102 protein-coding genes and 4 tRNA genes (2 of these 106 only partly in view) are annotated in these 112,512 nt (G+C 69.4%); 70 read left to right on the top strand and 36 right to left on the bottom strand.

All coding sequences use genetic code 11. The features are described 5' to 3' along the window. Positions 1-70 carry the start of an asparagine--tRNA ligase gene (gene asnS, locus AC06FP_RS12600; RefSeq protein WP_456116415.1) on the bottom strand. Its footprint begins 1,325 nt before the window's first position, so 70 of the gene's 1,395 nt are visible here — the first part of the coding sequence; the start codon lies at positions 68-70; its stop codon lies off the left edge, out of view. Positions 71-216: 146 nt separating this feature from the next. Between asnS and AC06FP_RS12595 the strand changes: the two genes are divergently transcribed. After that, positions 217-555, top strand: coding sequence for a HesB/IscA family protein (locus AC06FP_RS12595; protein ID WP_456116414.1), 339 nt, complete (start codon positions 217-219; stop codon positions 553-555). 45 nt (positions 556-600) lie between these two features. Here the strand turns inward: AC06FP_RS12595 and AC06FP_RS12590 are convergent, their stop codons facing one another. Then, complete coding sequence (locus AC06FP_RS12590; protein ID WP_478075732.1) at positions 601-1,851, bottom strand: MFS transporter; 1,251 nt, start codon at positions 1,849-1,851, stop codon at positions 601-603. 223 nt (positions 1,852-2,074) lie between these two features. Here AC06FP_RS12590 and rpsF point away from each other — a divergent pair, with 223 nt between their 5' ends. From rpsF to gyrA, 12 genes are all read left to right on the top strand, one after another. Further along, positions 2,075-2,506 carry a 30S ribosomal protein S6 gene (rpsF, locus tag AC06FP_RS12585; RefSeq protein WP_456116412.1) on the top strand — a complete coding sequence of 144 codons (432 nt, stop codon included), beginning with the start codon at positions 2,075-2,077 and terminating at the stop codon, positions 2,504-2,506. Positions 2,507-2,517: 11 nt separating this feature from the next. After that, the gene (rpsR, locus tag AC06FP_RS12580; RefSeq protein WP_054666474.1) at positions 2,518-2,748 is read left to right on the top strand and encodes a 30S ribosomal protein S18; all 231 of its coding nucleotides are present in this window, start codon (positions 2,518-2,520) and stop codon (positions 2,746-2,748) included. Between the two features lie 78 nt (positions 2,749-2,826). Then, positions 2,827-3,276, top strand: coding sequence for a 50S ribosomal protein L9 (gene rplI, locus AC06FP_RS12575; protein ID WP_478075731.1), 450 nt, complete (start codon positions 2,827-2,829; stop codon positions 3,274-3,276). A gap of 412 nt (positions 3,277-3,688) precedes the next feature. Next, complete coding sequence (gene smc / locus AC06FP_RS12570; protein ID WP_478075730.1) at positions 3,689-7,192, top strand: chromosome segregation protein SMC; 3,504 nt, start codon at positions 3,689-3,691, stop codon at positions 7,190-7,192. Between the two features lie 48 nt (positions 7,193-7,240). Continuing rightward, the gene (zipA, locus tag AC06FP_RS12565; protein ID WP_478075729.1) at positions 7,241-7,978 is read left to right on the top strand and encodes a cell division protein ZipA; all 738 of its coding nucleotides are present in this window, start codon (positions 7,241-7,243) and stop codon (positions 7,976-7,978) included. A 107-nt stretch (positions 7,979-8,085) separates the two neighbouring features. Beyond that, complete coding sequence (ligA, locus tag AC06FP_RS12560; RefSeq protein WP_478075728.1) at positions 8,086-10,566, top strand: NAD-dependent DNA ligase LigA; 2,481 nt, start codon at positions 8,086-8,088, stop codon at positions 10,564-10,566. After that, positions 10,563-10,913 (top strand): GNAT family N-acetyltransferase, encoded by a 351-nt coding sequence (locus AC06FP_RS12555; protein WP_478075727.1) that lies wholly within the window; start codon positions 10,563-10,565, stop codon positions 10,911-10,913. Before ligA ends, AC06FP_RS12555 begins: the two co-directional genes overlap by 4 nt. Continuing rightward, complete coding sequence (locus tag AC06FP_RS12550; protein WP_478075726.1) at positions 10,913-11,041, top strand: hypothetical protein; 129 nt, start codon at positions 10,913-10,915, stop codon at positions 11,039-11,041. The genes AC06FP_RS12555 and AC06FP_RS12550 overlap by 1 nt, the downstream gene beginning before the upstream one ends. 186 nt (positions 11,042-11,227) lie before the next feature. Then, positions 11,228-12,172, top strand: a complete 945-nt coding sequence (gene epmA / locus AC06FP_RS12545) for an EF-P lysine aminoacylase EpmA (RefSeq protein WP_478075725.1) — start codon at positions 11,228-11,230, stop codon at positions 12,170-12,172. 160 nt (positions 12,173-12,332) lie between these two features. After that, positions 12,333-13,022: a DUF3011 domain-containing protein gene (locus tag AC06FP_RS12540; RefSeq protein WP_478075724.1), complete on the top strand. Its 690-nt coding sequence runs from the start codon at positions 12,333-12,335 to the stop codon at positions 13,020-13,022. A gap of 24 nt (positions 13,023-13,046) precedes the next feature. Continuing rightward, positions 13,047-14,111 carry an S-methyl-5-thioribose-1-phosphate isomerase gene (gene mtnA / locus AC06FP_RS12535; protein WP_478075723.1) on the top strand — a complete coding sequence of 355 codons (1,065 nt, stop codon included), beginning with the start codon at positions 13,047-13,049 and terminating at the stop codon, positions 14,109-14,111. Between the two features lie 246 nt (positions 14,112-14,357). Then, positions 14,358-17,054 carry a DNA gyrase subunit A gene (gene gyrA / locus AC06FP_RS12530; protein WP_478075722.1) on the top strand — a complete coding sequence of 899 codons (2,697 nt, stop codon included), beginning with the start codon at positions 14,358-14,360 and terminating at the stop codon, positions 17,052-17,054. A gap of 354 nt (positions 17,055-17,408) precedes the next feature. Here gyrA and AC06FP_RS12525 read toward each other — a convergent pair. The 9 genes from AC06FP_RS12525 to AC06FP_RS12485 form a co-directional block, all read right to left on the bottom strand. Next, positions 17,409-17,485 (bottom strand) — tRNA-Arg (locus AC06FP_RS12525). Positions 17,486-17,537: 52 nt separating this feature from the next. Then, positions 17,538-17,614, bottom strand: a tRNA-Arg gene (locus tag AC06FP_RS12520). Between the two features lie 62 nt (positions 17,615-17,676). Then, on the bottom strand, positions 17,677-18,519 hold the full coding sequence (locus tag AC06FP_RS12515; RefSeq protein WP_478075721.1) for an alpha/beta hydrolase family protein: 843 nt from the start codon (positions 18,517-18,519) through the stop codon (positions 17,677-17,679). Further along, positions 18,516-19,325, bottom strand: coding sequence for a bifunctional hydroxymethylpyrimidine kinase/phosphomethylpyrimidine kinase (gene thiD, locus AC06FP_RS12510; protein WP_478075720.1), 810 nt, complete (start codon positions 19,323-19,325; stop codon positions 18,516-18,518). The genes AC06FP_RS12515 and thiD overlap by 4 nt, the downstream gene beginning before the upstream one ends. A gap of 35 nt (positions 19,326-19,360) precedes the next feature. Continuing rightward, complete coding sequence (locus AC06FP_RS12505; protein WP_478075719.1) at positions 19,361-20,035, bottom strand: YoaK family protein; 675 nt, start codon at positions 20,033-20,035, stop codon at positions 19,361-19,363. Between the two features lie 22 nt (positions 20,036-20,057). After that, positions 20,058-20,549 carry a hypothetical protein gene (locus tag AC06FP_RS12500; protein ID WP_456116398.1) on the bottom strand — a complete coding sequence of 164 codons (492 nt, stop codon included), beginning with the start codon at positions 20,547-20,549 and terminating at the stop codon, positions 20,058-20,060. Beyond that, positions 20,546-21,946: a PhoH family protein gene (locus tag AC06FP_RS12495; protein WP_456116397.1), complete on the bottom strand. Its 1,401-nt coding sequence runs from the start codon at positions 21,944-21,946 to the stop codon at positions 20,546-20,548. Before AC06FP_RS12495 ends, AC06FP_RS12500 begins: the two co-directional genes overlap by 4 nt. Positions 21,947-22,027: 81 nt before the next feature. After that, the gene (locus AC06FP_RS12490; RefSeq protein ID WP_478075718.1) at positions 22,028-22,507 is read right to left on the bottom strand and encodes a peroxiredoxin; all 480 of its coding nucleotides are present in this window, start codon (positions 22,505-22,507) and stop codon (positions 22,028-22,030) included. Positions 22,508-22,585: 78 nt separating this feature from the next. Beyond that, positions 22,586-23,245, bottom strand: coding sequence for a glycine cleavage system transcriptional repressor (locus AC06FP_RS12485; RefSeq protein ID WP_425477797.1), 660 nt, complete (start codon positions 23,243-23,245; stop codon positions 22,586-22,588). 63 nt (positions 23,246-23,308) lie between these two features. Here AC06FP_RS12485 and dapA point away from each other — a divergent pair, with 63 nt between their 5' ends. Further along, entirely contained in the window at positions 23,309-24,202 is an 894-nt protein-coding gene (dapA, locus tag AC06FP_RS12480) for a 4-hydroxy-tetrahydrodipicolinate synthase (protein WP_478075717.1), read from the top strand. A gap of 32 nt (positions 24,203-24,234) precedes the next feature. Then, on the top strand, positions 24,235-24,744 hold the full coding sequence (locus AC06FP_RS12475) for a hypothetical protein (protein ID WP_478075716.1): 510 nt from the start codon (positions 24,235-24,237) through the stop codon (positions 24,742-24,744). Between the two features lie 132 nt (positions 24,745-24,876). Here AC06FP_RS12475 and fdxA read toward each other — a convergent pair whose 3' ends face one another. Together fdxA and AC06FP_RS12465 are read right to left on the bottom strand one after the other, a co-directional pair. Next, complete coding sequence (fdxA, locus tag AC06FP_RS12470) at positions 24,877-25,200, bottom strand: ferredoxin FdxA (RefSeq protein ID WP_153190166.1); 324 nt, start codon at positions 25,198-25,200, stop codon at positions 24,877-24,879. Positions 25,201-25,523: 323 nt separating this feature from the next. Beyond that, a tRNA-Glu gene (locus AC06FP_RS12465) sits at positions 25,524-25,598 on the bottom strand. 29 nt (positions 25,599-25,627) lie between these two features. Here AC06FP_RS12465 and pcnB point away from each other — a divergent pair. The 6 genes from pcnB (at position 25,628) to pgi (ending at position 31,258) form a co-directional block, all read left to right on the top strand. Beyond that, positions 25,628-27,013 carry a polynucleotide adenylyltransferase PcnB gene (gene pcnB / locus AC06FP_RS12460; protein ID WP_478075751.1) on the top strand — a complete coding sequence of 462 codons (1,386 nt, stop codon included), beginning with the start codon at positions 25,628-25,630 and terminating at the stop codon, positions 27,011-27,013. A gap of 5 nt (positions 27,014-27,018) precedes the next feature. Continuing rightward, entirely contained in the window at positions 27,019-27,507 is a 489-nt protein-coding gene (gene folK / locus AC06FP_RS12455; RefSeq protein WP_478075715.1) for a 2-amino-4-hydroxy-6-hydroxymethyldihydropteridine diphosphokinase, read from the top strand. Between the two features lie 31 nt (positions 27,508-27,538). Then, a complete protein-coding gene (panB, locus tag AC06FP_RS12450) occupies positions 27,539-28,354 on the top strand; it encodes a 3-methyl-2-oxobutanoate hydroxymethyltransferase (RefSeq protein WP_456116392.1) in 816 nt (271 codons plus the stop codon). Beyond that, positions 28,351-29,193, top strand: coding sequence for a pantoate--beta-alanine ligase (gene panC / locus AC06FP_RS12445; RefSeq protein ID WP_478075714.1), 843 nt, complete (start codon positions 28,351-28,353; stop codon positions 29,191-29,193). Before panB ends, panC begins: the two co-directional genes overlap by 4 nt. 179 nt (positions 29,194-29,372) lie before the next feature. Next, positions 29,373-29,753, top strand: coding sequence for an aspartate 1-decarboxylase (panD, locus tag AC06FP_RS12440; protein ID WP_456116390.1), 381 nt, complete (start codon positions 29,373-29,375; stop codon positions 29,751-29,753). Further along, on the top strand, positions 29,750-31,258 hold the full coding sequence (gene pgi, locus AC06FP_RS12435; protein WP_478075713.1) for a glucose-6-phosphate isomerase: 1,509 nt from the start codon (positions 29,750-29,752) through the stop codon (positions 31,256-31,258). The genes panD and pgi overlap by 4 nt, the downstream gene beginning before the upstream one ends. Before the next feature lie 84 nt (positions 31,259-31,342). Here pgi and AC06FP_RS12430 read toward each other — a convergent pair whose 3' ends face one another. Beyond that, positions 31,343-32,374: an AraC family transcriptional regulator gene (locus AC06FP_RS12430; RefSeq protein ID WP_478075712.1), complete on the bottom strand. Its 1,032-nt coding sequence runs from the start codon at positions 32,372-32,374 to the stop codon at positions 31,343-31,345. 127 nt (positions 32,375-32,501) lie between these two features. Here AC06FP_RS12430 and AC06FP_RS12425 point away from each other — a divergent pair, with 127 nt between their 5' ends. The 4 genes from AC06FP_RS12425 to AC06FP_RS12410 all read left to right on the top strand — a co-directional run bounded on the left by AC06FP_RS12425 (position 32,502) and on the right by AC06FP_RS12410 (position 38,967). Next, a complete protein-coding gene (locus tag AC06FP_RS12425; protein ID WP_478075711.1) occupies positions 32,502-33,722 on the top strand; it encodes a parallel beta-helix domain-containing protein in 1,221 nt (406 codons plus the stop codon). 10 nt (positions 33,723-33,732) lie between these two features. Further along, positions 33,733-34,863 (top strand): SO2930 family diheme c-type cytochrome, encoded by a 1,131-nt coding sequence (locus AC06FP_RS12420; RefSeq protein WP_478075710.1) that lies wholly within the window; start codon positions 33,733-33,735, stop codon positions 34,861-34,863. A gap of 82 nt (positions 34,864-34,945) precedes the next feature. Beyond that, a complete protein-coding gene (locus AC06FP_RS12415; RefSeq protein ID WP_478075709.1) occupies positions 34,946-37,417 on the top strand; it encodes a TonB-dependent receptor in 2,472 nt (823 codons plus the stop codon). Between the two features lie 140 nt (positions 37,418-37,557). Then, the gene (locus AC06FP_RS12410) at positions 37,558-38,967 is read left to right on the top strand and encodes a coniferyl aldehyde dehydrogenase (protein ID WP_433851789.1); all 1,410 of its coding nucleotides are present in this window, start codon (positions 37,558-37,560) and stop codon (positions 38,965-38,967) included. A gap of 296 nt (positions 38,968-39,263) precedes the next feature. On the opposite strand, the gene AC06FP_RS12405 is transcribed toward AC06FP_RS12410, so the two are convergent. Then, a complete protein-coding gene (locus AC06FP_RS12405) occupies positions 39,264-39,725 on the bottom strand; it encodes a phasin family protein (RefSeq protein ID WP_478075708.1) in 462 nt (153 codons plus the stop codon). 89 nt (positions 39,726-39,814) lie between these two features. Then, complete coding sequence (locus AC06FP_RS12400) at positions 39,815-40,090, bottom strand: polyhydroxyalkanoic acid system family protein (RefSeq protein WP_456116382.1); 276 nt, start codon at positions 40,088-40,090, stop codon at positions 39,815-39,817. Between the two features lie 118 nt (positions 40,091-40,208). Between AC06FP_RS12400 and AC06FP_RS12395 the strand changes: the two genes are divergently transcribed. The 4 genes from AC06FP_RS12395 to aroA all read left to right on the top strand — a co-directional run bounded on the left by AC06FP_RS12395 (position 40,209) and on the right by aroA (position 44,996). Continuing rightward, the gene (locus AC06FP_RS12395; protein WP_478075707.1) at positions 40,209-41,012 is read left to right on the top strand and encodes an FHA domain-containing protein; all 804 of its coding nucleotides are present in this window, start codon (positions 40,209-40,211) and stop codon (positions 41,010-41,012) included. A gap of 129 nt (positions 41,013-41,141) precedes the next feature. Beyond that, positions 41,142-42,227, top strand: coding sequence for a phosphoserine transaminase (gene serC, locus AC06FP_RS12390; RefSeq protein WP_478075706.1), 1,086 nt, complete (start codon positions 41,142-41,144; stop codon positions 42,225-42,227). A 52-nt stretch (positions 42,228-42,279) separates the two neighbouring features. After that, positions 42,280-43,449, top strand: a complete 1,170-nt coding sequence (pheA, locus tag AC06FP_RS12385) for a prephenate dehydratase (RefSeq protein WP_456116380.1) — start codon at positions 42,280-42,282, stop codon at positions 43,447-43,449. 239 nt (positions 43,450-43,688) lie between these two features. Beyond that, entirely contained in the window at positions 43,689-44,996 is a 1,308-nt protein-coding gene (gene aroA / locus AC06FP_RS12380; RefSeq protein WP_478075705.1) for a 3-phosphoshikimate 1-carboxyvinyltransferase, read from the top strand. An 88-nt stretch (positions 44,997-45,084) separates the two neighbouring features. On the opposite strand, the gene AC06FP_RS12375 is transcribed toward aroA, so the two are convergent. Both AC06FP_RS12375 and AC06FP_RS12370 read right to left on the bottom strand, forming a co-directional pair. Beyond that, entirely contained in the window at positions 45,085-45,636 is a 552-nt protein-coding gene (locus tag AC06FP_RS12375; protein ID WP_478075704.1) for an energy transducer TonB, read from the bottom strand. Positions 45,637-45,766: 130 nt separating this feature from the next. After that, positions 45,767-46,417, bottom strand: coding sequence for an energy transducer TonB (locus AC06FP_RS12370; protein ID WP_456116377.1), 651 nt, complete (start codon positions 46,415-46,417; stop codon positions 45,767-45,769). Positions 46,418-46,544: 127 nt separating this feature from the next. Between AC06FP_RS12370 and serS the strand changes: the two genes are divergently transcribed. The 13 genes from serS to AC06FP_RS12305 all read left to right on the top strand — a co-directional run bounded on the left by serS (position 46,545) and on the right by AC06FP_RS12305 (position 59,766). Continuing rightward, positions 46,545-47,825 carry a serine--tRNA ligase gene (gene serS, locus AC06FP_RS12365; RefSeq protein ID WP_478075703.1) on the top strand — a complete coding sequence of 427 codons (1,281 nt, stop codon included), beginning with the start codon at positions 46,545-46,547 and terminating at the stop codon, positions 47,823-47,825. Between the two features lie 236 nt (positions 47,826-48,061). Beyond that, positions 48,062-49,054: a LysR family transcriptional regulator gene (locus tag AC06FP_RS12360; RefSeq protein ID WP_161613668.1), complete on the top strand. Its 993-nt coding sequence runs from the start codon at positions 48,062-48,064 to the stop codon at positions 49,052-49,054. 69 nt (positions 49,055-49,123) lie between these two features. After that, positions 49,124-49,213: transfer RNA gene (locus AC06FP_RS12355), tRNA-Ser, on the top strand. A 63-nt stretch (positions 49,214-49,276) separates the two neighbouring features. Further along, complete coding sequence (locus AC06FP_RS12350; RefSeq protein ID WP_478075702.1) at positions 49,277-49,741, top strand: acetyltransferase; 465 nt, start codon at positions 49,277-49,279, stop codon at positions 49,739-49,741. Then, a complete protein-coding gene (gene tadA / locus AC06FP_RS12345) occupies positions 49,738-50,244 on the top strand; it encodes a tRNA adenosine(34) deaminase TadA (protein ID WP_478075701.1) in 507 nt (168 codons plus the stop codon). Before AC06FP_RS12350 ends, tadA begins: the two co-directional genes overlap by 4 nt. A gap of 97 nt (positions 50,245-50,341) precedes the next feature. Then, positions 50,342-50,926 (top strand): oligoribonuclease, encoded by a 585-nt coding sequence (orn, locus tag AC06FP_RS12340; RefSeq protein ID WP_478075700.1) that lies wholly within the window; start codon positions 50,342-50,344, stop codon positions 50,924-50,926. Between the two features lie 3 nt (positions 50,927-50,929). Further along, entirely contained in the window at positions 50,930-51,784 is an 855-nt protein-coding gene (locus AC06FP_RS12335) for an EcsC family protein (RefSeq protein ID WP_478075699.1), read from the top strand. Between the two features lie 51 nt (positions 51,785-51,835). After that, the gene (locus AC06FP_RS12330) at positions 51,836-52,372 is read left to right on the top strand and encodes a GNAT family N-acetyltransferase (protein WP_456116371.1); all 537 of its coding nucleotides are present in this window, start codon (positions 51,836-51,838) and stop codon (positions 52,370-52,372) included. Between the two features lie 202 nt (positions 52,373-52,574). Then, positions 52,575-53,234, top strand: coding sequence for a glutathione S-transferase family protein (locus tag AC06FP_RS12325; protein ID WP_478075698.1), 660 nt, complete (start codon positions 52,575-52,577; stop codon positions 53,232-53,234). Between the two features lie 40 nt (positions 53,235-53,274). Continuing rightward, the gene (locus AC06FP_RS12320; RefSeq protein WP_478075697.1) at positions 53,275-55,551 is read left to right on the top strand and encodes a thiamine pyrophosphate-dependent enzyme; all 2,277 of its coding nucleotides are present in this window, start codon (positions 53,275-53,277) and stop codon (positions 55,549-55,551) included. An 8-nt stretch (positions 55,552-55,559) separates the two neighbouring features. Continuing rightward, positions 55,560-57,503 carry an asparagine synthase (glutamine-hydrolyzing) gene (asnB, locus tag AC06FP_RS12315; protein ID WP_478075696.1) on the top strand — a complete coding sequence of 648 codons (1,944 nt, stop codon included), beginning with the start codon at positions 55,560-55,562 and terminating at the stop codon, positions 57,501-57,503. Between the two features lie 66 nt (positions 57,504-57,569). Next, positions 57,570-58,127, top strand: coding sequence for an NADPH-dependent FMN reductase (locus tag AC06FP_RS12310; RefSeq protein WP_478075695.1), 558 nt, complete (start codon positions 57,570-57,572; stop codon positions 58,125-58,127). A 220-nt stretch (positions 58,128-58,347) separates the two neighbouring features. Beyond that, positions 58,348-59,766 carry a replicative DNA helicase gene (locus tag AC06FP_RS12305; RefSeq protein ID WP_456116366.1) on the top strand — a complete coding sequence of 473 codons (1,419 nt, stop codon included), beginning with the start codon at positions 58,348-58,350 and terminating at the stop codon, positions 59,764-59,766. A gap of 324 nt (positions 59,767-60,090) precedes the next feature. Here the strand turns inward: AC06FP_RS12305 and acnA are convergent, their stop codons facing one another. Next, on the bottom strand, positions 60,091-62,847 hold the full coding sequence (gene acnA / locus AC06FP_RS12300) for an aconitate hydratase AcnA (RefSeq protein WP_478075694.1): 2,757 nt from the start codon (positions 62,845-62,847) through the stop codon (positions 60,091-60,093). Positions 62,848-63,125: 278 nt separating this feature from the next. Here acnA and AC06FP_RS12295 point away from each other — a divergent pair, with 278 nt between their 5' ends. From AC06FP_RS12295 to AC06FP_RS12280, 4 genes are all read left to right on the top strand, one after another. Beyond that, entirely contained in the window at positions 63,126-63,359 is a 234-nt protein-coding gene (locus AC06FP_RS12295; protein ID WP_456116364.1) for an AbrB/MazE/SpoVT family DNA-binding domain-containing protein, read from the top strand. Beyond that, a complete protein-coding gene (locus AC06FP_RS12290) occupies positions 63,356-63,757 on the top strand; it encodes a type II toxin-antitoxin system VapC family toxin (protein WP_054666354.1) in 402 nt (133 codons plus the stop codon). The genes AC06FP_RS12295 and AC06FP_RS12290 overlap by 4 nt, the downstream gene beginning before the upstream one ends. 41 nt (positions 63,758-63,798) lie before the next feature. After that, a complete protein-coding gene (gene acnB, locus AC06FP_RS12285) occupies positions 63,799-66,390 on the top strand; it encodes a bifunctional aconitate hydratase 2/2-methylisocitrate dehydratase (RefSeq protein ID WP_478075693.1) in 2,592 nt (863 codons plus the stop codon). 140 nt (positions 66,391-66,530) lie between these two features. Next, positions 66,531-67,298 (top strand): SDR family oxidoreductase, encoded by a 768-nt coding sequence (locus tag AC06FP_RS12280; protein ID WP_478075692.1) that lies wholly within the window; start codon positions 66,531-66,533, stop codon positions 67,296-67,298. A gap of 33 nt (positions 67,299-67,331) precedes the next feature. Here the strand turns inward: AC06FP_RS12280 and AC06FP_RS12275 are convergent, their stop codons facing one another. Beyond that, on the bottom strand, positions 67,332-67,895 hold the full coding sequence (locus AC06FP_RS12275) for a response regulator transcription factor (RefSeq protein WP_456116361.1): 564 nt from the start codon (positions 67,893-67,895) through the stop codon (positions 67,332-67,334). Further along, on the bottom strand, positions 67,892-69,118 hold the full coding sequence (locus AC06FP_RS12270) for a sensor histidine kinase (RefSeq protein ID WP_456116360.1): 1,227 nt from the start codon (positions 69,116-69,118) through the stop codon (positions 67,892-67,894). The genes AC06FP_RS12275 and AC06FP_RS12270 overlap by 4 nt, the downstream gene beginning before the upstream one ends. Before the next feature lie 85 nt (positions 69,119-69,203). On the opposite strand from AC06FP_RS12270, the gene ispG reads away from it, so the two are divergent. The 4 genes from ispG to AC06FP_RS12250 all read left to right on the top strand — a co-directional run bounded on the left by ispG (position 69,204) and on the right by AC06FP_RS12250 (position 72,349). Then, positions 69,204-70,469 (top strand): flavodoxin-dependent (E)-4-hydroxy-3-methylbut-2-enyl-diphosphate synthase, encoded by a 1,266-nt coding sequence (gene ispG / locus AC06FP_RS12265; protein ID WP_478075691.1) that lies wholly within the window; start codon positions 69,204-69,206, stop codon positions 70,467-70,469. Further along, positions 70,450-71,148: a phosphatase PAP2 family protein gene (locus tag AC06FP_RS12260; RefSeq protein ID WP_478075690.1), complete on the top strand. Its 699-nt coding sequence runs from the start codon at positions 70,450-70,452 to the stop codon at positions 71,146-71,148. The genes ispG and AC06FP_RS12260 overlap by 20 nt, the downstream gene beginning before the upstream one ends. Positions 71,149-71,414: 266 nt before the next feature. Beyond that, positions 71,415-72,062 (top strand): response regulator, encoded by a 648-nt coding sequence (locus tag AC06FP_RS12255; protein WP_456116357.1) that lies wholly within the window; start codon positions 71,415-71,417, stop codon positions 72,060-72,062. 164 nt (positions 72,063-72,226) lie between these two features. Beyond that, positions 72,227-72,349 carry a hypothetical protein gene (locus AC06FP_RS12250; protein ID WP_478075689.1) on the top strand — a complete coding sequence of 41 codons (123 nt, stop codon included), beginning with the start codon at positions 72,227-72,229 and terminating at the stop codon, positions 72,347-72,349. 139 nt (positions 72,350-72,488) lie between these two features. Here AC06FP_RS12250 and AC06FP_RS12245 read toward each other — a convergent pair whose 3' ends face one another. After that, positions 72,489-75,608 carry an Rne/Rng family ribonuclease gene (locus tag AC06FP_RS12245; protein WP_478075688.1) on the bottom strand — a complete coding sequence of 1,040 codons (3,120 nt, stop codon included), beginning with the start codon at positions 75,606-75,608 and terminating at the stop codon, positions 72,489-72,491. A gap of 409 nt (positions 75,609-76,017) precedes the next feature. Between AC06FP_RS12245 and AC06FP_RS12240 the strand changes: the two genes are divergently transcribed. Next, positions 76,018-77,007 (top strand): RluA family pseudouridine synthase, encoded by a 990-nt coding sequence (locus tag AC06FP_RS12240; protein WP_478075687.1) that lies wholly within the window; start codon positions 76,018-76,020, stop codon positions 77,005-77,007. Between the two features lie 142 nt (positions 77,008-77,149). Here the strand turns inward: AC06FP_RS12240 and zupT are convergent, their stop codons facing one another. The 3 genes from zupT to AC06FP_RS12225 are packed head-to-tail and all read right to left on the bottom strand — an operon-like array spanning position 77,150 to position 78,749. Beyond that, entirely contained in the window at positions 77,150-77,959 is an 810-nt protein-coding gene (gene zupT / locus AC06FP_RS12235) for a zinc transporter ZupT (protein WP_478075686.1), read from the bottom strand. 30 nt (positions 77,960-77,989) lie between these two features. Beyond that, a complete protein-coding gene (locus tag AC06FP_RS12230; RefSeq protein ID WP_478075685.1) occupies positions 77,990-78,403 on the bottom strand; it encodes an energy transducer TonB in 414 nt (137 codons plus the stop codon). A 1-nt stretch (position 78,404) separates the two neighbouring features. Then, positions 78,405-78,749, bottom strand: coding sequence for a 4a-hydroxytetrahydrobiopterin dehydratase (locus AC06FP_RS12225; RefSeq protein ID WP_456116352.1), 345 nt, complete (start codon positions 78,747-78,749; stop codon positions 78,405-78,407). A 90-nt stretch (positions 78,750-78,839) separates the two neighbouring features. On the opposite strand from AC06FP_RS12225, the gene AC06FP_RS12220 reads away from it, so the two are divergent. Next, entirely contained in the window at positions 78,840-79,439 is a 600-nt protein-coding gene (locus AC06FP_RS12220) for an NfuA family Fe-S biogenesis protein (protein WP_456116351.1), read from the top strand. Positions 79,440-79,451: 12 nt separating this feature from the next. Then, the gene (locus tag AC06FP_RS12215) at positions 79,452-81,236 is read left to right on the top strand and encodes a DNA polymerase III subunit gamma/tau domain-containing protein (RefSeq protein WP_478075684.1); all 1,785 of its coding nucleotides are present in this window, start codon (positions 79,452-79,454) and stop codon (positions 81,234-81,236) included. 302 nt (positions 81,237-81,538) lie between these two features. Here the strand turns inward: AC06FP_RS12215 and AC06FP_RS12210 are convergent, their stop codons facing one another. Together AC06FP_RS12210 and AC06FP_RS12205 are read right to left on the bottom strand one after the other, a co-directional pair. After that, positions 81,539-82,000 (bottom strand): c-type cytochrome, encoded by a 462-nt coding sequence (locus AC06FP_RS12210; protein WP_478075683.1) that lies wholly within the window; start codon positions 81,998-82,000, stop codon positions 81,539-81,541. A 9-nt stretch (positions 82,001-82,009) separates the two neighbouring features. Continuing rightward, positions 82,010-82,387 carry a c-type cytochrome gene (locus AC06FP_RS12205; protein ID WP_478075682.1) on the bottom strand — a complete coding sequence of 126 codons (378 nt, stop codon included), beginning with the start codon at positions 82,385-82,387 and terminating at the stop codon, positions 82,010-82,012. Between the two features lie 204 nt (positions 82,388-82,591). On the opposite strand from AC06FP_RS12205, the gene AC06FP_RS12200 reads away from it, so the two are divergent. Genes AC06FP_RS12200 through AC06FP_RS12180 form a run of 5 tightly spaced genes read left to right on the top strand, consistent with a single transcriptional unit; the run spans position 82,592 to position 91,480 of the window. Then, the gene (locus AC06FP_RS12200; RefSeq protein WP_478075681.1) at positions 82,592-83,737 is read left to right on the top strand and encodes an efflux RND transporter periplasmic adaptor subunit; all 1,146 of its coding nucleotides are present in this window, start codon (positions 82,592-82,594) and stop codon (positions 83,735-83,737) included. Next, on the top strand, positions 83,734-87,204 hold the full coding sequence (locus tag AC06FP_RS12195) for an efflux RND transporter permease subunit (RefSeq protein WP_478075680.1): 3,471 nt from the start codon (positions 83,734-83,736) through the stop codon (positions 87,202-87,204). Before AC06FP_RS12200 ends, AC06FP_RS12195 begins: the two co-directional genes overlap by 4 nt. Before the next feature lie 5 nt (positions 87,205-87,209). Continuing rightward, positions 87,210-90,287, top strand: coding sequence for an efflux RND transporter permease subunit (locus AC06FP_RS12190; protein ID WP_478075679.1), 3,078 nt, complete (start codon positions 87,210-87,212; stop codon positions 90,285-90,287). A 52-nt stretch (positions 90,288-90,339) separates the two neighbouring features. Further along, complete coding sequence (locus AC06FP_RS12185) at positions 90,340-91,053, top strand: DUF4386 domain-containing protein (protein WP_478075678.1); 714 nt, start codon at positions 90,340-90,342, stop codon at positions 91,051-91,053. A 10-nt stretch (positions 91,054-91,063) separates the two neighbouring features. Then, entirely contained in the window at positions 91,064-91,480 is a 417-nt protein-coding gene (locus AC06FP_RS12180; RefSeq protein ID WP_456116344.1) for a DUF6326 family protein, read from the top strand. 24 nt (positions 91,481-91,504) lie between these two features. On the opposite strand, the gene AC06FP_RS12175 is transcribed toward AC06FP_RS12180, so the two are convergent. The 6 genes from AC06FP_RS12175 to ykgO form a co-directional block, all read right to left on the bottom strand. Further along, a complete protein-coding gene (locus AC06FP_RS12175) occupies positions 91,505-92,722 on the bottom strand; it encodes a TraB/GumN family protein (RefSeq protein ID WP_478075677.1) in 1,218 nt (405 codons plus the stop codon). Between the two features lie 4 nt (positions 92,723-92,726). After that, a complete protein-coding gene (locus AC06FP_RS12170) occupies positions 92,727-93,257 on the bottom strand; it encodes an N-acetyltransferase family protein (RefSeq protein ID WP_478075676.1) in 531 nt (176 codons plus the stop codon). Between the two features lie 15 nt (positions 93,258-93,272). Further along, on the bottom strand, positions 93,273-94,160 hold the full coding sequence (locus AC06FP_RS12165) for a carbon-nitrogen hydrolase (RefSeq protein WP_456116341.1): 888 nt from the start codon (positions 94,158-94,160) through the stop codon (positions 93,273-93,275). A 123-nt stretch (positions 94,161-94,283) separates the two neighbouring features. Next, positions 94,284-95,321: an agmatine deiminase family protein gene (locus tag AC06FP_RS12160; RefSeq protein ID WP_456116340.1), complete on the bottom strand. Its 1,038-nt coding sequence runs from the start codon at positions 95,319-95,321 to the stop codon at positions 94,284-94,286. A gap of 126 nt (positions 95,322-95,447) precedes the next feature. After that, positions 95,448-95,780 carry a hypothetical protein gene (locus tag AC06FP_RS12155; RefSeq protein ID WP_478075675.1) on the bottom strand — a complete coding sequence of 111 codons (333 nt, stop codon included), beginning with the start codon at positions 95,778-95,780 and terminating at the stop codon, positions 95,448-95,450. A 220-nt stretch (positions 95,781-96,000) separates the two neighbouring features. After that, complete coding sequence (ykgO, locus tag AC06FP_RS12150) at positions 96,001-96,126, bottom strand: type B 50S ribosomal protein L36 (RefSeq protein WP_005409283.1); 126 nt, start codon at positions 96,124-96,126, stop codon at positions 96,001-96,003. 188 nt (positions 96,127-96,314) lie between these two features. Here ykgO and cmk point away from each other — a divergent pair, with 188 nt between their 5' ends. From cmk to galU, 8 genes are all read left to right on the top strand, one after another. Next, the gene (gene cmk, locus AC06FP_RS12145; protein WP_456116338.1) at positions 96,315-96,992 is read left to right on the top strand and encodes a (d)CMP kinase; all 678 of its coding nucleotides are present in this window, start codon (positions 96,315-96,317) and stop codon (positions 96,990-96,992) included. A 194-nt stretch (positions 96,993-97,186) separates the two neighbouring features. Beyond that, positions 97,187-98,878: a 30S ribosomal protein S1 gene (gene rpsA / locus AC06FP_RS12140; protein ID WP_054666289.1), complete on the top strand. Its 1,692-nt coding sequence runs from the start codon at positions 97,187-97,189 to the stop codon at positions 98,876-98,878. 91 nt (positions 98,879-98,969) lie between these two features. Further along, positions 98,970-99,275, top strand: coding sequence for an integration host factor subunit beta (locus AC06FP_RS12135; protein ID WP_054666286.1), 306 nt, complete (start codon positions 98,970-98,972; stop codon positions 99,273-99,275). A gap of 98 nt (positions 99,276-99,373) precedes the next feature. Then, positions 99,374-99,664: a lipopolysaccharide assembly protein LapA domain-containing protein gene (locus AC06FP_RS12130; protein ID WP_456116337.1), complete on the top strand. Its 291-nt coding sequence runs from the start codon at positions 99,374-99,376 to the stop codon at positions 99,662-99,664. 6 nt (positions 99,665-99,670) lie between these two features. Continuing rightward, complete coding sequence (lapB, locus tag AC06FP_RS12125) at positions 99,671-100,849, top strand: lipopolysaccharide assembly protein LapB (RefSeq protein ID WP_478075674.1); 1,179 nt, start codon at positions 99,671-99,673, stop codon at positions 100,847-100,849. 3 nt (positions 100,850-100,852) lie between these two features. Then, complete coding sequence (locus tag AC06FP_RS12120; protein ID WP_478075673.1) at positions 100,853-101,839, top strand: MraY family glycosyltransferase; 987 nt, start codon at positions 100,853-100,855, stop codon at positions 101,837-101,839. Between the two features lie 3 nt (positions 101,840-101,842). Next, a complete protein-coding gene (locus AC06FP_RS12115; protein WP_478075672.1) occupies positions 101,843-103,747 on the top strand; it encodes a polysaccharide biosynthesis protein in 1,905 nt (634 codons plus the stop codon). After that, on the top strand, positions 103,747-104,625 hold the full coding sequence (gene galU / locus AC06FP_RS12110; protein WP_478075671.1) for a UTP--glucose-1-phosphate uridylyltransferase GalU: 879 nt from the start codon (positions 103,747-103,749) through the stop codon (positions 104,623-104,625). Before AC06FP_RS12115 ends, galU begins: the two co-directional genes overlap by 1 nt. 533 nt (positions 104,626-105,158) lie before the next feature. Here galU and AC06FP_RS12105 read toward each other — a convergent pair. The 3 genes from AC06FP_RS12105 to AC06FP_RS12095 form a co-directional block, all read right to left on the bottom strand. Further along, the gene (locus AC06FP_RS12105; RefSeq protein ID WP_478075670.1) at positions 105,159-106,367 is read right to left on the bottom strand and encodes an acetyl-CoA C-acyltransferase; all 1,209 of its coding nucleotides are present in this window, start codon (positions 106,365-106,367) and stop codon (positions 105,159-105,161) included. Between the two features lie 75 nt (positions 106,368-106,442). Then, entirely contained in the window at positions 106,443-108,815 is a 2,373-nt protein-coding gene (locus AC06FP_RS12100) for a 3-hydroxyacyl-CoA dehydrogenase/enoyl-CoA hydratase family protein (protein WP_478075669.1), read from the bottom strand. Positions 108,816-108,846: 31 nt separating this feature from the next. Beyond that, positions 108,847-109,500: a TetR/AcrR family transcriptional regulator gene (locus AC06FP_RS12095; RefSeq protein ID WP_478075668.1), complete on the bottom strand. Its 654-nt coding sequence runs from the start codon at positions 109,498-109,500 to the stop codon at positions 108,847-108,849. A gap of 210 nt (positions 109,501-109,710) precedes the next feature. Here AC06FP_RS12095 and ndk point away from each other — a divergent pair, with 210 nt between their 5' ends. The 4 genes in view from ndk to AC06FP_RS12075 are tightly spaced (at most 22 nt apart) and all read left to right on the top strand, a layout consistent with a single transcriptional unit that may run on beyond the window. Further along, positions 109,711-110,136: a nucleoside-diphosphate kinase gene (gene ndk, locus AC06FP_RS12090; protein WP_456116330.1), complete on the top strand. Its 426-nt coding sequence runs from the start codon at positions 109,711-109,713 to the stop codon at positions 110,134-110,136. 22 nt (positions 110,137-110,158) lie between these two features. Further along, entirely contained in the window at positions 110,159-111,376 is a 1,218-nt protein-coding gene (gene rlmN, locus AC06FP_RS12085; RefSeq protein WP_478075667.1) for a dual-specificity RNA methyltransferase RlmN, read from the top strand. After that, positions 111,369-112,160, top strand: a complete 792-nt coding sequence (gene pilW, locus AC06FP_RS12080; RefSeq protein ID WP_478075666.1) for a type IV pilus biogenesis/stability protein PilW — start codon at positions 111,369-111,371, stop codon at positions 112,158-112,160. The genes rlmN and pilW overlap by 8 nt, the downstream gene beginning before the upstream one ends. Positions 112,161-112,166: 6 nt before the next feature. Beyond that, positions 112,167-112,512, top strand: the 5' end (the start) of a protein-coding gene (locus tag AC06FP_RS12075) for a helix-turn-helix domain-containing protein (protein WP_478075665.1). Its footprint extends 512 nt past the window's final position; the window shows 346 of its 858 coding nt (coding positions 1-346); its start codon is at positions 112,167-112,169; the stop codon falls past the right edge of the window.

The raw sequence follows: 112,512 nt of genomic DNA, 5'->3' as shown, positions 1-112,512 counted from the left end.
CGCGAACCGTGACTTCTCCGCCTTCCGGGATCTTCCCGGCCAGGGCGTGCGCAACGCTGACCACCGTCATGACTTGAATCCTCTGCTGATCGACTCGATCTGTGAACACGGAATTCTAGCGGCTGCATGGCCGGACAGGCGAGGAATCCGCCGTCCGGGGCCGGTACAGCCGGGTTTTCCTATAATCACCCCCGCAATCCCCGGAGTCGCTTCCCCATGGCCATCCACCTCACTCCCGTCGCCTTCGCCCGCGTCCGGCGTTTCGTCGAACAGACCCCCGGCGCGCTGGGCCTGCGTTTCGGCGTGACCCGCACCGGCTGCTCGGGCTGGGGCCACGTCACCGACCTGGCGCGCGAACAGCGCGAGGACGACACCGTGTTCGAGCAGGACGGCGTGCGCATCTTCGTCGATGCCGACAGCCTGGCCCTGGTGGACGGCACCGAGATCGACTTCGGCAAGCAGGGCCTGGGCGAAACCTTCACCTTCAAGAACCCCAACGCCACCGCCGAGTGCGGCTGCGGCGAGAGCTTCACCACCGACGAAACCCACCGCTGAGGCGGGAGGCGCCGGGCGCCGGCCGATGCCGCGCCCGGCGCTCGTTCACTGGCAGCAGGCCACGGTCCGCGCCGCGCGGCGGCGGTCCAGCCCGATCGCCACCACCCACAGCAGCAGGCCGACCGCAGCGGTGGCCGCGCCCACGTAACCGGTGGAGGCGTGGCCGAAGCCGGCGCCGATCGCCATGCCGCCCAGCCACGGGCCGAGCGCGTTGGCGGTATTGAATGCAGCGTGGTTGGAGGCCGCCGCCAGGGTCTGCGCCTCGCCGGCCGCGTCCATCAGCCGGGTCTGCAGGGCGACGGCGAGCGCGCCCATGGTGCCGACCGCGATGATCGCCGGGGCCATGGCCCAGCCCGAGCGGGCGGCCAGCGGGAACAGCAGCAGCACCAGGATCGACCACGCCAGCAGCACGCCGGCGGCGCGGAACTGCAGGCGGTCGACCAGCCAGCCGCCGGCCACGTTGCCGATGATCGCACCCACGCCGAACAGGCCCACCGCCACCGGCATCCAGCGTTCCTCCACGCCGGTGACTCTGACCAGGGTGGGCGCCAGGTAGGTGAACACGCAGAACATGCCGGCGAACCCGATCGCGCCGATCGCCAGCGCCAGCCACACCTGCGGCCGGTTGAAGGCGCGCAGTTCGCGCATCGGCGTGGTGCGGACCTCGTCCGGGTCGGGGCGCAGGTGGCGCGCGACCATCGCCACGGTGGCCAGCGCCAGCAGGCTGACCAGGGCGAAGGCGGTGCGCCAGACGAACTGCTGGCCGAGCCAGGTGGTCAGCGGGTTGCCGACCAGGATGGCGATGGACAGGCCCAGCAGCACCCGCGAGACCGCCGCGCCGCGCTGCTCCGGCGGGCTGATCGAGGCGGCCACCAGCATCGCCACGCCGAAATAGGCGCCATGCGGCAGGCCGGCCACGAAGCGGGCCAGCAGCATCGTGGCGTAGTTGGGCGCCAGCGCGCTGGCCAGGTTGCCGGCGGCGTAGAAGCCCATCAGCCACAGCAGCAGGGTGCGGCGGCTGATGCCGGCGCCGGCGAAGGCCAGCAAGGGCGCGCCGACCACCACGCCGATGGCGTAGGCGCTGATCAGGTGGCCCACCTGGGCCTCGCTGATCGCCAGCCCGCGGCTGATTTCCAGCATCAGGCCCATGCTGGCGAACTCGCTGGTGCCGATGGCGAAGCCGCCCAGCGACAGGGCCAGCAGGATGAGGGTGCGTTGCCGCGCGTTCAGCGTCGCGGCCAGGGAAGAAGGTGAGGGCACGGCGTATCCGGAATCGGCGTGGAAACGGTTACCCATTGTACTGTTGCAGCGCAGCAACGGCGGTGGAGGAGCCGGCCCGCGGGGCGAACGCTGTGTTCAGGCCCCGTCGGCTCCCGCACAGGGGCGACTTGCCCGCAACCGGCGCGCGGTGGATAATGCGCGGCTCCCTGCGCCCCCGGCGTGGGGGTCCTTGCCCCACCGCGTTCCAAGGCGGGGGGCTGTCCGGCCCGCGAGGGCTACATCCGAAAGGTAGAAAAACATGAGTCGTCATTACGAAGTCGTGTTCCTGGTCCACCCGGACCAGAGCGAGCAGGTCCCGGCCATGGTCGAGCGCTACAAGGCGCTGGTCGAGAACGGCAACGGCAAGATCCACCGCCTGGAAGACTGGGGCCGCCGCCAGCTGGCGTACCCGATCCAGAACCTGGTCAAGGCCCACTATGTTCTGATGAACATCGAAGCCGACCAGTCGGTGCTGAACGAACTGACCGAAAGCTTCCGCTTCAACGACGCCGTGCTGCGCAACCTGGTCATCAAGCGTGACGAGGCCGAGACCGAGCAGTCGCTGATCATGAAGAGCAAGGACGAAAAGGGCGACAAGCCCGAGCGTGGCGAGCGCCGTCGTCGTGACGACGAAGAAGCTGCCAATTCCAACAATGAAGAAGCCGGCGACGACGCCGCCTCTGCCGAATAAGGAGTCAGCTCATGTCCAAGTTCTTCCGTCGCCGCAAGTTCTGCAAGTTCACGGCTGAAGGTGTGAAGGAGATCGACTACAAGGATCTCAACACCCTGCGCCAGTACCTGACCGAGAACGGCAAGATCGTGCCGAGCCGCGTCACCGGCACCAAGTCCAAGTACCAGCGCCAGCTGTCCACGGCGGTCAAGCGCGCCCGTTTCCTGGCGCTGATCCCGTACACGGACAACCACGACGTCTGATACGTCCACACCGTCCATTCGGACAGCAAGCGTTGCGGTGCCCCCCGGGGCATCGCTAACGAATAACGGAGCAAGAAAATGAAGCTGATTCTTCTGCAGAAGGTGACCAACCTGGGCAACCTGGGTGACCTGGTCGACGTGAAGCCGGGCTACGGCCGCAACTTCCTGGTGCCGCACGGCAAGGCCGTGCCGGCCACCGAAGCCAACGTCGCCGCCTTCGAAGCCAAGCGCGCCGAATACGAAGCCAAGGCCAAGGCCTCGCACGACGAAGCCGAAGCCCGCGCCGCCAGGTTCGCCGACGCCAGCGTCACCATCGGTGCCCACGCCTCGACCGAAGGCAAGCTGTACGGCTCGGTCGGCCCGCGCGACATCGCCGAGGCCTTCACCGCCGCCGGCCTGCCGCTGGAAAAGAGCGAAGTCATCCTCGGCGAAGGCGCCTTCCGCGCTGTCGGCGAGTACGACGTGCTCATCAAGCTGCACGCCGACGTGGAAGCCACCGTCAAGGTCATCGTCGAAGCCGACGCCTGATCCCTGCGGTCACGCTTTACCCGGAACGGGCGCCGAAAGGCGCCCGTTCTTTTTATCCCTTCCGTCATGGGAGGCAACCCGGCAGGGCTGCCGCGTTGCACGGCGAAGCCGCCCGAAGGGTGGGGCACAGCGATGTGCCGAATGCAGGTGCCCCGCCCGCGAGACAGGATGCCGAAGCGGACGGCGAAGCCGGCCCGAAGGGCGCGCCGCAGGAGCGGAACGCAAGGGGCGGGCGAAGAGGCTGGCGAAGCCTCGTGCAGCCGGATGCCAAGGCCGCGCCGGTACCCTCACCCCAACCCCTCTCCCGCGGGGAGAGGGGCTTATACTGCCCGCGGACCGTTTTTCCCGCGCCCTGATTCCCGCAAACCCAACGGTGCCACCCACCGGCCCGGCACTGGAACCCTGCTGCCCCATGCGTCTATCCACGATCAAGCTTTCCGGTTTCAAGTCGTTCGTCGATCCCACGACGCTGCACCTGCCGACCAACATGACCGGCGTGGTCGGGCCCAACGGCTGCGGCAAGTCCAACATCATCGATGCGGTGCGCTGGGTGATGGGCGAAAGCTCGGCCAGCCGCCTGCGCGGCGATTCGCTGACCGACGTGATCTTCTCCGGCTCGGCCGGGCGCAAGCCGGTGTCGCAGGCCACGGTGGAGCTGATCTTCGACAACACCGACCACACCATCGCCGGCGAGTACGCCTCGTTCAACGAGATATCGGTCAAGCGCACGGTCAGCCGCGACGGCAGCAGCAACTATTACCTCAACGGCACCAAGTGCCGGCGCCGCGACATCACCGACCTGTTCCTCGGCACCGGCCTGGGCCCGCGCAGCTACTCGATCATCGAGCAGGGCATGATCAGCCAGATCATCGAGGCGCGACCGGAGGACCTGCGCGTCTACCTGGAAGAAGCCGCCGGCATCTCCAAGTACAAGGAGCGCCGCAAGGAAACCGAGACCCGCATCCGCCATACCCGCGAGAACCTGGACCGCCTCAACGACCTGCGCGAGGAGATCGGCAAGCAGCTCGAGCACCTGCGCCGGCAGGCGCGCCAGGCCGAGCAGTACCAGGCCCTGCAGGAAGAGCGCCGGGTCAAGGATGCCGAATGGAAGGCGCTGGAATACCGCGGCCTGGATACCCGCCTGGGCGGGCTGCGCGAAGCGCTGGCGCGCGAGGAAACCAGGCTGCAGCAGCTGATCGCCGAGCAGCGCGAGGCCGAGAGCCGCATCGAGACCGGCCGCGTGCGCCGCGAGGAAGCGGCCGAGACGCTGGCGCGCGCGCAGGCCGACGTCTACCAGGTCGGCAGCACGCTGGCGCGGCTGGAACAGCAGATCCAGCACCAGCGCGAGATGGCCCAGCGCCTGCACAAGGCGCGCGATGAAACCCGCCAGGCCCTGGCCGAACTGGGCCAGCACATCAGCGGCGACGAGGCGCGGCTGATGGTGCTGCGCGAGGCGGTGGAGAACGCCGAGCCGCAGCTGGAACAGCTGCAGGAAGAAAACGAATTCCGCCAGGAGGGGCTGCGCGAGGCCGAGGCCGCGCTGCACGACTGGCAGCAGCGCTGGGAAGCGCACAACCGCAACACCTCCGAAGCCACCCGTTCGGGCGAAGTGGAGCGCACCCGCGTCGATTATCTCGACCGCCAGATCCTGGAAGCCGATCGCCGCCGCGAAGCGCTGGCGGCCGAGCGCGCCGGCCTCGACGTGGAGGCGCTGGCCGAGGCGTTCGAGCAGCTGCAGCTGCAGCACGAATCGCAGGCCGCGGCGCTGGACGAACTGAACGAACAGGTGGAGCTGCGCAAGGAAAGCGCGGCGGCGCTGCAGGAGCGGCAGCGCGCCAGCCAGGCCGAACTGGCCGAAGTGCGCAAGCAGGCGCAGGCCGCGCGCGGCCGCCTGTCCTCGCTGGAAACCCTGCAGCAGGCCGCACTGGGCCAGGAGCAGGGCGCCGCGGTGGCCTGGCTGAAGGCGCAGGGGCTGGATTCGGCCGCGCGCGTCGGCGAGCGCATCACCGTCGAAAGCGGCTGGGAAAATGCCGTTGAAAGCGCGCTGGGCCAGCTGATCGAGGGCGTGCTGGTCGATGCGCCCGAGGCGCTGGTCGAGGCGCTGGGCGAGCTGGGCGAGGGGCGCATCGCGCTGGTGTCCGATGCGGAAGGCAGCGCCGCCTTCGCGCCAACGTCGCTGGCCGCGCGCGTGCAGGGGCCGCTGGCGATCCGCCGCCTGCTGGCGCGCCTGCATGGCGCCGAGGATCTGGCCGCCGCGCGTGAACTGCAGCGGCGGCTGGAGGACGGCGACTCGGTCATCACCCGCGGCGGCGAACGCCTGGGCGAGGGCTGGGTGCGGGTGTCGCGGCAGGGAGCGGCCAAGCAGGGCGCGCTGCTGCGCGAACGCGAAATCGTCGCCCTGCGCGAGCAGATCGAGGGCCTGCAGGAGCGCGAGGCCGAACTGGAGCGCCAGCTTGGCGCGTTCCGCGAACAACTGCTGGCCGCCGAGCAGCAGCGCGAGGAAGCGCAGCGGGCGCTGTACCAGGCGCACCGCAGCGCGTCGGAGCTGGCCGGGCAGGTGCAGAGCCAGCGCGGCCGGCTGGAATCGGCGCGCACGCGCATCGAGCGCATCGAGGCCGAGCTTGCGCAGCTGCTGGAAGCGCTGGACAACAGCCGCGAGCAGGCCGGCGAGGCGCGCGTGCGCCTGGAAGACGCGGTGTCCAGCATGGGCGACCTGGAAACCACGCGGCAGGCGCTGGAAGCCGAGCGCCGCCAGCTGACCGAGGCCCGCGACCTGGCGCGCGACGCCGCGCGCAACGTGCGCGACAGCATGCACGCGCTGGCGCTGACTCTGGAATCGCAGCGCGCGCAGATCGCCTCGCTGTCGCAGTCGCTGGAGCGCATGAGCACCCAGCGCGGGCAGCTGGATTCGCGCCTGGGCGAACTGCATTCGCAGCTGGACCAGGGCGACACGCCGGTGCAGGCGCTGGAGGCCGAACACCAGAACACCCTGGCCGAGCGGGTGCGCGTGGACCGGGTGCTGGCCGAGGCGCGCGCGCAGCTGGACGGCATCGATGCCGAGCTGCGCACGCTGGAGCAGACCCGCCACCAGCGCGACGAACAGGCGCTGGCGCAGCGCGAGCGCATTTCCCAGCGCAAGCTCGACCAGCAGGCGCTGGTGCTCAGCGCCGAACAACTGCAGGCCGCGGTGGAAAAGGCCGGCTTCGTGCTGGAGGACGTGGTCAACGCCCTGCCCGAGGACGCGCGCATCGGCGAGTGGGAGCAGGCGGTGCAGCAGATCGACGCGCGCATGCGGCGGCTGGAGCCGGTCAACCTGGCGGCCATCCACGAATACGGCGAGGCCTCGCAGCGCTCGGAATACCTGGAATCGCAGCACGTGGACCTGACCACCGCGCTGGAGACGCTGGAAGAGGCGATCCGCAAGATCGACCGCGAGACCCGCGGCCGCTTCAAGGACACCTTCGACCGCGTCAACGCCGGCGTGCAGGCCCTGTACCCGCGCCTGTTCGGTGGCGGCCACGCCTACCTGGAACTGACCGGCGAGGACCTGCTCGATACCGGCGTGACCATCATGGCGCGCCCGCCGGGCAAGCGCGTGTCCAGCATCTCGCTGCTGTCCGGCGGCGAGAAGGCGATGACCGCGGTGGCGCTGGTGTTCGCCATCTTCCAGCTCAACCCGGCGCCGTTCTGCCTGCTGGACGAGGTGGACGCGCCGCTGGACGAAGCCAACGTCGGCCGCCTGGCCAACATGGTCAAGGAGATGAGCGAGAAGGTGCAGTTCCTGTTCGTCAGCCACAACAAGGCGACGATGGAAGCCGCGCACCAGCTCTCCGGCGTCACCATGCGCGAGCCGGGCGTCAGCCGCCTGGTCAGCGTGGACCTGGAGGAAGCCGCGCGTTTGGCGGGCGCGGCCTGACGTGCCATTCTTTGCCGACCTGAACACGTTGACCGGAGAACCCACCGCATGTCCGACATGGCTCTGTTGCGTATCGGCATCCTGGCCGCCGGAGTGCTGCTGATCGCGGCGATCTTCCTGTTCGGAAGGCCGAAGAAGCCGGCGCAGGGCAAGCGCCGCGAGCCGATCGAAAGCGGCGGGCAGCCGCGGCGCGAGCCGGTGCTGGGCGCGGAGGGCGAGGGCGGCGATGTACCGTCCGGAACCGGGGACACCGCCACCGAAGCGACCCAGCAGGAGCTGGGGCTGCCGGACGTGGAAGCGGCCGGCAGCGAACTGGGCAGGCGCGCCAGCCAGGATTTCGACAAGATCGTCTCGCTGTACGTGGCCGCGCGCGCCGGCCAGTCGCTGCGCGGCGAGGACATCGTGGTGGCCGCCGAGAAGACCGGCCTGGTGTTCGGCTACATGAATGTCTTCCACCGCCTGGTCGAAGGCCACCCCGAACGCGGGCCGATCTTCAGCATGGCCAGCATCATGAAGCCGGGCAGCTTCGACATGGCCCACATCCGCGAGATGGAAACCCCGGCCATCGCCTTCTTCCTCACCCTGCCGGCGCCGATGACCGCGCTGGACGCCTGGGAAAAGATGCTGCCCACCGTGCAGCGCATGGCCGAACTGCTCGACGGCGTGGTGCTGGACGACAGCCGCAACGCGCTGGGCCGCCAGCGCATCGCCCACATCCGCGACGAGCTGCGCGCCTACGACCGCCAGCACCAGGCGCCGCCGCTGACCAAGCCGCCGCGCTGGTGAGCGCGGCTGGACGAGCCATGGGAAGGGGCGCCGAAGGTGGCGCCCCTTCCCGTTTCCGCACCCTGCCACACGCGTTGCATACACCCTGGCGCGGGTAAAATCGGCGCATGACTTCCGACGCCCCCGCCCGCCAGCGCATCGCCGACCTCCGCCAGCAGCTGGCCACGGCCGCGCAGGCCTACCACGAGCGCGACGAGCAGCTGATTCCCGATGCCGAATACGATGCGCTGATGCGCGAGCTGGAAGCGCTGGAAGCGGCGCATCCGCAGTTGGACAGCGCCGATTCGCCCAGTCACCAGGTCGGCGGCAGGGTGTCCTCGCGGTTCGCCGAGGTGGTGCACGCCATGCCGATGCTGTCGCTGGGCAATGCCTTCAGCGACGAGGAGGTGCGCGACTTCGTGCGCCGCATCGACGAGCGCCTGCACCGCGCGCGGCTGCTGTTTTCGGCCGAACCCAAGCTCGACGGCCTGGCGATCAGCCTGCGCTACGAGGAGGGCGTGTTCGTGCAGGGCGCCACCCGCGGCGACGGCACCACCGGCGAGGACGTCACCGCCAACCTGCGCCAGATCAGGGTGATCCCGCATCGGCTCGATGGCGAAGGCTGGCCGGCGGTGCTGGAAGTGCGCGGCGAGGTCTACATGCCGCGCGCCGATTTCGAGAAGTACAACGAACAGGCGCGCCTGCACGGTGGCAAGGTGCTGGCCAATCCGCGCAACGGCGCGGCCGGTTCGCTGCGCCAGCTCGACCCGAAGGTCAGCGCGCAGCGGCCGTTGAGTTTCTACGCCTACGGCACCGGTGAGGTCGACGGCGGCGAATTGCCGGCCACGCATTCGGCGACGCTGGCGCGGCTGGCGCAGTGGGGCTTCCCGGTCAGCGACCTGTGCCGGGTGGTCGAGGGCGCCGACGGCCTGCTCGAGTATTACCGCGACATCGGCGCGCGCCGCGACGGGCTGGCCTTCGACATCGACGGCGTGGTCTACAAGCTCGATGACCGCGAGGGCCAGCGCGAGATGGGCTTCGTCGCCCGTGCGCCACGCTGGGCCATCGCCCACAAGTTCCCGGCGCAGGAGCAGACCACCACGGTCGAGGCGATCGAGATCCAGATCGGCCGCACCGGTGCGGCCACCCCGGTGGCGCGCCTGCAGCCGGTGCAGGTGGCCGGGGTGACCGTCACCAACGCCACCCTGCACAACGCCGACCAGATCGCGCGGCTGGACGTGCGCGTGGGCGATACGGTGATCGTGCGCCGCGCCGGCGACGTGATTCCCGAGGTGGTCAGCGTCATCGCCGGGCGCCGCCCGCCGGGCGCGCAGCCGTGGACGATGCCGTCGGCCTGCCCGGTCTGCGGCGCCGAGATCGTGCGCGAGGAAGGCGCGGCGGTATGGCGCTGTTCGGGCGAACTGAGCTGCCCGGCGCAGCGCAAGGAAGCCATCGCGCACTTCGCTTCGCGCCGCGCCATGGACATCGACGGGCTGGGCGACCGTTACATCGAGACCCTGGTCGACGCCGGCATCGTGCGTGGCGTCGCCGACCTCTACCGGCTCACCCGCGACCAGCTGCTGCATCTGAAGCTGGTACTCGATGCAGCCGACCCGTCCGCGCTCGCCGCCAGCCTCAAGCCGCACCTGCCGGTCGACGGCAGCGGCGCGGCGCTCAACGCCGTGCTCCGGCTCGACGGCAACGATGCGGCCTGGCGCGCGCAGGCGCTGGCATTGCCGGTGGCCTTCGAGTGGAACACGAAGAAGATCGCCACCCGGTGGGCCGACAACCTCATCGCCGCCATCGACGCCAGCCGCGACGCCACGCTGGAACGGCTGCTGTTCGCGCTGGGCATCGAGCACGTCGGCGAGAGCACGGCCAAGGCGCTGGCGCAGTGGTTCGGCGACCTTGAACTGATCCGCCAGCTGCCGTGGCCGCTGTTCAAGCGCGTGCCCGACATCGGCGGCGAGGTAGCGCGCTCGCTCGGCCATTTCTTCGAGCAGGAAGGCAACCAGCAGGCCATCGACGCGCTGCTGCAGGTCGGGCAGGTGCGCATCGGCGATACCCACCTGCCGTCGGCGCGGCTGCACGACGGGCTGGACCTGGCGCAGTTGCTGGTCGAGGCCGAGATTCCCGGCATCACCCGTCTGCGCGCCGAGAAGCTGGTGGCCGCGCTGCCGTCGGCGCAGCAGATCCTCGATGCCGAACCGGAACGCTTCGTCGCCGCCGGCCTGCCCGAGGACACCGCGCGCGCGCTGGCGCAGTGGCTGGACAGCGACAACCATGGCCAGTTGCTGCTCAATGGCGAGCTGCAGATGCGGCGGTTGCTGGAACTGGCGCCGCTGCAGGCCGCGCAGCCGGCCGGGCCGCTGGACGGGCAGACCGTGGTGCTGACCGGCACGCTGTCGGTGCTGACCCGCGACGCCGCCAAGGCGCGGCTGGAAGCGCTGGGCGCCAAGGTCGCCGGCAGCGTGTCGAAGAAGACCGCCTTCGTGGTCGCCGGCAGCGAGGCCGGCTCCAAGCTGGACAAGGCCAACGAGCTGGGCGTGGAAGTGTGGGACGAACCGCGCCTGCTCGCCTTCCTCGCCGAACACGGACAACAGCCATGAACCTGCGATTCCGCCTCGCCACGCCCGGGGATTTCCCGCGCCTGCTCGCCATGGTGCGCGCGTTCTACGCCGAGGACGGGATCACCTTCGATCCGGCGCTGGTCGAGCCCGGCTTGCGCACGCTGCTGGCCGACCCGGCCTGCGGCGCGGTCCTGCTGCTGGAAGGGGGCGATGTGCCCGAAGCCGGCTACATCACCCTGGGCTGGTGCTTCAGCGTGGAGCAGGGCGGTCGCTTCGTGCTGCTGGACGAGCTGTACCTGGCGCCCGCCGCGCGCGGCCGCGGCTGGGGCCGCGCGCGGCGCTGGCACTGGCGCGCGACTGGGCGATCGTCGGGGGCGCCAGCGTGATGCGGCTGGAAGTGAACCACCACAACGCCCGGGCCAAGGCGCTGTACCTGTCGGCCGGCTACCGCGACGACCAGCGCGACATCCTCACCCTGCCGCTGGCGGCCACGCCGAAGGGGCTGCACTCATGAAAAAACGGCAGGACAGCCGTTTTTCACGGCGAAGCCGCCCGCAGGGAGGCGCACGGCCGGTTTTTGCTCCTGCAGAACCGACATTCCCGCCCTCCATGGCGGTCAGAGGTGCGCCATGAAAAAACGGCAGGACAGTCGTTTTTCACGGCGAAGCCGCCCGCAGGGTGGCGCACAGGGATGTGCGCCATGATCGAGGCCCTGCGCCGGCGCGCACGGCTGAACGCCCTGATCCGCGACTTCTTCGCGCGCCGCGGCGTGCTGGAAGTGGAGACGCCGATCATGTCCGCGGCCGGCAACACCGAGCCGAACATCGAAGGCTTCCAGACCCGCTTCAGCGGCCATGTCGACGCCGGCTCGCCGGTGCGCTGGCTGCGCACCTCGCCCGAGTATCCGCTCAAGCGCCTGCTCGCCGCCGGTGTCGGCGACTGCTACGAACTGGGCCGGGTCTTCCGCAACGGCGAGGCCGGCGGCCGCCACAACCCCGAGTTCACCATGCTCGAGTGGTACCGCGTCGGCTGGGACCACCACCGCCTGATCGAGGAGACGGTGGAACTGGTGCGCGCGGCGCTGGCGATGGTCGGGCGCGAAGCGTCGCTGCAGGTGCTGAGCTACCGCGAGCTGTTCATCGACGCGGTGGGCGTGGACCCGTTCGGCGCCGACGAAACGCAGCTGCGCGCGCCGCTGGCCGGGGTCGGCATCAACCCTGACGGCCTCACCCGCGACGACTGGCTGGACCTGCTGATGAGCCATCGCATCCAGCCGCATTTCCCGGACGACCGCATCACCGTGATCCACGACTGGCCGGCCACGCAGGCCGCGCTCGCTCGCATCCGCCCGGGGCGGCCGCCGCTGGCCGAGCGTTTCGAGCTGTACCTGGGCGCGGTGGAGCTGGCCAACGGCTATCACGAGCTGAACGACGCCGTCGAACAGCGCCAGCGCTTCGCGCGCGACCTGGCGGTGCGCGCCGCGCGCGGCCACGTGCAGCCGCCGCTGGACGAAGCCTTCCTGGCCGCGCTGCCGGCCCTGCCGCCCTGCGCCGGCGTGGCGGTGGGCGTGGACCGGCTGCTGATGGCGCTGGCCGGCACCGGCCGCATCGCCGACGTGCTGGCCTTCGATTTCGCACACGCCTGAGCGCATCCGGTCCTGATCGACGCAGGCGCGCGCCTGCCGTTTCCGCCGCATCGCCGGCGCGCATGTATTGCCTGCCTGCCGTGGATGATGCTCTGATCACGGCTGCGGATGCACAATCCGTGTCAGTGGAGTCCATCGGATTGCAGGGCGGGAAGGTCGGATGAAGGGTGTGTGCGGCCTGTTGCTGTGGCTGACGCCGGTGCTGGCCCTGGCCGGGCAGGGCGATGCGTCGCCGGCGGATGCCCCGGTGGTGCGCTGCGAATCGGACGGCAGCGCACGCCAGCGCTGCGCGATGGATGTGTCGCGCGGCGTGCAGCTGGTGCGCCAGCTGTCCACGCAGAGCTGCATCCGCGAGACCAGCTGGGGCGTAGAGGACAGCGGGGTCTGGGTCAGCCGTGGCTGCCGCGCCGAGTTTGCCGCCGAACGGCCGGCGCCCGGGCGGCGTGTGGTACGGCGCATGGTGCGCTGCGAATCCAAGGGCCGGACGGTCACCTGCCCGGTGCTGCTGCGTGGCGCGCCGGTGCGCCTGATCCGCCAGCAGTCGCTGCTGCCGTGCCGGGAAGGGCGCACCTGGGGCTATGGGCGCAACGAGATCTGGGTGAGTCGCGGTTGCCAGGGGCAGTTCGAGGTCGGCGCCGAGGATGGTTCCGGGTTCGTGGATGTTCCGCGCCAGGTCACCTGCGAATCGAAGAGCGAGATGCGCCGGGAGTGCGGGGTGAGCGTCGAGCGCAAGGTCACCCTGGTCAGGCAGCTGTCCAACGCCGCCTGCGAGGAAGGCCGCAGCTGGGGCTGGGACCGCACCGGCATCTGGGTGGACAAGGGCTGCCGCGCCGAGTTTTCCGCCGACTGAGCGCGGCACCGATACAATGGCGCGATGAACCAGAACGACGCCATCGATTACGCCCGCTACGACCATATCCGCCCGATCCGCTGGACCGGCGACGCGCTGGAGCTGCTGGACCAGCGCAGGCTGCCCTTCGTGGTGGAGCACGTGCTGTGCCGCGACAGCGACGCCGTCGCCGAGGCCATCCATGCGCTCACCGTGCGTGGCGCGCCGGCCATCGGCATCGCCGCCGCCTGGGGCGTGGTGCTGGCCGCGCGCGAGGTGGACGCTGCCGACGGCGCGGCCGCGCTGCGCGCGCTGGAGCCGGCCATGGCGCGGCTGAATGCCGCGCGCCCGACCGCCGTGAACCTGGCCTGGGCGCTGGCGCGCATGCGCCGTGCGCTGGCCGCTGCCGGCGGCGACTGGAAGCAGGTGCTGGCGCTGGAGGCGCAGGCCATCGCCGACGAGGACCTGGCCGCCAACCGCCACATGGGCGCGCTGGGCGCCGGCCTGATCGCGCCGGGCAGCGGCGTGCTGACCCACTGCAATACCGGCTCGCTGGCCACCGCCGGCTTCGGTACCGCGCTGGGCGTGATCCGCGCCGGCATGGCGCAGGACCGCATCGCGCGCGTATTCGCCGGCGAAACCCGGCCCTGGCTGCAGGGCGCGCGCCTGACCGTGTGGGAGCTGCAGCAGGACGGCATCGACGCGACCCTGGTCGCCGACTCGGCCGCCTCGCACCTGATGAAGACCGGCGCGGTGCAGTGGGTGATCGTCGGCGCCGACCGCATCTGCGCCAATGGCGATACCGCCAACAAGATCGGCACCTACCAGCTGGCCATCGCCGCGCGCCACCACGGCGTGAAGTTCATGGTGGTGGCGCCGTCCTCGACGGTGGACATGGGCACCGCGCACGGCGACGCGATCGAGATCGAGCAGCGCGACCCGGGCGAGCTGTTCGGCGTCGGCGGTGTGCGTACGGTGGCCGAGGGCATCCAGGCCTGGAACCCGGTGTTCGACGTGACCCCGGGCGGCCTGATCGACGCCATCGTGACCGAGAAGGGCGTGATCCTGGCGCCGGACGAGGCGGCCATGCGCGCCGCTTTCGGCGGCTGAATCCGGCCGCCTGCCTGCCGTCCGCAGCGGTGCGGGCGGCGGCCCTGCGGCAGCGTCCGGCCGGAACCGCGGCGCAGGGCCGCAGCCGGTGGCTAAGTCCCTGATTTATTCCGTTAAAAGTGCTGCCGCCTGAGGCGGCAGACGGCGCCGTGTGGTAAACTCGGCCACTTGAATCGGGCTTGTGCCGGGACCGCCCAGAAGGGCCGTCGGCGCCGCTCCGGACCGCTACCAGAATACGGAATCCGAATGGCAGAAACCGCCAAGGAAATCATCCAGGTCAACCTGGAAGACGAGATGCGCAAGAGCTACCTCGATTACGCCATGAGCGTGATCGTGGGGCGCGCGCTCCCCGACGCCCGCGACGGCCTCAAGCCGGTCCATCGCCGCGTCCTCTACGCGATGCAGGAGCTGGGCGCGCACGCCAACAAGCCGTACTACAAGTCGGCGCGCATCGTCGGCGACGTCATCGGTAAATACCACCCGCACGGCGACAGCGCGGTCTACGACACGCTGGTGCGCATGGCGCAGCCGTTCTCGCTGCGCTACATGCAGATCGACGGCCAGGGCAACTTCGGTTCGGTCGACGGCGACAGCCCGGCGGCGATGCGTTACACCGAGTCGCGCCTGTCGCGGATCAGCCACGAGATGCTGGCCGACATCGACAAGGAAACCGTCGATTTCCAGCCCAACTACGACGAGAAGGAACTGGAGCCGACGGTCCTGCCGACGCGCTTCCCGAACCTGCTGGTCAACGGTTCGGCCGGCATCGCGGTGGGCATGGCCACCAACATTCCGCCGCACAACCTCACCGAATCCATCAATGCCTGCATCGCGCTGATCGACAACCCGTCGATCGACGTCGATGGCCTGATGGAATACATCCCGGGCCCGGATTTCCCGACCGCCGGCATCATCAACGGCACCGCCGGCATCATCGCCGGCTACCGCACCGGCCGCGGCCGCGTGCGCATCCGCGCCAAGGCCGAGATCGAGGTGGCCGACAACGGCCGCGAGTCGATCATCGTCACCGAGATTCCCTACCAGGTGAACAAGGCGCGGCTGATCGAGAAGATCGCCGAGCTGGTCAAGGAAAAGAAGCTCGAAGGCATCAGCGAGCTGCGCGACGAGTCCGACAAGGACGGCATGCGCATCTACATCGAGATCAAGCGCGGCGAGTCGGCCGAGGTCGTGCTGAACAATCTGTACCAGCAGACCCAGATGGAATCGGTGTTCGGCATCAACATGGTGGCGCTGGTCGACGGCCGCCCGAAGCTGCTCAACCTCAAGGAGATGCTGGAGGCGTTCGTCCGCCACCGCCGCGAGGTCGTCACCCGCCGCACCATCTTCGAACTGCGCAAGGCGCGCGCCCGCGCGCACGTGCTGGAAGGCCTGACCGTCGCGCTGGCCAACATCGACGAGATGATCGAGCTGATCAAGACCTCGTCCAACCCCGCCGAGGCCAAGGAGCGCATGCTCGCCAAGGTGTGGGAGCCGGGCCTGGTGGGCGCGCTGCTGGGCGCCGCCGGTGCGGAGGCCTCGCGCCCGGAAGACTTGCCCAGGGGCATTGGCCTGGTCGACGGCAATTACCAGCTGTCCGAGGTGCAGGCTACGCAGATCCTGGAAATGCGCCTGCACCGCCTCACCGGCCTGGAGCAGGACAAGCTCACCGAGGAGTACAAGGAACTGCTGGAAGTGATCGCCGGGCTGATCCATATCCTGGAGAACCCGGACCGCCTGCTGCAGGTGATCCGCGAGGAGCTGGAAAGCGTGCGCGCCGAGTACGGCGACGAGCGCCGCACCGAGATCCGCCACAGCGAGGAAGACCTGGACATCCTCGACCTGATCGCGCCGGAAGACGTGGTGGTGACGCTGTCGCGCGCCGGCTACGTCAAGCGCCAGCCGGTGTCGGCCTACCGCGCACAGAAGCGCGGCGGCCGCGGCCGCAGCGCGGCGGCGACCAAGGACGAGGATTCGATCGAGCAGCTGTGGCTGGTCAATACCCATGACACGCTGCTGACCTTCACCAGTTCCGGCAAGGTGTTCTGGCTGCCGGTGTACCAGCTGCCGGAAGCCGGCTCCAATGCGCGCGGCCGCCCGATCATCAACTGGATCGCGCTGGAGAACGGCGAGCGCGTGCAGGCGGTGCTGCCGGTGCGCGAATACGACGACAACCACTTCGTGTTCTTCGCCACCCGCAACGGCACGGTGAAGAAGACCCCGCTGAGCGAGTTCGCCTTCCGCCTGGCGCGCGGCAAGATCGCCATCAACCTGGATGAGGGCGACGCCCTGGTCGGCGTCGGCCTGACCGACGGCGAGCGCGACATCCTGCTGTTCGCCTCCAACGGCAAGACCGTGCGCTTCGGCGAGGACAGGGTCCGTTCGATGGGCCGCACCGCCACCGGCGTGCGCGGCATCAAGATGGCCAAGGGCGAGGAAGTGGTCAGCCTGATCGTGGCCGAAAGCGCCGGCGGCGCCGAGGACGAGGGCGAGGACGATAACGGTGTCGAGGAAGTGGCGGCCGATGGCGGCGAGATCGTCGAGTCGGCGGACGACGCCGGCGTGCAGTACATCCTCACCGCCACCGAGAACGGCTACGGCAAACGCACCCCGCTGGCCGACTACCCGCGCAAGGGCCGCGGCACGCAGGGCGTGATCGGCATCCAGACCAGCGAGCGCAACGGCAAACTGGTCAGCGCGGTGCTGCTGGGCACGGGCGACGAAGTGCTGCTGATTTCCGATGGCGGCACCCTGGTGCGCACCCGCGGCTCGGAAATCTCGCGCGTGGGCCGCAACACCCAGGGCGTGACCCTGATCCGCCTGTCCAAGGGCGAGAAGCTGCAGGCGGTCGAACGCCTGGACGCCTCGCTGCAGTCGGTCGACGATGCGGACGAGGATGCCGCGCCGGCCGACGCGGAGCAGGCGGCGACTCCGCCGGAAGCCTGATCGGCGGCATCCGCGTGGAATGAAAAGCGCCGGCGCAAGCCGGCGCTTTTTTGTTGCCGCCATGGCGGCAATCCTGCGGGCCATGGACAAGCGAAGATCAGAACCGCTTCCGGCGGTTTTGTTGCCGCCATCCATCGGTGGCCTCAACCCTCCGGTCATCGGCGGGCGATATCAAGGGATGTCTGTTGTCCCTGGCCATGACGGCGCTGCCGCGGCCATCGACGATGTGGCCGTTGTGGAGCGGGGAGGGCGCCACCAACCGGGCGCCGCACGCTGCGTGTCGGGATGCGATGGCAGCGGAGGCCATCGCCGGGACGAAAAAAAACAGCAGGCAAAGCCTGCTGTTCGGTGTAATGGCGCGCCCGGAGAGATTCGAACTCCCGACCGCCTGGTTCGTAGCCAGGTACTCTATCCAACTGAGCTACGGGCGCGTTTTACCTTGATTGTTCTGACGGGGAACACTGCAAGAACAATGTTCCAAACTGGCGCGCCCGGAGAGATTCGAACTCCCGACCGCCTGGTTCGTAGCCAGGTACTCTATCCAACTGAGCTACGGGCGCGTCGTCAGGAGCGGAATTATGCGGATATGACGCGCATGCGTCAACGCTTTTGTGAAATTTTCCTATGACGCCGTCGATGCCAGCGCATCGGCGACGATGGCCGGCGATTTCATCCAGCTGAAATGGTCCGCGCGCGTGCCCAGTTCGTCGCCGGACAGGATGCGCAGCGTCGCCGGCGCGGCCGGCATCTTGGACAGCAGGTGGCGCATGGAGCCGGCCGGCGCGAGCCAGTCGGCGTCGAACAGCAGCGCCTGCACCGGTTGCGCGAGCGCCCGCATCGCCGCGTCCAGATCGACCGGCAGGCCGGCCGCGGCATAACGGCCGCTGAGGCCGACGCGGGCCCAGTCGCGGATCAGGCCGCGCGCCTCGGTGCCGCCGAAGCCGAGCCTGCGCCCCGGCAGCGCGCCGCGCCGTTGCGCCAGCCACGGCAGGAAGCGGTAGGCCAGCGGCAGCAGCCAGCGTCGCGGTGCGGGAAAACCCCGCCACCACGGGGTGCCGCTGGCGACCAGCCAGAGCGCGGCGAACGTACCCGGATGCAGGCCGGCATGGCAGCACGCCAGCTGCCCGCCCAGGCTGTGCCCGCCAAGCCGCAGCGGAATGCCCGGCACCGCGGCGCGCGCGGCCGCTTCGGCAGCGGGGATGTCGTGCAGCAGCAGTTCGCGGTAGCCCCAGTCGGTGGCCCGGTCCGCGCGCAGGCGGCTGCTGCCGCCGCCACGCCATTCGTGGACGAACACGGCCACGCCACGCGCCGCCAGCGCTTCGGCCAGCGGCAGGTAATGGCGGGCGGCCACGCCCAGCGCCGGCAGCCACAGTACGGCCGCCACGGGCCGTGGCGGCACGTGGGCGAGCAGCTCGAAACGGTGTCCGTCGGCCGCGGCGACGGCAAGGGCGGTCACGCCGTTCATGCCGGATGCGCCGCGCCGAAGTGGTCCAGCACCATGACCTCGCTGCGCCCCGGCCGGTAGCCGCCGCGCAGGCCGCGCGCGACGTAATCGATGGCGGCCTCGCAGGCATTGGGCAGGGACAACCCGCGGCACAGCTGCGCGGCGATGGCCGAGGCCAGCGTGCAGCCGGTGCCGTGCGCGTCGACCGGCAGGCGCGCGTGGCTGAATTCCTCGCTGGCGACGCCGTCGTAATAGCGGTCGATCACGCGCGGGCCTTCGGCCAGGTGCCCGCCCTTGAGCAGCACCGCGCCGGCGCCCAGCCCGAGCAGCGCGGTGGCGGCGTCCTCGGCGTCGGCGGCGCTGGCGATGCGGCGGCCCAGCAGCAGTTCCGCTTCGGGCGTATTGGGCGTGAGCAGCGTGGCCAGCGGCAGCAGGCGTTCGCGCAGCGCCTGCAGGGCGCTGGCTTCCAGCAGCCGGGCGCCGCTGGTGGCGACCATCACCGGATCCAGCACTACCTGCGGCGGGCGGTGTTTTTCCAGGACATCGGCGACCAGGTGGATCACCTCGGCATTGGCGAGCATGCCCAGCTTGACCGCGTGGATGTCGAAGTCGTCGAAGCAGGCGTCGAGCTGCGCCTGCAGGAATTCCAGCGGCGGCAAGTGCACGGCGGTGACGCCGCGGGTGTTCTGCGCGGTCAACGCGGCGATGGCCGACAGTCCATGCACGCGATGCGCGGCGAAGGCCTTGAGGTCGGCCTGGATGCCGGCACCGCCGCCGGAATCGGAGCCGGCGATGGTGAGGGCGGAGGCGGGTGTGGAAGGCGTCATGGCGGGATTGTGCAGCGTTTCGCCCGGCGCTGCCGTCACGGCGCGGTGTACAGGCGTCGCGACAGCCGGTAGGCGATGTAGGTGGCGCCGGTGCAGCCGGTCAGCAGCGCCGGCGCGAGCAGCGCGTCGTAGCCGAAACGCTGGAACAGCCAGGCGCCGATGACGCCGCCGGCGAGGAAGCCGCCGATGATCAGGCCGCTGAGCGTCAGCCGCCGCACCTGCAGCGGCAGGCCGCGCAGCAGATGGCCCAGGCCGATGCCCAGGTCGGTGAACATGCCGCTGAGGTGGGTGGTGCGCACCACCGCGCCGCTGAAGGTGGTGACCATGGCGTTCTGCAGGCCGCAGGCCATGGCCGCGGCCAGCGCGCCCCAGATCTGCTGCCGCTTGAACAGCGGGATCGCCGCCAGCAGCAACAGCGACTCCAGGGCCAGCACCACGCCGTAGCGCCGGCCCAGCCGCAGCGCGCCATCCTGCACGATCAGCCCGCTCAGCATCGCGCCCAGCGAGAACGCGATCAGCATGCCCCACAGGTGCGCGACGCCGCGCCAGTCGCGCTGCACCAGCGCCATGCCGAGCTGGCTGGTGGTGCCGGTGAGGTGGCTGACGGCCTGGTGCTCGAAACCGAGGAAGCCGACCACGTTGACCATGCCGGCCACGCAGGACAGCGCGATCGCGCCGATCCATACCCAACGGGGGAGCTGTATGCCCATCGTGGACAGTATCGCCGGCCGTTCAGAAGCCGCCGTTGGTGGCGATGTCGGAGAAGGTGCCGGCCTGCGGGTCGTACACCGCGCCCCAGAACGCCGCGCCGCCGTCGCAGACCCGCACCGCTTCGCGCGCCGGGTTGGTCTTGTCGTGGTCGGGCAGGGTGAAGGCGTTGATGTAGATCAGCTGCCGGCCCTGCGCGATGAAGCCCACGTACTGGCGCCCGGACCGCGAGGGTTCGGCGATGGTGGGCTGCAGCTGCTGCAGCCGGCTTTCCAGCGCGTCGATCTGCGCGCGGCTGGGCGCCCAGTAGCCGCTGACCCCGTCGGCATGCCGGGCCGGGCTGTCGCGCGAGCAGGTGTCGAGCACCTGCGCGGCCACGAGCGGGCGCGTGACCACCCAGGACTGCCCGGCCTTGATCGCCGTCGGCACGCTGCCGGGGCGGGTGTTGGCCGGCGTGCAGGCCGCCAGCGCGAGCGCGCCGGAAGCCAGCAGGGCAAGGGCGTGGTGCGTTTTCACAGGACCTCCGAAGCGTAGTCGGCCAGCCGCGAGCGCTCGCCGCGGCGCAGGGTGATGTGCGCACTGTGCGGCCAGTTCTTGAAGCGGTCCACGGCGTAGGTCAGGCCCGAGGTGGTCTCGGTCAGGTACGGCGTGTCGATCTGCTCGACGTTGCCCAGGCAGACGATCTTGGTGCCGGGGCCGGCACGGGTGATCAGGGTCTTCATCTGTTTCGGGGTGAGGTTCTGCGCCTCGTCCAGGATCAGGTAGCGCGACAGGAAAGTACGCCCGCGCATGAAGTTCAGCGAGCGGATCTTGATGCGCGAGGCGAGCAGGTCGTTGGTGGCCGCGCGCCCCCAGGCGCCGCCTTCCTGGTTGTGGGTGAGCACTTCCAGGTTGTCGGTGAGCGCTCCCATCCACGGCGTCATCTTCTCTTCCTCGGTGCCGGGCAGGAAGCCGATGTCCTCGCCGACGCTGACCGTGGCGCGGGTCATGATGATCTCGCGGTAGCGCTGCGTGTCCATGGTCTGCGCCAGGCCGGCGGCCAGCGCCAGCAGGGTCTTGCCGGTGCCGGCGGTGCCGAGCAGGGTGACGAAGTCGATCTCCGGGTCCATCAGCGCGTTGAGCGCGAAGTTCTGCTCGCGGTTGCGCGCGGTGATGCCCCATACCGAATGCGCGCCGTGGCGGAAATCGTCCACCAGGGTGAGGGTGATGCGGCCGTCGGCTTCCACCCTGGCGACCTTGAGTTCGACCTCGTCCTCGCCCGGCAGGTAGACGTACTGGTTCGGGAACCATTGCTCGTCGTCGGTGGCGCGGATCTCGTAGCTGGTGCGGCCCTTGTCGCTCCAGCTGCGCAGGTCGCCGGAATGCTTCTTCCAGAAGTCCTCGGGCAGGGGCGTGGCGCCGGTGTACAGCAGGCTGAAGTCGTCCAGCGCGCGGTCGTTCTCGTAGTCCTCAGAATCGATGCCGGCGATGGCCGCCTTGATGCGCAGGTTGATGTCCTTGGAGACGAACACCACCGGCACGTCCGGGGTCTGCTCCTTCAGCGCGAGGATGGCGCCGAGGATGGCGTTGTCCGGGATCACCGCGCCGAAGCTCTTGCCGGCCTCGAAATGGCTGGTCTGGAAATACAGGTGGCCGGCACTGCGCGCGCCGCGCAGCTGCAGGCCCTGCGGCAGCACCAGCGGCACGCCCCTGGCGATGCCGCCGATGCCGGAGGCCTCGATCAGTTCGTTGAGGAAGCGGCTGACCTGGCGCGCGTTGCGGCTGGCTTCGGACGTGCCCTTCTTGCCGTTGTCCAGCTCCTCGATCACCTGCATCGGCAGGTAGACGTCGTGCTCCTCGAATTTGAACAGCGCGGTCGGATCGTGCATCAGCACGTTGGTATCCAGCACGTAGATGCGCTTGCCTCGGGTCATCGTCGATTCCTGGTTACGGGCAGGGAAAAACCGCCACGGCCTGCGGGGCAGGGGCGCGGCGGACGAGGTGGGCGATGGGACTCACTTGGACTGGGCGGCCTTCAGCGCTTCGAGCACGGCTTCGGCATGGCCGGCCACCTTGACCTTGCGCCACGCCTGCACCAGCGTGCCGTCGGGCGAGACCAGGAAGGTGCTGCGTTCGATGCCGCGCACCTGCTTGCCGTACATGTTCTTCATGCGGATCACGTCGAAGGCGTTGCACAGCGCCTCGTCGGCGTCGCTGACGAGCGGGAACCTGAAGCCCTGTTTGGCGCAGAAGTTGTCGTGCGACTTCACCGAGTCGCGCGAGACGCCCATGACCACGGCGCCGGCGCGCTTGAACCTGGGCAGCAGGGCGTTGAAGTCGAGGCCCTCGGTGGTGCAGCCGGGGGTGCTGTCCTTCGGGTAGAAGTAGAGCACCAGCCAGTGGCCGGCCTGCGCGGCGAGGGTGGTGGTGTCGCCGCCGGACAGCGCCAGCGGCAGGTCGAGGGTGGTGCGGTCCAGGGTATCGCCGATGTTCATCAGATCCTTTCCGGAGCCTGGGGTACTTCGATTGCAACTACATGAAACGCCGCCTGCCCGTGACGGGCGCGCGAACGGTCAGAACTTCATCGGGTCCATGATCGCGTCCAGGTTGAGGTGGTCGCAGAACTCGAGGAAATCGTCGCGCAGGGCGGCGATGTGCATGTTGGCCGGCACGCCGATGGTGATCTGCGCCGAGAACATCTCCGCGCCGGTCTGCATGGCCTGGTAGCGGGTGCTCTGCAGGTTCTCGATGGTGATGCCCTGGCGGTCGAAGAAGTCGGCCAGCTGGAACAGGATGCCGGGCTTGTCCGCGGCGATCACCTCGACGATGTAGGGCAGCAGGTTGGACTGGGCCTGCTTGGCGGCGGTGCGGTACCACACCAGCTTCAGGCCTTCCTCGCGTTCCAGCCGGGTCAGCATCGCCTCGAGCTTGGCCACCGAATCCCACGAGCCGGTGGCCAGGGTGGTGACCGAGACGTCGCGGCCCACCGTGGACAGCCGCGCATCGACCAGGTTGCAGCCGCTGTCGGCGATGCGGCGGGTGACGGACAGCAGGGGGGACTCCGGATGCGTCGTGTAGGCGTTGATCAGGAGGTGGTTTTCGGTCGGCTGCGGCCGCGGGGTGCTGTTGGTCAAGGTGGTTCCGGGGTGCTCTGTGAGTCTGAACGGCGCCGGCGCGGGCACGTTCGCTGGCACCCAGCATACTTGCCCGTGCTTTCGACCGGCAAGTAACATGCCCCCGGTCACGAACCCGCCTCCAGGCGGGATTCCCAGCCCCCACGAAGAACGGCGTTTCCCTTGTCCATTTCCGGCCTCATCACCGCCCTGGCGACGCCTTTCCTTGCCGACGGCGCGCTCGATACCGAGGGCTGGCAGCGCCTGCTGGCGCTGCAGGCGGCCGGTGGCGCGCAGGGCGTGGTGGTGGCCGGTTCCACCGGCGAGGCGGCGACGCTGTCCGGGGCCGAATACGATTCCCTGCTGCGCATGGCCGTGGAAGCCCTAGGCGGCCGCATGCCGGTGCTGGCCGGAACCGGCCAGTCCGGCACCGCGCGGACCATCGAGGCGACCCGCCGCGCCGCGCGCAACGGCGCCACCCATGCGCTGGTCGTCACCCCGCCGTACGTGCGCCCGACCCAGGAAGGGCTGCGCCAGCACTTCCTGGCCGTGGCCGAGCAGGGCGGGCTGCCGGTGGTGCTGTACAACGTGCCCGGCCGCACCGGCTGCGACCTGCTGCCGGAGACCGTGGCCGGACTGGCCTCGCATCCGAACATCGTCGGCATCAAGGAAGCGGTCAGCGACATGGCGCGCATGAAGGCGCTGCTGGAGCTGCGCGGCGAGGGTTTCGCCGTCCTCAGTGGCGACGATGGCAGCGCCGCGCGCTCGATGCTGGCCGGCGCCGACGGCCTGGTATCGGTCGGTTCCAACGTCCTGCCCGGCGCCTTCCGTACCATGTGCGACCTGGCCCGCGCCGGCAACCATGTCGCCGCCGAGGCCTGGGACGCGCGCTTGCAGCCGTACCACGATTTCTTCACCCTCGAGTCCAACCCGATCCCGGTCAAGGCGCTGCTGCAGCGCCTGGGCATCGGCCATGGACTGCGCCTGCCGCTGTTGCCGCTTTCCGCCTCGCACCACGCCGCCGCCGACCACCTGGCGGCCGACGTGGGCGCGCTGGAAGAACTATCCAGCCACTGAACCTTGCAGTGGCCAGAACCAGGAGATCCACCATGCGTCATTCCCGTTCCGCCGTACGCGCCCTTTCGCTGGCACTGCTCGCCATTGCCACCACCGTCGCCGCGACCGGCTGCTTCCATCGTGGCGCGCGTGGCGACTACGCGCTGGCCCCGGAAATGCGTCCGCTCGAAGTGCCGCCGGACCTGAACCTGCCCAGCACCGCCGGCGCGACGCAGGTGCCGGCGCTGGCCTCGGCCACGCGCCCGACCCAGGCCGCCGCGGCGCAGCCCGCGCAGGGGGGTTTCACCGTCGCCGGCAGCCGCGACGAGGTGTTCGGCAAGGTCGGCGACGCGCTCGCCACGGTCGAGGGTCTGACCATCGCCAGCCGCGCGCAGCTGCTGGGTTCCTACGACGTGGCCTACGAAGGCAGCAACTTCCTGGTGCGCGTGGTCGGCGTCGAGGCCGGCGCCTACGTGTCGGCGGTGGACCCGCGCGGCCTGCCGGCCACCGACCCGGCGGCGGTCAAGCTGCTCGAGGCCCTCAAGGCCAAGCTGGCGCAGTAAGCCCCGGTGCCGTCGCACAGGGCGGTGTTCCGCCATGGGCACGCGGCACCCGCCGCCTGTCCATGGCGGCGGCGAGGCCGCAAACGAAAAGGGCGCCGATGGCGCCCTTTTTCATGCGACCCGCTTGGCGGGTCAGCGTTCCAGCAGCTTGAGCTTGTCCGGCTTGCCGTCCCATTCGGCGGCGTCGGCCGGCGGGTCCTTGCGCACGGTCAGCACCGGCCAGGCCTTGGCCAGTTCGGCGTTCAGCGCGACGAAGCCTTCCTGCCCGGCGGGCACGTCGTCTTCGGGGTAGATGGCGTTGACCGGGCATTCCGGCTCGCACAGCGTGCAGTCGATGCATTCGTCCGGGTCGATCACCAGGAAGTTGGGGCCTTCATGGAAGCAGTCCACGGGGCAGACTTCGACGCAGTCGGTGTGTTTGCACTTGATGCAGTTTTCGGTGACGACAAAGGGCATGACGGGGTCCGGCGTTGAACCCCGTAATTCTAGAGCAGGATGCATGCGCTGGGCGGGACCATTTTCATCCGCGCCGCGTGCGCGCCTTTCCTCCGATGCCCGGAGAGCGGGGGCGCTGGCGTGGCATGGAGCCTGGCCGACGGAATCCTCGAGCGCCTTCGGGCACTTCAAATCGATATGCCCCACGGCGCAGGGTGCGGGCGGCGGCGCCGCCGGATGCGGTTCCCGGGATCGTCAACGGATGGCGCTAGGGCTCGCGGCCCCGGAGGGCGGCAACAAAAAACCCCGCACGGGGCGGGGCTTTTTGATTTCGCGGACGGAGTTGGCGCTCCCTAGGGGACTCGAACCCCTGTTTTAGCCTTGAGAGGGCCACGTCCTAACCACTAGACGAAGGGAGCGTTTGGTCGCGTCCGGCGAGCGCGCTAGTATATGCACCTGTTCGCCGCCAGGCAACCCTGCAACCCCAACCGGAATCGCCACCATCAATTCCACAGTTACATCGCCGTTCACCCTGCGCGTCATCCCGCGCGACCAGCACACCATTTCGCGCAAGGACATCAGCCCGAACGCATTGCGCGTGCTCTACCGCCTGCGCGAGGCCGGGTTCGGTGCCTATCTGGTCGGCGGCGCGGTCCGCGACCTGCTGGTGGGGGGGCGGCCCAAGGATTTCGACGTAGCCACAGACGCCACGCCGGAACAGGTCAAGCAGCTGTTCCGCAACTGCCGGCTGATCGGCCGCCGCTTCCGCCTGGCGCACGTGGTGTTCGGCCGCGAGATCATCGAGGTCGCCACCTTCCGCGCCAACAGCGACGACGGCAGCGGCGACCGCGAGGTCGAGAACGGCATGCTGGTGCGCGACAACGTCTACGGCAGCATCGAGGACGACGCGGTGCGCCGCGACTTCACCTGCAACGCCCTGTATTACGCCATCGAGGATTTCTCGGTGCGCGACTACGTCGGCGGCTTCGAGGACGTGCTGGCGCGGCGCATGAAGCTGATCGGCGACCCCGAGCAGCGCTACCGCGAGGACCCGGTGCGCATGCTGCGCGCGGTGCGCCTGGCGGCCAAGCTGGGTTTCGGGATCGAGGAGGCCACCGCCGCGCCGATCCCGCGTCTGGCCGGGCTGCTCGAGGAAGCTGCCCCGGCGCGCCTGTTCGAGGAAGTGCTCAAGCTGTTCCTGTCCGGCCACGGCGTGGCCAGCTTCGAGGGCCTGGAGCGCCACGGCCTGCTGCCGGCGCTGTTCCCGGAGAGCGCGGCCGCGCTGAAGAGCAACCGCAGCGGCGCGCTGCGCCGTTTCGTGATCGAGGGGCTGCGCAGCACCGACGCGCGCGTGGCCAACGACGAGCCGGTGTCGCCGGCCTTCCTGTTCGCGCTGCTGCTGTGGCCGGCGTTCTGCCGCACCCTGATTTCGCTGCAGCGGCAGGGGCTGGCGCCGGAAGAGGCGCAGCGTCGCGCGGCCGACCGGGTCACCCTGCACCAGCTCGCCACCATCGCGCTGCCGCGCCGGTTCTCGCTGCCGATGCAGGAGATCTGGCTGCTGCAGTCGCGCTTTTCCTCGCGCCAGCGCAAGCGCGTGTTCCGCACCCTGACCCATCCGCGCTTCCGCGCCGCGTTCGATTTCCTGGTGCTGCGCCAGGCCGCGTCCAGCGAGCATGCCGCCGACATCGAGTTCTGGCGCGAGGCGCAGCAGCAGTCCGGCCGCGAACTGGAATCGGCGCTGGATTCGCTGCATGTCGAGGAGGCGCTGGAAGAAGGCGCGCCCAGGCGGCGGCGCCGCCGCCGCCGTCGCAGCGGCGCGGTCGCCGGCGAGTAAGCCGCATGGTCGTGGCCTGCGTCGGACTGGGCGCCAACCTCGGCGACGCGCCGGCGACGGTGCGCGCCGCGATCCAGGCGCTGGCGGCGCTGCCGGATTGCCGCCTGCTGGCCGTCTCGCGGCTGTACCGCACGCCGGCCTGGGGCAACCAGGACCAGCCGGATTTCATCAATGCCGCGGTGGCGCTGGAGACCACGCTGCCGGCGCCGGCGCTGCTGGAGCGGCTGCTGGCCACCGAGCAGGCCTTCGGCCGCGTGCGCCTGCCGGGCGAGCGCTGGGGGCCGCGCACGCTCGACCTGGACCTGCTGCTGTACGGCGAACAGGTGATCGACCTGCCGCAGCTGAAGGTGCCGCACCCGCACCTGCACGAGCGCGCCTTCGCCCTGCTGCCGCTGGCCGAGGTGGCGCCGGAAGCGGTGATTCCCGGCCATGGAACGGTGCGTGGCGCCCTGGCCGGCATCGAAACCTGCGGTATTGCGCCGATAGGGGGATAATGCTCGGCTCATCACCGATCGTTATCCCCACATGAGCACCCACGCAGACAGCAAGCCCTGGACCGTCCCGGCGCTGGCCGAGGCCAAGCGCAATGGCCAGAAACTGGTGATGTTGACCGCCTACGACGCGGGATTCGCCCGCACCTTCGACGCCAACGGGGTCGACCTGATCCTGATCGGCGATTCGCTGGGCATGGTGGTGCAGGGCCATGACTCGACGCTGCCGGTTACCGTCGCCGACATCGCCTACCACACCACCGCGGTCGCGCGCGTGCTGCAGCGCGCCCTGCTGGTGGCCGACCTGCCGTTCGGCGCCGACGCCACGCCCGAGCGCGCGCTCGAGGCCTCGCTGCAGCTGCTGCGCGCCGGCGCGGAGATGGTCAAGCTCGAAGGCGCCGGCTTCAAGCTGGACGTGATCCGCCACCTGGTCGAACGCGGTATCCCGGTGTGCTCGCACCTGGGCCTGACCCCGCAGTCGGTGCTGACCCTGGGCGGCTTCAAGGTGCAGGGCCGGGGCGAGGCCGGCGAACGGCTGCGCGCCGACGCCCGCGCGGTGGCCGAGGCCGGCGCCGCGCTGCTGGTGCTCGAATGCGTGCCGTCGCCGCTGGCCGCGCAGGTCACCGCCGACGTGGCGATCCCCACCATCGGCATCGGCGCCGGCGCCGGCTGCGATGGCCAGGTGCTGGTGATGCACGATTTCCTCGGCCTGGACAGCGGCCACCGCCGGCCCAAGTTCGTCAAGGATTTCCTTGCCGAGGGCGGCTCGGTGGCCGGCGCCGTCCGCGCCTACGCCGACGCGGTCCGCGCCGGTACCTTCCCCGACGCGGAGCATGCGTACGCATCATGATCGAGACCGTCACCGAACTTTCCCGGCTGCGCGCCATCGTCGCCGGCTGGAAGCGCGAGGGCCTGCGGGTGGGCTTCGTGCCGACCATGGGCAACCTGCACGCCGGCCATTATTCGCTGGTGAAGCTGGCGCGGCAGCACGCCGACCGCGTGGTGTCCAGCGTGTTCGTCAACCCGACCCAGTTCGGCCCGAACGAGGACTTCACCCGCTACCCGCGCACGCCCGAGGCCGACACCAGCGGCCTGGAACAGGCCGGCTGCGACGTGCTGTGGCTGCCCACGGTCGAGTCGATGTACCCGTTCGGCGTCGAGCTGGCCGCCAAGGTGCACGTGCCCGGCGTCAGCGCGCTGCTTGAAGGCGCGCACCGGCCCGGCCATTTCGATGGCGTATGCACCGTGGTCTCGCGCCTGTTCAACCAGGTGCAGCCGGACATGGCCGCGTTCGGCCGCAAGGACTACCAGCAGCTGGCGGTGATCCGGCAGATGGTGGCCGACCTGGCGTTCCCGATCGAAATCGTCGGCGGCGACATCGTGCGCGAGGACGACGGCCTGGCGATGAGTTCGCGCAACCAGTACCTGACCGCGGAAACCCGGCCGCAGGCCGCGGCGATCCGCCGCGTGCTGCTGGCCATGCGCGAGGCCAGCCTGGCCGGCACGCCGCGCGCGCAGGTCGAGGCCGAGGGCGCGGCGCAGCTGCAGGCGGCCGGGTTCCAGGTGGACTACGCGGTGGTGCGCCTGCCCGACCTGGGCGAGCCGGGCGAGGGCGCGGCCGGCGCCCGCGTGGCGCTGGTCGCGGCCAGGCTGGGCAACACCCGGCTGATCGACAACATCGAATTCTGAGCCGGCAACCGCCGGGACTTCCCCTGTCCCGGCCGCGGCGGCCGAAGGTCATGCGATGGCGCCCCCGTGGCGCCATTTTCACGTCCGCGACCGGGCCGGACAGCTCATGCTGCAGTGCGGGCAAGGGCCCGCGCCGGTGCTAGACTGCGTGCTTTCTTTCGCAGTATTCCGGCACCGCCATGCAACTTTCCCTGCTCAAGACCAAGATCCATCGCGCCACCGTCACCCACTCGGAGCTGAACTACGAAGGCTCCATCGCGATCGACGGCGACCTGCTGGAAGCCACCGGCATCCGCGAGTTCGAACAGGTGCACATCTGGGACGTGACCAACGGCGCGCGTTTCTCCACCTACGCCATCCGCGCCGAAGCCGGCAGCGGCGTGATCTCGCTCAACGGCGGCGCCGCGCGCCACGTGCAGGTGGGCGACGTGATCATCATCGCCGCCTTCGCCAGCATGAGCGAAGCCGAGGCCGACAGCTTCCAGCCCAGGCTGGTCTATGTCGACGGCAACAACCGCATCACCCACACCAACCACTCCATCCCCACACAGGCCGCATGACCACGCACAACGGATTGACCGCATTGCACGCCCACGCCCAGCGACTGCAGGGCACGGGTATTCCCTCGCTGTTGGCCGCCGAGCCGGACCGGGTGAAAACCCTGGCGTTCAAGGTCGGTCCGTTGTACGTGAACTTCGCGCGGCAGAGCTATGACCGCGCGGCCCTGCAGGCGCTGCTCGAGCTGGCCGCCGCGCGCGACGTCGCCGGCGGCTTCGCGCGCCTGTTCGGCGGCGAGAAGATCAACATCACCGAAGGCCGCGCGGTGCTGCACAGCGCGCTGCGCGGCGACGCCAGCCCGAAGGCGGCGGCCGAACACGCCGAAGCGGTGGCCGTGCAGCAGCACATGGGCGAACTGGTCAAGGCGCTGGAAGCCAGCAGCGTCACCGACATCGTCAGCGTCGGCATCGGCGGCTCCGACCTGGGCCCGCGGCTGGTGGCCGACGCGCTGCGCCCGGCCAGCGGCGCGCGTTTCCGCGTGCACTTCGTCTCCAACGTCGATGGCGCGGCGATGCAGCGCACGCTGGCCACGCTGGATCCGGCTACCACCGCCGGCATCCTGATCTCCAAGACCTTCGGCACCCAGGAAACCCTGCTCAACGGCGCGATCCTGCGCGACTGGCTGGGCGGCAGCGAGCGCCTGTACGCGGTCAGCGCCAACCCCGAACGCGCCGCCCGGGCCTTCGACATCGCCGCTGCGCGCGTGCTGCCGATGTGGGACTGGGTCGGCGGCCGTTACTCGCTGTGGTCGGCGGTGGGTTTCCCGATCGCGCTGGCGATCGGTTTCGAGCGCTTCGGCGAGCTGCTGGCGGGCGCGGCGGAAATGGACGCGCACGCGGCCAGCGCGCCGCTGGAGCGCAACCTGCCGGTGCTGCATGCGCTGACCGACATCTGGAACCGCAACGCGCTCGGCCGCGCCACGCACGCGGTGATGACCTACGACCAGCGCCTGGCGCTGCTGCCGGCCTACCTGCAGCAGCTGGTGATGGAAAGCCTGGGCAAGCGGGTCAAGCTCGACGGCAGCCCGGTCGATGCCGACACCGTGCCGGTGTGGTGGGGCGGGGCGGGCACCGACGTGCAGCACAGCTTCTTCCAGGCGCTGCACCAGGGCACCAGCATCGTGCCGGCCGATTTCATCGGCTGCGTGCGCAACGACGACCCGTACACCCTCAACCACCAGGCGCTGCTGGCCAACCTGCTGGCGCAGACCGAGGCGCTGGCCAACGGCCAGGACAGCGACGATCCGCACCGCCGCTACCCGGGCGGCCGCCCGAGCACGCTGATCCTGCTCGACGCGCTGACCCCGCGCGCGCTGGGCGCGCTGATCGCCATGTACGAGCATGCGGTCTACGTGCAGTCGCTGGTGTGGGGCATCAACGCCTTCGACCAGTTCGGCGTCGAACTGGGCAAGCAGCTGGCCAACCAGCTGCTGCCCGCGCTGCAGGGCGAGGCGGTGGACATCGCCGACCCGATGACGCGCGAGGCGCTGGCGCAGCTGCGCGGCTGATCCACGCAGCAGGGCAACGAAAACGCCGCGCATCGCTGCGCGGCGTTTTCGTTCTGCGGGCAATCCCGCTCTGCAGGCGTGCCGTCAGTCGCCTGAGCGTCGCGCCTCGCTCGGCGCGCGCCCGGTCCAGCGCTTGAATGCGCGGCGGAACTCGCGCGCGTCGTTGAACCCCAGCCGGCCGCCGATGGCGACGATGGACAGGGTCGGGTCGCGCAGCAGTTCCATCGCGCGCTTGGTGCGCACGCGGTCGTGGACCGCACTGAACGACGTACCTTCCTCGGCCAGCTGCCGGCGCAGGGTGCGTTCGCTCAGGTGCAGTTCGGCGGCCATTTCGGCCATCTGCGGGTTGTCGCGCAGGCGCATGCGCAGGTGGCTTTCCAGCGCGGCGGTGGTCTCGCCGCACACCGGCCGGGCGTCCATCTGCATGCGGCACAGGGTCATCACCTGGTTCGAGGTCGCCGGGTTGTAGCTGGCGAACGGCAGTTCCAGCCAGCGCCGGTCGAGCACCATCGCGTGCCGCGCCTGGCCGAAACGCACCTCGCAGCCGAACAGGTCGTGGTAGCGCTGCGCGTAGCGCGGCGCCGCATAGCCCAGCTCCAGGCGCCGCGGGCGGAAGTCCGGGCCGACCAGTTCGCGGACCAGCTGCAGCACGCTGGAGAACAGTTCCTCGCAGAGGAAGGGCAGCAGGTCGCAGGCCTCGTCCGGCGCGGTGGCGACGGCCGCCACGCAGCCGTCGCCGTGTTCGGCCAGGGCGATGTCCATCAGGGCGCCGCTGTTGCGCTGGTAGGCCAGGCCGACGCGTACCGCCTCGCCGAAATCGGGGGCGGTCTTCATCGCCAGCCCGAGCAGCCCGAAATTGCCCAGGTTCTGGCGGCCGCCCAGCTCCAGGCCGACGCCTTCGACCGCCAGCGCGGCCAGGGCGCGGCGGATCACCGTGCCCGCCTGCCGGTAGGACATGCGCGTGTCCGGACTGCTGATTTCCTCCGGCTGCAGGCGGGTGCCGACGAACCAGCCGTTGCTGTCGATTCCCCGCTCCGCGGCGAACTGCATCAGCCCGCAGAGGATGTTGGTAGGCCGGTCGGCGGTGGACAGTTCGTCGCCGATTGCGGTGTTCAAACGCATCCGAAGTCCTTCCGATTGTCCGTTTTGCCCCCCTTTGTATGCCGCTTATGCCCTTCGCGCAATGCATCCATACGCACCAGACTGCGGCGCAGACTTGGCGAGCACGTACGGGAGAGAATTCATGCAATGCAGCATTTTTGTCGGCACGATCGGCGCCCTTGCGCTCCTGCTGTCCGGCTGCCAACAGAAGGCTCCCGACGCGCCGGCGGTACCGGCCGGCGATGCCGGCTTCGCCCGGGTCCTGCAGGAAAAACTGCTGGACGCCAAGCCCGGCGACGTCATCGAGGTGCCGGAAGGCATCTTCCAGTTCGACCGCAGCCTCAGCCTGCGCGTGGACAACGTCACCCTGCGCGGGCAGGGCATGGACAAGTCCATCCTCAGCTTCAAGGGCCAGAAGGCCGGTGCCGAGGGCCTGCTGGTGAACGCCAACGGCTTCACCCTGGAGAACCTGGCGATCGAGGACAGCAAGGGCGACGGCTTCAAGATCAGCCAGTCCGAGAACGTCACCATCCGCGGCGTGCGCGTGGAGTGGACCGGCGGGCCGAAGACCAGCAACGGCGGCTACGGCCTGTACCCGGTGCTGTGCAGGAACGTGCTGATCGAGAATTCGGTGGCGATCGGCGCCTCGGACTCGGGCATCTACGTCGGCCAGTCGCGCGACGTGATCGTGCGCAACAACCGCGCCGAGCGCAACGTGGCCGGCATCGAGATCGAGAACACCATCAACGCCGACGTGCATGACAACGTGGCCACCGGCAACACCGGCGGCATCCTGGTGTTCAACATGCCGGCGCTGACCCAGCAGGGCGACGCGATCCGCGTGTTCAAGAACAAGGTGGTGGCGAACAACCTGGACAACTTCGGCGCCAAGGGCACGCCGGTGGCCAGCGTGCCGGCCGGCAGCGGCGTGGTGATCAACTCCAACGACAACATCGAGATCTTCGACAACGACATCGCCGACAACCAGACCGCCAACATCATCGTCTCCAGCGTGTATTCCACCGGCTACAAGGACGACAAGGCCTCGGGCGAGTTCGACCCGTACCCGGAACGCATCCACGTGCACGGCAACCGCCTGTCCGGCGGCGGCGACTCGCCGGACCGGATGGATTTCAAGGCGCTGAAGGTGGCGATGTACGGGCTGACCGGCCATTTCCCGGACGTGCTGTTCGACGGCTACGTCAACCCGCAGCGCGCCGAAGGCCCGCAGATCTGCCTGCGCGACGTATCCGGCGTGCTCAATGCCGACGGCCCCGGCGGCTACAAGAACCCGAGCAAGGACGCCAAACCCTACGACTGCACGCTGCCTTCGCTGCCGGCGATCGACCTCAAGCGCGGTTGAGGTGGCGCGCATGTCGTTGCATCGAACCCTGCTGGGAATGGCCTCGCTGTTGATCCTGGCCGCCTGCGCGCGTGAACCGGCGCCCAAGCCGGTGCATTTCTTCGCCGAGGGCATGCCCGAGCGCCTGTCCGACTGGAACGTGGTGTACGTGGCCGACGGCAGGCTGCGGCTCAACGACCAGGTGCTGCCCTACGACCTGGACACGGCGCTGTTCACCGACTACGCGCACAAGCTGCGCACGGTATGGATGCCGGCCGGCGCGTCCGCACGCTACCAGGCGGACGAGGCGCTGGATTTCCCGGTCGGCACCATCATCAGCAAGACCTTCTATTACCCGCGCGGCGAAGGCGACACGGTGCTGCGCAGCGAGGACACCGGCGCGGAGGCGGACGGCGGCCTGACGCTGGGCAAGGTGCGGCTGGTGGAAACGCGGCTGCTGGTGCGCCGCGCCTCGGGCTGGGTCGCGCTGCCCTACGTGTGGAACGCCGAGCAGAGCGAAGCCCGGCTCATGCGCACCGGCGACCTGGTGCCGCTGACCCTGGCGGGCAGGGACGGCAAGCGCGAACAGATCGACTACATGGTGCCGGACGAGAACCAGTGCGCCGGCTGCCACGGCGTCGATCTCAAGTCAAAAAAGATCTTCCCGATCGGCCCGAAGGCGCGGCACCTCAATCATGAGTTCGCCTACGCCGGCGGCAGAGCCAACCAATTGCAGCACTGGCAGGAGGTCGGCTACCTGGCCGACGTACCCGCCGGCGAGCTGCCGCGCAACGTGGCCTGGAACGACGCGCAGGCGCCACTGGAAGCACGCGCGCGCTCGTACCTGGACATCAACTGCGGGCACTGCCACAGCCCCAAGGGCGCGGCGCGCACGTCGGGCATGTGGCTGGACGCCAACACCCACGACCCGCTGCGGGTAGGCCGCTGCAAGCTGCCGATCGCCGCGGGGCAGGGCACCGGCAACCGCGCCTGGGACATCGTGCCCGGCAAGCCGGATGATTCGATCCTGACCTACCGGATGGAAAGCACCGACCCCGGCGTGATGATGCCGGAACTGGGGCGCAGCCTCGTCCACGAGGAGGGCGTGGAACTGATACGGCAGTGGATCGCGGCCATGTCCGCGCAGGAGTGCGGCGCGTAGGCAGGGAGTTGGCACAGGCACACGGCCCCGCATCGCCGCGCGGAATCGACGTGAGGGGAACTCAATGGGAAAGGGGAACTCGATGACGTACAACAGATTGTCGCGCGGCGTCCGCAGGGCGCTGTTCACCTCGCTGCTGGCCACGCCGGCACTGGCTGCGCACGCGCAGGCGCAGAGCGCGCCGTCCACGCAGCCCGAAGCGATCGAACTGGACCGGATCGTGGTCACCGCGCAGAGCCGCGAGCAGGAGCTCAAGGACGTGCCCATCGCCCTGCAGGTGGTGGGCGAGCACGTCATCGAACAGACCATGGCCGAGAACCTGGGCGACCTGGACAGCTTCGTCCCGGGCCTGTCGATCAGCGACGACCAGCCGACCCAGGCCAGCTTCAAGCTGCGTGGCCTGAGCACGGGGGATTTCGGCATCGGTACCGACCCGACCGTCGGCGTCTACGTCGATGGCGTCTACGCCGGCCGCGGCGGCGGCACGGTGCTGCCGTTCCTCGACGTCGAACGCATCGAAGTGCTGAAGGGCCCGCAGGGCACCCTGTTCGGGCGCAATACCGCCGCCGGCGCGGTGTCCATCGTGACCAAGCGCCCCGGCAACGAGCTCGAAGGCCGTGCGCGCGTGCGCATGGGCAACTACGGCAAGCAGTATTTCGACGGCATGCTCAACCTGCCGGCCGGCGAGACCACGGCGTTCCGCATCAACGCCATGGGCAGCCAGACCGACGGCTGGATGAAGGACGCCGCCAGCGGCGAGCGGCTCGACGACGGCCGCAACTGGGCCACGCGCGCGGCGTTCCGCTGGGACATCGGCGGCAATACGCAGATGCTGCTGAGCTGGGACCACGAGGACCTGGACCAGCGCTCGCGCCCGGCCATCGGCATCGTCGCGCTGCCGCCGGCGCCGGGCGTGCCGCCGGTGCCGGCCGATCCGGCGCAGTACAAGAACCCGGTCGGCCACGCCGCCTATACCGACGTGCCGGACAACAACGAGACCCGCAGGTTCGACGGCGCGACCCTGATCCTCGACCACGCCTTCGAGTGGGGCCACCTGAGCTCGATGACCTCCTGGCGCAACTTCGATACCTACAACCGCGCCGAGGAAGACGGCACCAGCCGCCGCGAACTGTACCTGGACACCATCAACATCGAGGACAACACCACCTGGTACCAGGAGTTCAAGTTCAGCGGCAACACCGAGCGCCTGGACTGGGTGGCCGGGGTGAGCTGGTTCCAGGAAAAGGCCAGCCAGTCCAGCGTGGTCGACCTGACCAGCGACAGCATCAATACCGCGGCCGCGGGGCTGTATGGCATGCCGCTGTTCGGCATGCTGCAGGACGCGGCGGATTTCTACGGCATCCCGGTGCAGCTGTTCGGCAACCCGTGGCGCGAGGCCTACGACAACACCGTCGACTCCACCGCCTATGCGGCATTCGGCGACGTGATCTGGCACGCCACCGACAAGCTCAACCTGACCTTCGGCCTGCGCTATACGCGCGATCAGAAGAAGTTCACCTGGTTCAACGACCACCACCGCGCCGACGCGCTGAACCAGGCCCTGCAGACCCTGGAACAGTACGGCGTGCTGCCGCAGCCGGTGCCGTGCGAGGCGCTGGGCCTGTGCGCCATGGACGAGGATGGCGACGGCCTGATCCCGATCGACGCGGCGTTCCTGGCCGGTTTCGACCTGGCCTTCAGCGACCCGATCTCGATGGCCAACAAGGGCGTGACCAACCGCGCAAAGAACGCGTGGAGCGACTGGAGCCCGCGCCTGGTCGTCGACTACCACCCGTCCGGGGACACCATGCTGTTCGCCTCGGTGGCCAAGGGCTACAAGGCCGGCGGCTACAACGTGTTCTCGCCGGGTGCGGCCTTCGACAACGAAAGCGTGTGGAACTTCGAAACCGGCATCAAGCGCGACCTGCGCGACCTGCGCATCCAGTACGAGGCCTCGGCGTTCTACTACGTATACGACAACCGCCAGGCGATCCGCCTGGATACCTCGTCCGACATCCCGCGCTACGTGGTCAGCACCAGCGACCTGACCGCGCGCGGCGTGGACTTCAGCGCGCGCTGGCAGGCCAGCGACCACCTGAGCGTGGATTTCGCCGCCGAATGGATCGATTCCACCTACAAGGACTTCGTCACCCCGGACGGCATCGACCTCAGCGGCCAGCCGACCGGCGAGGCGAACCTGTCCTTCGCCGCCGGCGCCGCCTATACCGTGCCGCTGGGCGGGTACGGCGACCTGACGTTCTCCGCGCGCCATTCCTATGGCGGCCGCGGGCGCTGCAACTCCGGCTCCTCCAGCCAGGGCAACTGCGGGCGCTACGCCACCTTCACCATCGGCGAGGAGCGCAACCGCACCGACCTGTACCTGCGCTGGCGCTCGCCGTCCACGCAGTGGAGCGTGGCCGCCTATGTCAACAACGCCTTCGACAACCGCTACGTGAACGGGCTGTACACCTACGGCACCACGGTGGTCGGCACCACCGCCGCCGGCGTCAGCGAACCGCGCTTCTACGGCATGGAGCTGATGTACCGCTTCTGACGCGGAGCGCTGCCCCGCCGCTGCCGGGCGAGCCCGGCAGCGGTTTCCCGCGCGGCCCCCATGCGGGCAAGCCCCGCATCCATGGAAGGCAGGGGCCATACTCGACGCCGGATCCGATGGCACCCTCTGGACTTCATCGCATGGACACCCACGCTTCCACGCCCACCGCCGACCTGCGCCCGACCCTCGACCGCCTGCGCGCCGCCTGGCAGGCGCACAAGCCGGACCGCGCGCAGCGCAGCGCCGACCTGCTGCGGCTGCGCGAGGCCCTGAAGCGGCGGCTGGACGAGATGGCGGCGGTCATCGCCGCCGACTTCGGCCACCGTTCGCCGCACGAATCGCGCATCGCCGACGGCATGACCGTGCTCAATGAGATCGACCACCTGCGCCGGCACCTGCGCGGCTGGATGAAGCCGCGCCGCGTCGGCGTGGGCTGGCGTTTCTGGCCGGCGCGCGCGGAGATCCGCCCCGAGCCGGTCGGCGTGGTCGGCGTCATCTCGCCCTGGAACTACCCGGTCAACCTGGCGCTGATCCCGCTGGCGACCGCCATCGCCGCCGGCAACCACGTCTACCTGAAACCCTCCGAGCACACCCCGCGCACCAGCGCCTTCCTGCGCGAACTGCTGGCCGAGGTGTTCCCCGCCGGGCGCGTCGCCGTCGCCGAGGGCGGGGCCGAGGTGGCCGGCGCCTTCGCCGCGCTGCCGTTCGACCACCTGGTGTTCACCGGCTCCACCGCGGTCGGGCGCAAGGTGATGGCCGCCGCCGCGCCGAACCTGACCCCGCTGACGCTGGAACTGGGCGGCAAGTCACCGGCCATCGTCTGCGACGACTACCCGCCGGAGCAGGCCGCGGCGCGGCTGGCGACCGGCAAATGGTTCAACTGCGGGCAGACCTGCATCGCCCCGGACTACGTGCTGGTCGGCGCGGCGCGACGCGACGCGCTGGTGCAGGCGCTGCGCGCGCAGGTGGGCGCGCGCTACGGCCAGGGCCTGGCCGGCAACGAGGACTACAGCCGCATCATCAACGCCGGCCAGTACGCGCGCCTGCAGGGGTATGTGGACGATGCGCGCGCGCGCGGGCTGGAGGTGATCGTGCTGGGCGAGGCCGATCCCGCGCAGCGCCTGTTCCCGCCGACCCTGGTGCTGGAACCGGGCGACGATGCGGCGGTGATGCAGGAGGAGATCTTCGGGCCGGTGTTCCCGATCCGCAGCGTCGGGTCGCTGGACGAGGCCATCGGCTACGTCAACGCGCACGACCGCCCGCTGGCGCTGTACCCGTTCAGCCATGACCGCGCCAGCGTGGAGAAGATCCTGCGCGGCACCCTGGCCGGCGGCGTCAGCGTCAACGACACGCTGTTCCATTTCGCCATCAACACCCTGCCGTTCGGCGGCATCGGCCCCAGCGGCATGGGTGCCTACCACGGCCGCAGCGGCTTCGATGCGATGAGCAAGCAGCTGCCGGTCCTGTGGCAGGCCCGCCGTACCGGCGGCGACCTGCTGAAACCGCCCTACAGGAAGGCGCAGTGGCTGATCGACCTGATCGTGCGCTGACGCGACTTCGCAGGAGCGCGTCGCACGGGCGCGTTTCGGTGCGCGATGCTCTCCCCGGAGTGCCCGGGCAGTGCAATGAAGCGGCTCCCGCACGGCGTTCCTTGCCACGGATGACGGGCATGGAGGAATCGCCCGGAGCGATTCCTGGTATCGCCTGATCGATGTCCGCAGGGCGCCCGCGCGGGCGGCAGGCACAAAAAACCCGCCATCCGGAGCCGTGAGGGGAGGGAGACAAACGGCGCGGTACTGCTGGCGGGTCGGGTTGATTCTTGCTCAGTTGATGCTGCTTTGCAACATCACGGCTCGCCGGTGTTCGGCTTCGGCGTGGCGTGCGCCTCGGCGCGGTTCAGGCGGTGGTTGAGCGCGTCCAGGCGGGCATTGAGCGCCTCGATGTCCGAGCGGCTGGGAATATCCATGCGCCGCAGGACCCGGTGCACCCGGTCCTCGAAGGATTTTTCGACCCGGTCCCAGGTACCGGCCGCGCGGTCGCGGGCGTTGCCCAGGGTGGCCTCGACCGAATCGCGCAGGCTCTCGCCGCGCGGGGACTCCTCGCGGCTGCGCGCCTCCACCGATTCGCCTTCGCGGACCAGCGATTCGAACAGCCGGCTGCCCTCGGCCTGGGCCCGCGACAGCGCGCCCAGCCCGGCCAGCCAGACCTGCTGCGCCGATCCGCCGAGCGTGCGGCCCGGTCGTGCGCCGCGTTCGTGCGCGGTCGCGCCCGGGTTGCGGCCGGCATTGTGGTGTTCGTGGGTACTCATGGGGGCGTTCCTCCGTGCGGGCGACCGGCACACCGTAGCGATGGCGATGCCTGCGCCGCGTGATGGAACCACGCGCCCGGCCGTTCCGTTCAGCCCAGCTTTTCGGCCAGCACCCGCTGGATCTCGGATTCGACCATGCCCTTCATCGCCGACAGCAGGAAGCCGAGCTCGGCCTTCACCCGCACCGCGCCGGGCAGCAGCTCGATCACGCCGTCGACGCCGGACCGGGCGAAATGCAGGTTGGCGCCTTCCCAGCGCGCGTCGACGTCGAAGCGCTCCTGCAGCTTGCGCGCGACTTCGGCGATGGCCTCGCGGGCGCGCTCGTCGGTCAGGGAATGGGCGTGGCGGATATCGATGGTGGACATGAGGGGCTCCTGGCGGGCTGGCGTGGAACGAGGTGCGGCATTGTGCGGACCGGCGCGGCGCAGTCCAAGTCCCGCGCCCGGCTTCTGCATGTCCGGCCAACCTGCTAGGCTGCCGCCGGTGCGCACCCTGCAAGTCCATTTCAGCAATCGCCAGCAGCCCGATCAGTCCCTGGCGCCGGGGGTGCAGCGCATCGTCCGCGACGCCAGCGGCCAGGTCCGGCTGGGCGACGACAGCGTCGGCCCCTTGCTGCTGGCGCGCTTCTGTACCGACGAACGCGGCGTCTGGCTGCAGGTGGCCAGCGGCAGCCGCGGCCTCCATGTCAACGGCCGCCCGGTGCGGCGCATGGCGCTGCTGCGCGCCGGCGATTCGGTCTACGCCGACGGCGTGGAGATGCTGCTGCGCGGGGAGTGCGAGCCCGTCGCGCAGCCACCGGCGGCGACCGGCGATGAAAGCGAGGACCTGCGCGTGCTGCTGCGCGGCGTCGGTGGCCGCCACCATGGGCGCTGCTTCCCGCTCGACCGGCCGCGCACCATCGGCCGCGACGGCGCGGTGGACGTGGTGATCGACGATCCGGTTTTCCCCGAGCGGCAGGCGCGGTTCGAGCGCCACGGCGACCGCGTGCTGCTGCGCGACTTGGGCTCGCCGGAAGGCTGCCGGGTCAACGGCATCGCGGTCCGCCACTGCTGGCTGCAGGGTGGCGACCAGGTGGTATTCGAGGGCAACCACCGCTTCGTGCTGGAAGTCCCGCTGGACGCCCATTCGGCCGCATTCGCCGCCGTGGCCGAGGCGCCCGACGCGGAACAGGAAGGGCGCGCCGACGACCTCCCGCCGCCGCGGGCGCGGCGCTGGCCGTGGCTGCTGCTCAGCGCGCTGCTGCTGGGCGCGGCGATCAGCGCCCTGCTGCTGTTCGGCGCCCGCTGACCTGTCCGGCTCCAGCGCGCGGCCGCCCCGGCGCAACCCGCGCCGATTGGCTGCAGATGCAACTTTTCCCGTGCCCCCAAAGCCTGTTGCGCTGCGGCATACTTGGGCTTCCCCTCGGACAGGTGTGACATGACGCGCGCGTTCAATTTCAGTGCCGGCCCCGCGGCCCTGCCGGAACCGGTCCTGCGCCAGGCGCAGGCGGAGATGTTGGAATGGAACGGTGTGGGCGCGTCCATCGTCGAGATCAGCCACCGCAGTGCCGAGTTCATGGCCGTGGCGGCGCAGGCCGAAGCCGACCTGCGTACCCTGGTCGGCATTCCCGACGACTATGCCGTGCTGTTCCTGGGGGGCGGTGCGACCACGCAGCAGGGGCTGCTGCCGCTGAACCTGGCCGCGCCGGGGCAGCGCGCGGACTACGTGGTCAGCGGCCACTGGGGCAAGACCGCGGTCAGGCAGGCGCGGCCCTACGTGGACGTGAACCTCGCCGCCGACGGCGAGGCCGGCGGTTTCCGCGACATTCCCGCGCGCGCGCAGTGGCGGCTGTCCGACGATGCGGCCTATGTGCACATCACCGCCAACGAGACCATCCACGGCGTCGAATTCCGCGACGCGCCGGACGTGGGCGCGGTGCCGCTGGTGGCCGACTTCAGTTCGTCGATCGCCTCCGAGCCGATCGACGTCTCGCGCTATGGGGTGATCTATGCCGGGGCGCAGAAGAACCTCGGCCCGGTCGGCATCGCCGTGGTCATCATCCGCCGCGACCTGCTGGAACGCGCCGGGCAGCCGCGCGCGGACATCTTCGATTACCGCTCGCACGCGGCGCGCGACTCCATGCTCAACACCCCGCCGACCTGGAACTGGTACCTGCTCGGGCTGACCGTGAAGTGGATGCTGGCGCAGGGCGGCACGGCCGAGTTCGCCCGCCGCAACGCGGCCAAGGCGGCGCTGGTCTACGCGGCCATCGACGGCTCCGGCGGCTTCTACCGCAACGAGGTGGCGCCGGCAGCGCGGTCGCGCATGAACATTCCGTTCTTCCTGCCCAGCGCCGAGCTGGACGCACGCTTCGTTGCGGAAGCCAAAGCCGCCGGCCTGCTGGCGCTCAAGGGCCACAAGGCGGTCGGCGGCATCCGCGCCTCGCTGTACAACGCCATGCCGCTGGAAGGCGCGCAGGCGCTGGCCGCCTTCATGCATGACTTCCAGCAGCGCAACGGCTGATCCGTACACCCGCCGGCGCACCGCGCCGGCCCGCAACAGGTAGACCCGAACCATGGCATCCAAGCCACCCAAGAGCGCCGCCAAGGCGAAGCCGGCATCCGCAAAGAAGGCGGCCGCCAAGGAAACGCCCATCACCGTGGCCAAGCCGGTGCTGGCCGACGTGCGCGCCAAGATCGACCAGATCGACCGCAGCATCCAGTCGCTGATCGCCGAGCGCGCGCAGTTCGCCCACCAGGTCGGCAAGGCCAAGGGCAAGCTCGCCGCCGCCGTCGACTACTACCGGCCCGAGCGCGAGGCGCAGGTGCTGCGCATGGTGGTCGACCGCAACGAAGGCCCGCTCTCGGACGAAGTGCTGGTGCACGTGTTCCGCGAGATCATGTCCGCCTGCCTGGCGCAGCAGGAGCCGCTGAAGATCGGCTACCTCGGCCCGGAAGGCACCTTCAGCCAGCAGGCCGTGCTCAAGCATTTCGGCCGTTCGGCGCTGGGCCTGCCGCTGGCCAGCATCGAGGAAGTGTTCCAGGAAGTAGAGGCCGGCAACGCCGATTTCGGCGTGGTGCCGGTGGAGAACTCGGGGCAGGGCACGATCCAGATCACCCTGGACATGTTCCTGACCTCCAACCTCAAGATCTGCGGCGAGGTGGAACTGCGCGTGCAGCAGTTCCTGATGTCGCGCAGCGGCCGGTTGGAGGACATCGAGCGCGTCTACGCGCACCCGCAGTCGTTCATGCAGACCTCGGCCTGGCTGCGCGCCAACCTGCCCAGGGCCGAGAAGATCCCGGTGTCGAGCAACGCCGAGGGCGCGCGCCGCGCGCGCAACGCCGACGACGCGGCGGCCATCGGCGGCGAGAGCGCCGGCCACGTGTACGGCCTGAAGAAGGTGGTGACCAAGCCGATCCAGAACGACGCGGACAACACCACGCGTTTCCTGGTGATCGGCCGCCAGTTCTTCCCCTCCTCGGGCCACGACCGCACCTCGGTGCTGGTGTTCATCCACGACAAGCCCGGCGCCCTGTTCGACGTGCTCAGCCCGTTCGCGCGCCACGGCATCAGCATGAACCGCATCGAGTCGCGGCCCTCGCACCAGGCCAAGTGGGAGTACGGCTTCTTCATCGACCTGGCCGGCCACATCGAGGACGCCTCGATGCAGGCCGCGCTGGCCGAGCTCAAGGCGCATTCGGCGCAGATCAAGGTGCTGGGCTCGTACCCGGTCGCCGTGCCGTAAGCCGAAAGCCCCTCTCCCTCCGGGAGAGGGGTTGGGGTGAGGGCAGGGGGCGCAGCCTGCCTCGCGGCCCTCGATCCTTGCGGCTTCGCCCGTACCCTCATCCGCCCTTCGGGCACCTGCATGCGGCACATCCCTGTGCCGCACCCTCCGGGCGGCTTCGCCGTGCAGTGCGGCCATCCTGCCGCACTGTCTCCCAGCCGGGAGGGAGAAGGAACAATGGACAACCAGAGAGATTCCGAATGACCCAGCCCCACTGGATCGCAAGCAAAGGCCAGCCCCTGCAGGGCACGCTCGACATTCCCGGCGACAAGTCGGTTTCGCACCGCGCGGTGATGTTCGCCGCGCTGGCCGACGGCGTGTCGCGCATCGACGGTTTCCTCGAGGGCGAGGACACCCGCGCCACCGCGGCGATCTTCGCGCGCATGGGCGTGCGCTTCGACACCCCGTCGCCGTCGCAGCGCATCGTGCATGGCGTCGGCGTCGATGGCCTGAAGGCGCCGGACGGCGAGCTGGACTGCGGCAATGCCGGCACCGGCATGCGCCTGCTCGCCGGCCTGCTGGCGGCGCAGCCGTTCGACAGCGTGCTGGTGGGCGACGCGTCGCTGTCCAGGCGGCCGATGCGCCGCGTGACCGGCCCGCTGGCGCGCATGGGCGCGCGCATCGACACCCAGGACGACGGCACGCCGCCGCTGCGCATCCACGGCGGCCAGCCGTTGCGCGGCATCGACTACGAACTGCCGGTGGCCAGCGCGCAGGTGAAGTCGGCGGTGCTGCTGGCCGGCCTGTACGCGCAGGGCGAGACCTCGGTGGTCGAGCCGCACCCGACCCGCGACTACACCGAGCGCATGCTGCGCGCCTTCGGCGTGGAGATCGATTTCGCGCCGGGGCGGGCGCGGCTGCGCGGCGGCCAGCGGCTGCGCGCCACCGACATCGCGGTGCCGGCGGATTTTTCCTCGGCCGCGTTCTTCATCGTCGCCGCCAGCGTCATTCCCGGTTCGCACGTGCGCCTTCGTTCGGTGGGCCTGAACCCGCGCCGCACCGGCCTGCTGGCCGCGCTGCGGCTGATGGGCGCGGACATCGCCGAAGAGAACCACGCCGAACACGGTGGCGAGCCGGTGGCCGACCTGGTCGTGCGCCATGCGCCGCTCAGGGGCGCGGAAATCCCGGTGGAAGTGGTGCCGGACATGATCGACGAGTTCCCCGCGCTGTTCATCGCCGCCGCCGCCGCCGAGGGCCCGACCGTGGTGCGCGGCGCGGCCGAACTGCGGGTGAAGGAATCCGACCGCCTGGCGGCGATGGCCACCGGCCTGCGCACGCTGGGCCTGCGCATCGACGAGACCGACGACGGCGCCACCATCCACCCGGGCGCGCTGGGCAGCGGCACCATCGAGAGCCATGGCGACCACCGCATCGCCATGGCGTTCTCCATCGCTGGCCAGCTGAGCCAGGGCCAGGTGCGCATCAACGATGTCGCCAACGTGGCCACCTCCTTCCCCGGTTTCGACCGGCTGGCGCGCGACGCCGGCTTCGCGCTGACGGTCGCCTGACCGCAGGCCGCGATGCACGAACGGGCCGGAAGCATGCCGCTTCCGGCCCGTTCGTGTTGCAGCTCCTGTTTTCGTCCTGTGTTGGCGGTCAGCGGTCGGCGTGGAAATCCACCGGCACGCGGACCACGCTGGCGACCGCGCGGCCGTTGTGGATGGCCGGCTCGAACTTCCAGCCGCGCACCGCGTCCAGTACCGCGCGGTCCAGGTCGCGGCTGCGTTCGCCGCTGCGCGACACGATGCTGGCATCGCTGACCTTGCCCTGCGTATCGATCTGCAGGCTGGCCACGACGCTGCCCTCGACGCCGGCGCGCAGCGCGGCCGGCGGGTAGGCCGGCGCGGCGTTGCCAGCCAGCGGGCGCGCCTGGCGGTCGCGCACCAGCGGCGCCTGCCGGTTCGGCTTCTGTGCAGTGGCCGCCGGCGTGCGCGTGACGGCCGGCGCTTCCGCGGTCGGGGACACGACGACCGGCGTGGTGTCATTGCCCACCGGAACGGCGGGCGCCGGTTCGTTCTGGCGCAGCACCAGCGCCAGTACGCCGATCAGGATCGCCAGCGCCAGCGCGGCCCACAGCCACGGTGAGGCGGCGTGGCGCGGCTGTCCGTCCGGCGCGGGGTGCAGTTCATGGGCATGGGTGGCACTCATCGTCAGGCTCCTTATGCGTCCAGTGACGCCTGGAGTCTGGCCGGTGCGCGGGGCGCGGGTGTCAGCGCGACGTTAATGCGCCGCCCGCGGGTGCGCCGCAGTTCAGCGTGCGGCGCAGGCGGCGTTCAGATTACCGGGCCGGCTGGAAATCGAAGGGAATTTCCAGGCTGCCGGCCATGGGCTGGCCGTTGCTCTGCGCCGGCTGGAAGCGCCAGCCGCGCACGGCGTCCAGCGCCGCGCGGTCGAGATCGCGCGAACCGCTGCGCTGGATGATCTTCGCGTCCAGCGGCAGGCCGCCGGCATCGACCTCCACGCGCACCACCACGGTGCCGCTCTCGCCACGCCGCAGCGCGGCCGGCGGGTAGGCCGGCGGCGGGCTCTGCCCCGGCAGCGGCACCGGGCGGTCGCTCGGTGCGGAGGCGACCGGTGGTGGTGCGGGATTGGCCGGCGCGGCGGTGGTGGGTGCTTCGGGCAGGGGCTGCGGCGGCGGGGGCGCGGTCTCCACCACCTGCGGCGCTTCTTCGGGCGCGGCTTCCGGGCGCGCGTCGGGCATGTCGCTGGCGCCGCTGCCGGCCGGCAGCGGTTCGGGCAGGGGCATGGCCTCGTCGGCCTGGACCTGCGGCTGCGCCGGATCGGCCCGGTAGAAATCGTTGTGCCGGCGTGCGTTCAACCACACCACCACGAACAGCAGCAGGCCCACGCAGAAGGCGATGCCGGCGATCTTCAGGGCGTTGCGCGGCAACTGGAAGGTGATGTTCTGGTCGGAGCGGGAGGCGGGCATGGGCGGCGCGGGTGGGAAGCTTGACCGGGAGGAACGTCCGGATTCTGGCACAGGACGATGGCGGCGCGCGGCAGAGCGGCGCGGTTCGGGCGATAATCGCGTTCCGTATCCGTTTACAGTGCCGCCCATGCTCGATCCCGCCCTTCTCCGACAGCAGCCCGCCGAACTGGCGCAACGCCTGCGCGACACGCGCGGCTACGAACTCGACGTGGCCGCGATCGAGTCCCTGGAGGCCGACCGCAAGCGCATCCAGGTGCGCACGCAGGAACTGCAGAGCCTGCGCAACAGCCGTTCCAAGGCGATCGGCCAGGCCAAGGCCCGGGGCGAGGACGTGTCGGCGATCATGGCCGAGGTGGCCGGCTTCGCCGACGAACTGAAGGCATCGGAAATCCAGCTGGACGAACTGCGCGCGCAGATCGAGGCGCTGTCGGCCGGCATTCCCAACCTGCCGGCCGACGACGTGCCGCGGGGCACGGACGAAAGCGACAACGTCGAGCAGTCGCGCTGGGGCACGCCGCGCAGCTTCGACTTCGCGGTGCTCGACCACGTCGAACTCGGCGCCCGCAACGGCTGGCTGGACGGGGAGACCGCGGCCAAGCTGTCCGGCGCGCGCTTCACCGTGCTGCGCGGGCCCATCGCCCGCCTGCACCGCGCGCTGGGCCAGTTCATGCTGGACCTGCACGTCAACGCGCATGGCTATGAGGAAACCAACGTGCCGGTGCTGGTCAACGCCGACTCGCTGCGCGGCACCGGCCAGTTGCCCAAGTTCGAGGAAGACCTGTTCAGGACGGCGCTGGGCGAGGCCACGCGCTACCTGATTCCGACCTCGGAAGTGCCGCTGACGAATATCGTCCGCGACGAGATCGTCGAGGCCGAGCGCCTGCCGCTGCGCATGACCGCCCATTCGATGTGCTTCCGCTCCGAGGCCGGCAGCGGCGGCCGCGACGTGCGCGGCATGATCCGCCAGCACCAGTTCGAGAAGGTGGAGCTGGTGTCGGTGTGCCGGCCGGAGGAAAGCGAGGCCGAGCACCAGCGCATGACCGCCTGCGCCGAGACCGTGCTGCAGAAGCTGGGCCTGCCGTACCGGCGCATGCTGCTGTGCACCGGCGACATGGGCTTTGCGGCGGTCAAGACCTACGACCTGGAAGTGTGGCTGCCCTCGCAGCAGACCTACCGCGAGATTTCCTCGTGCTCCAACTGCGGCGATTTCCAGGCCCGGCGCATGCAGGCGCGCTGGCGCAACCCCGCCACCGGCAAGCCGGAACTGGTGCACACGCTCAATGGCTCGGGCGTGGCGGTGGGCCGGGCGATGATCGCGGTGATGGAGAACTATCAGAACGCCGACGGCTCGATCACCGTGCCGGACGTGCTGCGCCCGTACATGGGTGGTCTGGAGCGGATTGGCTGAGGCGGATTGCCGCTGTCGTTCATGCGAAGGCCCGCAGCGATGCGGGCCTTTTGCTGTACGGCTCGCCCGGTAGGAGCGACTTCAGTCGCGATGGGGCTGTCCCGGTAAAGCCCCATCGCGACTGAAGTCGCTCCTACGAACACAGGGATGGATACAAGACTGTTTGGGGCCTGATTTGTAAAATCAGGACAAAGGTGGTTGAATTCCACGATTCGTTCCAGTTGTGGGATCAATCCATGCAGGACCTCAACGACCTCTACTACTTCGCGATGGTGGTGGACCATGGCGGCTTCGCCGCCGCCGAGCGTGCGCTGGGCATTCCCAAGTCGCGCCTGAGCCGGCGCATCAGCCAGCTGGAAACCGATCTGGGCGTGCGCCTGCTGCAGCGCTCGACCCGGCGCTTCGCGGTGACCGACGTTGGCATGAGCGTGCACCGCCATGCGCAGACCATGCTGGCCGAGGCGCAGGCCGCGCGCGAGGTGGTGGACCGCCTCAGCGCCGAGCCGCGCGGGCTGGTGCGCGCCAGCGTGCCGGTGTCGCTGGCGCAGATGCAGCTGCCCAAGCTGCTGCCGAAATTCCTGGAGCAGTACCCGAAGGTGCGGCTGCAGCTGAACATCAGCAACCGCCGCGTGGACATCATCAACGAAGGCTACGACGTGGCGCTGCGGGTGCGCTCGCGCCTGGACGACGACGGCAGCCTGGTGATGCGCAGCTTCGGCCAGGTGCAGGAACTGCTGGTCGCCAGCCCGAAATACCTGGACCGCGCCGGCCGGCCCAAGACGCCGGACGACCTGGCCCAGCACGTCACCCTGAGCATCAGCGAGGACGAGGCGCGGCAGCGCTGGGAACTGCACGGCCCCGGCGGCGTGGTCAGCCGCGTGGACCTGCAGCCGCGCGTGGCCGGCTTCGATTTCCCGCTGCTGCAGAGCATGGTCAAGGATGGGTTCGGCATCACCATGCTGCCGGAAACGGTCTGCGCCGAAGCGGTGCGCAACGGCGAGCTGGAAGTGGTGCTGCCGGACTGGTCGCTGCCGCAGGGCATCTGCCATGCGGTGTTCGCCTCGCGCCGCGGGCTGTTGCCGGCGGTGCGGGTGTTCATCGACTTCCTGGCCGAGCACCTTCCGCCGCAGTTGGAGGCTTCGCGCCTGGACTGCGGCGGCGCCTGCGAGCGCGCCAAGGAGAAGATCCGCGCCTCCACCATGGGCGCGCTGGCGATCGAGGCCGGTTGAGCAGAAACGATGGCGGCGTGCGAGAATGCGCGCCCCCGGCCGGTGCGCAGGCATCGGCGCGACAGTCACGGGCAGATGGCCGAGCGGTTTAAGGCACCGGTCTTGAAAACCGGCGAAGGGTCAAACCTTCCGTGGGTTCGAATCCCACTCTGCCCGCCATCTCCACGGTCCGGACGCCTGCAGCGCCGGGCGCGTTCCCGGGACCCTTCCGGACTGCGAACCATGCCGACACTGCGTCCATCGCGCCCGCACGACGGCGCCCGCGTCATCGACATCTGGTGCCGCGCCGTCGATGCCACCCATCATTTCCTGGCCGACGCCGACCGCCAGGCCATCGAGGCCGAGGTCCGCGCTTTCCTGCCCCATGCGCCACTGCTGCTGGCGGTGGATGCGGACGACGTGCCGCTGGCCTTCATGCTGGTCGTGGACGGCCACCTCGAAGCGCTGTTCGTCGATCCGGCCCACCATGGCCGCGGGCTGGGCCGCCGGCTGGTGGAGCAGGCGCTGCGCCAAAGTCCGCGCCTGGGCACCGACGTCAACGCGCAGAATCCGCAGGCGATGGCGTTCTACACGCGCATGGGCTTCGTCGAGACCGGGCGTTCGCCGCTGGACGGCCAGGGGCGGCCTTACCCGCTGGTGCACCTGCGTCATGCCGGCATGGCGCCCGCACCGGAAGGTGCACGATGAACGCCGCCGCGCACGAGCCGGAAACCGACGTGCGCTGGATGCGCCACGCGCTGGCGCTGGCCGAACGCGCGCAGCGCGAGTTCGACGAGATCCCGGTGGGCGCGGTGCTGGTCGGCGCCGACGGGCAGCTGCTGGGCGAGGGCTGGAACCTCAACATCGCCCGCCACGACCCCAGCGCGCATGCCGAGATCGTGGCCATGCGCGAGGCCGGCGCCCGGCTCGGCAACCACCGCCTGGTCGGCTGCACCCTGTACGTGACGCTGGAGCCCTGCGCGATGTGCGCGATGGCGCTGGTGCACGCGCGGGTGGCGCGCGTGGTGTACGCCGCCACCGACCCCAAGACCGGCGCCTGCGGCAGCGTGTTCGACCTGCTGGGCGATGCGCGCCACAACCACCGCGTCGACGTCGCCGGCGGCGTGCTGGCGCGCGAGGCGGGGCTGCGCCTGACCAACTATTTCCGCGCCAAGCGCGGCCGGCCGCTGCTGCCCGAGGACGGCGGCTGACGCCAGGGCATGCACGCGGCGCGACGGAGCCGCGGCGTATCATGGCCGCCCGATATCCCGCCGGCGCCGCTGCCGCCGGCCCTGCACGAGGCGCTACATGACGGACAACAGCACAGGCAACGACCGGTTGATCTGGATCGATCTGGAAATGACCGGGCTGGACACGGACAACGATTCGATCATCGAGATCGCCACCGTGGTCACCGATGCCCAGCTCAACGTGCTGGCCGAAGGCCCCGAGTTCGCCATCGCCCATCCGCTGGCGACGCTGGAGGCGATGGACGAATGGAACCGCAACCAGCACCGCCGTTCGGGGCTGTGGCAGCGCGTGCTCGACAGCGACGTCACCCTGGGCCAGGCCGAGGCGCGGACCATCGCCTTCCTGCAGGACTGGATCAAGGCCGGCGCCTCGCCGATGTGCGGCAACTCCATCTGCCAGGACCGTCGTTTCCTGCACCGGCAGATGCCGCGCCTGGAGCGCTATTTCCATTACCGCAACCTGGACGTGTCCACGGTCAAGGAACTGGCCCGGCGCTGGGCGCCGGCCATCGCCGCCGGCGTGGGCAAGAACTCCAGCCACACCGCGCTGAGCGACGTGCACGATTCGATCGCCGAACTGCGCCACTACCGCCAGTACATGGGCGCGCTGGCCGGGTTGCCGGGCGTGGCCGAGCCGGCCTGAGCCATGGGCGGGCTGGTGCCGACGCTGGCCGACAGCGCGCAGGACATGGCCGACCTGCGGCGCGCGGTGGCGCTGCTGGAAGCGCCGACGCTCAGCGCGCGCATGGCCAACCTGGTCGGCTCGCCGCTGGAGTTCGCGGTGCGCCGGCTGCCCGCGGGCGTATCCCGGCGCCTCCAGGGCGCGGCCGAGGCCGCGCTGCACAAGGCCGCGCAGGCCGCGCTGTGGAGCATGGACCGGACGCAGCCCGGCAAGCCGGCCTCGCCACGCCTGCACAAGCTGGCCGCCGCCGCTTCCGGCGCGCTGGGCGGCGCAGGCGGCCTGCCGGCGCTGGTGGTCGAGCTGCCGCTGTCCACCACCATCATCATGCGCGCGGTGGCCGACATCGCCCGCAGCGAAGGCTTCGACCTGGACGACTTCGCCACCCGCCAGGCCTGCCTGGAAGTGTTCGCGCTGGGCGGAAATTCCGACGGCGACGACGCCAGCGAAACCGGCTATTACCTGGCGCGCGGCTTCACCACCGAGCTGATGCGGCACCTGTCGGCGGAGCTGGCCGGCACCACGCTCAGCGGCAGCCATGGCCTGCTGCTGGGGCTGGGGCCGAAGGAGGCCGGCAAGTGGCTGGCGCGGATCGTGGAGAAGGTCGCCGCCCGCTTCGGCGTGGTGGTCTCGGAGAAATTCGCCGCGCAGGCGGTGCCGGTGATCGGCGCGGTGGCCGGCGCCACCTTGAACACGATGTTCACCGGCTACTACCAGGACATGGCGCGCGGGCATTTCATCGTGCGCCGCCTGGAACGCAAGCACGGTTTCGAGGCCGTGCGCCTGGCCTATGGCGCGATCAGCGGACGCATGACGGCCTGAGCCCCGCGCAGGGTGGTAGCGTGGCGGGCCGGAAACCATGGAGAGCCCGCGATGAGCATTTTCGACCTGCGCGTGGAAACCGGGCGGCTGCTGCTGCGGCCGCCGTCGGTGGAGGATTTCGACGCGTTCGCCGCGTTCTGCGCCGACCCGGTGGCGATGGAGCACCTGGGCGGCGTGCAGGCGCCGTCGGTGGCGTGGCGCAGCCTGGCCACGATCACCGGCAGCTGGCAGCTGCAGGGCTATTCGATGTTCTCGGTGATCGAGAAGGACAGCGGGCGCTGGGTGGGCCGGGTGGGGCCGTGGCAGCCTCATGGCTGGCCGGGGCCGGAGGTGGGCTGGAGCATCGTGCCGGCCTGCTGGGGGCGCGGTTATGCGCCCGAGGCCGCGCGCGCGGCCATCGACTGGGCGTTCGACGCGCTGGGCTGGGACGAGGTGATCCACACCATCGCGCCGGACAACCACAACTCGCAGGCGGTGGCGCGCAAGCTGGGCTCGCAGGTGCTGCGCGCCACGCGCCTGCCGCCGCCGCACGAGGTCGACGTCGAGGTGTGGGGGCAGACGCGGCAGGCCTGGCAGGCGCGCCGCTGAGGCATCGTTTCAACCGCATCCATCGGCGGGCGCGGGCGTGCGGTCCATGCCCGCCGGGCGTTGCCCGCTGCGTGGCGGCGTCGTGCCGATGCGCGCGGCCCCGCGCCGTAGATTTTGCTGCGGTCGCAGCTTTACCAGACGGCCCCGGTTCCGGTCAGATGGCGGGATCGCCTGCCAGTCGGCGGTGTGGGGAATCGTGTCGTTGAGCAATCCAGGTGCTGCGTTGACGGTGTATGGCATGTCCACTTCGGGTAACTGCCACAAGGTCCGTCTGTTGCTGGAGCAAATGGGCGCGCGCTACCGCTGGGTCGAGGTGGACAGCGCCGGCGGGCAGACCCGCACGCCGGCCTTCCTGGCGCTCAATCCGGCCGGCAGGGTGCCGCTGGTCGAACGCGACGACGGGCGCGTGCTGGTCGAATCCAACGCGATCCTGTTCTGGCTGGCCGAAGGCACGCCGTTCCTGCCGGCCGATGGCTGGCAGCGCGCGCAGGCGCTGTCGTGGATGTTCTTCGAGCAGTACAGCCATGAGCCGTACATCGCGGTGGCGCGTTTCATCAGCGGCTGGACGCCGCCGGATTCGCCGCGCCGGCAGGAACTGCCGCGGCTGCGCGAGCGCGGCCACGCGGCGCTGGCGCTGATGGAACGGCACCTGTCCGCGCACGCCTGGTTCACCGGACCGGACTACGGCATCGCCGACATCGCCCTGTTCGCCTATACCGCGGTGGCCGCCGACGGCGGCATCGCCCTGGATTCCTATCCGGCCATCGGCCGCTGGCTGCAGGCGGTCCGCGCCCGGCCCGGCTTCGTGGCCATGCCCGATCCGCCGCCGGAGGTGCTGCGCCACTTCGCCGCGTCGCCCTGATCCGTCCTTCCAACCTGCCTGCACCGTGGAGTCCCGCCTGATGTTCGCCCGTGTACCCAACCCCATTCCGGCCCGCATGAAGGGCCTGAACCGCGCCGAGATCTGCGACACCAATTTCATCGAATTCGTGAAGAGCCTGGCGCAGGGGCCGGCCGGCGCACCGCAGGACGGCGCGCCGGTGCTGCCGGGCAGCGGGCTGGACGTGCGGGGCTTCCGCGAACTGTTCGAATCGCAGCTGATCAGCCGCCACCTGGACCTGATGGCGCGCGTGCTGCGCGTGCAGAACAAGGTCTTCTACACCATCGGTTCGTCCGGCCACGAGGGCAATGCGATGGTGGCGCGCGCCACCCGCCGCACCGACCCGGCGTTCCTGCACTACCGCTCCGGCGGCTTCATGGCCGAGCGCTTCCGCAAGCTGCCGGGCATGGACCCGGTCATGGATTCGGCGCTGAGCTTCGCCGCCAGCGCCGAGGACCCGGCCAGCGGCGGCCGCCACAAGGTGTGGGGCAGCAAGCCGTTGTGGGTGCTGCCGCAGACCTCGACCATCGCCTCGCACCTGCCCAAGGCGCTGGGCACGGCGATGGCGATCGAGGCCGGCAAGCGGCTCGGGCTGGCGCTGCCGGTGCCCGAGGACAGCATCGCCATCTGCTCCTTCGGCGATGCCTCGGCCAACCATGCCACCGCGCAGACCGCGTTCAACGCCGCCTCGTGGACGGCCTACCAGAAGCTGCCGGCGCCGGTGCTGTACGTGTGCGAGGACAATGGCATCGGCATCTCGGTGAAGACGCCCAGCGGCTGGATCGCCGAGAGCTTCCGCCACCGCCCGGACCTGGACTATTTCTTCGCCGACGGCCTGGACCTGGCCGCCGGTTACGCCGACGTGGAGCGCGCGGTCGAGCACTGCCGCCGCACGCGCCGGCCGACCTTCCTGCACCTGCGCACCACCCGCATCATGGGCCACGCCGGTACCGACTTCGAGATCGAGTGGCGCGCGCTGGAGGAACTGTGCGCGGTGGAGGCGGGCGACCCGCTGCTGCGCTCGGCGCAGATCGCGGTCGAATCCGGGGCGATGAGCGCGGACGAGGTGCTGGCGCTGTACGAGCGCACCCGCGCGCGCTGCTTCGAAGCCGCCGAGGAGGCGGACCGGCGCCCGCGCCTGACTTCGCTGGAGGACGTGATGGCGCCGCTGGCGCCGCATACCCCGGACAAGGTGCGCGCCGAGGCCGCCCGCGCCGATTACGGCGAGCGCCGCCTGCAGGTGTTCGGCGGCGAGGCGTCGCTGCCGGAGAACCTGCCGCCGCGGCACCTGGCCATCCAGATCAACCAGGCCCTGCACGACCTGTTCTGCAAATACCCCGACACCCTGCTGTTCGGCGAGGACGTGGCGCAGAAGGGCGGCGTCTATACGGTGACCAAGGGCCTGCACAAGGCCTTCGGCCCGCGCCGGGTGTTCAACACCCTGCTCGACGAGACCATGATCCTGGGCATGGCCCAGGGCTTCGCCAACATGGGCATGCTGCCGGTGCCGGAAATCCAGTACCTGGCCTACCTGCACAACGCCATCGACCAGGTGCGCGGCGAAGCCTGCTCGCTGCAGTTCTTCTCCAACGACCAGTACCGCAACCCGATGCTGATCCGCATCGCCGGGCTGGGCTACCAGAAGGGCTTCGGCGGCCATTTCCACAACGACAACTCGATCGCCGCCATCCGCGACATCCCCGGGCTGGTGGTCGGCTGCCCCTCGCGCGGCGACGACGCGGCGATGATGCTGCGCACGCTGGCGGCGCTGTCGAAGGTGGACGGACGCGTCTGCGTGTTCCTGGAGCCGATCGCGCTGTACATGACCAAGGACCTGCACGAGGCCGGCGACGGCCAGTGGCTGTTCCCGTACCCGGCGCCGGAGCAGGCGCTGGAACTGGGCCAGGGCCGGGTCTATGGCGAGGGCAACGATGATCTTCTGATCATCACCTACGGCAACGGCGTGCCGATGGCGCTGCGCGCGGCCAGGGCCATCGAGGCGGCGCAGGGCTGGAAGGTGCGGGTGGTGGACCTGCGCTGGCTGGTGCCGCTCAACGCCGCCTGGATCGCCGACCAGGCGCGCGGCGCCAGGCGCATCATCGTGCTGGACGAAGGCCGGCACAGCGCCGGCGTGGGCGAGGGCGTGATCACCGCGCTGGCCGAGGCCGGCCTCGGCGCCGTGCCGCTGCGCCGGGTGACGGGCGCGGACACCTACACGCCGCTGGCCGGTGCGGCATTGCTGGTGCTTCCGGGCGACAATGACGTGGTGAGCGCCGCAGCCGGGCTGGCGCGTGGATAACGATTCGTATGTGTGGACTGGCGGGAATCCTGCAATCGCAGGCGCGGTTGCAGGAAGCGGAACTGGCGGCGCTGGCCGGCGCGATGGGCGATGCCCTGGCCCATCGCGGCCCGGATGACCGCGGCGTCTGGGTGGACGCCGCCGCCGGCGTGGCGCTGGCGCACCGGCGGCTGAGCATCCTCGACCTGTCGCCGCTGGGCCACCAGCCGATGGCCTCCAATGACGGCCGCTACTGGCTGGCCTACAACGGCGAGATCTACAACTTCGCCGCGCTGCGCGCCGAGCTGGAGCCGCTCGGCCACGGCTTCCGCGGCCATTCCGATACCGAGGTGCTGCTGGCGGCCATCATGCAGTGGGGCCTGGAGGCGACGCTGCGCCGCTGCAACGGCATGTTCGCCCTCGCGCTGTGGGACCGCCGCGAGCAGCGCCTGTCGCTGGCCCGCGACCGCGTCGGCAAGAAGCCGCTGTACTACGGCTGGGCCGGCGACACGCTGGTGTTCGGTTCCGAGCTGAAGGCGCTGTGGCGCCATCCGGGGTTCGACAACGGCATCGACCGCGACGCGCTGAGCCTGCTGCTGCGGCTGGACTACATCCCGGCGCCGCACTGCATCCACGAGCGCGCCTTCAAGCTGATGCCCGGCCGCGTGCTGCACCTGGACGCGGCGGCGGTGGCGGCCGGCGCCGCCGCGCACCGGCCCGCGCAGGCGCAGCGGGCCTACTGGGACGCGCGCGAACGCATGGCCGCCTGCCTGGCCGCGCCGTTCGCCGGCAGCGAGGCCGAGGCCGCCGACGCGCTGGACCGGCAGCTGCGCCAGGCCGTGGCGCTGCGCATGGTGGCCGATGTGCCGGTGGGCGTGTTCCTGTCCGGCGGCACCGATTCGGCCCTCGTCGCTTCGATGATGCAGGCGCAGAGCGCGCAGCCGGTGCACAGCTTCAGCATCGGCTTCGAGGACTCGGACCACGACGAGGCGCCGCTGGCCAGGGAAGTGGCCACCCACCTGGGCTGCGACCACACCGAGCTGTACGTCAGCGGCGCCGATGCGCTGGCGGTGGTGCCGCAGCTGCCGGCGATGTTCGACGAGCCCTTCGCCGACGCCTCGCAGGTACCCACCGCGCTGGTCGCGCGGCTGGCGCGGCACGGCGTCACCGTGGCCCTGTCCGGCGACGGCGGCGACGAGCTGTTCTTCGGCTATACCCGCTACCAGCGCGCGCTGCGCAACTGGCGCGCCCTGCAGCGCGTGCCGGCGCCGCTGCGGCGTTGGATGGGGCGCCATGCCCATGCGCAGGGCGAGGATGCGCGCGCCGGCGGCCTGGCCGCGCTGCTGGCCGAAACCGGCGCGACCGGCATCGGCGATGTCTACCGCAACCGCATCTCGCGCTGGCGCGACCCGGCCGCGGCGGTGCGCGGCGCGCGCGAGCCGGCCACCTTCTACAGCGAGCCCGACCCGCTGCAGGGGCGGGGCGGCCCGGCCGACGCGATGATGCTGGCCGACTTCACCACCTACCTGGCCGACGACCTGCTGTGCAAGGTCGACCGTACCAGCATGGCGGCCAGCCTGGAGGCGCGCGCGCCGCTGCTGGACTGGAACGTGGCCGAGTTCGCCTGGTCGCTGCCGCTGGGCCTGAAGCTGCGCGACGGCACCAGCAAGTACCTGCCCAAGCAGGTGCTGCGGCGCTACCTGCCCGATGCGATGGTGTTCCGCGGCAAGCGCGGCTTCGGCGCGCCGGTGACTCAGTGGCTGCGTGGCGACCTGCGCGACTGGGCCGGTGACCTGCTCGACCCGCGGCGGCTGCGCCAGGACGGCATGTTCGAGGAGGCCGCGGTCACGGCACTGTGGCGGCGCTTCGGCCAGGGCGAGCGCAAGTGGCATACCCATCTGTGGAACGTGCTGATGTTCCAGGCCTGGCAGGCGCACTGGCAGGCGCAGCGCGCGCAGGTCCGCGCCGGCTGACGCCTTCACCGGCCGCGAAGGAACGGCCGGCTAGGCTGGCCCGACCCTTCCCGGAGCGAGGTCGCCATGGAACCGTACCGCATCGCCGTGCTCGTCGGCAGTCTGCGCAAGGAATCCCACAACCGCCGGCTGGCGCTGGCCCTGGAAAAGCTGGCCGGCGGCCGCGCGCGCTTCGACTACCTGCGCATCGACGACATCCCGCTCTACAACCAGGACCGCGACAGCGACTTCCCGGCGCAGGGCACGCGGCTGAAGGACGGGATCCGCCAGGCCGACGCGGTGCTGTTCGTCACCGCCGAATACAACCGCTCCATCCCCGGCGTGCTCAAGAACGCCATCGACACCGCCTCGCGCCCCTATGGCGACAGCGCCTTCGACGGCAAGCCGGCGGCGGTGATCGGCACCTCGCCCGGCGCGGCCGGCACGGCGATGGCCCAGCAGCACCTGCGCAACGTGCTGGTGTTCGTGAACCTGTCGGTGATGGCCCAGCCCGAAGCCTTCCTGCAGTACAAGGAAGGGCTGATCGAGGCCGACGGCAGCGTGACCAACGACGGTACGCGGCGCTTCCTGCAGGGCTTTGTCGACCGTTTCCTGGACTGGATCGGGACGCACGCGCGACGCTGAAGGCGGTCGGCGGCAACCGATCGGGCCATAATCGGGGCCCCGGCGTCCGCGCGATGCCGGGCCGGGGTTTTCCGTGACGGCACCGGCGCGGCCCTTGTGAAGCAGGCCTGGCGGCCACATCCACGGGCTGCCGACAGCTTGTCCACGGAGTTATCCCCACATTGCCGGCCCGCATCGGCCTACCATGGCCGGGTCGTTTTCCTGCTGCACAAAGGTTTCCATGTCCGCCCGCCCCAGCTTCCGTTCCGACCGCAACGACCGCGCAGAGCGCGGCGAACAGCGCAGCATCGACAGCCTGCGCGTGCCACCGCATTCGGTCGAGGCCGAGCAGGCGGTGCTGGGCGGCCTGATGCTGGCGCCGGAGGCCTTCGACCGGGTCAACGAGGCGCTGACCGAGAAGGATTTCTACCGCCGCGACCACCAGCTGATCTACCGCGCCATCCGCGAGCTGTCCGAGCGCGACCGCCCGTTCGACGCGGTGACGCTGGGCGAGTGGTTCGAGTCGCAGGGCAAGCTGGAACAGGTCGGCGACGGCGCCTACCTGATCGAACTGGCCAGCACCACGCCGTCGGCGGCCAACATCGGCGCCTACGCCGAGATCGTGCGCGACAAGGCGGTGCTGCGGCAGCTGATCCAGGTCGGCACCGACATCGTCAACGACGGCTTCCAGCCCGAGGGCCGCGACAGCACCGAGCTGCTGGCCGCCGCGGAGAAATCGGTGTTCGCCATCGCCGAGCAGGGCGCGCGCGGGCGCAGCGACTTCGTGGCCATGCCCGGCGCGCTGAAGGATGCGTTCGAGGAGCTGCGCAACCGCTTCGAGAACGGCGGCAACATCACCGGCCTGCCGACCGGCTACAACGATTTCGACGCGATGACCGCCGGCCTGCAGCCCACCGACCTGATCATCCTGGCCGCGCGCCCGGCGATGGGCAAGACCACCTTTGCGCTGAACATCGCCGAGTACGCGGCGATCAAGTCGAAGAAGGGCGTGGCGGTGTTCTCGATGGAAATGTCGGCCGCGCAGCTGGCCATGCGCCTGATCTCCTCCAACGGCCGCATCAATGCCCAGCGGCTGCGCACCGGCCAGCTCGAGGACGAGGACTGGAGCCGCGTCACCAGCGCCATCCGCATGCTCAAGGAAACCAAGATCTTCATCGACGACACCCCGGGCGTGTCGCCGGAAGTGCTGCGCTCCAAGTGCCGCCGGCTCAAGCGCGAGCACGACCTGGGCCTGGTGGTGATCGATTACCTGCAGCTGATGAGCGTGCCGGGCAACAGCGAGAACCGAGCCACCGAGATCTCGGAGATCAGCCGTTCGCTCAAGGGCCTGGCCAAGGAACTGAACGTGCCGGTGATCGCGCTGTCCCAGCTCAACCGCTCGCTGGAAACGCGTACCGACAAACGCCCGGTGATGGCCGACCTACGCGAATCGGGCGCCATCGAGCAGGACGCGGACATGATCGTGTTCATCTACCGCGACGAGTACTACAACAAGGAAAACTCGCCGGACAAGGGCCTGGCCGAGATCATCATCGGCAAGCACCGCGGCGGCCCGACCGGCTCGTGCAAGCTGAAGTTCTTCGGCGAATACACCCGCTTCGACAACCTCAGCCACGACAGCGTCGGCGCGTTCGAGTAACGCATCTGCGGAGCGGCTCGCTTCTCCCTCTGGGCGAAGGCGCCTGAAGGAGGGAGGAGGACGGAAGCGCCGTCCGTACTCCGGGTTGCCCTCACCCCAACCCCTCTCCCGGCGGGAGAGGGGCATGCAGCGCGACCAGGCCGCTTTCCTTACCGTCGTTCAACGGGCGATCACGCCACCTTCTTCGCTGCCAGCTGGCGGAGTACGTACTGCAGCAGGCCGCCGTTGCGGGTGAGGCCGGACCGTCGGCGCGGCACTGCCGCGCGGTCCGGGCGAACGCCCCGCGCGCTGCGCGGGGCCGGTCTTCCGCGGTTCAACGGGCGATCACGCCACCTTCTTCGCTGCCAGCTGGCGGAGTACGTACTGCAGCAGGCCGCCGTTGCGGAAGTACTCCACCTCCTTCGGCGTCAGCAGCAGCACATGCGCCTGGAAGGTGGCGCGGCTGCCATCGGCGCGGGTCGCGGTGACGGTGGCGCGCTTGGACTGGCCGTCCTCCAGGCCGATGATGTCGAAGGTCTCCGAGCCGTCCAGACCGAACGTCTGTGCGTTCTCGCCGGACAGGAACTGCAGCGGCAGCACGCCCATGCCGACCAGGTTGGAGCGGTGGATGCGCTCGAAGCTCTCGGCGATCACTGCCTTGACCCCCAGCAGGTTGGTGCCCTTGGCCGCCCAGTCGCGCGAGGAGCCGGTGCCGTATTCCTTGCCGGCGACCACCACCAGCGGCGTGCCCGTGGCCTTGTACTTCATGGCGGCGTCGTAGATGGACATCTTCTCCGGCGGCTGCGCGCCGAAGTACAGGGTGTTGCCGCCTTCCTCGCCGCCGAACATCAGGTTCTTGATGCGGATGTTGGCGAAGGTGCCGCGCACCATCACGTCGTCGTTGCCGCGACGGCTGCCGTAGCTGTTGAAGTCGGCCGGCTGCACGCCGCGCGACTGCAGGAAACGGCCGGCGGGCGAATCCTTCTTGATGTTGCCGGCCGGGGAGATGTGGTCGGTGGTGATCGAGTCGCCGAACAGGCCCAGCACGCGCGCGCCATGGATGTCGGCGATGCTGCCCACGGCCATGGTCATGCCGTCGAAGTAGGGCGGGTTCTTGATGTAGGTCGAATCCGCGTTCCACAGGTAGGCCTGGCCTTCCGGCGACTCGATCCGCGCCCAGCGGCTGTCGCCCTTGAACACGTCGGCGTAGTTCTGCTTGAACATCTCCGGGCCGACGGTGGCGGCGATCACGTCGCCGATCTCCTTGTTGCTCGGCCAGATGTCGCGCAGGTACACGTCGTTGCCGTCGCGGTCCTTGCCCAGCGGTTCGCGGGTCAGGTCGATGTTGACCGTGCCGGCGATGGCATAGGCCACCACCAGCGGCGGCGAGGCCAGGTAGTTGGTCTTGACCTCGGGGTGCACGCGGCCTTCGAAGTTGCGGTTGCCAGACAGCACCGACGCCACCACCAGGTCGCCGGCGGCGATGCCGGCGCTGACCTCGGTGGGCAGCGGGCCGGAGTTGCCGATGCAGGTGGTGCAGCCATAGCCGACCACGTAGAAGCCCAGCTTCTCCAGCTCCTTCAGCACGCCGGCCTTTTCCAGGTAATCGGTGACCACGCGCGAACCCGGCCCGAGCGAGGTCTTGACCCACGGCTGGCGGGTCAGGCCACGAGCGGCGGCGTTGCGCGCCAGCAGGCCGGCGCCGATCATCACCGCCGGGTTGGAGGTGTTGGTGCACGAGGTGATCGCGGCGATCACCACCGCGCCGTCCTTCAACCGCACCCTGCGGCCTTCGATCTCGATGTCGGCGTGGCCCTTGGCCAGCTGCTCGTTGCCGACCGCCGCGCCGCCGCCCTCGTTGATGAAATCGGCCACCTCGCCGTTGCGGCGGTCGCGGTTGGCGGTCAGCCCGCCCAGGGCGTCGGCGAAATTCTGGCGCACGTCCTGCAGCAGCACGCGGTCCTGCGGGCGCTTGGGCCCGGCCAGCGACGGCTGCACCGTGCCCATGTCCAGCTCCAGCGTGGCGCTGTACTGCGCGTGCGGGCTGTCCGGCTCGTGCCACAGGCCCTGCGCCCTGGCATAGGCTTCGACCAGCGCGATCTGCGCGTCGCTGCGCCCGGACAGGCGCAGGTAGTTCAGCGATTCGGCGTCGATCGGGAAGATGCCGCAGGTGGCGCCGTACTCCGGCGCCATGTTGGCGATGGTGGCGCGGTCGGCCAGCGGCAGGTGCTGCAGGCCGTTGCCGTAGAACTCGACGAACTTGCCGACCACGCCCAGCCTGCGCAGCATCTGGGTGACGGTCAGTACCAGGTCGGTGGCGGTGGCGCCTTCGGGCAGGCGCCCGGTGAGCTTGAAGCCGACCACCTGCGGAATCAGCATCGACGAGGGCTGGCCGAGCATGGCGGCTTCGGCCTCGATGCCGCCCACGCCCCAGCCGAGCACGCCGATGCCGTTGATCATGGTGGTGTGCGAATCGGTGCCGAACACGGTGTCCGGGAAGGCCCAGCGGGTGCCGTCCACGTCGCGCTCCATCACCACCCGGGCCAGGTTCTCCAGGTTCACCTGGTGCACGATGCCGGTGTTCGGCGGCACCACCTTGAAGTTCTCGAACGCCTTCTGGCCCCAGCGCAGGAAGCTGTAGCGCTCGCGGTTGCGCTCGAACTCGATGCGGCCGTTGACGTCCAGCGCATCGGGGCGGCCGAACACGTCCACCTGCACCGAGTGGTCGATCACCAGTTCGGAGGGGATCAGCGGGTTGATCTGCTCGGCGCGGCCGCCCAGCCGGGTGACCGCATCGCGCATCGCCGCCAGGTCCACCACGCAGGGCACGCCGGTGAAGTCCTGCAGCACCACGCGCGCCGGCATGAAGGCGATCTCGGTGTCCGGCTCGGCCTTCGGGTCCCACTTGGCCACCGCCTCGATGTGCTCCGGGCCCACGGTCTGGCCGCCGTCCTCGTGCCGGAGCAGGTTCTCCAGCAGGATCTTCATCGAGTAGGGCAGGTGCGAGATGTCGAAGCGCTCGCCCAGCCTGGGCAGGCTGCAGTAGGCGTAGGTCTGGTCGCCGACGGTGAGTTGGCTGCGGGTGGAGAACGAATCGCTCATGGCTGACTCCTGTTGCGGATGGCGTGCGGCGGCGCGGAGGTGCGCCCGCTGGCTGGGGCGGAGCCCCGTTCAGTAACCGGTCGCCCGAGTATGGACGATCTTCCCCGGGGCGGGGCCGCGCAGGCCCTTCAGCATACGCACCGGTTTGTTGCAGTCATGTCACGGGACAGGCGCCGGGCCTTGTGGCACAAGCCTTACGGCGGCGTCGAAGCATGCCGGTGCGCTTGGGTATGCGGGCGGAGGTATGTATAATTCGTGCATACTTTGGAGGGCGCCCGATGGAAGCCACCGTTGCTGAACGCGGACAGATCACCTTGCCCAAGGCCGTGCGCGACGCGCTGGGCCTGACCAAGGGCACGCTGCTGAAGGTCGAGCTGGAAGGCAGCCGCATCATCCTGCGCAAGAGCGTGGACGACGCCATTTCCCGCGCCCGCGGCAAGTTCGCGCTGGACGGCTTCGAGTCGGCCGAACAGGCCGTGCGCACCGTGCGCGACGAAGCCGGCGACGCATGATCGCGGTCGACTCCCCGGTGCTGATCGAACTGCTCAGCGACGGCCCGCGCGCCGACGCGGTGGAGGCCTGCCTGCGGCAGGCCCTGGTCGGCGGCCGCGTGGTGGTCTGCGGCACGACGCTGGCCGAACTCTGCGCCTCGCTGCGCGGCGGCGCGCAGGTGCAGGAGGCGCTGGAGGAGATGGGCATCCATTTCAGCCCGCTGGAGGCCAAGTCCGCGCTGCGCGCCGGCGAGATGCACCGCCGCCACCGCCAGCGCAACGCCGGCGACACCCGCCGCATCGACGATTTCATGGTCGGCGCGCACGCGCTGCTGCAGTGCGACGGCCTGATCACCTGGAACGACACGTTTTATCGCGACTACTTCAAGGGCCTGAAGCTGATCGTGCCGCAAGCCTGAGCCCATACCCCATTCCTCATCCGTACCACCCGGGAGTTGTCATGTTGGAAGCCTACCGCCACCACGTAGCCGAGCGCGCCGCGCTTGGCATCCCGCCGCTGCCGCTGAGCGCACAGCAGACGGCCGACGTCATCGAACTGCTGAAGAACCCGCCGGCGGGCGAGGCCGAGTTCCTGCTCGACCTGATCACCCACCGCGTGCCGGCCGGCGTGGACGATGCGGCCAAGGTCAAGGCCTCTTACCTGGCCGCGATCGCCTTCGGCAGCGAGAAGAACGCCCTGATCAGCCGTGAGCGCGCCACCGAACTGCTGGGCACCATGCTCGGCGGCTACAACGTCGCGCCGCTGATCCAGCTGCTGGACGACGCGGCGGTCGGCGCCATCGCCGCCGACGCGCTGAAGAACACCCTGCTGGTATTCGATGCCTTCCACGACGTGCAGGAAAAGGCCAGGGCCGGCAACGCCAACGCCCAGGCCGTGCTGCAGAGCTGGGCCGACGCCGAGTGGTTCACCGGCAAGCCGGAAGTGCCGCAGAGCCTGACCGTCACCGTGTTCAAGGTGCCGGGCGAGACCAACACCGACGACCTGTCGCCGGCGCCGGACGCAACCACCCGCCCGGACATCCCGATGCACGCCCTGGCGATGCTGAAGAACAAGCGCGACGACGCGCCGTTCACCCCGGAAGAAGACGGCAAGCGCGGCCCGATCCAGCAGATCCTGGCGCTGAAGGAAAAGGGCCACCTGGTCGCCTACGTCGGCGACGTGGTCGGTACCGGTTCCTCGCGCAAGTCGGCCACCAACAGCGTGCTGTGGTGGACGGGCGATGACATCCCGTACATCCCCAACAAGCGCGCCGGCGGCGTGTGCCTGGGCGGCAAGATCGCGCCGATCTTCTACAACACCATGGAAGACGCCGGCGCGCTGCCGATCGAGCTGGACGTGTCGAAGATGGAGCACGGCGACGTCGTCGAGCTGCGCCCGTACGAAGGCAAGGCGCTGAAGAACGGCGAGGTGATCGCCGAGTTCGAAGTGAAGTCCGAAGTGCTGTTCGACGAAGTGCGCGCCGGCGGCCGCATTCCGCTGATCATCGGCCGCGGCCTGACCGCCAAGGCGCGCGAGGCGCTGGGCCTGCCGGCCACCGACCTGTTCCGCCTGCCGGTGCAGCCGGCCGATACCGGCAAGGGTTACTCGCTGGCGCAGAAGATGGTCGGCCGCGCCTGTGGCCTGCCGGAAGGCCAGGGCATGCGCCCGGGCACCTACTGCGAACCGAAGATGACCTCGGTGGGTTCGCAGGACACCACCGGCCCGATGACCCGCGACGAGCTGAAGGACCTGGCCTGCCTGGGCTTCTCGGCCGACCTGGTGATGCAGTCGTTCTGCCACACCGCGGCCTATCCGAAGCCGGTGGACGTGAAGACCCACCACACCCTGCCGGAATTCATCTCCACCCGCGGCGGCGTGTCGCTGCGCCCGGGCGACGGCGTGATCCACAGCTGGCTCAACCGCATGCTGCTGCCCGACACCGTCGGCACCGGCGGCGACTCGCACACCCGTTTCCCGGTGGGCATCTCGTTCCCGGCCGGTTCGGGCCTGGTCGCCTTCGCCGCCGCCACCGGCGTGATGCCGCTGGACATGCCCGAATCGGTGCTGGTGCGCTTCAAGGGCCAGATGCAGCCGGGCGTGACCCTGCGCGACCTGGTCAACGCCATCCCGCTGTACGCCATCAAGCAGGGCCTGCTGACCGTGGCCAAGGCCGGCAAGAAGAACATCTTCTCCGGCCGCATCCTGGAAATCGAAGGCCTGCCGGACCTGAAGGTGGAGCAGGCGTTCGAGCTGTCCGACGCCTCGGCCGAGCGTTCGGCCGCCGGCTGCACCGTGCGCCTGAACAAGGAGCCGATCATCGAGTACCTCAACAGCAACATCACGCTGTTGAAGTGGATGATCGCCGAGGGCTACCAGGACGCCCGCTCGCTGGCGCGCCGCGTCGAGAAGATGGAAGCCTGGCTGGCCAACCCGCAGCTGCTGGAACCCGATGCCGACGCCGAATACGCCGCCGTCATCGAGATCGACCTGGCCGACATCCACGAGCCGATCGTGGCCTGCCCGAACGATCCGGACGACGTGAAGACCCTGTCCGACGTGGCCGGCGCCAAGATCGATGAAGTGTTCATCGGTTCGTGCATGACCAACATCGGCCACTTCCGCGCCGCGGCCAAGCTGCTGGAAGGCAAGCGCGACATCCCGACCCGCCTGTGGGTGGCCCCGCCGACCAAGATGGATGCCTCCGAGCTGACCAAGGAAGGCGTGTACGGCACCTTCGGCAGCGCCGGCGCACGCATGGAAATGCCGGGCTGCTCGCTGTGCATGGGCAACCAGGCGCAGATCCGCGAAGGCTCCACCGCGATGTCGACCTCGACCCGCAACTTCCCCAACCGCCTGGGCCGCAACACCAATGTGTACCTGGGTTCGGCGGAGCTGGCGGCGATCTGCTCGCGCCTGGGCCGCATCCCGACCCGGGAGGAGTACATGGCCGACATCGGCGTGATCAACGCCAACGGCGCGGAGATCTACCGCTACATGAACTTCGACCAGATCGCCGACTACAAGGACGTGGCCGACACCGTCGCGGCGTAAGCCACGGCGGGAGCAACACGGAAAGCCCGGCGCAGGCCGGGCTTTCTTTTTTCGCCCATCGCCAATGCCACGTCCGATACCGGCGAGCGCCGCATGCGCCAGGCCGCCATTCTCCGCGCTCCATCCATCAGGAGCAGGACATGAAGGCATTGCACGACAGGACTGTATTGATCACCGGCGCCAGTTCCGGCATCGGCCGCGCCGCCGCGCTGCTGTTCGCCGCCGAGGGCGCGCGCGTGGTGCTGGGTGCCCGGCGCGGCAACGAACTGGAAGCGCTGGCTGCGCGGATCCAGGCCGCGGGCGGCGCCGCCACCTGGCTGGCCGGCGACGTGCGCGAGGAGGCCTATGCGCAGGCGCTGGTGCGGCATGCCGAGGACACGTACGGACCGCTGCATGCGGCATTCAACAACGCCGGCGCGCTCGGGCCGCTGCAGCCCACGCCCGACGTCGCGCTGCCCGACTGGCAGCACGCGATGGACGTCAACCTCACCGCCGCCTTCCTTGGCGCCAAGCACCAGATCCCCTCGCTGCTGCGCACCGGCAGCGGCGCCAGCCTGGTATTCACTTCGACCTTCGTCGGCCACACCGCCGGCTTTCCATGCACGGCTGCCTATGCGGCCAGCAAGGCCGGCGTCATCGGCCTGGTGCAGGCGCTGGCGGCCGAATACGGGGCTGCCGGCCTGCGCGTCAATGCGCTGCTGCCCGGCGGTACCGATACGCCGATGGCGCGCGAAATGAACCCCGACGAGGCGGCGCTGGGCGCGGTGGCGCGCCTGCATGCGCTGAAGCGGCTGGCGCAGCCGGAGGAAATCGCGGCGGCGGCGCTGTTCCTGGTATCGCCGGCGTCCTCGTTCGTCACCGGCACGGCGATGCGGGTGGACGGCGGGGTGTCCATCCAGCGGGGCTGAGCCACTCCGCGCCCGGCGCGCGAGACGGCGCCGTCACCGGTTCGGATCGCGCTCCGGGCTCGGCCGCTTGAGCAGCTTGCGCTGCAGCGAACGCCGGTGCATGCCGAGCAGGCGCGCGGCGGCCGAGACGTTGCCGCCGGTTTCGTGCAGCGCCTGCTGGATGTGCTCCCACTGCAGGCGGCTGATCGGGGTCATCGCGTCGGGCGGCTCGACCTCCTCGTGTTCTTCGCCTTCGTCCGCTTCGCCCAGCGCGCGCAGGATCATCGGCACCGTGGCCGGCTTGGGCAGGTAGTCGTCGGCACCGAGCTTGATCGCCTCCACCGCGGTGGCGATGGAGGCGTAGCCGGTGACCAGCAGGATGCGCATGTCCGCGCGCAGCGCGCGCAGCGGCTGGATCAGCGCCAGCCCGGACTCGCCGCCGAGCTTGAGGTCGATCAGCGCGAACGCAGGCGGCGCGCGCGTGGCCTGTTCCAGCGCGCCGGCGATGTCATGGGCGGTGGCGGTCTCGATCTCGCGCCGGGCCAGGCTGCGCTGCAGGGTGCGCAGGTACAGCGGGTCGTCGTCGACCAGCAGGCCGTGGGAGGAGGGGACGGTCATGGGTTCGCTTCCAGGTTGGCAAGGGGCAGGCGGAAACCGACGCGCGCGCCGCGGCCTTCGGCCGGGCGCATCCACAGCTCGCCGTGCAGGCGTTCGATGGTGGCATGCGACAGCGCCAGGCCCACGCCCATGCCGTCGGTCTTGCCGCTGTTGAACAGGGTACCCGGCAGCGCGGCGTGGTTGGCGTTGAAGCCGGGGCCGTAGTCGCGCACTTCGCCGTACAGCTGCCCGTCGCGGATGCGGATGTCCAGGTCCACCTGCTCGTGGCCGTTCTGTTCGCCTGCGTCGGCGGCGTTGTTCAGCAGCACCTGCAGCAGGTGCCCGACGCCCGGGTCCAGCTCCAGCTGCAGCGGCGCGTCGGCATTGCGGCGCAGGTGCACGGTCGGGCGTACCAGCCGCCATTGTTCCAGCACGTTGCCGACCGAAACGCGGGCGCGGCTGCGCGCGCCCTCCGCCGGCGCGGCCAGCGCCAGCACCCGCTCGCGGCACTGCACCAGCAGCCCGCGCAGGGTGTCCATGTCCTCCTGCATCGCCGGGTCGCCGGCGTACTGTTCGGCGATGTCGTCGGCGAGCAGGGTCATGGTCGCCAGCGGGGTGTTGAGTTCGTGCGCCACCGAGGCCGCATGCGTGGCCAGCGCGACGATGCCCTCGTTGCGCACGAAGCGTTCGCGCAGCAGCGCCAGCTGGTTCTCGCGCTCGCGCAGCGCGGCGGCCAGGCGCGTGGAGAACACCAGCACGACCACGCTGGAGAGCAGGAAGTTGGCCGCCGCGCCCCACAGGTGCAGGCTCATCGAATCGAAATAGCCGCCATGCAGCGGCAGCCCGAACACCGCGCTCACCGCATAGCCGGCCACGCAGGCCGCGGCCACCGCGTGGGTCCAGCGCAGGGGCAGGGCGAGCGCGGCCAGCGCGATCAGGATCAGGAACAGCGAACCGAACGGGTTGGCGATGCCGCCGCTCCAGCCGACCATCCAGGTCAATACGGTGACGTCGACCAGGATGTGGCCGAAGGCGGTGACCGGCGCCGGGTCGCTGTCGTGCACGCGCAGCTGCACGTACAGGTTGAACAGCGCCAGCATGCAGACGCCGCTCCACAGCGGCAGCAGCGGCAGGTCCAGCCCCAGCAGCCAGGTGGCGACGAGGATCGCGCCGGCCTGGCCGGCGGTGGCCAGCCAGCGCAGGCTGCACAGGGTGCGCAGGAACGAGGTATCCGGGGAATCCATGGCATGCATCGTAATGCGTCCGGGGCCCACCGGCGCCCGCGGTGGTTCATGCGATGGGGCGGGCGGGCGCGCTAAAATGCGCGCCATGCACGACGCCGTCACCCGCCCGACTCCGCCCGCCGACGCCACGGCCTGGCCCCGCCGCATCACCCATGCCGTCGACATCGGCGGAGTGAAAGTGGGCGGCGGCCATCCGGTGGTCGTCCAGTCGATGACCAATACCGACACCGCCGATGTCGCCGCCAGCGTGCGCCAGGTGGCCGAGCTGTGGCGCGCCGGTTCGGAGATGGTGCGACTGACCGTCAACAATGCCGAATCGGCGGCGGCGATCCCGCGCATCGTCGACAAGCTGCGCATGATGGGCATCGACGTGCCCCTGATCGGCGATTTCCATTACAACGGCCACCAGCTGCTGAGCAACGAGCCGGCCTGCGCCGAGGCGCTGGCCAAGTACCGCATCAACCCGGGCAACGTCGGCTTCGGCAGGAAGAAGGACACCCAGTTCGCGCAGCTGATCGAGTTCGCGATCCGCTACGACAAGCCGGTGCGCATCGGCGCCAACTGGGGCTCGCTGGACCAGGCCCTGGCGGCGAAGCTGATGGACGAGAACAGCCAGCGCGAGCAGCCGTGGGACGCCGGCCGCGTGCTGCGCGAGGCGCTGATCCGCTCGGCGCTGGATTCGGCGCAGACCGCGGTGGAACTGGGCCTGCCGCGCGAGCGCATCGTGCTGTCGGCCAAGGTCAGCGGCGTGCAGGAACTGATCGCGGTCTACCGCGACCTGGCCAACCGCTCCGATTTCGCCCTGCACCTGGGCCTGACCGAGGCCGGCATCGGCAGCAAGGGCATCGTCGCCTCGTCGGCGGCGCTGGCGGTGCTGCTGCAGGAAGGCATCGGCGACACCATCCGCATCTCGCTCACGCCCGAGCCTGGGCAGCCGCGCACGCAGGAAGTCATCGTCGCGCAGGAACTGCTGCAGACCACCGGGCAGCGCGCGTTCACGCCCATGGTCACGGCCTGCCCGGGCTGCGGCCGCACCACCTCCGAGTTCTTCCAGGAGCTGGCCAAGGTGGTGCAGAACCACGTGCGCGAGAAGATGCCGGTGTGGCGCGTCAGCCACCCGGGCGCGGAAAACATGACGCTGGCGGTGATGGGCTGCATCGTCAACGGCCCGGGCGAGTCGCGCCACGCCAACATCGGCATCTCGCTGCCCGGCACCGGCGAGGCGCCGGCCGCGCCGGTGTTCGTCGACGGCGAGAAGAAGGTGACGTTGCGGGGCGAGAACATCGCGCAGGAGTTCGTGGCGCTGATCGACGACTACGTCGAGAGCCGCTATGCGCGCCACGCCGGCTGAGTCGCGGCGCGAAGCGGCCGGCGTGCGCGCCTGGCTCGCGCACAACGCCTGGCGCATCGTCGTGCTGTTCGTCTGCCTGCTGCTGCCGCTGGCCGGTTTCGTGGCCCTGGCCGACGAAATCCACGAGGCCGAATCGCTGCATTTCGACCACGCGCTGTTGTGGCGCATGCATGGGCTGGCCTCGCCGGCGCTGGATGCCTTCTTCGTGCTGATGTCCCGGCTGGGCTACCAGTGGGGCGTGATTCCGCTGGACCTGCTGCTGGTGGCCGCGCTCGCCTTCCGGCGGCGCTGGCGCGATACGCTGTTCGCCGCCACCGCCTTCGCCGGTTCGGCGCTGTTGAACATCGGCAGCAAGCAGCTGTTCCAGCGCGCGCGCCCGAGCCTGTGGGAATCGATCGCGCCGGAAAGCACCTTCAGCTTCCCGAGCGGGCACGCGATGGGCTCGATGACGCTGGCCGCCACCGCGGTGTTCCTGGCATGGCACACGCGCTGGCGCTGGCCGGTGCTGATCGCGGCGATCATTTTTGTGCCCTGCGTCGGCTTTTCGCGCGTGCATCTGGGCGTGCATTATCCGTCCGACATCCTGGGCGGCTGGTGCGCCGCGCTGGCGTGGGTGACCGGCGTGCATGTCCTGCTGTTCCGTCGTCGCTGGTCGCCATCGGCTGCGGCGAATCCCTAATTGCATGCGGGGGATGCACTGATGGCCGCATGCCGCGCCGGCGTGGAACGTGTTCGTGTCGGCCACCCGGCAGATCAGGACCGGGTCACAAGCGGGCAGGGGAGTTGTCCGCGCGTGTCGCTCCCGTGGGGCGGGGCCGGCATCTTGATTGATAATACGCATGGCTTGCGCGGCGGCGGGCAATGGAATCCGCCGCGAGGTACCCGGGGTTCCGGGGTGCAGGCCACGCTGCAACCGTCATTGGGGTGTCGGGGAGGAAGCGGGTTGTGACCATCAAGGTATTTCTCATAGACGACCATGCGCTGGTGCGCACCGGTCTGCAGATGATCCTCGCCGGCGAGACCGGGATCGAGGTCGTCGGTGCCGCCGACAGCGGCGAAGCGGCGTTGCCGCAGATACGCCGGCTGCGGCCGGACGTCGTGCTCTGCGATCTGAACCTGCCCGGGCTTAGCGGGCTGGAGATCACCGAGCGCATCGTCAAGGGTGACCACGGCACCCGCGTCATCATCGTATCGGTGCTGGAAGACGGCCCGATGCCCAAGCGGCTGCTGGAGGCCGGGGCTTCGGGTTATGTCGGCAAGGGCGGCGACGCCAGGGAACTGGTCCGTGCCATCCATGACGTGGCGCAGGGGCGGCGCTATCTGGCCAGCAACATCGCCCAGAACCTGGCCTTGTCCAACATCGGCGGCGACGTGTCGCCGTTCGACGGGCTCTCGCCGCGCGAACTGGAAGTGGCCCTGCTGCTGGTACAGGGACGCCGCCAGGAGGAGATCGCCCGCCGCCTCAGTCTGAGCGCCAAGACCGTCAATACGCACAAGTCGCGGCTGTTCCAGAAGACCGGCGTGCACGACAACATCGCGCTGGCCCGCCTGGCCGCCCAGTACGGCGTGGGCGATCCGTCGAAGGCGATCTGATCCGTCCGGCGCTGCTGGCAGCAGGTCAAGGCGGCGGCAAAGGTGGTTTCATGGCGACGCTGCCCGAAGGGCAGCGCACAGGAGAGTGCGCCATGAAAAAGCCGGCAGTACAGCCGTTCTTCAAGGCGAAGTTGCCCCCAGGGTGACGTACTGGAACGTGCGTCATGAAAAAACGACAGGACCGCGGTTCTGCACGCGAAGCCACCTTCAGCGTGGTGCATCGTGATGTGCATCATGAAAAAACAACAGAACAGCCGTGCTGCATGGCGACGCTGCTGCCGGGCTGACGCAGTGCGATGTGCGTCATGAAAAAGCAGCAGGGCGGTCGTTCTTCACGGCGGAGCCACCCCCCGGGATACGCACAAGGCAGTGCGCCATGAAAAAAGCGGCCCGAAGGCCGCTTTTTCAGTCCAGGGCGCGACGCGCTCAGGCGTTGCGATGCGCCTCGTCCGCATTCGCCTCGGCCTCGGTCGTCGCGACCGCGGCTTCCTCGGATGCAACGGCCGGGACGTGCGCCGTCGCGGTGGAGACGTCGTGCTTTTCCTCGGCTACCGGCGCCGGCACCGCGGCTTCGGCGAACAGCTGGCCGTTCTCCGGCAGGACCGGTTCCGGTGTAGCCGGTGCCGCGGCAACGGGCGTCGCCTCGGGCGCTGCCGCAGCCGGTTCCCCGGCCGCGACGACAACAGCTTCCACCGGCGCGGCAGCGACGACCGGCTCAGGGTGGGGTTCCGGCTGCACCGGCGTGACGACCGGCGGCGCAGCAGCTTCCACCACCGGGGCGGCGACAGGCGCGGCGTCCGGCGCAGGCGGGGTTGCGGCCGCTTCCACCGCCGGTTCCGGCTGGGCGGGAGCAACGGCGACGGGTTCGACGGGCGCCGGCGCGGTTCCGGTCGTGGCGACAGCCTGTCCAGTGGACTCGAGCTGCTGCGCGACGGGCGCTTCGGGCTGCGCAGCGCGCGGCGCGCGTGCGGGAGCCGTCACGATCGCCGGTTCGTCGTCGAAATCGAACTCGGGCTGGGCCGCGGCGGGCGTGGCCGCCGCTTCGGCGGTGTCGTGGCCGATGTCTTCGCCCTCGTCGGCGATGTCGTCATCGTTGCCCAGCACATCGGCATCGGCGATACCGGTGCCTTCCGCATTGCCGCGACGGCGGCGACGGCCACCCCGGCGACCGCGGCGGCGGCGGCTGGCGCCGTCACCGCTGGCGTCGTCGGTGGAAGGCGCGGCGCCGGTTTCAGCGGCGTTGGCGACCACCGGCTGTTCGGTCGTCGTGTTGACCGGCGCGCCGTCTTCCACAACCGCCGGCGCCAGCACCTTCGGCGCTTCGACCGGTTCCGTGCCCGCGGCGGCAACCACCGTGGCGGCCGCGGCGACCGGAGCCGCCGCAGCGACCGGGGCAGGGGCGACCGGGCGCGGAGCCTCGGCCTGCGGCTGCCGTGCCGGCTTTTCGTTCACCGGCTGGGCGGGCTTGTCCGCTTCCTGCTGCGGCCTGGGCTGCCTGGGCTGCTTCTGCGGCTTGGGCTGCTGCTGTTCGTTGCCGCGCGGCTGCTTGCCCTGCTGCACCTGCTGCTCGTTGCGCTGCTTGGGCTGCTGGCCGCCGTTCGGGTTCTGGCCCTGCGGGTTGCCGGCATTCTGGCGGCGGTCGTCACGACGCTCTTCGCGGCGCTGTTCGTCGCGGCGGTTGCCGTTCGCATTGCCGCCATTGCGCGCCTGCTGGCCGTTGTTGCCGTTGCCAGTGCGGCCGTCGCGGCGCGGGTTGCGGTCGTTGCGGTTGCCGCGGCCGTTGTCCTGGCGCGGCTGCGGCTGGGCCGGTGCGGCGGGGGTGGTCTCGCCGCCGAAGACGCGCTTGAGCCAGCCCATCACGCCACCGCTTGCCGGCGCGGCGGGCGCCGGGGCGGCGACCGGTGCCGGCGCCGGGGTCGGCTCCGGGATCTCGCGTACCGGGGCCGGCTGGCTGTGCTTGACGTGGGTCACCGCCGGCGCCGGCGGGATGTTCAGCTGCGCCTTGGTCAGGGCGTGCACCGGCAGCTTGCGCGGGGTGCCGCGCTGGTAGCTCGGCCTGCCCGATTCCTCGCCCAGCTCGTTCTCGCGCAGGCGGGTGACTTCATAGTGCGGGGTATGCAGCTGCTCGTCGGCGACGATGATGATCGGCGCGTCGTGGCGGCGCTCGATCTCGCGCAACGCGCCGCGCTTCTCGTTGAGCAGGAAGTTGGCGATCTCCACCGGCGCCTGCACCAGCACCTGCCCGGTGTTCTCCTTCATCGCGTGCTCTTCGGCGACGCGGATGATCGACAGCGACAGCGACTCGACGCTGCGCATGCGGCCCTGGCCGTCGCAGCGCGGGCAGACGATCTGGCTGGACTCGCCCAGGCTCGGGCGCAGGCGCTGGCGGCTCATTTCCATCAGGCCGAAGCGCGAGATGCGTCCCAGCTGCACGCGGGCGCGGTCGTACTTCAGCGCGTTCTGCAGGCGGTTCTCGACTTCGCGCTGGTGCTTGTTCGAGGACATGTCGATGAAGTCGATCACCACCAGGCCGCCCAGGTCGCGCAGGCGCAGCTGGCGGGCCACTTCCTCGGCGGCCTCCAGGTTGGTCTGGAACGCGGTGTCCTCGATGTCGCTGCCCTTGGTGGCGCGGGCCGAGTTCACGTCGATGGCGGTCAGCGCCTCGGTCTGGTCGACCACGATCGAGCCGCCGGACGGCAGGCGCACGTTGCGCTCGTAGATCGCCTCGATCTGCGACTCGATCTGGAAGCGGTTGAACAGCGGGATGTCGTCCTTGTAGTGCTTGAGCTTGCGCAGGGTCTGCGGCATCACCTGCTGCATGAACTCGCGCGCGGTCTCGTACAGCTCCTCGGTGTCGACCAGGATTTCGCCGATGTCGGCGCGCAGGTAGTCGCGCAGGGCGCGCACGATCAGGCGCGACTCCTGGTAGATCAGGAACGGCGCCGGCTTGGCCAGCGCGGCCTCGGCGATGGAGCGCCACACCTGCAGCAGGTAGTCCAGGTCCCACTGCAGCTCTTCGGCGTCGCGGCCGACGCCGGCGGTGCGGATGATCACGCCCATGTCGTCGGGAATGTTCAGCTTGTCCAGCGCGTCCTTCAGCGCGGCGCGGTCCTCGCCCTCGATGCGGCGCGAAACGCCGCCGGCCGACGGCGAGTTCGGCATCAGCACCATGTAGCGGCCGGCCAGGGAGATGAACGTGGTCAGGGCCGCGCCCTTGTTGCCGCGCTCTTCCTTGTCCACCTGGACCACCACTTCCTGGCCCTCGCGCAGCAGCTCGCGGATGCCGGCCTTGTTGTGGTCGACGCCGGCCTGGAAGTAGTCGCGGGAGATTTCCTTCAGCGGCAGGAAGCCGTGCTTGTCGCCGCCGTATTCGACGAAAGCCGCTTCGAGGGAGGGTTCGAGCCGGGTGATGCGGCCCTTGTAGATGTTGGACTTCTTCTGTTCCTTGGACGGCTGTTCGATGTCGATGTCGTACAGGGTCTGGCCGTCCACGATGGCCACGCGCAGTTCTTCGGCCTGCGTGGCATTGATCAGCATTCGCTTCATTGTGCGTTCCTCGCGCGCTGCTACCGCGCGGAACGCCATGGCGTTTCGCCTCTGGACACGGGTCGCCGCCCCTCGCGCAGGCGCGGGTAGGGCGGCTTGGGTTTCCAGCGCTACGACACCACGGCAGGCCGCGGGAGCGCTTGTGTTCTTGGTTTCAGGTGTTTCGGGGCCGGCGGCCGCTCCGGCCGGGGCCGGGGCGTCGCACGGGACATGTGTTTTCGTCCAGCTCGGATGCTTTTGGCATCCGGCGATGGCCGGGAGCGCCGACGAGCCGCTAACATGGCCGCCCCGGGGGCGGTGGCCGCGCACTGTGCCGGATCCGTCGGAAGCCGGGCTTCTGGCCCTGACCAACTTCCAACGAAATCAAACCCTTATATCGCTCCCCGAGTGTAACAGAATAAACAGGCAGATGACTGACTCCGAAGACCGCCGCACACCGTCCGCGGGCAAATCCAGCGTGCGCCTGATCAAGGTTCCGGAAGACCGGGCCGGGCAGCGCCTGGACAACTTCCTGCTGGGCCAGCTCAAGGGCGCGCCGCGCAGCCTGGTCTACAAGCTGGTGCGCAGCGGCCAGGTGCGGGTGAATGGCGGCCGCGCCAAGGCCGAGCGCAAGCTGGAGGCGGGCGAGGAGGTGCGGGTGCCACCGGTCAATCTCGCCGAGGTGGGAGACAAGGCCGCGCCGCCGGCCGGATTCCTGCAGCGCATGGAGCAGGCCATCGTCTTCGAGGATGCGCGGTTGCTGGTCATCAACAAGCCCACCGGGGTGGCCAGCCATGGCGGCAGCGGCATCAGCCACGGCGCGATCGAGACCATGCGCGCGCTGCGCCCGAACCAGAACCTGGAGCTGGTGCACCGGCTGGACCGCGACACGTCCGGGCTGCTGGTCATGGCCAAGAAGCGCTCGGCCCTGACCGAGCTGCAGGCGCTGCTGCGCGAGGACCACGATGGTTCCGGCCCCGGCGGGATCCGCAAGCGTTACCTGACCCTGCTGGTCGGACGCATGCCTGACGGGGTGATGAGCGTGGACGCGCCGCTGCACGTCGGCCTGCGCCAGGGCGGTGAGCGCCATGTGCAGGTGAATGCGGCCGGCAAGCCGTCGCTGAGCCACTTCCGGGTGCTGGAGCGGCGCGGCGGCCATTCCTATTGCGAGGTGCGGATCGAGACCGGCCGCACCCACCAGATCCGCGTGCATGCCCAGCACATCGGCCATCCGGTCGCCGGCGACGACAAGTACGGCGATCCTGCCGCCAACAAGCGGTTGCGCGAGCAGATCGGGCTGAAGCGCCTGTTCCTGCACGCCGCCTCGCTGGAGTTCGCACTGGACGGCGGCAAGGCGCCCTACGTGCTCAATGCGCCGCTGGCGCCGGAACTGGCCGAGGCGCTGGACAGGCTGGGGTGAGGCGGGGAACGGGGAGCAGGGAGCGGGGAATGAACCGCTGCGGCGGCTTTTCCTTCAACGCCTTGCCCTCCTTTATCGCGCAGCGGCCGAAACGCCGCAGCTGACCCGCATCCCCTTTCCCTGTTCCCCCTTCCCGGCTTCATCACCACTTGAACAGCACCAGGCTGAGCGCCAGCGTCGCCATGCCGGCCACCAGGCCGTACACGGTCTCGTGGCCGCGGGCATAGCGTTTGGCCGCCGGCAGCAGTTCGTCCAGGGCCAGGAAGACCATCACCCCGGCGATCATCCCGAACACGATGCCGAAGGTGGTGTGCGACAGCGAGCCGGCCAGGGCGAAGTAGCCCAGCGCCGCGCCCACCGGCTCGGCCAGCCCCGACAGCAGGCTGGCGGTGAAGGCGTACAGCTTGTTGCCGGTGGCGAAATACACCGGCACGGCAATGGCGATGCCCTCGGGGATGTTGTGGATGGCGATGGCGAAGGCCAGCGGCATGCCCACCGAGGGGCTCTCCAGCGTCGCGAAGAACGTGGCCAGGCCTTCGGGGAAGTTGTGCGCGGTGATCGCCACCGCGGTCAGCAGCCCGACCCGCCGGACATAGCCGCGGTTGTCCTCGCGGAACAGCGGGTCGCGCTTGTCCAGGCTCTCGTGCGGATTGGGGATCAGGTGGTCGATGGCGACGATCAGCGCCACGCCGGCCAGGAAGGAGAACGTGCCGAGGGCGAAACCCAGCCGTTCGCCATGCGCCAGCGTGAACGAAGCGATCGACTTGTTCAGGATTTCCGACAGCGAGACGTACACCATCGCGCCGCCGGCGAACGCCAGGCCGAAGGCGAGCAGGCGCGGCTCCGGGCGCCGCGAGAACAGCACCATCAGGCTGCCGATGGCGGTGGCCAGGCCGGCGGCGAGCGTCAGCGCGAACGCGATCCACAGGTGCTCGGTGGAGATCGCCGGCATGGCGTGGCGCCCGCGGTGCCGTGGCGGCGGTCAGCCGCCGCGCCGCATGCGCTCTTCGATGGCGAAGCAGCTGTCCGGCTTCGGCTCGGGCGGGTTGAAGCTCACCGGCACCTGGATGGTGGTCGGTACCGCCTGGCCGTTGCGGGTGGCGGCCTTGAACTTCCATTCGCGCACGCGGTGGATCGCCGCATCGTCGAGCTGGCTGTTGCCGCTGCTGGTGAGCAGCGTGACCTCGGTGGGCGCGCCCTGCGGCCCGACCACGACCTTGAGCACGCTCTGTCCGCCGACGCCGTTGCAGGCCAGCTCGACCGGGTAGTCCGGCGGCGGGGTCTGCACCGCCGCCACCTCGGTGGGGGCGATCACCGGCGCGGCCGGCCCGGAAGGCCCGCAGGCGCTGAGCGCGACGGCGGTGGCGAGGGAGCCCAGCAGGAGATGCGCTTTCATGTCATTGCTCCACAAGTGCGGATGCCTTGGCGGCACAGATGAAATCGTTCTCGCTCAGGCCGCCCACGTCGTGGGTGGAGAAACGGACGATCGCACGGTCGTAATGCACGCCCAGGTCGGGGTGGTGGTCCTCGCGGTGCGCGACCCAGGCCAGGGCGTTCACGAACGCCATGGTGCCGTGGTAGTTGTCGAAGCGGAATGTACGCACCAGCGCATGGCCGTCCTCGGCCAGTTCCCAGCCCGGGACCTGCGGCAGCAGCTCGGTCAGCCGCGCCTCGCCGAGGCGGTGCTCGCTGCCTTTGCGCGCAATGCAGTGCGCCTGTGCCAGCGGAATCAGATCGGCCATGGGGTACCTCCATCGACAAGGGGCTGAACGGCGCGGCGCGTGGAATCTGTGTCCCATCAGCGGCGGCCAAGACACGGCTAGAATACCCGCATGATCCAGATTTCAGATACCGCGCAGCGCCATTTCCGCAAGCTGATCGAACGCGAGGCCGTGCCCGGCATGGGCGTGCGCCTGAGCGCGGTCGAACCGGGGACGCCGCGCGCCGATGCGCGCCTGGAGTTCGCCGAACCGGCCGACCTGCTGGGCGACGAATGGGCGGTGGACTGCGACGGCTTCACCCTTTATGTGTCGGCCACCAGCGTGGCATGGCTGGAAGGCGCCGAAATCGACTATGTCACGCAGGCGGCCGGCACCCAGCAGCTGACCATCAAGGCGCCGAAGATCAAGGGCGAGGCGCCCGGCGAGGCGGCGTCGATGGTCGAGCGCGTGCACTGGGTCATCGAGAACGAAATCAACCCGCAGCTGGCCTCGCACGGCGGCCGCGTGGCAGTGCAGGAAGTGTCCGCCGACGGGGTGGTGCTGCTGCGTTTCGGCGGCGGCTGCCACGGTTGCGGCATGGCCGACGTGACCTTGAAGCAGGGGATCGAGAAGACCTTGATGGGCCGGGTGCCCGGCGTCACCGCCGTGCGCGATGCGACCGACCACGCCAGTGGCCAGGCGCCCTACATCCCGCGCGACGGCGCGGCCTGAGCGACCCGCCCCGTGCCGGTGACGACGGTTGCCGACCTGATCGACCTGCTGGCCGCGCGGCGCAAGGCCAGCATCCTGCACGACCGCCGCACCGGGTTTCCCTACAGCTGGAGCGCCTGGCTGCGTGGCTGGTCGCCAACGAAGGCGACGGCGTTCGCCGGCGCGGACGCGGCGGCCGCGGCACCGCGCTGGAACGGCCCGCGCTCGCGCTGGGGCGGGCCGGGGCTGTCGTTCCGGCAGGCCCTGCTGCACCTGTTCCGCTGGGCCGGCGACGATCCGCCTCCCGCCGACCAGCGCCGGATCCGCTGGTTTTCCGCCTTCTGCAGTCTCGCCCTGCACCTGCTGTTCGCCGTGCTGCTGGTCTGGGTGGCGCTGGTGCGCAGCACCGTGCCCGAGCCGGGTGCGGAGGACGGCGAGCGCGTGCAGGTCGAATACATAGGCCGAGGCACGCCGGAAGAAGAAGGCGGCGGCGCGCCGCAGGCGGCCGGGGCGCCGTCGTCCGCTCCGCGTCCGGCCGGTACGCCGGCGCGCGAGGGCGGTGCGCCCGAAGCCGCGGCCTCCGCATCGGTGTCGCAGCCGCCCTCCACGCCACCGGCGCCGCAGGACGGCGCTGCCGACGCGGAGCCGGCAGCGGTGCCGGTGGACATGTCCCGGCCGTCGCCGGACACGGCGGCCGAACAGACGCTGCAGGTCACCGAGGTGCCGCGGCCGACCAGCGACTTCGTGCTGCCGCCGCCGACGGTGGCGCCGCCGGCGCTGCGGGTGCGGGAGCCGCAGGTGCGCGAGCGCACCGTCGAGACCGTGGTGGAGCGGCCGGCGGCGATGCGTGCGCTGCCGATGCGCGATGTCGCGGCCAGGACACCGGCGATGCCGCAGGTGCAGGTACGCGAACGGCAGATCGAGACCCTGCCCACGCAACCGGTGGCGATGGCGCAGGTCCGCCCCCGTGAGGCGGAAGTGCAGTTGAGGAGCGCGGAGCCGGCAGTGCGCGAACGGCAGATCGAAACCGCACCACGCCAGGACGTGACCATGGCGACGGTGCCGGCGCGCGAAAGCGGCGTGCAGGTGAAGACCGCGGATCTGGCGGTGCGCGAGCGGCAGGTGCCCGGCGTCGCCGACGCCATGCCCGCGCCGGTCGCCGGTTCCGGTACGGCGCCGGCACGGGCCGCCGAAGGAGGAGCGCAGCAGGCATCGCCGTCCGCGCAGGGGGCGGGCACGGGCGCGCAGGCGGCGAAGGCCGCATCGCAGCCGGGTACCAGCCCGGGAGCCGGGCCGCGGCCGCAGGACCGCACTGGCGGCTGGGCGGCGCCGGTCCGTTCCGACGACTGGGGCGCCTCGCAGCGGCAGGCATCCGGCGGCAGCGGCGCCGCATCCGCGCAGGGCGATGGCCTGTTCAACAAGGATGGCAGCGTGCGTCTGGCCGGCGACGGTGGAGAGGCTGCGCCCGCCGGGCGTGGCGCACCGGGCGGCGATTCGGACAGTTGGACGCGCGAGCAGATCGACCGCGCCGGCACCTGGCTCAAGCGCCCGCCTTACGGGTACACGCCGACGTCGTTCGACAAGTACTGGGTGCCCAACGAATCGCTGCTGGCCGAATGGGTGCGCAAGGGCATCAAGAGCATCGAGATCCCGATCCCGGGCACCGACAGCCGCATTTCCTGCGTGGTCTCGATCCTGCAGTTCGGCGGCGGCTGCGGCCTGAGCAACCCGAACATGCAGGAGCAGCCGGCCAGCGCGCGGCCGCCACCGGACATCCCGTTCAAGAAGGAACTGCAGGAAGACAACGGCAGCCGCTGAGCGCGCAGGGATGTGCGGTGCCTGCACCGTTTGTTGGGCATGCCGGCGGAGGCGGCGCAGCGTCGCTGGCAGCAGGAGCCTGCTGCGACGAAGAAGGGGATGGATGCCGCCGGGCCGCACCGAGCCGGCATGTCGGATCGGAAGCACAGCCGCGAAAGCGCCGTTCAGGGCTGCCTGCAAGAAAGCCGCGGCGCACCGTGGATATCCGCGGCAAACCGTGCGCTGGTGTCATTGCTGCCCGGAGCGCGAGCCGCAACGCGGCTCGACGATGGCGCCGGCACGGCGGTGCCGGCGCAATGCGGTCACTTCAGGCCGTGCAGGTCGCGCAGCTGGCTCGGGCGCGAACCGAAGTAAGCCGCCAGGTCGGAGATGTCCTGGTCGCTCAGGCCGGCGGCCTGCGGCGACATCAGCATGTGGTCGCGGTCGCCGCCGCGATAGGCCTGCAGGGCGTGGGCGAGGTAGTCGCCATACTGGCCGCCGAGCCGCGGATAGCTGGGGTCGATCGGGGCGTTGCCATCGGCACCGTGGCAGTCGATGCAGCTCTGGCCGGTGGCCTTGCCCTTGCTGTTGGCCAACTGCTCGCCGGCGGCGATGCGCCCCTGCGGCAGGCCGGCCGAAGAACTGGAACCGTGTTCGCCGCTGGCATGGCCGGGGTCGGCGGCGGACTTGCCGGTGGACTCCACCTCCGACTGCGTGCAGGCGGCCAGGGCGCAGGCAGCGAACAGGGCGATGGCGAGACGCGAAGCGTGCTTGGCTTTCGACATGAGCGGTGCTTACTTGAGAGTGGACAGGTAGGCGGAGAGGTCAGCGATGTCCTGCGCGCTGAAGCTCATCGATTGCGCCTGCATGGTCGGATGCTTGCGCTTGCCCTCGCGGTATTCGGTCAACGCCTGGGTCAGGTACTGGGCCGACTGCCCGCCGATCTTCGGCACGCGGTAGCTCGGGTAGGCGTTCTTGTAGCCGGTGATGCCGTGGCAGCCCTGGCAGGTGTAGGCCAGGGTGCGGCCGGCTTCGGCGTTTCCGGCGGCCTGCGGCGAGGCCGCGGCGGCGGGAGCGGAAGGTTCGGACGGCGGCGGTTCGGCTTGGGCGGCGGCCCCGAACGGCAGGGCGAAAGCCAGGGCGAGACATACGGCAAACGGCTGCGAGCGCATGGTTTCCTTGTCCGGTATGCGGGTCTGTTCGTTCCGCCGTGGGACACGGAACGGCCCGAGTATAGCCCGCGTATTCACCGGTTCGGAACCATTCATGAATGCTGCGATGCGGCACGCATGCATGACCTTTGGGGCATGGTGTTGCCGTGGGGTGGTGCAATACTTTGCTACAACACCAGCCACTGCATCTCCAGGGACCCCACGATGTCGCGACTCCTCACCCCGTACGGCCGCACCGGAAGCTGCGCCGCCGCTCTGCTCGTCACCACGGTGCTGCTGCTGGGAGGCTGCAAGGCCGGGGGCGAGGAGGCCAAGGACAAGCCCAAGCAAGAGCAGAAGGCCAGCGACGCGGTCCCGGTCGAGGTGGCCAGGGCCGCGCGCCGCGCCATCGCCGCCAGCTACACCGGCACCGCTTCCCTGGAGCCGCGCGCCGAATCGCAGGTGGTCGCCAAGACCTCGGGCGTGGCGCTGGCGGTGATGGTCGAGGAAGGCCAGCACGTGAGCGCCGGGCAGCCGCTGGTGCGGCTGGACCCGGACCGCGCGCGCCTGGCCGTGGCGCAGAGCGAAGCGCAGATGCGCAAGCTGGAGAACAGCTACCAGCGCGCGCAGAAGCTGGTCCAGCAGCAGCTGGTCAGCGCCGCCGACGTGGACCAGCTGCGCTTCGACCTGGAGAACGCGCGTGCGCAGTACCGCATGGCGGTGCTGGAACTGTCCTACACCACGGTGGTGGCGCCGATCGCCGGCGTGGTCGCCTCGCGCGACATCAAGCCCGGCAACTTCGTGCAGATCAACTCGCCGATCATCCGCATCGTCGATGCCGGCAAGCTGGAAGCCACGCTCAACGTGCCCGAGCGCGAGATCGCCAAGCTCAAGCCGGGGCAGGCGGTGGAACTGGCCGCCGACGCGCTGCCGGGCCGCAGGTTCGCCGGCGTCGTCGACCGTGTCGCGCCGGTGGTGGACACCGGCACCGGCACGTTCCGCGTGGTGGCCGCGTTCTCGGGCGGGAGCGAGCTGCAGGCCGGCATGTTCGGCCGCCTGAGCATCAACTACGACCAGCGCGCCGATGCGCTGGTGGTGCCGCGCACCGCGCTGCTGGAGGACGGCGGCGAGCCGGCCGTATACGTGGTGCGCGAGGGCAAGGCGATGCGCACCCTGCTCAAGCTCGGCTATGACGATGCCGGCTGGATCGAAGTGCGCGAAGGCCTGAAGCCGGGCGATGAGGTGGTCGTGGCCGGCAAGGCGGCGCTGCGCGAAGGCAGCACGGTGCAGGTGATCGGCCAGGAGAAGGAAAAGGCGGTCGCGTCCGCCGCTGCCGCCAAGGCGCCGGCCGCACAGGCGGCCAAGCAATGAGTGCGCGCGATCCGTCGGTTTCCGGCGGTGGCGGTTTCGACCTGATCGAGTTCGCCACCCGCCGCCGCGTCACCATCGCGATGATGACGCTGACCCTGGTGTTGTTCGGCCTGATCTCGCTGTCCAGCCTGAAGGTCGAACTGCTGCCCGACCTGAGCTATCCCACGCTCACCGTGCGCACCGACTACGAAGGCGCGGCGCCGGCCGAGGTGGAGACGCTGATCTCGCAGCCGGCCGAGGAGGCGCTGGGCATCGTCAAGGGCCTGCGCAAGCTCAAGTCGATCTCGCGCACCGGCCAGAGCGACGTGGTCCTGGAGTTCGCCTGGGGCACGGACATGCAGCAGGCCGGGCTGGACGTGCGCGACAAGATGGAAACGCTGCAGCTGCCGCTGGAGGCCAAGCCGCCGGTGCTGCTGCGCTTCAACCCGTCCACGCAGCCGATCATGCGCCTGGCGCTTTCCTCGAAACAGGAGGGCGGCAGCGAGGCCGACGCGGTGCGCCGGCTGATGGAACTGCGCCGCTATGCCGACGAGGACCTCAAGCGCAAGCTCGAGCCGGTCAGCGGCGTGGCCGCGGTCAAGGTCGGCGGCGGCCTGGAAGACGAGATCCAGGTGGACATCGACCAGCGCAGGCTGGCGCAGCTGGGACTGTCGCTGGACAGCGTGATCCAGCGCCTGCAGCAGGAGAACGTGAACCTGTCCGGCGGCCGCCTGGAGGAAGGCTCGCAGCGCTACCTGGTGCGCACGGTCAACCAGTTCGCCACGGTCGAGCAGATGCGCGAGATGCTGCTGACCACCGCCAGTGGTTCCAGCACCACCAGCTCCACCGGCGAAAACCGCCAGCTGATGTCGGCCATCCTCGGCAGCAGCGACCCCAACGTGATCGCGGCGCTGCGCAGCGACGGCAGCAGCAGCGCGCCCAGCGTGCGCCTGAAGGACGTGGCCCGGGTAAGCCAGGGCTACAAGGAGCGCGAGGCGGTGATCCGCAGCGCCGGCCACGAAGCGGTCGAACTGGCCGTGTACAAGGAAGGCGACGCCAATACCGTGGCCACCGCCGACGCGCTGGAAGCGCGGCTGGCGCAGATCCGCAAGGAAATGCCCAAGGACATCGAGATGACCCTGGTCGAGGACCAGTCGGTGTTCATCCGCCACGCGATCAAGGACGTCAAGGTGGACGCGGTGATCGGCGGCCTGCTGTCGATCCTGATCATCTTCCTGTTCCTGCGCGATGGCTGGAGCACCTTCGTCATCTCGCTGTCGCTGCCGATTTCGATCATCGCCACGTTCTTCTTCATGGGCCAGCTGGGGCTGAGCCTGAACGTGATGTCGCTGGGCGGCCTGGCGCTGGCCACCGGCCTGGTCGTGGACGATTCGATCGTGGTGCTGGAATCCATCGCCAAGGCGCGCGAGCGCGGCATGGGCATCCTCGAGGCCGCGATCAAGGGCACGCGCGAGGTATTCATGGCCGTGGTCGCCTCGACCCTGACCACCATCGCGGTGTTCCTGCCGCTGGTGTTCGTCGAAGGCATCGCCGGCCAGCTGTTCCGCGACCAGGCGCTGACCGTGTCGATCGCCATCGCGGTGTCGCTGGTGGTGTCGATGACGCTGATTCCGATGCTCAGCGCGCTGAAGGGCCGCCCGCCGCTGGAGTTCCCGGCCGAGCCGCCGCGCCAGCCGTGGCGTCCGGAAAGCCGCTGGAAGAAACCGGCCGCGTTTGCCGGCCGTGGCATCGGCGCGATGTTCCGCTACGGCTTCTTCGCTGCGGCGTGGCTGGTGGTGCGCATCTTCCGTGGCATCGCCGCGGTGGTCGGCCCGGTGATGCGCAAGGCCAGCGACCTGGCGATGGCCCCGTACGGCCGCGCCGAGGCCGGCTACCTGCGCATCCTGCCGGCGGCCCTCAGGCGGCCGTGGCCGGTGCTGGGGTTCGCCACGCTGGCCTTCGGCCTGACCCTGGCCGCGTTGCCGCTGCTGGGCGTGGACCTGCTGCCGCAGTTGGCCCAGGACCGCTTCGAGATGACCGCCAAGCTGCCGCCGGGCACGCCGCTGGCGCAGACCGACGCGCTGGTGCGGGAAGTGCAGCGCGCGCATGCCAAGGAGGACGGCGTGCGCCTGCTGTACGGCGTGTCGGGTACCGGCACCCGGCTGGACGCCAGCCCGACCGAGAGCGGCGAGAACATCGGCAAGCTGTCGGTGGTGATGAACGACACCCGGCGCGAGCCGGAACTGACCGAGAAGCTGCGCCAGACCCTGAAGGCCTGGCCGTCGGCGCAGGTCGACTTCGCCCGCCCGGAGCTGTTCGCGCTGTCGCCGCCGCTGGAGATCGAGATCGAGGGCAACAACCTTGAGGACATCCGCGTGGCCGGCAACCGCCTGGCGGGCATGCTGCGCGAGAACGCGCACTACGCCGACGTGAAATCGACGGTGGAGCAGGGCTTCCCGGAGATCCAGGTGGTGTTCGACCAGGACCGCGCCGCGGCGATGGGCCTGACCACGCGCCAGATCGCCGACGCGGTGGTCAACAAGGTCAAGGGCAACGTCGCCACGCGCTACAGCTTCCGCGACCGCAAGATCGACGTGCTGGTGCGCGTGCAGGAGTCCGAGCGCTCCTCGGTGAACGACATCCGCCGCCTGATCGTCAACCCGACCGGCGCCAAGCCGATCGAGTTGGGCGCGGTGGCCGACGTGATCGCCACCACCGGCCCGAGCGAGATCCACCGCGCCGACCAGCGCCGCGTGGCCATCGTCTCGGCCAATCTGCGCGACATCGACCTGGGCAAGGCGATCACCGAAGTGCAGAAGATGGTGGCCGAGAACCCGCTGGGCACCGACGTCGGCATGCACATCGGCGGCCAGGGCCAGGAGCTGGGCGAGTCGATCCGCTCGCTGCTGTTCGCCTTCGGCCTGGCGGTATTCCTGGTGTACCTGGTGATGGCCTCGCAGTTCGAATCGCTGCTGCACCCGTTCGTGATCCTGTTCACCATCCCGCTGGCGCTGGTCGGCGCGGTGGCGGCGCTGCTGCTGGCGCGTTCGCCGGTGTCGGTGGTGGTGTTCATCGGCCTGATCCTGCTGGTCGGACTGGTGGTGAAGAACGCCATCATCCTGATCGACAAGGTCAACCAGCTGCGCGAGGAGGGCGTGGCCAAGCGCCTGGCGCTGGTGGAGGGCGCGCGCTCGCGCCTGCGCCCGATCATGATGACCACCCTGTGCGCGGTGTTCGGCTTCCTGCCGCTGGCGCTCGCCTTCGGCGAAGGCTCGGAAGTGCGCTCGCCGATGGCGATCACCGTGATCGGCGGCCTGCTGGTGTCCACCCTGCTGACCCTGCTGGTGATCCCGGTGGTGTACGACCTGCTGGACCGCAAGCCGGACGAGTACTACGCCGAGCGCGGCCGCCGCGCCCGCCAGGCGGTGGCCCAGGCCGAGCAGGTGCTGGCGCATGAGAAGGACGCCATCGGCGGCCTCGGGGACTGATCCGGATGAACATCACCGAGCTGTCCATCCGCCGCCCGGTCACCACCATCATGCTGTTCGTGTCGATGGTGGTGATCGGCCTGATCGCCGCGTTCAAGCTGCCGCTGGAGTCCGAGCCGGAAGCTTCGATTCCGTTCTTCTTCGTTTCGCTGCCGTATCCCGGCTCGACCCCGGAGGAGGTCGAACGCAACCTGCTGCGGCCGGTCGAGGAAGCCATCGCCACGATGCCCGGCATCAAGTCGATGAACGCGCGCGCCAACGCCGAAGGCGGGCAGATCCAGGTCGAGTTCAGCGACTGGAACCGCGACATCGCCATGGCCGCGTCCGAGGCGCGCGAGCGCATCGACGCGGTGCGCGACCAGCTGCCGGACGACTTCCGCCGCTATTACGTGCAGCGCTGGAGCACCAGCGACCAGGAAGCGATCAGCCTGCGCCTGAACAGCAAGGAAGACCTGACCGCGCGCGCCGACATGATCGAGCGCACCATCAAGCAGCGCCTGGAGCGCCTGCCCGGCGTCGCCCGCGTCGAGGTGGAAGGCGTGGCCAAGCAGGAAGTGCTGGTGGCGCTGGACAAGGACCGCATCAGCGCCCACGGCGTGGCGCTCAACGAACTGGTGCAGAAGCTGCAGGCGGCCAACTTCGCCGTCTCCGCCGGGCAGATCACCGAGGAAGGCCGCCGCCTGCGCGTGCAACCCAGGGGCGAACTGCAGGAAGTGCAGGAACTGCGCGACCTGCCGGTCAACAACCGCGGCACGCGCCTGTCCGACATCGCCGAGGTCAGCCTGCAGCCGCAGCGCATGAGCTACGTGCGGCGGATGGAAGGCAAGCCCAGCGTCGGCGTGGACATCTACAAGGAGCGTTCGGCCAACCTGGTGGACCTGTCGCGCGCCGTCGGCAGGGAAGTGGAGGCGCTGGCGGACGACCCGGCCATGCGCGGCATCGACATCGAGGTGGCATGGGATTCGGGCAAGGCCGTGACCAGCTCGCTGCTGGCCCTGGCCGAGGCCGGCGCCATCGGCCTGCTGCTGTCGGTGATCGTGCTGTACGCCTTCCTGCGCCACTGGCCGTCGACGCTGATGGTGTCGATGGCGATCCCGATCTGCTTCATCATGACCCTGGGCTTCATGTACTTCACCGGCATCAGCCTGAACATCATCTCGATGATGGGCCTGCTGCTGGCGGTGGGCATGCTGGTGGACAATGCCGTGGTCGTGGTGGAGAGCATCTATCAGGAGCGCGAGAAATACCCGGGGCAGCCGGCGATGGCCTCGATCATCGGCACCCGCCACGTCGCCATCGCGCTGTCGGCCGGCACCCTCTGCCACTGCGTGGTGTTCCTGCCGATGATGTTCGGCGAGAAGAACATCATCACCATCTACCTGTCGCAGCTGGCGGTGACCATCTCGGTCTCGCTGCTGGCCTCGTGGCTGGTGGCGGTGAGCCTGATCCCGATGCTGTCGGCGCGCATGAAGACCCCGCCGGCGGTGAAGTCGCCGCTGATCGGCCGCCTGCAGGAACGTTATGCGCGGGCGCTGCGCTGGACCCTGCAGAACCGCGGCTGGAGCGTGGCCGGCATCGTGCTGGTGTCGCTGGTCAGCATCTGGCCGATGACCCATACCGCCGGCGGCGGGGAAAACAACAAGCCCGACGAGATCAACATCTTCTACCAGTGGAAGGGCGCCTATTCCAAGGAGGAAATGGGCAAGGAAGTGCAGCGGGTGGAGGACTTCGTCAACGCCAACCGGGAGAAATTCCACATCGAGCGCGTCTACAGCCGCTATGCCGAGCAGGGCTGGGCGCAGACCCGGCTGTACCTGGACATCGACGACCGCGAGCAGAGCAAGAAGATCGAGGAGGAAGTGCGCAAGGGGCTGCCGCAGTCGGCGCGCGCCAAGATCGGCATCGGCTGGCCCGGCGGTATGGGCAGCGACGGGCAGGGCCTGCGTTTCAGCCTGATCGGCGATTCCAGCCAGACCCTGCGCGAACTGGCCGACGACATCGTGCCGATCCTGGCGCGCGATCCCAGGCTGCGCGACGTGCGCGTGGACATCGGCGATGCCAACGCCGAGCTGGCGGTGAGGGTCAACCGCGAGCGCGCCGCCCTGTACGGCTTCAGCACGCAGCAGGTGGCGCAGTTCGTCGGCATGGCGCTGCGCGGTTCGTCGCTGCGCGACTTCCACCGCGACGACGTCGAGATCCCGGTCAACGTGCGCTTCGCCGGCTCGGAAAACTACGGCATCGAGGACCTGTCGTCCTTCATGGTGCGTACCGCGGCCGGCAAGGAAGTGCCGCTGCTGGCGATGGTGGACGTGAACGTCAACCCGGCGGCCAGCTCCATCCAGCGCCTGAACCGGCAGACCATGCTGCGGGTCGAGGCCGGGCTGGCCAAGGACGTGCCGATGGACGTGGCGCGCAAGTCGGTCGAGGACGCGCTGGACAAGGTGCAGTTCCCGCCGGGCTATGGCTACACCTTCGCCGGCGGCAGCTTCAACATCAATTTCGACGGCATGGACCAGATGGTGCGGGCGATCTTCATCGCGCTGATCCTGATGGTGGTGATCATGGCCGCGGTGTTCGAATCGCTGCTGTTCCCCGCCGCGATCATGTCGTGCGTGCTGTTCTCCGTGTTCGGCGTGTACTGGCTGTTCTGGCTGACCGGCACGGAGATGAACATCATGGCGGTGATCGGCATCCTGGTGCTGATGGGCGTGGTGGTGAACAACGGCATCGTGATGATCGAGCACATCAACAACCTGCGCCGGCGCGGCGTGGCGCGCACCGATGCACTGGTGGAGGGCAGCCGCGAGCGCCTGCGCCCGATCATGATGACGATGGGCACGGCGATCCTGGCGATGATCCCGATCGCGTTGAACACGCAGACGGCCGATGGCATGCCGCCGTACTACCCGATGGCGCGCGCCATCGCCGGTGGCCTGGCGTTCTCCACTGTGGTCAGCCTGCTGTTCCTGCCGACCATCTACGCCATCCTCGACGACCTGCGCATGGGGACCGCGCGCCTGGTGCGGCGCGCGCGCGGGCTGTCGCCGGTGCGGGACGCCGAGCCTGTTCCCGCCCAGGACTGAGGCTGTCGCGCTCCCGCCCCTGCGGCGGGAGCGCTCTTCCAGGAGATCGCCGATGCAACATGCACTTCCCCGGGGCGGCCGGTCTGCCGGTCTCCTGTACCTGGTCGTCGTCCTCACCGGACTCTTCTGCCTGGCCTATGTGCCCGCGCAGCTCGCCGGTGCCGATGCGCACGCGGCGCTGGACAACGTGGTCGCCCGGCAGGCGCTGTTCCGGCAGGGAATTGCGGCGTTCGCCGTCGAGCAGGTGGCCTTCCTGCTGCTGGCGCTGGCGTTGTACCGCGCTTTCAGGGACGTCAACCGCGCCGCGGCGACGCTGATGGTGGCGTTCGTGGCGATGGCGGTTCCGCTGGCGCTGGCGGCCTTGTCGCACCGGCTGCAGGCGCTGTCCCTGCTGACCGATGCCGACAGCGCGCAGCTGTTGTCGCAGGAACAGCGCCAGCAGCTGGCGCATGCCGCACTGAAGGCCTACCGCGGCGGCATGCAGCTGGTGCGCGTGTTCTGGGGGCTGTGGCTGCTGCCGCTGGGCTGGCTGGTGCTGCGCTCGCGGCGCCTGCCGCGCGTGCTGGGCGCGCTGCTGGTGCTGGGCGGAGCGGGCTATGTGCTGGACGTGTTCGCCGAACTGCTGGTGCCGGGCTACGCGGCCGCGTGGATTTCCGGCTACATGACGCTGCCGGCGGCGCTGGGCGAAATCGGCACCTGCCTGTGGCTGCTGCTGTTCGGGTTGCGCGCCGGACGTACGGGCGCGTCATCTCCCCTTGCTTCCTGAGGTCATCTCCATGCAGACGGGTTCCCGCCGCACGCTGTCCGATCCGCCGCTTCCGCTGCGCCTGAAGCTGTCCGCGCTGTGGGCGAGCCTGACCTTCTGCTACCTCTACGGCGACTACTTCGGCCTGTACCGGCCCGGCAAGCTGCAGCACATGCTCGAGGGCGCCGGCCCGGTGGGGCCGAGCAGCCAGGGCTCGCTGCTGTCCGTGGCCCTGCTGCTGGCGGTGCCTGGGTTGATGGTGTTCCTGTCGCTGGCCTTGCCGGCACGCCTGGCGCGCTGGCTCTGCATCGGCCTGGCCCTGTTCTACGCGGCCTTCGTCGCGCTCACGATGCCCGGCGCCTGGTGGTACTACCTGGCTTACAGCGCCATCGAGATCGGCTTGTGCCTGCTGATCGCGGGCATGGCCTGGCGCTGGCCGCGGAGCTGAAGGCCGCGGCGCAGCGCAGGCGCGTCACACCAGCTTGCCGTAGACGGTGAAGCCCGTCAGCCACAGGCCGAGCATGCTGCCGATGTTGGTCAGCATGAAGGTCAGCACGATGCGGGTGACGCGGTTGCGGTACCAGCCCTTGAGCGTCTGCGCATCGTCGCGCAGCTGCAGGAAATCGGCGTAGGCCGGCCGGCGCAGGCGCGTTTCCACCACTGCGGCGAAGGCGCCGGTGGGAATGCTCAGGCGGAACGGCTTGAACGGCGCCACCACCACCGCGGTCAGGATGCTCAGCGGGTGGCTGCCGGCCAGCAGCGCGCCGATGCCGGCCAGGCCGCCGGTATACAGCGCCCAGGTCGCCAGCATGTGCGCGCCCATGTCCATGCCGCCCTTCCAGAAGCCGACGCCGATGCCGGCCAGGACCACCGCCAAGATGCCCAGCGTGATCCACGGGATGTTGCGCTTCTTAGGCACGGCTTCCAGTGCCTGGCGCAGCGCAGCGGGCGCCTCGGTGTCGTTTTCCAGATGGCGCGCCAGGCCGGCCAGATGGCCGGCGCCAACCACCGCCAGCACGTTGCGCTGGCCGTCGTGGCGTTCCTCGCGCAGGCGCGTGGCCATGTAGCGGTCGCGCTCGCCGATGATGCTCTCGTACAGCGCCGGGCTCTCGCTGGCGAACTCGCCGAAGCTGGATTCGAGCATGTCGCCCTGCTTGAGCTTCTCGATCTCGTCCTCGCCCACGTCCTCGGAGGAGAACAGGCCGGCGCCGAGGCCGGCGACCAGCTTCAGCTTGCCGACGAAGCCCAGCCGCTGCGAGGCGCGGCGGAAAGTCAGGCCGACGTCGCGGTCGATCAGGTGCACCGGCAGGCCGCGCTCCTGCGCCAGGGTCACCGCGCGCTTGAGTTCGGCGCCCGGCTCGATGCCCAGTTGCTCGGCGAGGCGGCGCTGGTAGGCGGCCAGGGCGAGGTTGGCGGCGAACAGGGCGACCCGGTTCCTGCGGATCACCTCGATCAGGTCCAGTTGCGCCAGCGCGTCCGGGTTGGTGAGGGCCTGCAGGCGCTGCGGGTCGAGCTCGACCGCGACGGCGTCGTACTGGCCGCTGCCGATGGCCTGTTCCACGGCCTGCACGCTGGCGGCGGAAACATGGGCCGTGCCCAGCAGGGTGTAGCGCACGCCATCGCGTTCGACGATGCGCAGCGGCTGGCCGGCGAGCAGGTCGCCGCCGGTTTCGGGAAGGGTTTCGGTCATTGCGTCATTCATTGGAGGGTGCGCTGCCGGCGCCGTCGCCGAGCGCGCGTTGCATCTGCACGGTGTCCAGCCAGCGGCCGTGCTTGCGGCCCAGGCCGCGGAACACGCCGACCAGGTGGAAGCCGAAGCGTTCGTGCAGCCGGATCGAGGCGGTATTGGTGGGCTCGCCGATCACCGCGACCATCTGCCGGAAGCCGCGCGCGGTGCAGGCGTCGATCAGCGCCTGCAGCAGCGCGCTGCCCACGCCGCGGCCCTGGAAACGGGCGTCGACGTAGACCGAGTTCTCCACCGTCCACTGGTAGGCGATGCGGCTGCGGTAGGTGTTGGCGTAGGCGTAGCCGGCGACCTGGCCGTCGACTTCGGCGACCAGGTAGGGAAAGCCGCGGGCGAGGATGTCCTGCATGCGCCGCAGCATCTCCGCCTCGTCCGGCACCTCGTATTCGTAGGTGTTGACGAAGTCGGTGACCTCGACCGCGTAGATCGCGGCGATGGCGGCGATGTCGGCCGCGCCGGCATCACGGATGTGCACGGCCATGCGCGGGTTCCCCGGTCAGTCGATGTAGCGCTTGAGCAGGTCGCCGTAAGCGTCGATGCGGCGGTCGCGCAGGAACGGCCAGATGCGGCGCACGTGTTCGCTGCGCTGCAGGTCCACCTCGCAGACCAGCACGGTCGGCTCGCCGCCAGCTTCGGCCAGGAACTCGCCCTGCGGGCCGAGCACGTGGCTGTTGCCCCAGAACTGGATGCCCGACGCCCCCAGCGGGGAAGCCTCGTGGCCGACGCGGTTGCACGACAGCACCGGCAGGCCGTTGGCCACGGCATGGCCGCGGTGGCTCAGCACCCAGGCATCGCGCTGGCGGTTCTTCTCGTCCTGCACGTCGTCCGGGTCCCAGCCGATGGCGGTGGGGTAGAGCAGCAGTTCGGCACCGGCCAGCGCCATCAGGCGCGCGGCTTCCGGATACCACTGGTCCCAGCACACCAGCACGCCGAGGCGGCCGACCGAAGTGTCGATGGGCTTGAAGCCGATGTCGCCCGGGGTGAAGTAGAACTTCTCGTAGAAGCCCGGGTCGTCGGGGATGTGCATCTTGCGGTACTTGCCGAGCAGGGTGCCGTCCTTCTCGAACACCACCGCGGTGTTGTGGTACAGGCCGGCGGCGCGGCGCTCGAACAGCGAGCCGACGATGACCACGCCATGGCGTCTGGCCAGCGCGCCCAGGCGCTCGGTGCTCGGGCCGGGGATCGGTTCGGCCAGGTCGAACTCGTCCACCGATTCGTGCTGGCAGAAATACGGGCCGTTGTGCAGTTCCTGCAGCAGCACCAGCTTCGCGCCCTGCGCCGCGGCTTCGGCCACGCGGGCCTCGATGACGGCCAGGTTGGCGGCGGCGTCGCCGTGGTTGCGCTCCTGGATCAGGGCGACGGTCAGGGTGTGGCGGGAGCTCATCCGGTCAAGGGTCCTGCGGGGGAGAGGGCGCATGGTAGCGCGGAAGCCGGCGCGGCATGCCCGCGACGGCTGAACGCGTGGCCACCGGCATGGCGCCGCGCGGCCACATCGGCGGGGGAGCCGTCAGGCGGCCAGCAGGCCGGCCGGCAGCTGCATGGTGATGCAGTGCAGGCTGCCGTTCTGCCAGATCAGCGGGCGACAGGGCACCTGCACGATTTCGCGGTCCGGGAAGGCCTGCGCCAGCACGTCGCGTGCGGCGTCGTCGGCCGGGTCGCCGTAGGCCGGCATCAGCACCGCGCCGTTGATGATCAGGAAATTGGCATAGGACGCGGCCAGGCGGCGCCCTTCGTCGATCACCGGCTGCGCCCACGGCAGCGGGAACAGGCGGTACGGGCGGCCGTCGCGGGTGCGCAGCGCCGCCAGTTCGGCGCCCATCGCCTGCAGTTCGGCGTAGTGCGAATCCTGCGGATCGTCGCAGTCCTGGTAGACGATGCTGTCGGCCGAGGCGAAGCGGGCGAGGGTGTCGACGTGGGCGTCGGTGTCGTCGCCTTCCAGATAGCCGTGGTCCAGCCACAGCACGCGCTGCTGCTGCATCCACTGCGCCATGTCGGTGCCGAGCGAGGCGCGGTCGCGATCGGGGTGGCGTTCGTGCAGGCACTGCCAGGTGGTCAGCAGGGTGCCTTCGCCGTCGGTGTCGATGGCGCCGCCTTCCAGCGCGAACGCAATGCTGCGCACCTGCGCATCGTTGAAGGCGCCGGCTTCATGCAGCACGCCGACCAGTTGATCGTCCAGGCTCGCCTCGAACTTGCCGCCCCAGCCGGTGAAGCGGAAATCCAGCAGCTGGAAGCCGCCGTCGGCGCGCTTGAGGGTGATCGGGCCGGAATCGCGCAGCCAGGTGTCGTCATAGGGCGCGGTGATGAAGCGCACGCGCTCCATGTCGATGCGGTTGGAGCGCAGGCGCATTTCCGCATAGGTCTCGATGTCGTCGTCGGCCACGCAGATCAGCACCGGCTGGAAGCGGGTGATGGCCGCGACCAGGGCGATGTAGGTTTCCTCGACCTCGGCCAGGCGTTGCGCCCAGTCGGTATCGGCGTGCGGCCAGGCGATCAGGACGCCGGACTGGGCTTCCCATTCGGCGGGAAAACGAAGTGCATCGGTCATTGCGGGGGCTACTCGGCTCGTGCCCGGACCGGGATCCGGGGCGTTCGTCGGCCTCCCGGTAGCGGGAGGCGCGGGGTGGGGTGGTTGTCCCGGTGGGCGCGGCGCGCGCCCCGGGAGCTGCGTCGATCAGCGGATCGGCGGCTTCGGTCCGATCTCGTCGGGGCCGGCCTGGTTGGCGACCACGTCGATCACGCGCTGCTTCTCGAAATAGACGGTGAAGGCCGGATAGACCCAGCGGTTGATCGTCGGCCACTGCCGCTTCTGGCCGCCGCGCGGTTCCAGGCGCTCGGCCGGGGCGCCGAAGCGCGCCTGGACCTGGCTCATCGACTCGCCGCGCGCCGGCAGCGCGCCGGCCGGCTTTTCCTGCGCCCGCTCGATCAGCAGGGTGTCGGCCATCGCCGCATTGGGTGCCGCGAGGATCGCGGCGGTCAGGGCCAGGGCCCGGATGGTCTGCTTCATGGTCGCTTCTCCCCGGAGGACAAGTGGCGATTACAGCAAAAAAACGGCGGCGATAAAGCGGCGGACGGCTCTGTTCCAGACAGCCGTGGGCGGCCGTGCCGGAGGGAAGATACGCCGCCCGCCGTGAGCGCGGGACGAGGATGCAAAAAGCCGCCCGGAGGCGGCTTTCTGCGAAGGCTGGAATCCTCGCGGATTCCGCTGGCGGCTTGCGCCGGCCGGCTCAGCGCTGGCGAGCCTTGAAACGCGGGTTCGACTTGCAGATCACGAAGATCTTGCCGCGACGGCGAACCACCTTGCAGTCACGGTGACGGGCCTTCGCCGACTTCAGGGAGGACAGGACTTTCATGGCATACCTCGGCGGATACGTTGGAGTTCTACAGGGAGCGTAGCCGCGGATATGCAGGTTGACGCTCGTTCAAGCCCGCCATTCTACCGGGCATTTCCATGTGGGTTCAAGTGGTTGCGTGCAAGCGGCGACGGCCGGGTCGGGCGGGGCGCTAGAATGGGCCGATTCCCGTTCAGCGAAGGCCCCAGATGAGCCCACTTCCCCCCGTCCTCACCATCGACGGCCCGTCCGGGGCCGGCAAGGGTACCGTCAGCCGCATCGTCGCGCACCGGCTGGGCTGGCATTACCTGGACTCGGGGGCGCTGTACCGGGCGGTGGGCGTGGCGGCCAGCTGGGCCGACATCGATACCTCCGACGCCTCGGCGCTGGTGCGCTGCACCTTCGATACCCGCATCCGCTTCGTCGAGCGCGGCGAGAGCCTGCGGGTGCTGGTCAACGATACCGACGCGACCGACGAACTGCGCCTGGAGACCACCGGGGCGCTGGCCTCGGCCATCGCGGCCATCCCCGAGGTGCGGGCGGCGCTGAAGGAGCGCCAGCGCGCATTCAGGGTGGCGCCGGGGCTGGTGGCCGACGGCCGCGACATGGGCACGGTCATCTTTCCGGACGCCCCGTTCAAGGTATTCCTGACCGCCAGCGCCGAGGAACGGGCGCAGCGGCGGCATAAACAGTTGAAAGAAAAAGGGGTTTCGGTTAACTTTGACGACCTCCTGCGCGAGATCATGGCCCGCGACGCCCGTGATGCACAGCGCGCAGTGGCGCCCCTGAGGCCGGCCGATGACGCCGTTCTCATCGACACCAGCGGTATCGGCATCGACGACGTCGTTGCCAGGGTGCTGGGCCTGCTTCCCTCGCAGGAAGCGTGACCCGCGGTTCCGTGAGAGCGGCCGGTGACGGCCGCCGTCGCACAAAACCGAAGTTGTACAAGGCTCCGTCGTGCAGGGTGCACGGCGGTTTTTCCACTCCACACACGGCCGCCGGCACGGGGTCGACCAACAGGCGGGCGGTACGCACTCCCCGAAGGGAACGACCTGCCCATGTGTTCAACTGAGTAAATCCAATGACCGAATCATTTGCAGAACTGTTTGAAGCCAGCCAGGCCAACCTGGCCAAGCTGAAGCCGGGCGCCATCGTCGTCGGCACCGTCGTCGACGTCCGCGGCGACGTGGTGGTGATCAACGCCGGTCTGAAGTCCGAAGGCATCGTGCCGATCGAACAGTTCCGTAACGACGCTGGCGAAATCGACGTGGGCGTGGGCGACCAGGTGAAGGTCGCGCTCGACTCGATCGAGAACGGCTTCGGCGAAACCGTCCTGTCGCGCGAGAAGGCCAAGCGCGCGATGGTGTGGGACGAGCTGGAAGAAGCGTTGGAAAAGAACGAAACCATCACCGGCCGCATCAGCGGCAAGGTCAAGGGTGGTTTCACCGTCGACATCAAGGATGTCCGCGCGTTCCTGCCGGGTTCGCTGGTCGATGTGCGCCCGGTGCGCGACCCGGCCTACCTGGAAGGCAAGGAGCTGGAGTTCAAGCTCATCAAGCTGGACCGCAAGCGCAACAACGTCGTGGTCTCGCGCCGCGCCGTCGTCGAGAGCGAGCACTCGGAAGAGCGCGAGCAGCTGATGGACAAGCTGCAGGAAGGCGCGATCCTGAAGGGTGTCGTCAAGAACCTGACCGACTACGGTGCGTTCGTGGACCTGGGCGGCATCGACGGCCTGCTGCACATCACCGACATGGCATGGAAGCGCGTGCGCCATCCGTCCGAAGTCGTGAACGTCGGCGACGAGCTGGACGTGCGCGTGCTGAAGTTCGACCGCGAGCGCAACCGCGTCTCGCTGGGCCTGAAGCAGCTGGGCGAGGATCCGTGGGACAACATCTCGCGCCGTTACCCGGCCAACAGCCGCGTGTTCGGCAAGGTCTCCAACGTCACCGATTACGGCGCGTTCGTCGAGATCGAGCCGGGCGTGGAAGGCCTGGTGCACGTGTCCGAGATGGACTGGACCAACAAGAACGTCAACCCGTCCAAGGTCGTGCAGGTCGGTGACGAAGTCGAAGTGATGGTGCTGGACGTCGACGAAGAGCGTCGCCGCATCTCGCTGGGCATGAAGCAGGTTGCCGCCAATCCGTGGGAAACCTTCGCCGCCACCCACAAGAAGGGCGACAAGGTGTCCGGCCAGATCAAGTCGATCACCGACTTCGGCATCTTCATCGGCCTGGACGGCGGCATCGACGGCCTGGTCCACCTGTCCGACATCAGCTGGAACACCACCGGCGAAGACGTGGTCCGCAACTTCAAGAAGGGCGACACCCTGGACGCCGTGGTCCTGGCCGTCGATCCGGAGCGCGAGCGTATCTCCCTGGGCGTGAAGCAGCTGGAGCAGGATCCGTTCGGCCAGTACATGGCGGCCAATCCGAAGGGCTCCAAGGTCGAAGGCGTGGTGAAGGAAGTCGACGCCAAGGGCGCCGTGATCGAACTGGCCGACGGCATCGAAGGCTACGTTTCGGCCCGCGACATCAGCCACGACCGCGTGGACGATGCCTCGCAGCACCTGAAGGTCGGCGACAAGGTCGAAGCCAAGTTCGTGGGCATGGACCGCAAGGGCCGTACCATGCAGCTGTCGATCAAGGCCAAGGACGAAGCCGAAACCGCCGAAGCGCTGGCCGAGTACAACAAGTCCTCGACCGAAGCCGCTGCCGGCACCACCAGCCTGGGTGCGCTGCTGCGCGCGCAGCTGGGCGGCAACAAGTCCGAGTAAACCGGCCTTGAGCCTGTCGTAGATGCAACCTGGGCGGCCCGGACGAATGTCCGGGCCGCTTCGGGGGTTATACCTTCGTGACGAGTCCGCAATGACCAAATCCGAGCTGATCGAAATCCTTGCGCGCCACCAGGCGCACTTGAAGGCCGATGATGTCGATCTGGCCGTGAAGTCGTTGCTGGAGATGATGGGTGGTGCGCTGGCCTCCGGCGACCGCATCGAAATCCGTGGTTTCGGCAGCTTCTCGCTGCATTACCGGCCACCGCGCATGGGGCGCAACCCGAAGACCGGCGAATCGGTCGCCCTTCCTGGCAAGCACGTTCCCCATTTCAAGCCGGGCAAGGAACTGCGCGAGCGCGTGAGCGACGTCGTGCCGCTGGAAAGTGACCCCGCCTGAGTTTCTGCTGCGGCCATCCGTTTTTTTGATCCGCCTGCTGCGGATCGCCGCCACGGCCGTTAAGCTAGTGGCTCTATGGACATGGAGCAGGCTGCCGCATGAAGGCTGTCCGTCTGTTGATTCTGCTGGCCGTGCTGGTCGGTGGCCTGGTGATAGGCTCGCTCAATTCGCAGCCTGTCGATATCAGTCTGGCGTTCTGGGCGCTGCGGACCACCTCTGGAATCGCGATCATCGTTTCGCTCCTGCTCGGGGCGCTGGTGGGCGGTGGGCTGGTGCTGGCCGGCGTGGTCATTCCGCTCTATGCCAGGCTGCGGCGGGCCAACAAGGCAGCAGCGGGCACCGCGAGCGCGCCTGCGCCGCAGACTCCTTCTCCTTTCGACGGACGCTGAGCGACGATGGCCTTCATCAGTGAGTGGTTCTGGTTCTTCCTGTTCCTGCCGATCGCCGCGCTCTGCGGCTGGGTTGTCGGCCGGCGCGGCGGGCAGCGCCACAGCGAGAACCAGGTCAGCCGGCTGTCGAGCACCTACTTCCGTGGCCTGAACTACCTGCTCAACGAGCAGCCGGACAAGGCCATCGAGCTGTTCCTGCATATCGCCGAGCTGGACAAGGAGACCTTCGAGACCCAGCTCGCGCTCGGGCATCTGTTCCGGCGCCGGGGCGAGGTGGACCGCGCCATCCGCCTGCACCAGGGGCTGGCCAACCGCCATGACCTTTCCGATGGCCAGCGCGTGCAGGCCCTGCTCGCGCTGGGCGAGGACTACATGAAATCGGGCCTGCTGGACCGCGCCGAAACGGTGTTCACCGACCTGGCGCGGATCGACCAGCGTGCGCCGCAGGCCCTGAAGCACCTGATCGGCATCTATCAAGCCGAGCGCGACTGGGAAAAGGCCATCGAGAACGCGACCCGCTACGAGCAGGTCACCGATGAGCCCATGGGCAAGCTGATCGGGCAGTTCGAATGCGAGCTGGCCGAGCGCCACCGCGCCGCCGGGCGCCTGGACGAGGCGCGCGCGGCCATCGAGCGCGCCAACGCCGCCGACGCGATGAGCGTGCGGGCCGGCATCATCGAAGGGCGCCTGGAAAGCGACTTCGGCAACGACGAGGGCGCCGTGCGCGCTTTCGAGCGGGCCGCGCGCAACGACCCGGACTACCTGCCCGAGATCCTGCCGCAGCTGCTCAAGAACTATCGCAACGTGGGTGACCTGGCGGGCGCACGCGCCTTCCTGGCCGAGATGGCCGAGCACTACCGTGGCATCGCCCCGGTGCTGGCGCTGGCGCGGCTGATGGAAGAGCAGGAGGGTGTGGGACCCGCGCGCGCCTACCTGGGACGCCAGTTGAAGGACCGCCCGTCCGTGCGTGGCGAGTCGGCGCTCATCGACCTGACCCTCGCCGAGGGCGCCGATCCGGTAGCGACGCTGCAGGATCTGAAGCACATCACCGACCAGCTGCTGGTGCGCAATCCGGCCTATCGCTGCACCCGCTGCGGCTTCGGTGCGCGCACCCATCATTGGCAGTGCCCGAGCTGCAAGGAATGGGGGACGGTCAAGCCGTTGCTGAACTACGCGGTGCTCTGATCGATGCAGCCGGCATGGATGGTTCCTGGGCTGCTGGCAGTCGTCCTGGTCGCAGCCTCGCTGACCGCGATGGCGCGTGCCTATGCGCTGCGCCGGCAACTGCTCGACCAGCCGGGTGAGCGCAGGAGCCATGCGGTGGCGACGCCGCGTGGCGGCGGGGTCGCCATCGTCGTCTCGCAGCTGCTGGCCTATCTATGCGCCGGCATGCTGTTTCCCGGAGCCGCCGCCACGCTGGCGGTCTTTTCCACCGGACTGGTGATGGTGGCGGGAATCGGCTGGTGGGACGACCACCGGCCGTTGCCGGCGATGCCCCGCCTGGGAGTGCACGTGCTGGCGGGCCTGCTGCTGGGAGTCCTGGTCTGGCAGCGGACGGGTGAAGTGTTCCCGGCCTGCTTCAGCGCGTTCCTGGCGGTCGTGCTGATCAATGTCTGGAATTTCATGGATGGCATCGACGGCCTGGCCGCGACCCAGGCGCTGCTGGCCTGCGTTGCCTACGCCATGCTGCTGCCGGCTCCCGTTGCCGGCCTGGCGCTGGTCCTCGCGGCTGGCGTGCTCGGCTTCCTGCCGTTCAATTTCCCCAAGGCCAGGATCTTCATGGGCGATGTCGGCAGCGGCGCGCTCGGCTATCTGCTGGCCGGGCTGGTGGCATTGGGGCTGGGGACGAAAAGCGCGCCCTGGACCCTCCTGTTGATACCCATGGCCGCCTTCCTCGTCGATGCCGGTCTTACGCTCGCAGGTCGCGTGCTCAGGGGCGAGCGCTGGATGGAAGCCCATACCCAACACTTGTACCAGCGCTGGGTGAAATCCGGTCGCAGTCACGTCGCTGTCACATCCGGCTACGCATTGTTCGCGATTGCCGGGGTCATGCTGCTGCCGGTTTTCATCCGGCTGGCCAGGCCCTGGAACCATCTGGCGGCGGTGGCGTGGGCAGCGGCGGCGGTGAGCCTCTGGTTTTGCTTTCGGAACAGGTCCAACAAAAAGGAAAAGTGACCAATGACGGTCTGGCGACGACAGCTGGCAGGAAATTTCCCGCGCATCGCGGTGATGTGGCACGACCTGGTCATGGTCTGGGCCTGCTGGCAGCTGTTGCATGTCGCCCGCTACGCGATGCTGGACGCCGCACCGCCCATTCCGCTGCTGAGCGTCGACGTCGCCGTGGTGATGCTGCTGCAGGCCCTGGCGTTCCAGTACGTGGGGCTGTACCGGGGGCTCTGGCGCTTTGCCAGCGTTACCGACCTGGTCAATATCTTCAAGGCCTGTTTCATCGGCGTGGGTGCCATCGTTCTGCTGTTCAGTTACAGGCGCCTGAATGGCATTCCCATGTCCGTGCTTGCGGTCTACCCCTTCGCGCTGGCCGCCCTGCTCGGCGGGCCGCGCCTGCTCTATCGGGCGTGGAAGGACTACCAGTCGATCCATTCCGATGCGCGCGCGCGCCGGGTGCTGGTGCTCGGCGCGGGGCACGCGGCGGAGGCGCTGATCAAGGACCTGCGTCGTTCGGGTGATTACGAGCCCGTCGGTCTGCTGGACGATTCCCCGCATCTGAAAGGGGCGAAACTGCAGGGGATTCCGATTCTGGGAACCATCGCCGATGTGGCTTCCGTGGCAAAGGAAACCGCGGCGAGACTGCTGGTGATCGCCATCCCCACGCTGGACGCGGCGGGGATGCAGCGGATCCTGGCGCTGTGCGAGAGTACGGGTCTCCCATTCAGGACCGTCCCGAAGTTGAGCGATGTCCTGGAAGGAAACACGCTGCCGGGACAGTTGAAGGAAGTGGCCATCGAGGACCTGCTCGGCCGCAAGCCGGTACAGCCGGACTGGGATCTGATCCGCGGTTGGCTGCGCGGACGCACGGTGATGGTGACCGGGGCCGGGGGATCGATCGGCTCCGAGCTCTGCCGCCAATGCGCGCGCCATGGTGCGCGCAGGATCGTGCTGCTGGAGATCAGCGAAATACTCATGCTCAACATCCGGAGCGAGTTGTGCCGCAATTTCCCGCATCTGGAAATCGAGTGCGTCCTGGGCGATTGCGGCGATCCGGCGGTCGCCCGCCGTGCATTGACCCTGTATGGTCCGGATACCGTGTTCCATGCCGCTGCCTACAAGCAGGTTCCGCTGCTGGAAGGGCAGATGCGCGAGGCCATCCGCAACAACACGCTCGCCACTGCGTGCATGGCCAAGGCCTGCCTGGAGTACGGCGTGGACAACTTCGTGTTCATTTCCACCGACAAGGCCGTCGACCCGGCCAATGCGCTGGGCGCGACCAAGCGCTATGCGGAGATGATCTGCCAGAGCCTCAACGAGAAGAACCGCACCCGCTTCGTTACCGTCCGCTTCGGCAATGTGCTCGGTTCGGTGGGCAGCGTGGTTCCGCTGTTCCGCGAGCAGATCCGCAAGGGCGGACCGGTGACCGTGACCCATCCGGAGGTCAGCCGGTACTTCATGACCATTCCCGAAGCCTGCCTGCTGATCCTGCAGGCGGCAGCCTCCTCCTCGCGTGGCGCGATCTATATGCTGGACATGGGCGAGCCGGTGCTCATCCGGGAACTGGCCGAGCAGATGATCCGCCTCGCCGGGAAGCAGCCGGGTACCGATATCGCCATCGTCTACACCGGTCTGCGCGCGGGCGAGAAGCTGCATGAGAGCCTGTTCTATTCGGACGAGAACAGCCGGCCCACCGCGCATCCCAAGGTGCTGGAAGCGGGGGTGCGCGACTTCTGCGCCGAACGCGTACTGGGCAGCCTGCCGCGTCTGCGCGAGGCCGTGACCAGCTATGATGCCGAGGTCATGCAGGCGATCCTGTCCTCCGTCATCCCCGAGTATTCGCCGTCGCGGAAGGCGGTGGAGCCGAGCATGAAAACCAATATTGTCCCGTTTCCCAAAGAGGCTGGTAGGAATTGATGTCCCGACGTATTCGCAAGGCGGTTTTTCCTGTCGCAGGTCTCGGCACGCGCTTCCTGCCCGCCACCAAGACCGTTCCCAAGGAGATGCTGCCGATCATCGATCGGCCGTTGATCCAGTACGCCGTCGACGAGGCGATCGAAGCCGGCTGCGATACCCTGGTGTTCATCACCAACCGCTACAAGCATGCGGTCGCGGACTATTTCGACAAGGCCTATGAGCTGGAGCAGAAACTCGAGCGCGCTGGCAAGCAGGAGCAGCTGGAGATGATCCGCCACGTGCTGCCGGAAGGCGTGCGTGCGATCTTCGTCACCCAGGCCGAGGCCCTGGGCCTGGGGCATGCGGTGCTGTGCGCCAAGGCGGTGATCGGCGACGAACCATTCGCGGTGCTGTTGCCGGATGACCTGATCTGGAACCGCGGCGACGGCGCGCTGAAGCAGATGGCCGACCTCAACGAGGCCAGTGGTGCCAGCGTCATCGCCGTTGAAGACGTACCGCACGACAAGACCGCCAGCTACGGCATCGTCGCCACCGAGGCGTTCGATGGCCGCAAGGGCCGCATTTCGCAGATCGTGGAGAAGCCCAAGCCGGAGGACGCACCGAGCGACCTGGCCGTGGTCGGCCGCTACGTGCTGAGCCCTAAGATCTTCGAGCTGCTGGAACAGACCGGCAGCGGCGCCGGTGGCGAGATCCAGCTGACCGATGCGATCGCGCAGCTGCTGAGGACCGAAGAGGTCGATGCCTACCGTTTCGAAGGCACCCGCTTCGACTGCGGTACGCACCTGGGCCTGGTGGAGGCGACGATCCGCTTCGCGCTGGACAACCCGAAGCTGGCAGGGCCGGCGCGGGAGAAGCTGGCGGCGATGCTGGCGGAATAGGGTTTTTTCGAGCGCTCCGTCGTGGCACTTTGATTGGTACGTGGGGGAGGGGGCGGATGGCCCTCTCCAAAACACGCCAAATTCCCTTCCATGGTGCTCGATGGCGCCCTCCATGGCGCCAACGGTTTTGGAGAGGGCCATCCGCCCCCTCTCGACAGTTTCCGTGTGGCGCGGACGGGAAGGGCGGAAGCAAGAGCTGAACAGAAACAGAAAAGGCAGCTGATGGCTGCCTTTTTTTGTTTCCAGAGCATCCACGCATGGCGTGGATCTACAGCCTTTGCTCATCCCTCCGCCGCGGGGAGGCTGGAAGGGCCGGGTTGGCAGGGCTGCCCGGGACCGTTGGCGCCATGGATGGCGCCATCGAGCCCCCATGGGTGAGGACGCTTTGCTTGCGAAGCACTGCTTCGCAAGCGCCCGAACGCACAGCCGCCAGCGGCTGGGCCGGACCGCGGAGCGGGGGTTCACGGCGTGTCCCGGGCAGCCCTGCCAACCCGGCCCACGCCATGAAGCTCAACGAGGCAACGCTTTGAAACTTACAGCGCCTCGAAAATACCTGCCGCGCCCATGCCGGTGCCGATGCACATCGTCACCATGCCGTACTTCTGCTGGCGACGACGCAGGCCGTGCAGCAGGGTCGCGGTACGGATCGCGCCGGTCGCACCCAGCGGGTGGCCCAGGGCGATGGCACCGCCCAGCGGGTTGACCTTGGCCGGGTCCAGGCCGCAATCACGGATCACCGCCAGCGACTGCGCGGCGAAGGCTTCGTTGAGTTCGATCCAGTCCAGCTGGTCCTGGGTCAGGCTGGCCTGCTTCAACGCCTTCGGGATCGCGGCGATCGGGCCGATGCCCATCACTTCCGGGCGCACGCCGGCCACCGAGAAGCTGACGAAACGGGCCAGCGGGGTCAGGCCGTAATCCTTGATCGCCTGTTCCGAGGCAAGCAGCACGGCGCCGGCGCCATCGCTCATCTGCGAGGAGTTACCGGCGGTGACGGTGCCGCCGAACTGGCCGTTGCGGAACACCGGGCGCAGCTTGGCCAGGCCTTCGGCCGAGGAATCCGGGCGCGGGCCTTCGTCGGTGTCGGCGATCCTGTTGCGGGTGATGATGCGCTGGCCATCGGCCAGGTCGGGTTGGTGCGAGACGATCTCGTACGGGCTGATCTCGTCCTTGAACTCGCCGGCCTGGATGGCCGCGATGGCCTTCTGGTGCGAGGCCAGGGCGAAGGCGTCCTGCTCTTCGCGCGAGACCTTCCACTCTTCGGCCACCTTCTCGGCGGTGATGCCCATGCCGTAGGCGATGGCGACGTGGTCGTTGTCGAACACGCTCGGCGCCATCGCGATCTTGTTGCCCATCATCGGCACCATCGACATCGACTCGGTGCCGCCGGCCAGCATCAGGTCGGCGTTGCCAAGGCGGATCGCGTCGGCGGCCTGCGCCACGGCCTGCAGGCCGGAGGAGCAGAAACGGTTCACGGTCTGCGCGGCGATGGTGTTCGGCAGGCCGGCCAGCAGCACGCCGATGCGCGCCACGTTCATGCCCTGCTCGGCTTCGGGCATGGCGCAGCCGATGATCGCGTCATCGATGCGGTTGACGTCCACGCCCGGGGCCTGGGCGACGACGCTGCGCAGCACGTGCGCCAGCATGTCGTCGGGGCGGGTGTTGCGGAACATGCCCTTGGGCGCCTTGCCAACCGGAGTGCGGGTGGCGGCGACGATGTAGGCGTCCTGGATTTGCTTGGTCATTGCGGTGATCTCTCGAATTTTTTTAGCCGGAGTGCCGACCCATGGTCGGCACCCACCGAAAGCAGGGAGGGGCGATCAATTGCGCAGCGGCTTGCCGGTCTTGAGCATGTGCGCGATGCGGGCCTGGGTCTTTTCCTGCTGGGCCAGTTCGACGAAGTGCTTGCGCTCCAGGGTCAGCAGCCACTCTTCGTCCACCAGGGTGCCGCGGTCGACCTTGCCGCCGCACAGCACGGTGGCGATGCGCTCGGCGATCTCGTAGTCGTACGGGCTGATGAAGCGGCCTTCCAGCATGTTGACCAGCATCATCTTGAAGGTGGCGATACCCACGTCACCGGCGACCTGGATGCGGCGCGCCGGCAGCGGCGGACGGTAGCCCGCTTCGGCCAGCGCACGCGCTTCGGCCTTGGCGATGTACAGCGCCTCGTAGCTGTTGAACACGACCTTGTCGGTGGAGCGCAGCAGGCCCAGCTCCTTGGCGTTGACCGCCGAGTTGGAGACCTTGGCCATCGCCACGGTCTCGAAGGTCTTCTTCAGTTCGGCGAACACGTCGCCGCCCGGGCCCGCGGCCTGCGAGGCGCGCACCGCCAGTTCCTTCAGGCCGCCACCGGCCGGCAGCAGGCCGACGCCGGCCTCGACCAGGCCGATGTAGCTTTCCAGGAAGGCCACGGTCTTGGCGCTGTGCATCTGGAACTCACAGCCGCCACCCAGGGCTAGGCCGCGCACCGCGGCCACCACCGGTACCAGCGAATACTTGATGCGCTGGCTGGTGCGCTGGAAGTTGGCGACCATCTGCTCGAACTGGTCGACCTTGCCGGCCTGCAGCAGGCCCAGCGCACCGGCCAGGTCGGCGCCGGCGGAGAAGGGCTCCTTCTGCTGCCAGATCACCAGGCCCTGGAAGTCCTTCTCGGCGCGGCTCACGCATTCCTGCAGGCCGTCCAGCACCTGGTCGGACACAGTGTTCATCTTGGTCTTGAAGCTGACCACGGCGATGCCATCGCCGTCGTGCCACATGCGCAGGCCGTCGTTCTCGAACACGGTCTCGCCCGGCGCGAAGGTCTCGCCCAGCAGCGGATCCGGGAAGCGCTGGCGCTGGTACACCGGCAGCGACGAACGCGGCAGCTTGGCGTTGCGCGACGGGCTGTAGCTGCCTTCGGCGGCATGCACGCCGTCGCGGCCATCGAACACCCAGTCCGGCAGTGGCGCGTTGCTCATGCTCTTGCCGGCCACGATGTCATCGGCGATCCACTGCGCCACCTGCTTCCAGCCGGCGGCCTGCCAGGTTTCGAACGGGCCCAGCGACCAGCCGTAGCCCCAGCGGATGGCCAGGTCCACGTCGCGCGCGGTCTCGGCGATGTCGGCCAGGTGGTAGGCGCTGTAGTGGAACAGGTCGCGGAAGGTCGCCCACAGGAACTGCGCCTGCGGGTGCTGGCTCTCGCGCAGCTTGGCGAACTTCTCGGCCGGGTTTTTGATCTTCAGGATCTCGACCACTTCCGGTGCGGCAGTGCGGTCGGCCGGGCGGTAGTCCTGCTTCTCCAGGTCCAGCACGACGATGTCCTTGCCGACCTTGCGGAAGATGCCGGCACCGGTCTTCTGGCCCAGCGCGCCCTTGGCGATCAGTGCGTCCAGCCACTTCGGCGACTTGAAGAATTCATGCCACGGGTCGTTCGGCAGGGTGTCGCCCATGGTCTTGATGACGTGGGCCATGGTGTCCAGGCCGACCACGTCGGAGGTGCGGTAGGTGGCCGACTTGGGGCGGCCGACCAGCGGGCCGGTCAGGCCGTCCACTTCATCGAAGCCCAGGCCGAACTGCTGGGTGTGGTGGATGGTCGACAGGATCGAGAACACGCCGATGCGGTTGCCGATGAAGTTCGGGGTGTCCTTGGCGTACACCACGCCCTTGCCCAGGGTAGTGACCAGGAATTCCTCCAGGCCTTCCAGCACGGCGGCATCGGTGGTGGTGGCCGGGATCAGTTCGGCCAGGTGCATGTAGCGCGGCGGATTGAAGAAGTGCACGCCGCAGAAGCGGTGGCGCAGCTGTTCCGGCAGCACGTCGGCCAGCTTGTTGATGCCTAGGCCGGACGTGTTGGACGCCAGCACGGCGTGATCGGCCACGAACGGGGCGATCTTCTTGTACAGGTCCTGCTTCCAGTCCATGCGCTCGGCAATGGCCTCGATGATCAGGTCGCAGTCCTTCAGCTGCTCCAGGCCGGAGTCGTAATTGGCCGGGATGATGGCCTCGGCCAGTGCCTTGCTGGCCAGCGGTGCCGGGCTGAGCTTGCCCAGGTTGGCGATCGCCTTCAGCACGATGCCATCGGCCGGGCCTTCCTTCGCAGGCAGGTCGAACAGCACGGTGTCGACGCCCGCGTTGGTGAGGTGGGCGGCGATCTGGGCACCCATGACGCCGGCACCCAGCACGGCGGCGCGGCGGATCAGCAGGGAATTGGACATGGTGTAGGGCCTTTGTTGGTACCGGGTGGAATCAGGGGGAGGAGGGCGGGGTGGCGCCGTGCGTACTGGCGCGGAACCCGGCCTCGGCGAAATGGATCAGTTCGTAGGCGGCCTTGCTGCGGTGGGCGGCCTCGCTGATGCCGTGCGGACGCTTGATCAGGCCGAAATCGGCCATCGCATAGGTCAGCGCGCCGGCGAGGAAATCCAGCCGCCAGTACAGCTCTTCCTTGCTCAGGCCGGGCACGCAGGCGCCGATGGCCTTGCCGAACTCGCGCAGCACGTGGCCGTAGTGGTCGGACAGGAACTTGCGCAGGTTGTCGTTCTTCTCGGCGTAGGCGCGGGCGATCACCCGCACGAAGGCGCCGCCGCTCTGTCGGTCCTGGGCCATCGCCAGCGCCGGTTCGACGAAAGCGGACAGCACCGCACGCAGGTCGCCCGGCTGGGTGGCACGGGCCTGCTCCAGCTGCTCCAGGCGGGCGGCAGTCATCTCGTCCATGCGCCGGCGGAACACCTCGTTGACCAGGTTTTCCTTGGAGCCGAAGTGGTAGTTGACCGCGGCGATGTTGACGTCGGCATGGCTGGTCACCTGCCGTAGCGAGGTGCCGGCGAAGCCGTACTGCGCGAACAGTTCCTCGGCGGCGCCGAGGATGCGGTCCTTGGTGGAGAAGCTGGCGGGTTTGCCCATGGCGATGAGGTCAATCAAACGATTGTTTGGATGCTACGCCCGGCGGACGGGTTGGGTCATGCTGCTTTGCAGCATCATTCATCTGCCGCTGTGCAAAGCCCCGGGGCACCCGTTAGAATTGGCAACCGCAATTCAGGCTAAGCCCGCGTCCGCACGCGGGTTTTTTTCATGTACCCTCGGGCCCGACCGGCCCAAATCCGGAGAATTCCCATGGCGCTGGAGCGCACTCTTTCCATCATCAAGCCCGATGCCGTTGCCAAGAACGTGATCGGCGAGATCTACGCCCGCTTCGAAAAGGCCGGCCTGAAGGTCGTGGCCGCCAAGTACAAGCAGCTGTCGCGCCGCGAAGCCGAAGGCTTCTACGCCGTGCACCGCGAGCGTCCGTTCTTCAACGCGCTGGTCGAGTTCATGATCTCCGGCCCGGTGATGATCCAGGCGCTGGAAGGCGAGAACGCCGTGCTGGCCCACCGCGAGCTGCTGGGCGCCACCAACCCGAAGGAAGCCGCGCCGGGCACCATCCGCGCCGACTTCGCCGAATCCATCGACGCCAATGCCGCCCACGGTTCGGACTCGGTCGAGAACGCCGCGATCGAAATCGCCTACTTCTTCGCCGCCACCGAAGTGGTTTCGCGCTGAGTAGCTGCCAAAGGTTGAAGCCGTGAACGAGGTCGTACAGTCCCCCGCCGTCCAGCCGCTGCCGAAAACGGCGCCGACGGCTGGCAAGCAGAACCTGCTCGACCTCGATCGCGCGGGCTTGGAGAAGTTCTTCGTCGAAACCCTCGGCGAACAGAAGTTCCGCGCCCACCAGGTGATGAAGTGGATCCACCACCGCTACGTCACCGATTTCGACCAGATGACCGACCTCGGCAAGTCGCTGCGCGCCAAGCTGCAGCAGCATGCCGAGGTCGTCGTCCCCAATGCCGTGTTCGACAAGCCCTCCGCCGACGGCACTCACAAGTGGCTGCTGGCGATGGGCGTGGATGGCAAGAACGCCATCGAAACCGTCTACATCCCCGACAAGACCCGCGGCACGCTGTGCGTGTCCTCGCAGGTCGGCTGCGGGCTGAACTGCACCTTCTGTTCGACCGCCACCCAGGGCTTCAACCGCAACCTGACCACCGCCGAGATCATCGGCCAGGTGTGGGTGGCGGCGCGCCACCTGGGCAACGTGCCGCACCAGATGCGCCGCCTCACCAACGTGGTGATGATGGGCATGGGCGAGCCGCTGATGAATTTCGACAACGTCGTGCGTGCGATGAGCATCATGCGCGACGACCTGGGTTACGGCCTGGCCAACAAGCGCGTGACCCTGTCCACCTCCGGCCTGGTGCCGCAGATCGACCGCCTGTCGGTCGAAAGCGACGTGTCGCTGGCGGTGTCGCTGCACGCGCCCAACGACGAGCTGCGCGAAACGCTGGTGCCGCTCAACAAAAAGTACCCCATCGCCGAACTGATGGCGTCCTGCGCGCGCTACCTGCGCGGCAACAAGAAGCGCGATTCGGTGACCTTCGAATACACCCTGATGAAGGGCATCAACGACCAGCCCGAGCATGCCCGCCAGCTGGCGCGGCTGATGCGCCAGTTCGACAACGCGGTGCAGGCCAAGGACTCGGGCAAGGTCAACCTGATTCCGTTCAATCCGTTCCCCGGCACCCGCTACGAGCGCTCGGACGAGGAACAGATCCGCGCCTTCCAGAAGATCCTGCTCGATGCGCAGGTGCTGACCATGGTGCGGCGTACCCGCGGCGACGACATCGACGCAGCCTGCGGCCAGCTCAAGGGCCAGGTGATGGACCGCACCCGCCGCCAGGCCGAGTTCAACCGCCTGCTGCAGGCCCAGGAGGCGCCGCCGGCACGAAGGGACGCGCTTGGCTGAGCGCCTGCTCGCGTCGGTACTGGTCCTGCTGCTGCTCGGCGGCTGCGGGCATGGCGCCAAGGCGACCAAGGTCCGCTGGGAGCAGCAGATGGCGCAGGCGTCCGATGTGCACGACGACCGCCAGGCGCGCAAGCGCCTGCGCTACCAGGAGCTGCTGCGGCTGGCCGGCGACCGGTACGGCCGCGGTGAACTGGACGCCGCCTTCAGCCACGCCCGTGCGGCGCAGAAGCTCGAACCGGCCAACCCTGCGGCCTATACGATGCAGGCGGTGGTCGAGGGGCGACGCGGCAGGATGGAGGCGGCGGGCGAGCTGTATCGCCGCGCCGCGGAACTGGCGCCCCGGCAGGGCGACGTGCTGAACAACTACGGCGCTTGGCTGTGCGCCAGCGGGCATCCGGCCGAAGCGCTGGTCTGGTTCGACCGCGCCCTGGCCGACCCCGGCTACCAGGAGCGGGCCGATGCGCTGGCCAATGCCGGTGGCTGCGCGCTGGACGCGGGGCAGCGTGAGCGGGCCGGACGCGACCTGCAGCAGGCGCTCGAGCTGGCGCCGGACAATGCCTATGCGCTGGAGTCCATGGCGCGCAGCGAGTTCCAGCAGGGGCGTTATTTCCAGGCGCGGGCGTTCTACCAGCGGCGCCTGGCGGCTGCGCCGGCCACGGTTTCCGTGTTACAACTTGCCATTCAGATTGAAGAACGGCTGGGCGACAGCAGTGCGGTCAGCCGATACCAGCAGCGGTTGCGCGAGGAATTTCCTGCCGGCGCAACCCCGAATTCCCAGGGCTGATGCATTGTGAGCAATGATCCGGGTATGAACGCTTTAGAGGGGGCGGTGGGCTGCGGGGAGCAGCTGCGCCAGGCGCGCGAAGCGGCCGGTCTGTCGTTGGCGGATGTCGCGGGGCGGCTGCACATGCCGGTGCAGGTGGTTGCCGCGCTGGAGCAGGAGCAGTGGGAGCGGCTGGGGGCACCGGTTTTCGTGCGCGGCCAGCTGCGCAGTTATGCGCGCCTGCTCGGCGTCGACCTGGGCGGGCTCCTGCAACAGGCGCGGATCGCGCCGGTCGAGCCGCCCAGGCTGGTCAGCCATACGCATACGCCGCGCGTCCGCCGCGTGGCCGAGAGCCTGGGCCGCCGTGCGGTGT

This window comes from Stenotrophomonas sp. Steno-Z2 (genome assembly GCF_056393235.1).
This window is presented reverse-complemented; position numbering and strand designations above follow the sequence as displayed.

Excerpts from the sequence above, each read along its gene's own strand:
- AC06FP_RS12485 (WP_425477797.1), bottom strand. The coding sequence starts at position 23,245 with ATGTTACTTGCCGGTCGAAAGCACGGGCAAGTATGCTGGGTGCCAGCG.
- acnB (WP_478075693.1), top strand. The coding sequence starts at position 63,799 with ATGTTGGAAGCCTACCGCCACCACGTAGCCGAGCGCGCCGCGCTTGGC.
- AC06FP_RS12295 (WP_456116364.1), top strand. The coding sequence starts at position 63,126 with ATGGAAGCCACCGTTGCTGAACGCGGACAGATCACCTTGCCCAAGGCC.
- zipA (WP_478075729.1), top strand. The coding sequence starts at position 7,241 with ATGTCCGACATGGCTCTGTTGCGTATCGGCATCCTGGCCGCCGGAGTG.
- AC06FP_RS12375 (WP_478075704.1), bottom strand. The coding sequence starts at position 45,636 with ATGAGTGCCACCCATGCCCATGAACTGCACCCCGCGCCGGACGGACAG.
- AC06FP_RS12335 (WP_478075699.1), top strand. The coding sequence starts at position 50,930 with ATGGGCGGGCTGGTGCCGACGCTGGCCGACAGCGCGCAGGACATGGCC.
- mtnA (WP_478075723.1), top strand. The coding sequence starts at position 13,047 with ATGAACCAGAACGACGCCATCGATTACGCCCGCTACGACCATATCCGC.
- aroA (WP_478075705.1), top strand. The coding sequence starts at position 43,689 with ATGACCCAGCCCCACTGGATCGCAAGCAAAGGCCAGCCCCTGCAGGGC.
- pgi (WP_478075713.1), top strand. The coding sequence starts at position 29,750 with ATGACCACGCACAACGGATTGACCGCATTGCACGCCCACGCCCAGCGA.
- AC06FP_RS12185 (WP_478075678.1), top strand. The coding sequence starts at position 90,340 with ATGCAACATGCACTTCCCCGGGGCGGCCGGTCTGCCGGTCTCCTGTAC.
- AC06FP_RS12115 (WP_478075672.1), top strand. The coding sequence starts at position 101,843 with ATGACGGTCTGGCGACGACAGCTGGCAGGAAATTTCCCGCGCATCGCG.
- rpsA (WP_054666289.1), top strand. The coding sequence starts at position 97,187 with ATGACCGAATCATTTGCAGAACTGTTTGAAGCCAGCCAGGCCAACCTG.
- thiD (WP_478075720.1), bottom strand. The coding sequence starts at position 19,325 with ATGACGCCTTCCACACCCGCCTCCGCCCTCACCATCGCCGGCTCCGAT.
- AC06FP_RS12240 (WP_478075687.1), top strand. The coding sequence starts at position 76,018 with ATGACTGACTCCGAAGACCGCCGCACACCGTCCGCGGGCAAATCCAGC.
- AC06FP_RS12420 (WP_478075710.1), top strand. The coding sequence starts at position 33,733 with ATGTCGTTGCATCGAACCCTGCTGGGAATGGCCTCGCTGTTGATCCTG.
- AC06FP_RS12515 (WP_478075721.1), bottom strand. The coding sequence starts at position 18,519 with ATGAACGGCGTGACCGCCCTTGCCGTCGCCGCGGCCGACGGACACCGT.
- AC06FP_RS12230 (WP_478075685.1), bottom strand. The coding sequence starts at position 78,403 with ATGAAAGCGCATCTCCTGCTGGGCTCCCTCGCCACCGCCGTCGCGCTC.
- AC06FP_RS12200 (WP_478075681.1), top strand. The coding sequence starts at position 82,592 with ATGTCGCGACTCCTCACCCCGTACGGCCGCACCGGAAGCTGCGCCGCC.
- AC06FP_RS12305 (WP_456116366.1), top strand. The coding sequence starts at position 58,348 with ATGTCCGCCCGCCCCAGCTTCCGTTCCGACCGCAACGACCGCGCAGAG.
- orn (WP_478075700.1), top strand. The coding sequence starts at position 50,342 with ATGACGGACAACAGCACAGGCAACGACCGGTTGATCTGGATCGATCTG.
- AC06FP_RS12405 (WP_478075708.1), bottom strand. The coding sequence starts at position 39,725 with ATGAGTACCCACGAACACCACAATGCCGGCCGCAACCCGGGCGCGACC.
- rplI (WP_478075731.1), top strand. The coding sequence starts at position 2,827 with ATGAAGCTGATTCTTCTGCAGAAGGTGACCAACCTGGGCAACCTGGGT.
- AC06FP_RS12225 (WP_456116352.1), bottom strand. The coding sequence starts at position 78,749 with ATGGCCGATCTGATTCCGCTGGCACAGGCGCACTGCATTGCGCGCAAA.
- AC06FP_RS12260 (WP_478075690.1), top strand. The coding sequence starts at position 70,450 with ATGCGCGCCACGCCGGCTGAGTCGCGGCGCGAAGCGGCCGGCGTGCGC.
- AC06FP_RS12210 (WP_478075683.1), bottom strand. The coding sequence starts at position 82,000 with ATGTCGAAAGCCAAGCACGCTTCGCGTCTCGCCATCGCCCTGTTCGCT.
- serS (WP_478075703.1), top strand. The coding sequence starts at position 46,545 with ATGCTCGATCCCGCCCTTCTCCGACAGCAGCCCGCCGAACTGGCGCAA.
- AC06FP_RS12590 (WP_478075732.1), bottom strand. The coding sequence starts at position 1,851 with ATGGGTAACCGTTTCCACGCCGATTCCGGATACGCCGTGCCCTCACCT.
- AC06FP_RS12550 (WP_478075726.1), top strand. The coding sequence starts at position 10,913 with ATGCGGCTGGAAGTGAACCACCACAACGCCCGGGCCAAGGCGCTGTAC.
- rpsR (WP_054666474.1), top strand. The coding sequence starts at position 2,518 with ATGTCCAAGTTCTTCCGTCGCCGCAAGTTCTGCAAGTTCACGGCTGAA.
- AC06FP_RS12505 (WP_478075719.1), bottom strand. The coding sequence starts at position 20,035 with ATGGGCATACAGCTCCCCCGTTGGGTATGGATCGGCGCGATCGCGCTG.
- AC06FP_RS12370 (WP_456116377.1), bottom strand. The coding sequence starts at position 46,417 with ATGCCCGCCTCCCGCTCCGACCAGAACATCACCTTCCAGTTGCCGCGC.
- epmA (WP_478075725.1), top strand. The coding sequence starts at position 11,228 with ATGATCGAGGCCCTGCGCCGGCGCGCACGGCTGAACGCCCTGATCCGC.
- serC (WP_478075706.1), top strand. The coding sequence starts at position 41,142 with ATGACGCGCGCGTTCAATTTCAGTGCCGGCCCCGCGGCCCTGCCGGAA.
- AC06FP_RS12410 (WP_433851789.1), top strand. The coding sequence starts at position 37,558 with ATGGACACCCACGCTTCCACGCCCACCGCCGACCTGCGCCCGACCCTC.
- panD (WP_456116390.1), top strand. The coding sequence starts at position 29,373 with ATGCAACTTTCCCTGCTCAAGACCAAGATCCATCGCGCCACCGTCACC.
- AC06FP_RS12195 (WP_478075680.1), top strand. The coding sequence starts at position 83,734 with ATGAGTGCGCGCGATCCGTCGGTTTCCGGCGGTGGCGGTTTCGACCTG.
- AC06FP_RS12495 (WP_456116397.1), bottom strand. The coding sequence starts at position 21,946 with ATGACCCGAGGCAAGCGCATCTACGTGCTGGATACCAACGTGCTGATG.
- rpsF (WP_456116412.1), top strand. The coding sequence starts at position 2,075 with ATGAGTCGTCATTACGAAGTCGTGTTCCTGGTCCACCCGGACCAGAGC.
- ykgO (WP_005409283.1), bottom strand. The coding sequence starts at position 96,126 with ATGAAAGTCCTGTCCTCCCTGAAGTCGGCGAAGGCCCGTCACCGTGAC.
- AC06FP_RS12415 (WP_478075709.1), top strand. The coding sequence starts at position 34,946 with ATGACGTACAACAGATTGTCGCGCGGCGTCCGCAGGGCGCTGTTCACC.
- gyrA (WP_478075722.1), top strand. The coding sequence starts at position 14,358 with ATGGCAGAAACCGCCAAGGAAATCATCCAGGTCAACCTGGAAGACGAG.
- AC06FP_RS12475 (WP_478075716.1), top strand. The coding sequence starts at position 24,235 with ATGCGTCATTCCCGTTCCGCCGTACGCGCCCTTTCGCTGGCACTGCTC.
- lapB (WP_478075674.1), top strand. The coding sequence starts at position 99,671 with ATGGCCTTCATCAGTGAGTGGTTCTGGTTCTTCCTGTTCCTGCCGATC.
- acnA (WP_478075694.1), bottom strand. The coding sequence starts at position 62,847 with ATGAGCGATTCGTTCTCCACCCGCAGCCAACTCACCGTCGGCGACCAG.
- AC06FP_RS12595 (WP_456116414.1), top strand. The coding sequence starts at position 217 with ATGGCCATCCACCTCACTCCCGTCGCCTTCGCCCGCGTCCGGCGTTTC.
- panB (WP_456116392.1), top strand. The coding sequence starts at position 27,539 with ATGAGCACCCACGCAGACAGCAAGCCCTGGACCGTCCCGGCGCTGGCC.
- AC06FP_RS12490 (WP_478075718.1), bottom strand. The coding sequence starts at position 22,507 with ATGAACATCGGCGATACCCTGGACCGCACCACCCTCGACCTGCCGCTG.
- AC06FP_RS12135 (WP_054666286.1), top strand. The coding sequence starts at position 98,970 with ATGACCAAATCCGAGCTGATCGAAATCCTTGCGCGCCACCAGGCGCAC.
- fdxA (WP_153190166.1), bottom strand. The coding sequence starts at position 25,200 with ATGCCCTTTGTCGTCACCGAAAACTGCATCAAGTGCAAACACACCGAC.
- AC06FP_RS12130 (WP_456116337.1), top strand. The coding sequence starts at position 99,374 with ATGAAGGCTGTCCGTCTGTTGATTCTGCTGGCCGTGCTGGTCGGTGGC.
- AC06FP_RS12425 (WP_478075711.1), top strand. The coding sequence starts at position 32,502 with ATGCAATGCAGCATTTTTGTCGGCACGATCGGCGCCCTTGCGCTCCTG.
- AC06FP_RS12320 (WP_478075697.1), top strand. The coding sequence starts at position 53,275 with ATGTTCGCCCGTGTACCCAACCCCATTCCGGCCCGCATGAAGGGCCTG.
- zupT (WP_478075686.1), bottom strand. The coding sequence starts at position 77,959 with ATGCCGGCGATCTCCACCGAGCACCTGTGGATCGCGTTCGCGCTGACG.
- AC06FP_RS12100 (WP_478075669.1), bottom strand. The coding sequence starts at position 108,815 with ATGTCCAATTCCCTGCTGATCCGCCGCGCCGCCGTGCTGGGTGCCGGC.
- AC06FP_RS12190 (WP_478075679.1), top strand. The coding sequence starts at position 87,210 with ATGAACATCACCGAGCTGTCCATCCGCCGCCCGGTCACCACCATCATG.
- folK (WP_478075715.1), top strand. The coding sequence starts at position 27,019 with ATGGTCGTGGCCTGCGTCGGACTGGGCGCCAACCTCGGCGACGCGCCG.
- AC06FP_RS12310 (WP_478075695.1), top strand. The coding sequence starts at position 57,570 with ATGGAACCGTACCGCATCGCCGTGCTCGTCGGCAGTCTGCGCAAGGAA.
- pheA (WP_456116380.1), top strand. The coding sequence starts at position 42,280 with ATGGCATCCAAGCCACCCAAGAGCGCCGCCAAGGCGAAGCCGGCATCC.
- ligA (WP_478075728.1), top strand. The coding sequence starts at position 8,086 with ATGACTTCCGACGCCCCCGCCCGCCAGCGCATCGCCGACCTCCGCCAG.
- AC06FP_RS12250 (WP_478075689.1), top strand. The coding sequence starts at position 72,227 with ATGAAAAAACGACAGGACCGCGGTTCTGCACGCGAAGCCACCTTCAGC.
- AC06FP_RS12120 (WP_478075673.1), top strand. The coding sequence starts at position 100,853 with ATGCAGCCGGCATGGATGGTTCCTGGGCTGCTGGCAGTCGTCCTGGTC.
- AC06FP_RS12105 (WP_478075670.1), bottom strand. The coding sequence starts at position 106,367 with ATGACCAAGCAAATCCAGGACGCCTACATCGTCGCCGCCACCCGCACT.
- AC06FP_RS12540 (WP_478075724.1), top strand. The coding sequence starts at position 12,333 with ATGAAGGGTGTGTGCGGCCTGTTGCTGTGGCTGACGCCGGTGCTGGCC.
- AC06FP_RS12170 (WP_478075676.1), bottom strand. The coding sequence starts at position 93,257 with ATGGCCGTGCACATCCGTGATGCCGGCGCGGCCGACATCGCCGCCATC.
- AC06FP_RS12290 (WP_054666354.1), top strand. The coding sequence starts at position 63,356 with ATGATCGCGGTCGACTCCCCGGTGCTGATCGAACTGCTCAGCGACGGC.
- AC06FP_RS12555 (WP_478075727.1), top strand. The coding sequence starts at position 10,563 with ATGAACCTGCGATTCCGCCTCGCCACGCCCGGGGATTTCCCGCGCCTG.
- AC06FP_RS12270 (WP_456116360.1), bottom strand. The coding sequence starts at position 69,118 with ATGGATTCCCCGGATACCTCGTTCCTGCGCACCCTGTGCAGCCTGCGC.
- AC06FP_RS12330 (WP_456116371.1), top strand. The coding sequence starts at position 51,836 with ATGAGCATTTTCGACCTGCGCGTGGAAACCGGGCGGCTGCTGCTGCGG.
- cmk (WP_456116338.1), top strand. The coding sequence starts at position 96,315 with ATGAGCCCACTTCCCCCCGTCCTCACCATCGACGGCCCGTCCGGGGCC.
- panC (WP_478075714.1), top strand. The coding sequence starts at position 28,351 with ATGATCGAGACCGTCACCGAACTTTCCCGGCTGCGCGCCATCGTCGCC.
- AC06FP_RS12175 (WP_478075677.1), bottom strand. The coding sequence starts at position 92,722 with ATGACCGAAACCCTTCCCGAAACCGGCGGCGACCTGCTCGCCGGCCAG.
- asnB (WP_478075696.1), top strand. The coding sequence starts at position 55,560 with ATGTGTGGACTGGCGGGAATCCTGCAATCGCAGGCGCGGTTGCAGGAA.
- AC06FP_RS12280 (WP_478075692.1), top strand. The coding sequence starts at position 66,531 with ATGAAGGCATTGCACGACAGGACTGTATTGATCACCGGCGCCAGTTCC.
- AC06FP_RS12245 (WP_478075688.1), bottom strand. The coding sequence starts at position 75,608 with ATGAAGCGAATGCTGATCAATGCCACGCAGGCCGAAGAACTGCGCGTG.
- AC06FP_RS12160 (WP_456116340.1), bottom strand. The coding sequence starts at position 95,321 with ATGACCGATGCACTTCGTTTTCCCGCCGAATGGGAAGCCCAGTCCGGC.
- ndk (WP_456116330.1), top strand. The coding sequence starts at position 109,711 with ATGGCGCTGGAGCGCACTCTTTCCATCATCAAGCCCGATGCCGTTGCC.
- AC06FP_RS12155 (WP_478075675.1), bottom strand. The coding sequence starts at position 95,780 with ATGAAGCAGACCATCCGGGCCCTGGCCCTGACCGCCGCGATCCTCGCG.
- AC06FP_RS12180 (WP_456116344.1), top strand. The coding sequence starts at position 91,064 with ATGCAGACGGGTTCCCGCCGCACGCTGTCCGATCCGCCGCTTCCGCTG.
- AC06FP_RS12360 (WP_161613668.1), top strand. The coding sequence starts at position 48,062 with ATGCAGGACCTCAACGACCTCTACTACTTCGCGATGGTGGTGGACCAT.
- smc (WP_478075730.1), top strand. The coding sequence starts at position 3,689 with ATGCGTCTATCCACGATCAAGCTTTCCGGTTTCAAGTCGTTCGTCGAT.
- tadA (WP_478075701.1), top strand. The coding sequence starts at position 49,738 with ATGAACGCCGCCGCGCACGAGCCGGAAACCGACGTGCGCTGGATGCGC.
- AC06FP_RS12205 (WP_478075682.1), bottom strand. The coding sequence starts at position 82,387 with ATGCGCTCGCAGCCGTTTGCCGTATGTCTCGCCCTGGCTTTCGCCCTG.
- AC06FP_RS12095 (WP_478075668.1), bottom strand. The coding sequence starts at position 109,500 with ATGGGCAAACCCGCCAGCTTCTCCACCAAGGACCGCATCCTCGGCGCC.
- ispG (WP_478075691.1), top strand. The coding sequence starts at position 69,204 with ATGCACGACGCCGTCACCCGCCCGACTCCGCCCGCCGACGCCACGGCC.
- galU (WP_478075671.1), top strand. The coding sequence starts at position 103,747 with ATGTCCCGACGTATTCGCAAGGCGGTTTTTCCTGTCGCAGGTCTCGGC.
- AC06FP_RS12275 (WP_456116361.1), bottom strand. The coding sequence starts at position 67,895 with ATGACCGTCCCCTCCTCCCACGGCCTGCTGGTCGACGACGACCCGCTG.
- AC06FP_RS12220 (WP_456116351.1), top strand. The coding sequence starts at position 78,840 with ATGATCCAGATTTCAGATACCGCGCAGCGCCATTTCCGCAAGCTGATC.
- AC06FP_RS12350 (WP_478075702.1), top strand. The coding sequence starts at position 49,277 with ATGCCGACACTGCGTCCATCGCGCCCGCACGACGGCGCCCGCGTCATC.
- AC06FP_RS12165 (WP_456116341.1), bottom strand. The coding sequence starts at position 94,160 with ATGAGCTCCCGCCACACCCTGACCGTCGCCCTGATCCAGGAGCGCAAC.
- AC06FP_RS12400 (WP_456116382.1), bottom strand. The coding sequence starts at position 40,090 with ATGTCCACCATCGATATCCGCCACGCCCATTCCCTGACCGACGAGCGC.